This window comes from Paraburkholderia rhynchosiae (assembly GCF_002879865.1).
In the GTDB taxonomy this organism is placed as follows: domain Bacteria; phylum Pseudomonadota; class Gammaproteobacteria; order Burkholderiales; family Burkholderiaceae; genus Paraburkholderia; species Paraburkholderia rhynchosiae.
Window position 1 is genome coordinate 56,601 of record NZ_PNXY01000021.1, and the last position, 83,813, is coordinate 140,413.

Below are 83,813 nucleotides of genomic sequence, written 5' to 3' on the forward strand. Positions count from 1 at the left end.
TCTCGCGAATGCGCCTGACGGTGCATTGGATGCGACGCAGGCGGCAAGCGCCTCGCCTCAAGACGCGATGAAGCCATCGGCTAGCAGCGGGACGGTCGGGTCAGAAGCCGGGCGTGGGCGTGACGGAAACACTTGATTTGCGCGCGCGTTGCGATAGACGACGCGCAAGTTGCATCTGTTTTTGTGTCTGTTTTTGTGTCTGTCTGCCAGCGAGTTATCTGACTGCGATTTAACAACGACTGACCGCGCTGCTGACCCAACGCGCGGCGAGCCTGAGCGCCCGCGCGATTTCTCAGTGCCTCTTTGACTCGCGGTTCATTCGCGTCTCATACATCACGCGCGGCCATCGTTTCAATGACCTTGTCGAGCGCTTCGCCGAGGGCGAGCTTTTCTTTCTCGTCGAGACAGTTGAACAGATCGCCGTTCCATTTGCGCGCAATCGGCATCACTTTGCGATACAGCGCGCGCCCTTCGGGTGTGAGCGAGACGAGTACCACGCGGCCGTCTTCGACACTAGGCTCGCGCTTGACGAGCCCCTGTTTGATCAACGCCTCGGCGGCGCGGCTCGCCTGGCTCTTGTCGAGATTGGCATGCCTCGCGAGTTCCATGATCGAGAACGGTCCGAACGATCCCACTGACGCGATGACGCGGGCTTCCGGCAAGGTCACGCCGAGCTTGTCCTGGTAGCGCACGCTGATACCCCGCTCGGCGAGCTTGTTGAGCACATGCAGCCGATACGTGAGGAGCTGTTCCAGGCCGGCTTTGGCGGAGTCCTTCATGGTCTTCCCGAGATGAGTGACGCGGTTGTGGCGCTGTGATTGTTGCCGCAACCGTGCCGCCGGGTCAACGCGCGCCGTACTTCAAACGCGTCAGTTGTTCGGCCTCATCCGCCAGGAGACGCGCGGCGTCGCGGATCGCCAATTCAAGCGTGATCGGTCCAGGAGCCGGCGAGAAGCAACCGCAGAAATATTCGGCGAGACGCGGCAACGCGGCGGAGTCCACCGCGCCCGAAAGCAGCGTGGCCGGCACGCCGATCGCCTGCGCATGACGGCAGGCAATGAAAGGCGCCTTGCCGTGCAGTGTTTGCACGTCCGAGCGTCCTTCGCCGGTGATCAGCCAGTTCGCGCCCTCGAGTGCCGCGTCGAGGCCGATCTCGCGTGCGACCGTTTCCGCGCCCGGCTCGAATTGCGCGCCGAGCATGTGTAATGCGAAGCCGAGGCCGCCAGCTGCGCCCGCGCCGGGCAGGTCGCGGGCCGTGCGCCCGAGCGCCGCTTCCAGCAGATCGGCGAAGCCGGCGAGGGCGGCGTCGATAGGGGCGACCTGTTCCGGCTTGACGCCTTTTTGTGGACCGAAAACCGCAGTCGCACCATGCTCGCCGGTCAACGGATTGTCCACATCCGACATGCCGATGAATTGTGTGTTCGGGAGCCGGGCGTCGAGTCGGGAAACGTCGACGCGTGCGACGCGAGCGAGTTGTTCCGGCGAGGGATCGAGCTCCCTGTCTTGCGCGTCGAAAAGTTTGAGGCCGAGACCGACGAGCAGGCCCGCACCGCCGTCATTCGTGCTGCTGCCGCCGAGCGCCACGAAAAACCGCCGCACGCCCGCGTCGAGCAACGCACTGATCGCTTCGCCCATGCCGCGCGTGCTGCGCGCTTCAACAGGCACACTCATTCCAATGGGGTCGGTGATGCCGACGATTTCCGCGGTTTCCACGATCGCGCTGCCGTCTGCGAGCACGCCCGTGAACGCTTCGCGCACGGGGCCGGCCGCGCCGCGCACGGTCAGCTTGCGGCGCTCGCCGCCGCTCGTGAGCATGGCGTCGAGCGTGCCCTCGCCGCCGTCCGCCATCGGGCAGATACGGACGTCGGCGTCCGGACGGGCGCGCCGCACGCCGGACGCGATCGCCTGTGCGACCTGTTCGGCGCTGAGCGAGCCTTTGAAGGAATCGGGGGCGATGACGACGACAGGCGAATTCGGCATGATGTCTCTGAATGATTGGAATCGTTGCGGGCGGGCCTGGCAGTGCGGGCCTGGCAGTGCATTAAACACCGGCAAGCAGCGGAAGAAGGACAGCCCCGAGCGCGTTCGCTAGCTTATCAGCATGGGCGCGCCGACTGAATATGTCGAAAGGCATAGACGGAATCTCCGTGCATTGCGACGGGTAGCGCGACGCCGGGCCGGTCCTCGCGCTGCGGCATCGTCGGCGAAGCGCGAAATCACCTCAAAAAGAGACAGGAAAGGGCTGCGAATGCCGGGAAAAATGCGCGCAACTATCGAATCCCGGTTAGGCGCGCAAATAGTTTGCTAAAATATTCGGCTCTTTGGACCCAACCGTGCTGCCGGCGGCCTGCAAGCCCGCGGCGCAGGCGCGCAAGCGCGGCACGAGAAGATAACTGAATTCGCTCGAATAATTTTAGGACGATTGAAGCCATGGCTAACGTTGTTGAAAACCTCGGCAAGCTCGAACGCCGCGTAACGATTTCCCTGCCGAAAGACACCGTGCAGAAGGAAGTGGATTCGCGTATCCGCCAACTCGCGAAGAACGTGCGCATGCCGGGTTTCCGCCCGGGCAAGGTGCCGCTCAAGATGGTGACGCAACAGTATTCGGGCCAGGTGGAAGCTGAAGTGCTGAGCGACAAGGTCGGCAAGGAATTCTTCGACATCAGCCGCGCTGAAAATCTGCGCGTAGCCGGCCAGCCGAGCTTTGCGCCGAAGACCGACGCCGTTGAAGGCGATTACGCGTTCGACGCGACCTTCGAGGTCTACCCGGAAGTGAAGCTGGGCGACGTCGCCACGGCTGAAATCGAACGCACCACGACCACCATCAGCGAGGCGGAAATCGACCGCACGCTGGAGATTCTGCGCAAGCAGCGTGTGCATTTCCACGCTCGCGGCGAAGCGGGCGAGCACGGCGACGGCGGCGGTGACACGGCGGCGAAGGAAGGCGATCGCGTGACGGTCGACTTCGTCGGCAAGATCGACGGTGAAGTGTTCGAGGGCGGCAGCGCCGAAGACTTCGCGTTCGTGCTGGGCGAAGGCCGCATGCTGCCGGAATTCGAAAAAGCAGCCTCGGGGCTGAAGGTTGGCGAATCGAAGGAATTCGATCTGGCATTCCCGGCCGACTACCACGGCAAGGACGTGGCAGGCAAGACGGCGCAATTCACGATCACCATGAAGAAGATCGAGTGGCCGCATCTGCCGGAAATCGACGCGGAATTCGCAAAGTCGCTGGGCATTGAAGACGGCGATCTGACCAAAATGCGCGCCGAGATCAAAGACAATCTGGAGCGCGAAGCCAAGCGCCGCACGCAAGCCATCGTCAAGAATCAGGTGATGGACGCGCTGCTGAAGATTTCGGAACTCGACGTGCCGAACGCGCTGATCGAACAGGACCAGGAGCGCCTCGTCGCAATGGCTCGCCAGGATCTGGAACAGCGTGGCGTGCCGAACGCGAAGGACGCGCCGATCCCGGCCGCCATGTTCAAGGAACAGGCCGAGCGCCGCGTCAAGCTGGGCCTCGTGCTGGCCGAGCTGGTGAAGGCGAACGACCTGCAGGCCAAGCCGGAGCAGATCCGCGCCGAGGTCGACGAGTTCGCGAAAAGCTATGAAGACCCGAAGGAAGTCGTCCGCTGGTATTATTCGAACCAGCAACGCCTTGCTGAAATGGAAGCATACGTCGTTGAAGCCAACGTCGTCGAATTCGTGCTGAGCAAGGCCAAGGTGACGGACAAGGAAGTGAGCTTCGAAGAACTGGCAAGCGCAACAGCGCAAGCGTAAGCGTCGCTGCAACGGCGTGCCGGCTGTCGGAGCGACGGCCCGCACGCCGTTTTTTTGTGCCGCTTTTTGCTGTCAATGCGCGTGCGTTTTGCATCATCTGGCGCGCGCCTTCGCACCAATCGCGCACTTGAATACGGGTTGGTCGACCACACCTGTCTAGCATCTGATATTTAGAATATTTCCAGACAAGGATCCATTGCATGACCTTTCGCGCCCAAATGCTGGACACGTTGACCTCCCAGTCGTCCCGGGATCTCGAAGCGCAGGCGCTCGGACTGGTGCCGATCGTCGTGGAAACGAGCGGCCGGGGCGAGCGCTCGTATGACATCTACTCGCGTCTGCTGAAGGAACGCATTGTGTTCCTGGTCGGCGAGGTGAACGATCAGACGGCCAATCTCGTGGTCGCGCAAATGCTGTTTCTCGAAAGCGAGAACCCGGACAAAGATATCTATTTCTACATCAACAGCCCGGGCGGCTCGGTGTCGGCCGGCATGGCGATCTACGATACGATGCAGTTCATCAAGCCGGACGTCTCAACGCTGTGCATGGGGCTGGCGGCGAGCATGGGCGCGTTCCTGCTGGCAGCGGGCGCCAAGGGCAAGCGCTTCGCGCTGCCGAACTCGCGTGTGATGATCCACCAGCCGTTGGGCGGCGCGCGCGGTCAGGCGTCGGACATCGAAATCCAGGCGCGCGAAATCCTGTATTTGAAGGAGCGGCTGAATCATCTGCTCGCGCACCACACCGGCCAACCCGTCGAGCGCATTGCCCGCGACACCGACCGTGACAATTTCATGTCCGGCGACGACGCGCAAGCCTACGGTCTGGTCGATCAGGTAGCCCACAAACGTCCGTGAGCGGGTACGGGTTTGCGCTAAATCGGGGCAAATCCGGCATCTGATCGCTTGTGAAATAATCAAGACTCGTCCGAGCGCCTGCGGCAAACGCCGTCACCTTGCTCAGCCCAGCCGCGCCCAACTGCGAGGCTATGGCAAACGGCGTATCATGTAATCGAGTGTCCGGAGGCTCACACATCTATGGCGGACAAGAAAGGTTCTAACAGCGAAAAGCTGTTGTATTGCTCGTTTTGCGGCAAGAGCCAGCATGAAGTCAAAAAACTGATTGCCGGCCCGTCGGTGTTCATCTGTGATGAATGTATCGACCTGTGCAACGAAATCATTCGCGACGAAGCAGCAGGCGCGGGTATCGAGGCGGGCTTGTCCAAGTCCGACCTGCCGAGTCCGCAGGAAATCCGTGAAATCCTGGATCAGTATGTGATCGGTCAGGAACGCGCGAAGAAAATTCTCGCGGTCGCGGTTTACAACCACTACAAGCGCCTGAAGCATCTCGACAAGAAGGATGAGATCGAGCTGTCCAAGAGCAACATCCTGCTGATCGGCCCGACCGGTTCGGGCAAGACCTTGCTTGCGCAAACGCTCGCGCGTCTTCTGAACGTCCCCTTCGTCATTGCCGATGCAACCACGCTCACTGAGGCGGGTTACGTGGGTGAAGACGTCGAGAACATCATCCAGAAGCTGCTGCAAAACTGCAATTACGAAGTGGACAAGGCCCAACGGGGCATTGTCTATATCGACGAAATCGACAAGATCAGCCGCAAGTCCGATAACCCGTCCATTACCCGCGACGTGTCGGGCGAGGGCGTGCAGCAGGCCTTGCTCAAGCTGGTTGAAGGCACGATGGCGTCGGTGCCGCCGCAGGGCGGCCGCAAGCATCCGAATCAGGACTTCATCCAGGTCGACACCACCAACATTCTGTTCATTTGCGGTGGCGCGTTCGACGGCCTCGAAAAAGTCATCGTCGATCGTACTGAAAAGACCGGCATCGGCTTTGGCGCCAGCGTGAAGAGCAAGCAGGACCGCGACGCCGGCGAAGTGCTGCGTGAGGTGGAGCCGGAAGATCTGATCAAGTTCGGCCTGATTCCGGAACTGATCGGCCGTCTCCCGGTGGTTGCCACGCTCGGCAAGCTCGACGAAACGGCGCTGATGAAAATCCTCGTCGAACCGAAGAATGCGCTGGTGAAGCAGTACCACAAGCTGTTCAACATGGAACGCGTCGAGCTCGAAATTCGCCCGGCTGCGTTGCAGGCCGTGGCGCGGAAGGCGATCCGTCGCAAGACGGGCGCGCGCGGGCTGCGCTCCATTCTGGAACAGGCGTTGCTGGACGTCATGTACGATCTGCCGCAAATGAAAGGTGTCAGCAAGGTCATCATTGACGACAACGTTATCGACGGCGACGGCAAGCCCTTACTGATCTACGAAGACGCGCCCAAAGTCGCGGGTTCGAACTGATCGGCTTTCGGGTACCGCAAAAGGCCGTTCATGGCGACGTGAACGGCTTTTTCGTTTATCGTGTGGTCAGAATGTTTGTTTTCACTATGGAGTCACTGAACCTTCGGAGTCACTGAACTTTTCCCACACGCGGAGGCTTGCAATATTTTCTGCCGGCCTCACCTATCGAACGAACTGATTCCACTCATGGGGAAATGAAATGTCAGGAACCCAACTCCTCCCGCCGGAACGCATTACGCTCCCGCTGCTCCCGCTGCGTGACGTAGTCGTTTTCCCGCACATGGTGATTCCGCTCTTCGTAGGCCGCCCGAAGTCGATCAAGGCTCTCGAAGCAGCGATGGAAGGCGGCAAGCACATCATGCTCGTCGCCCAGAAAACGGCTGCGAAAGATGAGCCGACCGAAAAGGACATGTACGAAGTAGGGTGTGTTGCCAACATCCTGCAAATGCTGAAGTTGCCCGATGGCACCGTGAAGGTGCTCGTCGAGGGTTTGCAGCGCGCGAAAACGCTTTCCATCGAAGAACAGGAAACGCAGTTCTCGTGCGAAGTCATGCCGCTCGAACCCGACCACGCCGACAGCGCTGAAACCGAAGCGCTGCGCCGCGCGATCGTGTCGCAGTTCGACCAGTATGTGAAGCTGAACAAGAAGATTCCGCCGGAGATCCTGACGTCGCTGTCGGGTATCGACGAAGCCGGGCGTCTGGCCGATACGATCGCGGCACATCTGCCGCTCAAGCTCGACCAGAAGCAGCACATTCTGGAAATGTTCCCGGTCATCGAGCGACTCGAGCATCTGCTCGCGCAACTCGAAGCCGAGATCGACATCCTGCAGGTTGAAAAGCGCATCCGTGGACGTGTGAAGCGCCAGATGGAGAAGAGCCAGCGCGAGTACTACCTGAACGAACAGGTCAAGGCGATCCAGAAGGAACTCGGCGAAGGGGAAGAAGGTGCGGACCTCGAAGAACTCGAGAAGCGCATCACCGCTGCGCGCATGCCGAAGGAAGCTAAGAAGAAGGCCGACGCCGAGCTGAAGAAGCTCAAGCTGATGTCGCCGATGTCGGCGGAAGCGACGGTCGTGCGCAACTATATCGACACGCTGATCGGCTTGCCGTGGCGCAAGAAGAGCAAGGTCAACAACGACCTCTCGAATGCGGAACGCGTGCTCGACGAAGACCACTTCGGTCTCGAGAAGGTGAAGGAACGCATTCTCGAGTATCTCGCGGTCCAGCAACGTGTCGACAAGGTGAAAGCGCCGATCCTGTGCCTCGTTGGGCCTCCGGGTGTCGGTAAGACGTCGCTTGGTCAGTCGATCGCTCGCGCGACGAACCGCAAGTTCGTGCGTATGGCGCTCGGTGGCGTGCGCGACGAAGCCGAGATTCGCGGTCACCGTCGTACATATATTGGTTCGATGCCCGGCAAGATTCTGCAAAGCCTGACCAAGGTCGGCGTGCGCAATCCGCTCTTCCTGCTCGACGAAGTCGACAAGATGGGCCAGGATTTCCGCGGCGATCCGTCGTCGGCATTGCTGGAAGTGCTCGACCCGGAACAGAACCATACGTTCGCCGATCACTACGTCGAAGTAGACTTCGATCTGTCGGACGTGATGTTCGTGGCGACGTCGAACTCGCTGAACATTCCGCCGCCGTTGCTCGACCGGATGGAAGTAATTCGTCTGTCGGGTTACACGGAAGACGAGAAGGTCAGCATCGCGCAACGTTATCTTTTGCCCAAGCAGAAGAAGAACAACGGCCTCAAGGATGGCGAGGTCGATGTGACGGAAACTGCGATCCGCGACATCATTCGTTACTACACGCGTGAAGCGGGCGTGCGTTCGCTCGAGCGTGAAATCTCGAAAATCTGCCGCAAGGTCGTGAAGATGCTTCTGCTGAAGAAGGCCGAAGGCGCGGTGAAGGTCGACGGCAGCAATCTCGACACGTTCCTCGGCGTGCGCAAGTACGACTTCGGTCTGGCCGCGAAGGAGAATCAGGTTGGCCAGGTCACGGGTCTCGCGTGGACGGAAGTGGGCGGCGATCTGCTGACCATCGAAGCCGCCGTGATGCCGGGCAAGGGCAATGTGATCCGCACAGGTTCGCTCGGCGACGTCATGAAGGAATCCGTCGAAGCAGCGCGCTCGGTGGTCCGCTCGCGTTCACGTCGTCTGGGTGTCAAGGACGAAGCGTTCGAGAAGCAGGACATTCACATCCACGTACCGGAAGGCGCTACGCCGAAAGATGGTCCTTCGGCCGGTATCGCGATGACGACCGCGCTCGTATCGGTGCTGACCGGTATTCCCGTGCGGGCCAATGTTGCGATGACGGGCGAAATCACGCTGCGTGGCGAAGTGCTGCCGATCGGCGGCTTGAAGGAAAAGCTGCTGGCGGCGCACCGCGGCGGCATCAAGCTGGTGCTGATCCCGGAAGAAAACGTCAAGGACTTGACGGAAATTCCGGACAACGTGAAGAACGCGATCGAAATCGTGCCGGTCCGCTGGATCGACAAGGTGCTCGAATTGGCGCTCGAACGTGTGCCGTCGCCGTTGCCGGAAGAAGAGGCAAAGCCTGCCGCGCCAGTAGCGGCTGAGCCGGGCAAGGACTCGGCTGCGACGGAAGTCGTAAAGCACTAAGCCCTTTAGCGAAACCTTTCGCTGCACGAGAACCCGCGGTCTCAACGGCCGCGGGTTTTTTATTGCCGTGCGAATAAGAACGACGCTTCCAGCGAAGCACATTCCCGTCATTTGAGCAGAGAACTGACGCGGCAGATAACTGGTTGTGCCCGCATCGAACGGCGCAACATTCGCCAAATAAATCCCCCCGGTCAGAATCCGCCAAAATCAGGCTCAATCCCGGTTGACACGGGGGTTTCGGCCAATTCTAATGACTCGGCTCGGCGTTGCCGCCGGCTAGACGATGTCAGGCGCTGCAGAGCGCCGTGTCTGTTGCTAAAACATTCTCGGGGGTAGGGATGAACAAGACGGAATTGATTGACCACATTGCGCAGCAAGCGGACATTTCAAAGGCAGCGGCCGGCCGCGCGCTCGACGCAGTGATCGGCGGTGTAAAAGGCACGTTGAAGAAGGGCGGCTCCGTGACGTTGGTCGGTTTTGGCACGTTTGTCGTCGGCAAGCGCACGGCTCGCACCGGACGCAATCCGCGCACCGGCGACGCGATCAAAATCAAGGCGGCCACGGTGCCTAAATTTAGGCCTGGCAAAGCGTTAAAGGATGCGCTAAACTAATTGGCTTGTTGCTTGAGAGGTGCCGCTTAGTTCGGTCCTGCAGGCAGCAAAGCAGAAGCATGAAGAGTCTGCGAAACGGGTGCTTAGCTCAGTTGGTAGAGCGGCGCCCTTACAAGGCGTAGGTCGGGAGTTCGAGCCTCTCAGCACCCACCAGTTTCGTGATTCACAGTTGTCCAGCACAGTCTGAAAAAGTAGGTTGCAGTCCATGAAACCCGCACAGCTATTGGCTTTGCGGGTTTTTTGTTGGCGGCGGGCGGTCCAGAAACATCCGCGGTCGGCTGTTAGAACCCCCTCTTTTATCGTTGTATTTTCCAGGCTAGGAACGCACTAGGCACGAAGGCCACCTTCGCCTATTCGCGCGATGCGCAATTTGCAGGCCATTACGCCATGTGTTTGTGGTCCTCAAAAAGCCGTTTGAGCTTTTCGTGCATTCCTTTGGCCGAAGCCGCCTTGGTCGCGAATGGCACACTCACCCTGCGCACTTTGAACAGGCGATGCATATCGCACTATTGGACATGCCCCTAGGCCCGAACCTTATGCGAGCGCACGCTCGTTGAAGCGCCACTGAAAAAAGTGAACCGCTTCGGCCAACGCAGCGTCATGGTTCGCCAGCATCGCGTGCCAGGCACCAGGATAGCGGACGACCTGCGTCTGCGCTCCGGCATCGATTAGATCGCCTGCGACGCCGCTATGTCGTGGCCGTATCAATCAAGTCCCGCATCTTTCGGTTCGTTATGCTGATTAAGATTTCGAATCGCAATAAAAAGCTCACGCATTGAATCGAGATCTATCTGGCTTACGAATGCAGACATGTCCCCGTACGCCTGGGACCAAGGGACGATCGAGGAAGCGAGAACTTTGCATCCTTCTGCCGTTACGACAAGTTGGCGCTTCCGTCTATCTGCATCGTGAGCGATTATCGACACCAGTCTGCGGCGCAACAATGGCGCCAGATTGGACGAGAGATTCGAGCGGTCCATTGCGAGTTCGGCTGCCATCTCGCCGAAGACCAGCGGTTGCCGTTGATGCAGCAACGCGAGCATACAGAACTGCGACGCGGTAACGTCGGTATGTCGCAGTGCTTCGTTGAAATGAGCCGCGAAAGCGCGCATCGCCCGCTGGGCGAAAAAATGGTTCAGCGTTAGCGCGGAGATTTCTCCAATGGCTGTGATCGGCGGCTCAGCGTCATTGCTTTCCATGTCGGTGTTTTCTGTGCTTATTGGCTCACTTTGGCAGACCTGGCAACCGCGTCGGTGATTGGCAGGCGTCCCGGCAAGACTTTCACGTAAGTCCAAGCGTTTTCCTCAGGCTTGTATCCACGGGACGAGCGGGCATGAAGCGGCGCAACTTGCTCAATAGCGATGCCTGTCCTGCCGGAGTGCGACGCATGCGCCAGGCGCCAAGCGCGGCTTCCACGATCGTGTTCGCCACGCCATCGGGCTCAGGAGCGCCGTTGATATTGTCGGACACGGCGCGCGATACGACGTCGCGTTCGCGGTCATAGTCTCTGATCGTTGAGCTTGCCAGAGGCGAATTGGCTTCCAGATTGGTCCTGGTGTAAGCGGGTTCAACCAGCGTCACGCGGATGCCGAACTGGCGCACCTCGTGGTCCAGAGTCTCGGACAGTCCCTCCACCGCATGCTTGGACGCCGAATAGAGCCCCATGTACGGCGCAGGCAGAAAGCCGAGCACGGAACTGACATTGACGATTCTCCCGAGACGTTGCGCTCGCATGTGTGGCAGTACTACCTGTATCAGGCGCAGTGTGCCGAATACGTTTGTTTCGAACAGGGACGCGGCTTCACTGATCGCTGTTTCCTCGATCGCGCCGATCATGTTCGTTCCCGCGTTGTTGACGAGTACGTCGATGCGCCCGCTGTGGGCGATGATGGACTGGATTCCAAGTCGCACGGAAGCGTCGTCGCGAATATCCATCTCTACCAGATCGACACCGGATAACGGAGCCGTATTGGCGATACTGCGCACCGTGCCGAATACCGTACACCCGCGCCGCGCAAACTTCTCCGCGGCGGCGCGTCCGATGCCCGATGACACGCCGGTAATAACCACAACGGTCGAATTAGTCATAGCAGTTCATTTAGTAGTGTTGGATAGAGATAGCGAGCGGATCAACGGCCCGATTGGTTGTGCAAGGACGCTTGAACCGTCCACGTGCGAGAAGGGCGCGGCGCAACGCGCCGCCCGACCTGCTACTGGTCGCGCAGACTGAGATCGACCTGCCTCGATGATTCATGTTCATCCCGGTTTTCCGCCGCGAATCGGCTGCCGCTGTCGGGCCTGATCTTGAACCAGATGCAATACATGGCCGGCAGGAACACCAGGGTCAAAACCGTTCCGGCGAAGGTGCCGCCAATCAGTGTGTAAGCAAGCGTTCCCCAGAACACTGAATGCGTCAGCGGAATAAAGGCCAGGATCGCGGCCAACGCAGTCAGGATCACGGGCCGTGCACGCTGCACGGTTGCCTCGACGACTGCATGGAACGGATGCAAGCCCGCCTGTTCGTTGTGGTGAATCTGCCCGATCAATATCAGCGTGTTGCGCATCAGGATTCCGGACAGCGCAATCAGACCCACCAGCGCATTGATGCCGAACGGCTGCCGGAACAGAAGCAGGGTTGGCACGACGCCGATCAGCCCCAGCGGACTGGTCAGGAAGACCATCACCATCGCCGAGATAGAGCGCACTTGCAGGATGATGATGAGCAGGGTGATTGCCAGCATGATCGGGAATAGCGGCAACATCGCCTTCGTCGCCTTGCCGGATTCCTCGATGGAGCCTGCCTGCTCGATGCGGTAGCCGCCCGGCAGCTTGTCGATGATCGGCTGAAGCTGCTTGCTGATCGCCGTCGATACATCTGGCGGCTGCAAGCCATCGGCGATGTCGCCCCGCACTGTGACCGTCGGCGTCCGGTCGCGCCGACGCATGATCGGTTCCTCCATGCGTACCTCGACCTTGCCGACCTGTGACAGCGGGATGCGTTGCCCGTTGGCGCCAGCCAGCGTGAAGTCGCCGATCCTGGCCGTGTTGAGCCGGATGTCGCCGGCCGAACGCGCGACGACCTGCACACTGCGAATGTCTTCGCGCACGGCGGTGACAGGCACGCCGCTCAGCAGGAATTGCAGTTGCTGCGCCACGGCGCTGGAGCTCAGTCCCAGTGCCTGCAATCGGTCCTGCTGCAACGTGAAGTGCAGCGTAGGTGTGCGCGTGCCCCAGTCGGTGTTGACCGTGCGCATCATCGGACTCACATCCATGACTTGCTGCACGTCAGCGGCGATCTTGCGCAGTTTGTCGGGGTCGGGGCCAGTGACCCGGTAGGCAACCGGGAACGGCGAGTACGGGCCGAATACGAGCTGGGTGACGCGCACGCGCGCCTCAGGGGCGAGGCCGCCGGCGATCGCCTGACGCAGCCGCTGTTCCAGTGCATCGCGCTGATCCTGGCTGTCCGTGCGAACCACGATCTTGGCAAACGACGGATCGGGCAGTTCGGGTCCCATCGCCAGGTAGAAGCGCGGCGCGCCCTGGCCGACGTAAGCTGTAACGATCCTGGCTTCCTGTTGTTTGGCAAGCCATGCTTCCACCTTGGCCGTGGCGGCACTGGTTTCATTGATTGACGTGCCATAGGGCATCTGCACTTCAACCAGCACTTCGGGGCGGTCGGAGATCGGGAAGAACTGTTTCTTGACCACGCCCATGCCGAGCACAGCGATCACGAAGAGACCGACCACCGAACCGGCGACCAGCCATTTGCGCGTGATGACTCGCTCCAGCACCTGACGGAAGCGGTTGTAGCGCGGCGTGTCGTAGAGCGCGTCATGACCGCCATCAACCTTCTTGAGCGCGGGCAGCAGCTTGACGCCCAGATAGGGCGTAAAAACCACGGCGACCACCCAGGATGCAATGAGTGCGATGCCGACGATCCAGAACATGTTGCTCGTGTATTCGCCCGCGGTGGATCGGGCGAAGCCATTCGGCATGAAGCCGACGGCCGTGACAAGCGTGCCGGCGAGCATCGGCGCTGCCGTATGGCTCCAGGCATAGGCGGAGGCAGCGATACGGCTGTAGCCTTCTTCCATCTTAACGACCATCATTTCGATCGCAATGATGGCGTCGTCGACCAGAAGGCCCAGCGCCAGGATCAGGGAACCCAGTGTGATACGGTCGAAGTTCTTCCCGGTCGCGGCCATCACAATGAACACTGCCGCGAGTGTCAGCGGCACAGCCGCAGCGACCACGACGCCCACGCGCCAGCCCATGCTCACGAAGCACACGAGCATGACCACGAGAAGAGCGGCGAAGAACTTGACCATGAACTCATCGACGGCGGAGTGGATGTTGACGGCCTGGTCCGTGACCTTGGTCAGGCCCATGCCCAACGGCAATCCGGCGTTGATTGCGCCGACCTCGCTGTCCAGTGCTTTGCCCAGGTCGAGCCCGTTCCAGCCGTCACGCATGACGATGCCGAGCAGCAGCGCAGGTTCGCCGCCGTTACGGACCATGAAGGTAGCCGGATCTTCATAGCCCCGTGTCACGGTGGCGATGTCCGACAGCTTCAACGTACGGCCCTGCGTCACGACTGGCGTGTCGCGGATTTTCTGAATTTCGTCGAAAGCGCCGTCGAGGCGAATGAACACCTCTGGTCCCTTCGTTTCTATGGAACCCGCGGGCGTCAGCGCATTCTGACCATTGAGCGCGCTGAATATGTCTTGCGGGCTGACGCCCAGTGTTGCCAGGCGATCATGGGAGAACTCAACGTAGATCCGTTCGGACTGCTCGCCAATGATATTGACCTTCTTCACGCCCGGCACTTGCAGCAGCCGCTGGCGTAGCGTCTCCGCGTCGCGCACCAGCAAGCGCTGTGGTTCGCCCTTGGCCTTGAGTGCAAACAAAGCGAACGTGACGTCCGCGTATTCGTCGTTGACCATCGGCCCGATCACACCGGATGGAAGATTGCCTGCCTCATCACCGACTTTCTTGCGGGCCTGGTAGAACTGCTCCTGCACTTCGGACGGTGGCGTGCTGTCGAGCAAGGTCAAAGTCGTGAAGGCGAGGCCAGGTCGTGTGTAGGTCTCAGTACGGTCGTACCAGCGCAATTCCTGCATGCGCTTCTCGAGCTTGTCGGCGACCTGGTCCTGCATTTCCTGGGCGGTGGCGCCGGGCCACGCGGTGATGATGGTCATCACCTTGACCGTGAAAGCTGGATCTTCCGCCCGGCCTAACTTGAAGAACGAAATGAGCCCGGCGAGAGAGATCAGGCAGATCAGGAACAGGGTGACCGAGCCCTCGCGTACGGCGAGCGCTGAGAGATTGAAACGGCGGCTTTCGCTCACGGATGGACTCCCGCAGTTGCAACAGTCGCAACAGTTGCGGCACTTGCGGCACTTGCGGCACTTGCGGCACTTGCGGCCGCCTGGCCCGCTATCCGGACCGGCTCGCCGTCGTGCAGCAGGTGTGCGCCGAGCGCGACGATCCGGTCGCCCCGTTCGAGCTGACCGGTGATCAGAGCGGCATCGTCATCCAGATGCTGAACTGCAACGCGCCGCCACGAAACCTTCGCTGGCTCCCCACTGATAACCCATACCCCTGGCCCCTTGCCGGCATCGAAGAGGGAGCCGATCGGCACCTGCAAGCCGCCTTGCGTCGATGCTGGTCCGGTCTGGATCTGGATCGTAACCGTGGTGCCCAACGGTGCGTTGGCCAGCTCCCCCTCTAACACATACCGCGCCTCGAACGTACGGGTCAGTCGATCCGCAGCATTCGAGAGTTGTCGGAGTTTGGCCGGAAGGCTAACGCCCTGTTTGCCGAAGAGCGTGGCTTGCCCAACCGAACCGACGGCAGGGCGTATCGTTTCCGGCAGTTCGATAACGGCCTCGCGACTTCCGGCGTGGGCGAGGCGCACCACGGTTTGTCCAGCGTTGACGACCTGGCCGGGTTCGGCCAGCGTTTCCACGACGACGCCGTCGCCATCGGCCACCAGCTCTGCGTAGCCGCTCGCATTGCGGGCAACGTCGGCCTGGGCTTCCGCCGCATTGAGCTGGGCTTTGGCTGCATCCGCTGCAGCCTTGATCTGGTCGTAGGCCGAGGCCGATATTGCACCGGTTCCGCGCAGATCGCGGTAACGGAGTTCGTCTTCCGCCGTCTGCTGGGCCCGCGCTCGCGCGGCGGCGACCGCCTCCTGTTGTGCATGTGCCGCGAGCTTCAGATCGACGGGATCGATCCGCATGAGCGGCTGCCCGCGTCTGACGGTTTGCCCGGTGTCCACGAGCCGCTCCAGCACCTTGCCGGCGACGCGAAACCCCAGGTCGCTCTGCACCCGGGCGGCTACGGTTCCCGTGAAGGTGCGTGAGGCAGGGATTGCTCCCTGAACGATGGCAGCGCGCACCAGCGGAGCCTCGGTGCGCGGATCGGAATGTGCTTTTTCGCCGCAAGCGACTAACGCAAACGGCAATGCACAGACGACTGTAGATGTAACGAGGCGACGCCGGAGCATGGAAGTCCCATTGACGAGGTAATCGGGACCCCCATTCTGGTACTTGTGACCAAATTAGTCAACAGTCACAATCGCCCGGAGCCATGCATTACGGGGACAAACTGCGGAGCACCAGCCCGGACAGCTTCGCCGGCGCCTCTTCGGTGTAATCGAAACTATGTTGCAGCAGCAGCGGGTGGAGGTAAGGGCGCATTACCAGGTAGATCGCCATCGCGGTTTCATCGAGGGGCGTTTTGCGCTCGAAGTCTCCGTTCTGCCGGCCCTCCTGCAAGATGTCATGAAGCAGCTTCTGGATGCGTTCCTCATAGGCGTGGGCCGCCTGCCAGTGCCCGATTGCGGCCGCGGCGGCGATTTCATGCAGCTTGCGTTCACTGAAGAACAGGCGAAGGCCTGCGTCGACGAGGGTTTTGAACATCCGCCGCAGCTTCTCAGGCGGCCGGTCGGCCGCGACCACGGCCGCTTTAACCTCGGCTTCGATCTCGCGCAGGCAGTTCGCGCAGATCATCTCGCCAATGGCTTGCTTGGACTCGAAGAACTTGTAGATGTAGGCCTTGGAAAAGCCGATAGCCTTGGCGAGGTCAGAGACGGTCGTCTTCTCGTAACCATAGCGGCTGAAGTGCTCGGTGGCAGCGGCAACGATCTGATCTCGCACCTCATGGTCGGCCGGGCCACGGGCCGAAACGGGATAGGTGATGACATTTTTCATGGGGTCCAGCTTACCGCCAGTCGGAAAATTGAACAACAAGTGACTAAACTATATTATAGTCACACCGACTTACTTCTCCCACGCTGGAACGCCATGCTGCCAAAACGCACCCTTGCCACGTTCATTGTTGCCGGCTTTTTAGCGGGCTGCGCTGTCGGGCCTGACTATGCCCGGCCGGACACGCCCATGCCGGACCGGTTTCTTGGCCAGGCGGCGGTAGATCAACGGCATGCCGCCTCCAGCGCAGATCTGCTTGCATGGTGGACGGGTTTCGGCGATCCGCAACTCACGCGGTTCGTCACGCTAGCCCTGCAGCAGAATCTGGATCTCGCGCAGGCGTCCGCTCGCGTCGTTCAGGCGCGAGCGGGACTTGGCGCGGCAAATGCCGCGTTGGCGCCGTCGGGCAGCGTCAGCGGCGAGGCGGCAAGAGCTTACCAATCCGTAGAAACGCCCTTGGGGCAAGTCTTGAATTCGAGGCCCGGTTTCGATCGCTATGGCAATGCTTATGAAGTGAATCTCGGCGCGAGCTGGGAAGTGGACGTATTCGGAAGTCTGCGCCGCGGACGAGAAGCGGCACTTGCCGAATATCAGGCCACAGAAGCAGGTGCGGTGGCGACGCGGTTGGCTGTGGCCGCTCAAACCGCCGACATCTATATCAGCATCCGTGGATTGCAGACTCGTCTCGACGTTGCCCGACGGCAGGTGCGCACGCAACAGGAACTGCTTTCAACCATCAACCTTCTGTATGGCAAAGGTTTGGCCGCCGAACTTCAGGTGAGACAGGCCGAAGGTGCGCTCGCCCAGGTTCGCGCGTCTGTTCCGGTCCTCGAGGCCGGTCTGGACGCGGCCATGAACGCGCTCGATGTGATGCTCGGCTCGACGCCGGGCACGCATCGGGACGAGCTAGCCGACGTGGGTGTGATTCCCGCCGCTCCGCAGATTGGAGCTACCGGGTCGCCGGGTGAACTACTTAGACGGCGGCCGGATCTGATTGCCGCCGAGCGCCGCCTTGCGGCATCGAATGCACGGATCGGCGTTGCCATCGCCGAGTATTACCCGAAGCTCTCTCTGAGTGGACTGATTGGCAGCGCGACGTCATTGTCTGGTGCCAATCTGTTCACCGGCGGTGCGAGTCAGGCTGCCGGCGTACTCGGTCTGCGCTGGCGTCTGTTCGATTTCGGCCGCATCAATGCGCAGATCGATGAGGCCAAGGGCCAGCGGGCAGAGATGCTGGCCGCCTACCGCCTGGCCGTGCTGCGGGCAACCGAGGACGTCGAGAACGCTTTTTCCGCCCTCATCAAGCGGGAGGAACAGGCGGCGGTGCTCGGCGGAGGAGTGGACTCGCTCAGCCGCGCACGAGGCGCTTCGTTTGCGGCCTATCAAAAAGGTGTCGTCAGTCTGATCGAAGTTCTGCAAGCTGACGAAAACCTCTTGCGTGCCTCCGATTCGCGAGCACAGGCTCAAACGGAATCAGCGCGCGCAGCGGTCGCTGCGTTTAAGGCACTCGGTGGTGGTTGGCAACCCGGTCAGTCCGATGCGGTTGCAACCAGGTAACGACAGTGCGGGCCAACGTCTTCGAAAGCGACTTGTGCGGCAAGTTGGTCCCTTGATCAAGTTCGACTAGTTGATCGTGATCGTAGATCTCGACGCCATCCTGCCTCGTGAAAAAAGGGCAGCCACTCTTTGATTGAACGGCGGGCGCCGCCGGCGGTCGAGGTCTGCTTCCAAAGTACAGCGGCTATTCAGTCCCGTTAGTCGCTCGGCGTGTCATCGGCCGAGCAGACGACGTTCACCGGCCACAAGATGTCAGTCCGGTTCTTCGTCATCCTTTGCCGAGTGGCGGCCGACCGGGGAATCCCGCCATATTGCTCAACTGGGCAAGTTCATTCGCCGCCGCGCGCAGCGGTACCGAGTACTCGTGAATCTTCTCAGCGGTCAGCCGCACCCGCGGACCGGCCAAACTGATAACGCCGACGCAGCGCGAGCCACTTACCACGGGCGCCGCCACTGCGGACATGCGCGGAGCGAATACCTCGTCGATCATCGCGTAACCACGCACGCGTGCAGCGTGCAGGAAACCCAGCAGCGCTTTGATTGTCGTCGGCGCGTTGGGTCCGAACTCATTCGGCTGTCCGAAGCCTTGCTTCAAAACTAGTGCGATCGCCTGTTCGTCGGTCATCGTCATGAGCCACGCGTGTCCGGTCGACGTGCATGAAAGTCGTGCTGCCTGGCCCATATCGGGATCGTAGCGAAAGCCGATGCGCTGTCCATCCGCCTTACCCACCCAGATAATTGCCTCGCCGTCCACCAGCGACAGTCGCGCCAGTTCACCGGTCTGAGCGGCGACGCGTTCGATGATGGGCTGGGCGATGTCTGCGATGCCGGTAAGGCTCAGGAATTCGAGCCCGTTCGACGTCATGCGCATCGTCAGAATATAGCGGCTGTGATCGACCAGTTGCCTGACATACCCGCCGTCGACGAGTTCGGTGAGCACGCGGTGGCACGTGCTGCGCGGCAGGGACAAGGCGTCGGCAATGGCCACAAGGCCTGCGCCTTCGCCTTGCGACGCCAGCAGATCGAGAATTCTCAGGCCGTTTTTGAGGGACATTTCTCGCGGACTTTTACGATGTGAAATGCAGTTCCGGTGCGGAACGCGCCGCCGGTGCAGCGCAAACAATAGCATCTGTTCGTCGCCAGAACGAACGTTTCAACATCGAGAATTCAGGAGACAACATGTCATTTTTTGCTGATTCAGACCTCGCCGCGCAAGAGCAGTCCGCGCAGGCGCAGCTGATGGCGCGTCGGGCGGTGGCCGGCGCAACCGTCGGTACAGCGCTCGAGTGGTTCGACTTCGCGCTGTATGGCGTGGTCGCCGCCACGATCTTTCCGAAACTGTTTTTCCCGTCGCTCGACCCAACCGCCTCGCTGCTCGCGTCGCTGGCGAGCTTCTGGGCCGGGCTCGCCGCACGGCCGCTGGGCGCGGTGATCTGCGGGATGCTCGGCGACCGTTGGGGACGCCGCAAACTGATGCTGGTCACCGTGTCGGTGATGGGCGTGTCGTCGTTCCTGATGGGGCTGCTGCCCACCTATCACCAGGTGGGCATCCTGGCACCGACGTTGCTGGTGTCGCTGCGCATCATTCAGGGTTTTGCGCTTGGCGGCGAATCGACCGGCGCGCAACTGATGGCGGTGGAGCATGCGTCTGCTAACCGACGTGGTTGGTATTCGGGCCTGCTTGGCATTTGCTCCCCACTCAGCCAGATTCTCGCCAATTTCTCGCTCTTTACGCTGGCTGCCCTGCTTTCGTCGAATGACTTTGATTCCTGGGGATGGCGGGTTCCGTTCCTCGCAAGCTTTGTCCTTGTGCTGCTGGGCATCTACATCCGCAGAAAGGTTAGCGAGACACCGGCCTTCGAGGCACTCAGGAAGAGTGGCTCGCCCACACGCGCCGCCAATCCGCTGGGCACCGTCTTCAAATATCACTGGCGCACCGCGCTTCGCCTGACGCTGTTCTTCTGCGGCCCGGCCGCGCTGTTTTATCTGATCGTGGTTTTCTCGCTCAGCTACCTGACGAAACACCTCGGCGTACCCAAGCAGACCGGTTTCATGCTGTTGATGGTTGCGAATGTCTGCGCCATCGGCGGCGCGCTGGCGGGCGGCTATCTGAGCGATCGGATCGGACGCAAACGTGCGCTGATGATCGGCTCGTTCTGCACGCTAATCTGCTGCCTGATCTACTTTCCGATTCTCAACCAGAACTCGATCGCCATGACGATGGGCGTGATGGGCGCGTTCCTCGGCTTCACACAGTTCCAGAGTGGCATCCAGCCAGTCTGGTTCGCCGAGTCCTTTCCGACCGAGGCGCGCTACACGGGGTCCGCACTGTCGTACTCTGGAGCCAACCTGCTCACTGGCGGGCCGATGCCGATTGTCGCTGTGGCGCTGCTTAATGTTTTTCACGGTTCCCCTTGGGCCATCGTAGCTGTTTGCGGCTCGCTGAATCTGCTCTCCTTCCTCATGATCGCGATATCCCGGGAAACCAGAGGCGTCGCCCTGGAACGCTCCTCTACACATTGAAACCATGACTCGCAAACTCTACATCCTCAATGGCTCCAACCTGAACATGCTGGGCGCAAGGGAGCCTCACATTTACGGCAGCACCACGCTGAAGGACATCGAACAGAACTGCCTGGCACTCGCAGAGGCGCTCAAGTTCGACTGCGTATTCCGTCAGACCAACAGCGAAAGCGAACTGATCGACTGGATCCAGGAAGCGTTCGTGCAGGACGCCGCGCTGATCATCAATCCGGCCGGCTTTTCGTTCGGTCGGATTTCGGTGCTCGACGCAGTGAAGCTCCTCCGCCGGCCGGTAGTGGAATTGCACATCACCAACATTCACAAGCGTTCGGAAGAATATCGTCACTCGACGATCTCGGTCGCGGCCACCGCAGTGATCTGTGGGGCGGGGGCGAACGGATATTTGCTTGCGATCCGCGCGATTGAAGATCTGTGGGGCAACCAGACTTGAGCCGGTCCCTCAATTTACGAAACGCGCGGGCTCCCTGAGGGAGTCCGCTTCAGCCGACTTGCGCGTATCAAGCATCGGCTGAATCCGAAAAGCAGACCGGTCGTTCGAGTGACCGTTGCATGGTTCTGGCGAGTGCCAGAAACTGGTGGATATCCTGCATTGGAGCGCGCTTGTCCGAACGCATGCTGAAGACGTTGGCGAACGTCCGCGCTTCGCCTGCCATGCAACGCGCGCCGCCCGCCTTGAGGTAACTCAGGCGATGACCTTCTGCCCGGCGGCAGCCTGCTCGCGCATGCGACGGGCTTCGTCGCGCAGGAACTGCTGGTAATCGTCCAGATCGCCCTCGAAGGGCTCGACGCCGCCCCCGGTGACCAGCCAGAACTCATCACATACCGCACGCAGCAGGGCCCGGTCGTGACTGACCAGCATCACGGTGCCGTCGAATTCGTTGAGCGCCATGGCTAGCGCTTCGCGTGTGGCCAGGTCGAGGTGGTTGGTTGGCTCGTCGAGCAGCAGCAGGTTGGGTCGCTGCCACACGATCATGCACAACACGAGCCGCGCCTTTTCGCCGCCGCTCATCGTGCTAACGTCCTGATGGACCATGTCGCCGCTGAAGTTGAAGGTGCCGAGGAAGGTGCGAAGCGATTGTTCGGTGCCACTCTGGCCGGGGGCGCGCATATGAGCCGGCGTGTCCCTGGCAAGTCGGATCATGTGTTCCATCGGCGTGTCGAGAGGGCGCAGGACGTCGAGCTCCTGCTGCGCGAAGTAGCCGATGTTCAGGCCTTTGCCTTCGCTGATTTCGCCGGCAATCGGCGCCAGCGCGTGCGCCACCGTCTTCACCAGCGTGGACTTGCCCCGGCCGTTGGCGCCGAGAATGCCGATGCGCTGCCCGGCCAGCACGGACCGGCTGATGCCCCGCACGATGACCGTGGGCGGCGTGCCCGGCAGGGCGCCGGTCGGCGCGGGGTAGCCGAAGCTCGTGTCCAGCATCGACAACAGCGGATTCGGGACGTTGAGGGGCTCCTTGAACTCGAAATTGAACTCCGCATCGGCAAGCACCGGTGCGATCTTTTCCATGCGTTCGAGCGCCTTAACCCGGCTCTGCGCCTGTTTAGCCTTCGAGGCCTTGGCCTTGAATCGGTCGATGAATTTCTGCAGGTGGGCGATCTTGTCCGCCTGCCTGGCCACCGCGGCCTGCTGCAATACGAGCTGCTCGGCGCGCATGTCTTCGAACTTGCTGTAGTTGCCGCCATAACGCACGAGCTTGGCGTTGTCGACGTGCACCGTCACCTGCGTCACCGCGTCGAGGAATTCGCGATCGTGGCTGATCACTACCAGGGTTCCTTGATAGCGTTTGAGCCACGTTTCCAGCCAGACCAGCGCGTCGAGGTCGAGGTGGTTGGTCGGCTCGTCGAGCAGCAGCAGGTCGGACGGGCACATGAGCGCGCGCGCCAGTTGCAGTCGCATGCGCCAGCCGCCGGAGAAGCTGTTGACCGGCTGGTCAAGCTGTGCAGCACTGAACCCAAGGCCCAGGATCAGCGCCTGAGCACGTGCGGGGGCATCATGTGCACCGGCATCGTGCAGGGCCATATAGGCGTGGGCCATGCGCATGCCGTCGTCGCTGGCTTCGGCGACGGCCACCTCGGCCTGCGCGGCCAACAGCACGGTGTCACCCTCGATTACGAAGTCCGTCGCGCTCTGCCCGGTCTCCGGCATCTCCTGCGCGACCTGGCCCATCTTCCATGCAGCCGGAATCGAGAACTCGCCGCTGTCTTCGTGCAGCGTGCCGTTGAGAAGGCAAAAGAAGGACGATTTACCGGCGCCATTGCGGCCGACAAGACCAATCTTTTCGCCGGGGGCGAATGTAACGGACGCGCGGTCGAGCACGACATTAACGCCGCGGCGCAGCGTGAGATTACGGACGGAAATCATAGGGGGCTACTTCGGGGAGGATTGGCATGATAGCCGACCGGACGTGCAGGGCTGTTTCTTTTCTGATCCGCTTGCGCTTTGCGGCACCCATCTCGGCGCGGCCTGCGCGCGGACAGCGGCCAGGATACGATTTGTCCACGTAACGTGGACGGGTGCGAAATTCTGGACGCCCGACTTTTTCTACTGGATCGAATTGATGAGACGCCTTGTTCCACAAGGCTGACAGAGGCGTCTTGGAACCCCCGGCACCCACCATTCGTTTCGCGATCACGGTTTCAGCAAGATTGAGAAGTATCTGAAAACCCGCACGGCTATTTGCTCTGCGGGTTTTTTATTGCGGCTTTAAACGACCTGAAGTGCAACGCGGTGAGTGGCGGCCGGTAGCGGATCCCGCGCGAAAGAGCGCAACGGATTTGAATCGGCTCACAGCAGCGGAGCGCATGTTGTCAAATCTGATGGCGCGCAGCAATAGCGACGCATCGGCAAGGCGACGTACCTCCGTCGCGATTGTTCGCATTACCAGCAAGGAAAGGCAAAGGGCAAAAGTTGCAGACGCGCGGCCCTTTCAGCTACAATCCTGTTTCGCCGTGTTTTGCGTAGCAATCACGGTGTGTAGTACAAGGAGTGGTAGTTCAGTCGGTTAGAATACCGGCCTGTCACGCCGGGGGTCGCGGGTTCGAGTCCCGTCCACTCCGCCAGTATCCTCGAAAGGCGAACTCCGGTTCGCCTTTTTTATTGCCCGCTGTTGTAACATCGGGCGTTCTGTTTTTGGCACTCACGCATGCTCGATTTTTTCCGTAATCACAAACGCCTGATGATGTTCATGCTCATCCTCGTCATTGTGCCGGGGCTGGGCTTCGTGGGTATTCAGGGCTTTCGCGGCTTCTTTGACGAAAGCGCAAACGTCGCAAGCGTCAACGGTCATAAGATCACGCGGGCAGAGTACGACAACGCGATGCGTCAGCAACTCGACCGCGCTCGTCAGATGCTCGGCGCCCAATTCGACATCAAGGCGTTCGACACACCTCAGCGCCGCAGCGAAATGCTGGACGGCCTGATTGAACAGCGTGTGCTGGCCGATGAAACGCAACGTCTGCACTTGACCGCATCGGACGACGCCGTGCGCCGTACGCTGCTCAACGACCCGGTGATCTCGTCGCTGAAGAATCCCGACGGCTCGATCGATGTCGACCGCTACAAACAACTGCTCGCCATGCAGGGCATGACGCCCGACCAATACGACGAGCGTGTGCGCTACAGCATCGCCACGCAACAGTTGCCCGCCAGCATTCAAGGCAGCGCCTTCACGTCGAAGACGCTCGCGCAGCATCTTACTGAACTCGCCGAGCAACAGCGCGAGGTGCAGGGCGTCGCGTTCCATCCGCGCGACTACGCAGCGAAGGTGCAGCCCACCGACGCGCAATTGCAGGCGTATTACGACGCGCATCGTAACGACTTCGCCGCGCCGGCCACGGCCACGATTCAGTACCTGGTGATGTCGCCGGCCACGCTCGCCGCTTCCGTGCAGCCGAGCGACGCCGATCTGAAAAAATACTACGACGACAACATCGCGCATTACCGCACCGAGGGTCAGGTGCGCGCGAGCCACATTTTGATCGCCGCGCCGAAAGACGCGAGCGCGGCCGACAAGGCCAAGGCGAAGCAGAAGGCTGAAGAGTTGCTCGCACAGGTCAAGGCGCATCCTGATCAATTCGCTCAGATCGCGCAACAGAACTCGCAGGATCCTGGCTCGGCGGCGAAAGGCGGCGATCTCGGCTATTTCGGGCGCGGCATGATTGCAGGCGGCAAGGCGTTCGACGACGCCGTGTTCGCACTGAAGAAGGATGAAGTCAGCGGCATCGTGCAGACGGACTTCGGCTATCACATCGTCAAGGTGACCGACGTGAAGCCGGCGGTCACGAAGCCGTTCGACGAAGTGAAGGACCAGATCGCGAGAGACCTGAAGACCCAACTGGCAAGCAAGGCATTCACCGACGACTCGGAAGGTTTCACGTCTATCGTCTATGAGAAGGCGAAGAGTCTGCAGCCCGCAGCCGACAAGTACAAGTTGCAATTGCAGACGGCTACGGTCACTCCGCAGCCCGATCCGAAGCTGCCGCCCGACAGCCCGCTGAACAACGCCAAATTCCTCGCCGCAGTGTTCGCGAACGACGCGGCCACGGCGCGCAACAACACTCAGGCGATCGACGTCGGCGGCAACACGCTAATCGCTGCACGCGTCACCGACTATAAGGCGGCGGCCGTGCCGGCGCTCGACGCGATCAAGAACGTCGTGCGTCAGAAGGTGATTGCGGTTCAGTCGAATGAAGCCGCGCATAAGGACGGCGTCGCGACGCTCGCCGAGTTCGAGAAGTCGAAGGCCACCACGGGGTTCTCGTCGCCGCTGAAGGTCTCGCGCAACGACGCGCAGGGCGTGCCTCCCGCTGCATTGAGCGCAATCTACAAGGTGGATGCGCAAAAGCTGCCGGCATACGTGGGCGTGGATCTCGGTGACGATGGTTATGCGATCTATCGCGTGAACGCAGTCGTCGCACGCGGCCCGGTCGATCCGCAGCGCCTCGCCGCGGCGCAGCAGCAGATCGCCCAAGTAGAGTCGCAGTCCGAAGTAGAGGCCTATGTTCAAGCGCTGCGAGCGCGTTCGAAGGTGAAGCTCTATGGCTCGCTCGACAGCAGCAATGCGCCGGCAAGCGACGAGTAAGGTTGGCGTTCAACGCTAGACCAGCCGGCAAGGCGTCCGCAGGTCGCCTTGCCCGCAGTGAAGCGACATAAATTGCACAAAGCGCACAAAGCGCCCGACCACAAAAAAGCCCCGCAAATGCGGGGCTTTTTCATCTTGCGATCTCATGATTTGACGAGCTGATGCTCATCAAACGGTTTGCCTCGATCAGTGCCTTATGGTTAGAGGCACGAACTGATTGCGCTGGTGGCGTCGCTGCCTGCTGCGCCGCTCGCGCGGAAGCCGACCCATGAGCCCTTGCCAGTGTATGCCGGACGCACCACGGCGGCAGCGCCGTTAGGTGGTTGCTGGCCCGGAACGTACACGTCCACGGCCTGGTCGTTAGCCATGGTGTCTTGCGACACGACTTGCTGTTGCGAACTGTCCGCCCACTTTTGCGCGATGCAGGTGGCAACGGCTTTCGGCGGTTGCTGACTTCGGCCGACAGATTGGACCCCAGCAGGCGGTTGAGCGGCGCAGGCAGAAATTGCCATGGTCAAAGCGATTAACGGTAAGTATTTCACGTTATCTCCTCATAAGTCGCTCAAAATCGAGCCGGTTACGCGGAATTGCGAAAGCGTCAGATCGACCTTCCCGATCCGTGTTCCCGAAATTCCGGAAACAAGTTGTTAGCAGCTTTTCAGCGCGGCGAACTTGCGCGAAGGAGTGGCTTGACAGCGGGCCACACGTTGTTGAGTAGCACTGGCTGTGCCTGCTGCGTTGGATGGATCTGATCCGACTGGAACATGTCGGGCTTATCGGCGATGCCCGCGAGCAGAAATGGCACGAGCGGCACCCGCAGTTGCTTCGCGAGTTGGCCATACAGCCCATGGAACTTTTGGGTGTAGTCCGGGCCGTAGTTAGGCGGCACGTACATGCCGACGAGCACGACCTTCGCATGACCTTGCTGAGCCTCTTCGATGATCGTGCGCAAGTTGTCTTCAGTCGTTGAAAGCGGCACACCGCGGAGGGCATCGTTAGCACCCAGTTCGACGATCACAATGCTCGGCTTCAAACGTTGCATGAGCGCCGGCAAGCGCGCCCGTCCGCCGCTCGTCGTGTCGCCGCTGATGCTGGCATTGGCGACGCTATAATCGATTCGCTCGTCGGTGAGACGCCGGCGCATCAATGCAACCCAGCCAGTATCGCGGGGCAAACCGTATTCGGCGGAGATGCTGTCGCCGAGCACCACGATCACCGGTTTGGCCGGGTCCGGGGCGTTGGCGGCCCTCACTGCGAACGTCGCGGAAAAGACGGCTGTGGCCGCTATGACCGAGCCTATTGCGGCGGAGCTCTTTGCCGACATTAGCGCGTTGGCGCGAGGCTTCATGGCGCGCACTTTCAACCTACGCTTCACCATGCTAAACAAAACTGATCCAGTCATTGAAGTGCGGGGTTTGTGCAAGAAGGTTAAGGATGCAACGGGCGAACTGACCATTCTCGACAACATCGACCTGGCTATCGAAGCCGGCAGCAGTGTCGCCATAGTCGGCGCATCCGGGTCGGGCAAGTCTACGCTGCTTGGCCTGCTCGCAGGATTGGACAGCGCGAGCTCGGGCTCGGTTCGGCTGCTCGGCCGTGAACTCACCACGTTAAACGAAGATGAGCGCGCGGCATTGCGCAGCGGCTCCGTCGGCTTCGTGTTCCAGTCGTTCCAGTTGATGCCGCATTTGACGGCGCTCGAAAACGTCACCTTGCCGCTCGAACTGCAAGGCGGCATCGGCACACGCGAAGCTGCGCTGCGCGCGCGCAAGCTGCTCGAGCAGGTCGGCCTTGGACAGCGCACCAGCCATTATCCGAAGCTGCTGTCGGGCGGCGAACAGCAACGCGTCGCGCTGGCGCGCGCGTTTGTCACGCATCCGGCGATTCTCTTCGCCGATGAGCCCACGGGCAGTCTCGATGCCGCCACAGGGCATGCGGTGATCGACCTGATGTTCGAGATGAACCGCGCGAACGGCGCGACGCTTATTCTTGTCACGCACGACGTCGAATTGGCGCGCCGCTGCGATACCACGGTGACGATCGAGGCGGGGCGCCTCGCCTGAAGAACCTGAAGCACCGAGTCAACGAGCAGGACACATACATCCACGACAAAAGCAAAGCGGGCCACGAAGGGCCCGCTTTGCTCTACTTCACTTCCACGCCCCCGCGCGAAGCCATCACGCGAAGCATAAGCATGTCGAACACGCCGGCCACCAGCGACCGGCTCACGACCCTCAACGTTTCAAAGCCGCGCGTGCCCGCGCGATCAACGCCGATGTCGATGAATCGTGTTTCTTTTCGTCCACGCTTGCCGCCGTGAGATCGGCCTCGACAACCTTGCCGAGAATCTTGCCCAATTCGACGCCCCATTGATCGAACGGATTGATGTTCCACACCGACGCCTGCACCAGCACCTTGTGCTCGTACAACGCGATCAATGCGCCGAGCGAACGCGCGGTGAGTGCATCGACCAGCAGTGTGGTAGTCGGACGGTTGCCAGGAAACACCAGGTGTGGCGCGAGTTCCGGCTTGTCAGGACCGGCCACCTTTTTCGCTTCTTCGAGCGTGCGGCCGAGCATCAGCGCTTCGCTTTGCGCGAAGCAGTTGGCGAGCAGCTTCGGATGATGGCTGACCAGCGGATGCTCGGGCGTGAGGACCGCGACGAAGTCGATCGGCACGATGGTCGGGCCTTGATGCAGCATCTGGAAGAACGCATGCTGACCGTTCGTGCCCGGCTCGCCCCAGGTCACCGCGGAGGTCGGATAGTCAACCATTGCACCGTCCAGACGCGCGGACTTGCCGTTGCTCTCCATTTCCAGCTGTTGGAGATACGACGGGAGGAAATGCAGCGCTTCCGAATACGGCGCGACCAGGTAGCTTTGCGAGCCGAAGAAGTTGCGATACCAGATGCCGATCATGCCGAGCAGTACCGGCAGATTCTTTTCCAGCGGCGCGGTGCGGAAATGCTCGTCCATTTCGTTCGCGCCGGCGAGCAGTTCGCCGAACTGCTGCGGACCGACGGCGATCATGATCGACAGACCGACCGCGGACCACAGCGAATAGCGGCCGCCAACCCAGTCCCACATCTCGAACACGTTTTCTTTCGCGATGCCGAACTTGACCACTTCCGAAGGATTCGCCGACACGCCGACGAAGTGTTTCGCCAGCGCATTCTCCGGACAGCCTTTCTCGGTGAACCAGTCACGCAGCGAGCGCGCGTTGGTCATGGTTTCGAGCGTGGTGAACGTCTTTGAAACGATGATGGCGAGCGTCTCTTCCGGATCGATCTGCTGCATCACGTTGTAGAGATCGGCGCCGTCGACGTTCGACACGAAGTGCGTGGTGATTTCCGGCGTGGCCAGATGATGCAGTGCGTGCACGACCATCTTCGGTCCGAGGTCGGAACCGCCGATGCCGATGTTCACCACGTGACGAATGCGCTTGCCCGTGTAGCCGGTCCACGTGCCGCTGCGCACCTGCTCGGCGAACGCCGCCATCTTCGCGCGCTCGGCCTGCACCTGCGCATGAAACGGCGCGTTGGGGTTGCTGGCGCGCAGCGCGGTGTGCAGCGCCGCGCGGCCTTCCGTGGGATTGACGACGTCACCCGCGAACATCGCGTCGCGGCGCTTTTCGACGCCGGCTTCGCGCGCGAGTTGCACGAGCAGCTTCAGGGTTTCGTCGGTGATGCGGTTCTTCGAGAAGTCGGCCGCGAGACCGCCGCCCGCGAACGCAAAGCGCTCGGCACGGGTGGGGGCTGGATCGTTCTCGGGGGCGAACCAGTCGCGCAAATGTGCATCGCGAATCTGCTCGTAATGTGTTTGCAGCGAGGACCAGGAGGGGAGCGAGTTCTGGGTCATAGCGTCCGTCTAACCAAGGGCACGAAGAAAGGCGCGCGCGAAGCGCCGCCGAGGATGATGCAACGATGCTGTCAGAGCGAGGCCGCGCAGCCGCGTTCGCAGTCAAATTTCAGAAGCTGGCGCTGCCGTCAGCGCTCGTCAATTCCGCCGCAATCCGCGAGGGTCTCGATGCCACGCGCGGCGCAGTCATTCAGCGCGCAGCGACCCGGTCAATAACCGCGGCGAGTCAGCGGCGAGTCAGCGGCGAGTCAGCGGCGAGTCAGCGCAGTGTCATGCAGTTGATGAGTATAACGGCGTTGCGTGACGGGCGGCAGCGGTTTGGCGAGCCCGTGTGCAAAGCTCGCCCGGCCTGCCAGTAGCGCCTCATGCATTCTCGATGCCGTTCAATCCCTCCTCACGCTTCAGGCCTCACGCTTGCGCCGACGGATAGAACATGCGGTTCAACAAGCTCCGCACCATCGGCGCCAGTTCTCCCGCCGTCAGGCCAGCGGGGCCGTGGCCTTGTGCGCTCAGCGTGTCGGCGGCGAGTCCGTGCAGGTAGACCCCGGCCAACGCCGCTTCATAGCCGGGCAAGCGTTGCGCGAGCAAAGCGCCGATGATGCCGCCGAGCACGTCGCCGGTGCCGCCCGTCGCGAGCGCGGCATTGCCTGTCGGGTTAATCGTGAGACGGCCGTCCGGGGCCGCGATGATGGTGCCGGTGCCTTTCAGCACCACGACGCTCGCAAAGCGCGCGGCGAGCGCGCGTGCCGCACCCAGGCGGTCGCGCTGCACGCCGGCGGCGTCGGTGCCGAGCAGGCGCGCGGCTTCGAGCGGGTGAGGAGTCAGCAGACACGGATCCCCTTGCACGCCGCGAGCAGTGAGGTCCGCGGCCAGCGACGGGTCTTGCGCAATCAGATTGAGCGCGTCGGCGTCAAAGAGCTTCGGCATGTCGAGCCGGAGCACGTCGTGCATGACACGTGTCGCGCGTTCTCCGTGGCCCATCCCGCAGCCGACCGCGAGCGCATCCATCTTGTCGAGCGGCAAATCGTCGATGGCATGCAGCATCAGTTCGGGATGCGGTGGATCGTAGGGCGGCGCGCCCGCGCCCAGCAGCGCGACATGGACCTTGCCCGCGCCGGTGTAGAGCGCCGCGCGCGACGCCAGAATCGGCGCGCCGCACATGCCGGTGTCGCCTCCGACCACCGCGAGGCTGCCGAACGTGCCCTTGTTGGTCGCGAAATCGCGCGGCGGCAGGAACGTGGCGAAGAGTTCGGGCGCGTTCAGTTGCACGGCCGTGCGCGCATTACTCTCGACGCCGATCGGCGCGACCGTGACCGCGCCGGCGAGATCGCGGCCTTGCGCGGTGAAGAGGCCAGGCTTGGCGGCGATGAAAGTGACCGTGTGCGTGGCACGCACGGCGGCGTCGCCGTCGCCGACGATCGTGCCGGTGTCGCTATCGAGGCCGCTCGGGACGTCGAGCGCGAGCACGCCGCCTCTATGCGGGCGGGCTTTGGCCCGTTGCGAGAGCTGGCGGGCGGTGGCCGCGAACACGCCTTCAAGCGCACGCGCGAGGCCGATGCCGAACATGCCGTCGACGAGCCATGTGTATGCGTCGAGCGAAGCGGGCGGCGAAGCGGCGATCGCGACGCCGGCGGCGCGAGCCGTATCGAGCGCCCAGCGGGCGTCGTCCGGCTTCACTTCGACGGGCATGTAGAGTTCGACGGCGATGCCGGCCTTGTGCAGCTCCGTCGCGAGAATCAACGCGTCGCCGCCATTGTTGCCCGGACCGGCGATCAGCCAGACGCGCTGCTTCGATTTGTCAATCGAGGTGTCGCGCGTGATCTGTTCGAGCAGGAAGCTCGCGGCCGCCCTGCCGGCGCGGCCCATCAGCGTGTGCTCGGGCAAGGCCGCGGCGGCCTGCGATTCGGCGATCCGCAAGTCAGTCAGCGTCAGGAGCGGGAGCGCGCGGTTGTGAGGGCGGATCAGCGTCGGCGGCGTGAGGTCGGCTTCGGTCATGGCGAGACTGGGCGGTCACCTTGTGCAAGGTGCGAGAGCTTCTGGAATCGCTATGGTAGTGCCGATGGCCGCGCGATGCGTCGATTGGAGGCCGCGCCTCTTGCTAAAACCGCTCCGCCCGCAGCGCAGCAAGTGTGTCCTCGGGCAGCTCCGGCGTCTTGCCCGCGATCAGATCGGCAACCAGCTTGCCGGCTCCACAGGCGAGGCCCCAGCCCGCGGGCCCGTGGCCCACATTGACGAAAAGCCGCGGATGCAGCGCATTGCCGACCACCGGCAAGCCGTCGGGCGACAACAGCTTGATGCCTTCCCACGGCAACGCCGCCGAAATGCGCGCCGCGCCCGGAATCCAGTCGTGAGTCGCCTGGCCGAGAAGCGCCAGCGCTTCTTTGGTCAGCGCTTCGCCGAGCGGCTTATCGACCAGATTGGCACTCTGCAAGACCGCGCCGCCCGCTATGCGCAAGCGGTGATTCATCCGGCTGATCCCGATGCGCTTGACCGCGTCGACGATAGCGACATGCGGCGCGCATTCCTCATGCGCGATCGGCGCGACCAGCGTATGCAGGCGCAGCGGATGCAGCGGCAGGCGCAAGCCGAGGCGTTCGAGCAGCGCGAGGCTGCCGTGACCGGCGGCGACCACAATCGCGTCCGCGTGGATCACATCGACTTCGCGCGAACGGGAAGTCTCGCCCGGCCGAGGCGCGAGTTCCACCGCGGCGCGTTCGCCGTCGAGGCGAATCGACGAGACCTCGCAGCCGAGCATGAACTGCACGCCGCCCTGCGTATCGAGCGTCTGTTTGACCAGCTTTGCAAAGAGCGGGCAATTGGCCGTGCGCTCGTGATCGAACAGCACGCCGCCTGCGAATTCCGGGTCCGTGCGCACCGAATGCTCGTAGGCCGCGCATTCGGCGGGGCTCAGCACATGATGCGGCACGTCATAGAGCGCCAGCAGGCCGAGCGCGGGCTGCAACTGCTGCCACTCGTGCGCGGAACGGATCAGGTAGAGGAGGCCGCTCGCCTGCTCGAACTCGAAGCCGAAGCGCGCTTCCATGTCGGCCATCGCCTCACGCGACGATTCGATGAGCGGACGCAACAGCCCGTATTGGTGACCGAATCCGTTCGGCTCCTGCAAGGCCGCGAGCATTTTTACGAACTGGCGCGCCGGCCCGCTGAAGCCGGGCTTGCTGACCACGCCGTTTTTCGCGTTCTGGCGGCTCGCCATGAAGGTCGGGCCGAACCAGACATCGAGCGGCGTCGGCAGGACCGTGCCGCCATGTCCATAGGTCGCGCCTTGTGCGACGGTGGCGTGGCGCTCGACGACGCAGACCCGGTGGCCGGCCGCGCGTAGCTGATAAGCGGTGGCGACGCCCGCAATCCCGCCGCCAATGACGATGACATCCATTCTTCTGGTTCGATTTGCCGGGCGGGGGCCGTTGTGCGAGCCCCGTAAGGCGTGACATGCAGCGCGGCCGGGCATGGCGCGAAGACGTAACTCCCGGATCTGATCCGGGCTCGACTCGTGACATATTGCCGGCGGCAAGGCCAAGCCTTGCTCGCACCGATCTGATGAAAGGGCGAATGATAGCAGTCAACGCCCGCGCGCGGTCACGCGTGCAGCACGCCTGAGCGCAGTCCACGGCGCGCGCGAAGCGCACCGCGAGACCACGGCGGGGCCCGCTGGAAGCCCGCTCCCGGGGTATAATCCCGGACTTCCTTTCCGCCTCATGTCGCCAGCACGCGCGACTCTTCGGCATCATTGAGCGACGCAACGTCAAGTCCATGGCCCACTTCTCGTGTTTCCCCGGCGCTTCGGCCCTTTCCGATTTCCGTCAAACCCGCCTGCTCGAAACGCTTACGCGCATCGACCCGAACATCACGGGCGTGCGTGGGCAATATCTGCACTTCGTCAACGCGCAGGCCCCGCTTTCCGCTGAAGACAACGCGAAGATCGAGGCGCTGATGCACTACGGCCATCCGCTCGAAGAGACCAAAGAGCGCGGCGCGGCCGAGACGTTTCTGGTGGTGCCGCGCTTCGGCACGGTGTCGCCGTGGGCCAGCAAGGCAACGGATATCGCTCATTTGTGCGGGCTCACGCAGGTGCGCCGCATCGAGCGCGGCGTCGAGTACACGGTCACGCTGAAAAGCGGTTTGCTCGGCGGCAAGAAAGCGCTTTCCGACGAAGCGCGTGAAGCCGTGGCCGCCGCGTTGCACGACCGCATGACCGAAAGCGTCGCGCCGTCGCGCGATCATGCGCTGCATCTGTTCGACGAACTGCCGGCCAAGCCGCTGCAAACCGTCGACGTGCTGGGCGAGAGCCGGCGCGCGTTGGAAGCCGCGAACACCGAACTGGGCCTCGCGCTCGCCGATGACGAAATCGATTATCTCGTCGACGCGTTCACGAACCTCGGCCGCAACCCGACCGACGTCGAACTGATGATGTTCGCGCAGGCCAACAGCGAACACTGCCGTCACAAGATTTTCAACGCGGAATGGACGATCGACGGCGAGAAGCAAGACATCTCGCTCTTCAACATGATCCGCAATACGGAGAAGCTCAACCCGCAAGGTACGATCGTCGCGTATTCGGACAACTCGGCCATCATGGCTGGCGGCGTGGCGGAGCGCTGGTTCCCGCGCACACCCGAGCAGCTCGGCGAAAACGAACTGCCGGAGCACTATCGCCGCAGCGTCGAACTCACGCACACGTTGATGAAGGTGGAGACGCACAACCACCCGACCGCGATCTCGCCTTTCCCCGGCGCCGCGACTGGGGCGGGCGGCGAAATCCGCGACGAAGGCGCGACCGGCCGCGGCGCGCGTCCGAAGGCGGGCCTCGCGGGCTTCACGGTGTCGAATCTGGAATTGCCCGACGGCGTGGAAGCATGGGAAAACGCGCGCGACGTCGCCCAGCCGCTCGCGCACCGCAACCCGAACGACAAGCACGCAGCGTACGGCCGTCCCGACCGCATCGCTTCGCCGTTGCAAATCATGATCGACGGACCGCTGGGCGGCGCCGCGTTCAACAACGAATTCGGCCGGCCGAATCTGGGCGGCTATTTCCGCGCTTACGAGCAGAACGTGGCGGGCGTGGTGCGCGGCTATCACAAGCCGATCATGATTGCGGGCGGCATCGGCAATATCTCGGATCAGCACACGCACAAGCACGACCTGCCTGAAGGATCGCTGCTGATCCAGATCGGCGGGCCGGGCATGCGCATCGGCATGGGCGGCGGTGCGGCGAGCTCCATGGCGACGGGCACGAATACCGCCGAACTTGACTTCGACTCGGTTCAGCGCGGCAATCCGGAAATCGAGCGGCGCGCGCAGGAAGTCATCAATGCGTGCTGGCAGCTGGGCGACAAGAACCCGATCCTGAGCATTCACGACGTGGGTGCGGGCGGTTTGTCGAACGCATTCCCGGAAGTCGTCGACGGCGCGGGCAAGGGTGCGCTCTTCGATCTGCGCAAGATCCAGCTCGAAGAAAGCGGCCTGTCGCCGCGCGAAATCTGGTCGAACGAAGCGCAGGAGCGCTATGTGCTCGCCATTGCGCCGGCTGATTTGCCGGCCTTCCAAGCCATGTGCGAGCGCGAGCGCTGCCCGTTTGCAGTGATCGGAACCGCAACCGCCGAACGTCAACTGAAGCTGATCGACCCTGAACTGAAGGACGACAACGCGCATCAACCGGTGGACATGCCGATGGAAGTGCTGCTCGGCAAGGCGCCGCGCATGCATCGCGACGTCACGCGCGTCGAGCCGAAGGTCCAGCCGGTGGATGTAACTGGCATCGCACTGTCGGAAGTCGCGGTGAGCGTGCTGCGTCATCCAACGGTCGCGAGCAAGTCGTTCCTGATCACGATCGGCGACCGTTCGGTGGGCGGTACGACGGCGCGCGACCAGATGGTCGGCCCGTGGCAAGTGCCTGTCGCCGACGTCGCGATCACGACCATGGACTACGCCGGCTTCCGCGGCGAGGCGATGACGATGGCCGAGCGCACGCCGCTAGCCGTCATCAACGCGCCGGCGTCGGGACGCATGGCGGTCGGCGAGGCGGTCACGAACATCGCGGCGGCGCCGATTGCGTCGCTCGACAAGCTCAAGCTGTCGGCGAACTGGATGGCCGCGTGCGGCGCGCCGGGCGAAGACGCGGCGCTCTACGAGACGGTCAGGGCAATCGGCATGGAACTGTGCCCGGCGCTCGGCATCAGCATTCCAGTCGGCAAGGATTCGCTGTCCATGCGCACCAAGTGGGAAGAGCGCGGCGTCGCGAAGGAAGTCGTCGCGCCGGTCTCGCTCATCATCTCCGCGTTTGGGCCGGTCGAAGACGTGCGCCGTCATCTCACGCCGCAACTGCGCCGCGCGAGCGGAGCCGAGGGCGTGGGCGACTCGGTGCTGATCGCGATCGATCTGGGCCGTGGCAAGCATCGTCTGGGCGGCAGTATTCTCGCGCAAGTCACGCAGCAGATCGGCGATACAGTGCCTGACGTCGACGATCCGGAAGACCTGAAGCGTTTCTTCAACGTGATCCAGTCGCTGAACAACGACGGCAAGCTGCTCGCTTACCACGACCGCTCCGACGGAGGCCTGTGGGCGACCGTGTGTGAAATGGCGTTCGCGGGTCACGTCGGCGTGTCGCTGAATGTGGACATGCTCGTGCTCGATCCGCATCACGAGTCCGATTACGGCGACGCGAAAGACTGGGCCAAGCAGACGAGCGGCCGCCGCGAGGACCGCACGATCCGCGCGCTCTTTACCGAAGAACTCGGCGCCGTGGTTCAGGTGCGCGCGGCCGACCGCGACGCGGTGCTGGCCGCGTTGCGCGAACATGGCCTGTCCGCGTGCTCGCACGTGATCGGCAAGATCAACGATCGTGACACTATGGAAATTTATCGCGACGCGAAGAAGGTGTACGAAGCCCCGCGCGCCGAGCTGCATCGCACGTGGAGCGAAGTGAGCTGGCGCATTGCGCGTCTGCGCGATAATCCGGCGTGTGCCGACGCGGAATACGACGCGCTGCTTGACGCGGCCGACCCGGGCATCACGCCGGTGTTGACCTTCGATCCGGCAGAAGACGTCGCAGCGCCTTACGTCGGCAGGAGCGCGCGTCCGCGTGTAGCCGTCCTGCGCGAGCAGGGCGTGAATTCGCACCTGGAAACGGCGTATGCATTCGACCGCGCCGGCTTCGACGCGCACGACGTGCACATGAGCGACCTGCTGGCCGGCCGGGCCGACCTCAAGGACTTTGCGGGCGCGGTGGCCTGCGGCGGGTTTTCCTACGGCGATACCCTCGGCGCCGGCGAAGGCTGGGCGAAGGCGATCCGCTTCAACCCGCAACTGGCCGACATGTTCGCGGCGTTCTTCGGCCGCGAAGACACGTTCGCACTTGGCATCTGCAACGGCTGCCAGATGATGAGCAGCCTGGCGTCGATGATCCCTGGCGCCGAAGCGTGGCCGAAGTTCACGCGCAACAAGTCCGAAAAATTCGAAGCCCGCTTCTCGCTGGTGCAAGTGGAGGCGTCACCGTCGATTTTCTTCGCCGGTATGGAAGGCTCGCGCATTCCGGTCGCGGTCGCGCACGGCGAGGGTTATGCGGACTTCTCGCAACAAGGCGATGCGTCGAAGGTCGCGGTGGCGATGCGTTATGTCGATCACCGAGGACAAGCGACCGAGCAGTATCCGTTCAACCCGAATGGGTCGCCAGACGGCATCACGTCCGTGACCACGCGGGATGGCCGTTTCACTGTGGTGATGCCGCATACCGAGCGCGTGCATCGCGCGGTGCAAATGAGCTGGCATCCCGAAGGCTGGGGCGAGGGCGTCACGGACGCGAGCCCATGGATGCGCGTGTTCCAGAACGCGCGGCGTTGGTTGGGGTGATACGTGTGACGCGAGGCCGCTGCGTCATACGGCGGCCTTTGGGCACCGCCGGTCTCGCGCCTCGTGGTTCAGGAGTCATTCCGCAAGCGGCGTAAGCCACGCCCAGGAACAACAAAGCCGCCCTCGGGCGGCTTTGTCATTTGAAGCGGTAAACAGGAACGCTCACTGAATCTTCGCGTTCTTCCGCAAGCCTTCTTCAAACGCCTGCAGCTTTTCCTGCTGGATCTGCTGAGCGATCTGCGGGCGCACCTGTTCGAGCGGCGGCGGTGTGATGCTGCGCACGTCGTCGACACGAATGATGTGCCAGCCGAATTGCGTATGCACCGGCGTGTCCGACATCTGACCCTTCTGCAGATGCGTGGCCGCGTCCGCGAATTCAGGCACATAGGCCTTGGGATCCGACCAGTCCAGGTCGCCGCCGTTCTTGCCCGATCCGGGGTCCTTCGAGAATTGCTTGGCCAGATCTTCGAAGCTCGCGCCACCCTTGATCTTGGCGATCAGATCCTTTGCCTGCTGCTCGTTATCCACAAGGATGTGGTGCAAGTGATATTCCTTGCCACCCGCGTCCTTGACCAGCGCGTTGTAGCGAGCGGTGATTTCCGCGTCGGTCGGCGCGTTCTTCTTCACGAAGTCTTCAATCAGCGAACGGAGCACGACAGTCTGCTGCGCAACGGCGATTTGCGCCTTGATGTCCGGACGATTCGGCAGACCGCGGCGCAGCGCTTCCTGCATCAGGATTTCGCGGTTCACGAGCTCTTCGCGCACGGCCATTTGCAGTTGCGGCGTATTTTGCTGGCCTTGATGAACCAGTTGGTCGATCAGCGCGTCGGCGCGTGCTTTCGGAATCGGCGTGCCGTTCACCACGGCGATGTTCTGTGCAAATGCAGGTGCGGCCGCACATGCGGCCAGCAATACCCAAAGGCGGGTTTTCTTCAAGGTCATCGGAAGTTTTCCTAGCGGGGCAACAAAGCGAATTCTTCGGGCGTATACGCCGTGATTGCAAGGGCATGAATGCCGCGCTGCATGGCATCGGCCAGCGCATCATACACCATGCGATGCCGCGCCACGCGGGGCTTGCCGGCGAACGCGACCGCCACGATGGTGACACTGAAATGACCGCCGGCGGCAGCTCCGGCGTGGCCGGCGTGCTGCGCGCTGTCGTCGGTGATCTGGATCGACGCGATGGGCGCGAGCGCCGCGGTAAGACGCGCCTCGATCAGCGCGGCGCGCTCGGCGGTGGTCGCGTGCATGAACATATCGCTCGTCATGTCATTCCTCCTTCATGTACTTCGACAGCCACAAACTCTGTCCGACGATGAACACCACCAGACAACCAGTCGCGCCGAACAGCTTGAAATTGACCCACTGGTCAGTCGTGTAGTTGTACGCGACGAACAGATTGAGCAGCCCGAGCAACACGAAAAAAATCGCCCAGATGACGTTCAGCTTGCCCCAGATCGTGTGCGGCAAGGTGATCTGCTTGCCCATCATCGCTTCGATCAGGTTCTTGTTGAACGCGAGTTGAGAGACGATCAGCACGACGGAGAACGCCCAGTACAGCACGGTCGGCTTCCATTTGATGAAGGTGTCGTTGTGCAGCACGAGCGTCGCGCCGCCGAATACGGTGACGACGCCGAGACTCACCCACAGCATCGCGTCGACTTTGCGGTGGCGAAAGGCCACCCAGGCGATCTGCACCAGCGTGGCGACGATCGCCACTGCCGTCGCCGTGAAAATGCCCCAGACCTTGAAGGTGACGAAGAACAGGATGATCGGAAACAGATCGAACAGGAATTTCATTATCTGGACGGGAAGTCGGAGAGTGGGTTCGGAGGATCAATGGCGCGGCGTGAAGCCTGAAGCGAAGCCCCTGAAGCGCTCGGTGACATGCATGCCGGAACGCGCCGCAGTGTCCGGCGAGGCGACCCGCTTGCCGCGCCTCGCGCGAAGCAGGGACGCCGTGCGTGGCTGGATTGCCGCGCTGGGCCGGCCGGTTCGCCTGCCGATGCTGCGTGCGGGTTACTGCTAGCTGCTTGTGGCTGACTTCGGGCCTGACTTCGTGCCTCGGGCACGGCGGCCGGCCGGCGCGCGACTCTTCGCCGACGACACCATCCGGCCGCGCGCCAAACTCCGGCGCCGCGTTACTTGGGCTCGAATTGTAACGCAGCCGAATTGATGCAGTAGCGCAGACCGGTTGGCGCCGGTCCGTCTTCGAACACGTGGCCGAGATGCGCGCCGCAATTCTTGCATTGCACTTCGATGCGCAGCATGCCGTGCGAGCGGTCGGTTTTCTCGGCGATCACTTCGCCGTTGATCGGCTTGAAGTAGCTCGGCCAGCCGCAGCCGGCGTCGAACTTGGTGTCCGATTCGAACAGCGGCGTGCCGCAACAGACGCAGTCATAGATGCCGCGCTCCCAATGATCGTGATAGCGGCCCGTGAACGGGCGCTCGGTGGCGGCGTGGCGCGTCACCTGATACTCGACGTCGGAAAGCTGCTTGCGCCATTCGGCGTCGTCTTTCTGCACTGACGGGGCGTCGTGCTTGAGGTCGTCGGGATTGTTCATGGTCGGTTCCTGTCTCGGGCTTGTTGTGGGAGCGTAGTGGAAGCGGCTCGACGTTTGGGCGTCACGACGAGCAACTGACTTCCAGCGAACTCGCCCAGTCGGGCGGCAACCCGGCATACGCTTCGTGTTCGGGCTGTTCGTCGAACGGACGGCGCAGCACGACGGCCAGACGCTCCACTTCGGAAAAATCCATCTCTTTCGCGCGGCGGATCGCCGTTTCCGCCAGATGATTGCGAAGTATGAATTTGGGGTTCACTCGGTTCATTGCAATGGCGCGCGCCGCGTCGTCGCGTGTTTCATGGGACAGCCGCGCGCGATAGTCGTTCGCCCAGGCGTCAAAGGCGGCGCGGTCGAGGAACAGATCGCGCACCGGCGCATCGCCGCTCGCGTCGTGCTTCGACATGCGGGCGAGGTTGCGGAAAGTCAGCGTGAAATCTGCGCGATTCGCGTGCATCAGATCGAACAGGCGGTTGACCAACGGCGCGTCGCCTTCGCGCTCAATTTCCAGACCGAGCTTCGCCACCATGCGCCGCTCGAGCGCCGGCCCGAAGCGGTCCTTGAAGCCGCCGAGCACGCGCTGGGCGTCTTCGATAGCTTTGTCGCTGCGCGCGCTTTCCTCGTACCGTTCGCCGAGCAGCGGCAGCAGCCCTTGCGCGAGGCAAAAGAGATTCCAGTACGCGATCTGCGGCTGCATCCGGTAGGCATAGCGGCCTTGCGAATCGGAGTGATTGCAGATGTAGCCGGCGTCGAAGCCGTCCATGAAGCCGAATGGACCGTAGTCGATCGTAAGGCCGAGGATCGACATGTTATCGGTGTTCATCACGCCGTGACAGAAGCCGACCGCCTGCCATTCGACCATCAGATCCGCCGTGGATAACACCGCTTCGTTCAGCAACGCGAGATATGGATCGTCGGCTTCGCGGCAATGCGGATAAAAGCGCTCGATCACATGATCCGCGAGCGCGCGCAGCGCGTCGGTGCGATCGTTCGAGTAGAAATGTTCGAAGTGGCCAAAGCGCACGAAGCTCGGCGAAACGCGCGTGACCACGGCGGCGGTTTCGATTTCCTCACGCCGCACCGGCTGATCGGAGCCGATCACGCACAACGCGCGCGTGGTCGGAATGCCGAGGTGATGCATCGCCTCTGAACACAGAAACTCGCGAATCGACGAACGCAGCACCGCCCGACCATCGCCCATGCGCGAATACGGCGTGCGTCCTGCGCCTTTCAGTTGCAGCTCGAAACGCCGGCCGTTATGTTCGACGTCGCCGAGACCGAGCGCCCGGCCGTCGCCGAGCTGACCCGCCCACACGCCGAACTGATGCCCCGAATACACCGATGCATAGGGCAACGCCTGCGCTGGCCATTCGCGCGTGGCGTTGCCCGAAAACAGTTCGGCAAACGCGGGATCTTTTTCGAGCCCCGGCTCTAACCCGAGTAGCGCGGCCGTCTCGGCGGAGAAGCCGACGAGGTACGGCGCGCTCAGCGGCGCAGCCGGCAGACGCGTGAGAAACGTGCTGCCAAGCCGCGCGAACGCGTTTTCGGTGGTGGTGGTAAGAGCTTCGGAAAGTGCCGCCAAAGGCCCGGATGAGCCTGCAATGCTTGGGGAAAACGACATGTTGAGCGCCTCACTATTAACCGATATTGTAAGTCCGCACCCGCGGCGCTGCTGGCGGCCCGCCCGGTGGGCCATGCGTGGCGGAGATGTTGCCGATGCGGTGGTCGATTCAGTGGCCGATGCGTCGACTCGCTTGCCAACTGCATGAGCAATTTCGCTGCCGCGCCAGTAGGCCGCGTACGGCGCTCCCCGAGCTGTACTCTAAAAGCAAACAAGGCTGGCAACCTATCGCATGGGACGACTTTTATGACGACGCCGCTGCTTGGCCAGATGATGGATGTGCCGCTCACCGTGTCCTCGCTGCTCGCGCATGCCGCGCGGCATTTCGGCAGCACCGAGATCGTGTCGCGGCGCATCGAAGGCGACGTGCATCGCTACACCTATCGCGATTGCGAACGGCGCGCGAAGCAGCTCGCGCAGGCGCTCATCGCGCTCGGCGTCGAACCCGGCGAACGTGTCGCGACGCTTGCATGGAACGGCTACCGGCATCTCGAAGCGTATTACGGCACGACTGGCTTCGGCGCCGTGTGCCACACGATCAACCCGCGCCTCTTTCCCGACCAGATCGCATACATCGTCAACCATGCCGACGATGCTTACGTGCTCTTCGACACCACGTTCGCGCCGCTCGTCGACATCCTCGCACCGCAATGTCCGAAAGTACGCGGCTGGATCGCGCTCGCCGACGAAGCGCATTTGCCGGCCATGCAAACGCCCGTACTGAGCTACGAGACGCTGGTGAACGCGCAGGACGGTGACTTCGAATGGCCGCCCATCGACGAGCGTCAGGCGTCGTATCTTTGCTATACGTCGGGCACCACCGGCAATCCGAAAGGCGCGCTGTACTCGCATCGCTCGACCGTGCTGCACGCGTTCGGCGCGTCCTTGCCCGATGCCATGAGCCTGTCCGCGCGCGATTCGGTGCTGCCCGTCGTGCCCATGTTTCATGTGAACGCGTGGGGCATTCCGCACGCCGCGCCGCTCACGGGCGCAAAGCTCGTGTTCCCCGGCAAGGACCTCGACGGCAAGTCGTTGTTCGAACTGATGGAGCGCGAACGCGTCACCTATTCGGCGGGCGTGCCGACCGTCTGGCTCGGCCTCCTTAACTATCTGCGCGATGCCGGCGTGCGCTTTTCGTCGTTGGAGCGCACGGTGATCGGCGGCTCGGCTTGTCCGCCCGCGATGCTGCGCACGTTCGAGGACGATTACGGCGTGCAGGTGATTCACGCGTGGGGCATGACCGAAATGTCGCCGCTCGGGACGTTGTCGAAGCTGACCTGGGAGCAATCGCAGCGGCCCCTCGCCGAGCAGCGCAAATTGCTCGAAAAACAGGGACATGCGCTTTACGGCGTTGATATGAAGATCGTCGGCGACCAAGGGCAGGAGTTGCCGTGGGACGGCGTCGCCTTCGGCGATCTGTATGTGCGCGGACCGTGGGTCATAGACCGGTATTTCCGCATGGAAGATTCACCGCTCGTGGACGGCTGGTTTCCGACCGGCGATGTCGCGACCATCGACGGCGACGGCTTCTTGCAGATTACGGACCGCTCCAAGGACGTGATCAAGTCCGGCGGCGAATGGATCAGTTCGATCGACGTCGAGAACGTCGCGATTGCCCATCCGGCGGTGGCCGAAGCGGCGTGCATTGCGTGCGCGCATCCCAAGTGGACCGAGCGTCCGCTGCTGGTCGTGGTCAAGCGTCCTGGCTTCGACGTGACGCGCGAAGAACTGCTCGCGTTTTACAACGGCAAAGTTGCCAAATGGTGGATTCCGGACGACGTCGTGTTCGTCGACGAATTGCCGCATACGGCCACGGGCAAGCTGCAGAAACTGAAACTGCGCGAGATTCTCCGCGACCACGTCCTGCCGTCGGCGCTCGAAGACCGGATGCACGAAGGGGACTGTCCGCTCGTCAGGGGAAACCCCGCCTGACGATAAATTGAACGAGCGTGCTTTTTTGTGTATTCTGCCTGCTGACACCGGAACGGCCGACCTGAAGTTGCAGACGAAGGTTGGAGCACCCGAGCTGGACGATATGTCGGCTCGATGAACCGGACAGGCGGCGCGCGCTGCGCCGCCTCATCTCATAGATGCGATGGATCGCATGGAGGCAGGCAGATGGCAGTGGACTACACAACTCATGACGGCGTGGCCGTCATCACGCTGAACAATCCTCCCGTGAACGGCCTCGGCCTGTCGACGCGGGCGGGGATCGTCGAAGGCATCGAGCGCGCGCAGGACGATCCGGCCATCAAGGCCATCGTGCTGACGGGCGCAGGCAATGCCTTCTCGGGCGGCGCCGACATCACCGAATTCAATACGCCGAAAGCCACCCAGGAGCCGACGCTCGCCACCGTCATCAAGACCGTGGAAAGCAGCGCGAAGCCGGTAGTCGCGGCGATTCACAGCGTCGCGATGGGCGGCGGCCTGGAACTCGCGCTCGGCGCGCATTACCGCATTGCTGCGCCCGGCGCGCAGATCGCGTTGCCCGAAGTGAAGCTCGGCATTCTGCCGGGCGCGGGCGGCACACAGCGTCTGCCGCGTGCAATCGGCCTCGAAGCCGCGCTTAACATGATCGTCTCCGGCGCGCCTGTTATGTCGCAAGTGCTGGCTCATTCTGGTCTCTTCGACGAACTCGAAGGCGAACTCGCCGAAGCGGCGCTCGCGTTTGCCCGCAAGGCCGGCGCGAAAGAAGGCCCGCATCCGAAGGTGCGCGAGCGCAAGATCGAGCATCCGAACGCAGAGGGTTTCATTCAGTTCGCGCGCAATAGCGTCGCGGTGCTCGCGAAGAATTTCCCCGCGCCGCTCAAATGTATCGATGCGGTGGAAGCAGGCGTGAAGATCGGCTTCGACAAGGGCCTCGCGTTCGAACGCGAATGCTTTGTCGCACTCGTGCAAACGCCCGAGAGTCGCGCGCTGCGTCATGCGTTCTTCGGGGAACGCGCGGCGAGCAAGATCCCTGACGTGCCTGCCGATACGCCGGTGCGCGAAATCAGACAGGTCGCGGTGATTGGCGCAGGCACGATGGGCGGCGGCATTGCGATGAACTTCATCAACGTGGGCATTCCGGTCACGCTGCTCGAAACGAAACAGGAAGCGCTCGACCGCGGTCTCGCCACGATTCGCAAGAACTACGAAGCCAGCGTGAAGAAGGGCAAGCTCAAGCCCGAAGCGCTCGAAGAGCGCATGGCCCTGGTTACGCCCACGCTTTCCTACGACGACCTGAAAAACGCCGACCTGATTGTCGAAGCGGTGTTCGAGGAACTGGGTGTGAAAGAACAGGTATTCAAGCGTCTCGACGAAGTCGCGAAATCCGGTGCAATCCTCGCTTCGAACACATCGACGCTCGATGTGGACAAGATCGCCGCCTTTACGAAGCGCCCGCAAGACGTGGTCGGCATGCACTTCTTCAGCCCGGCCAACGTGATGAAGCTGCTTGAAGTGGTGCGCGGCAAGCAGACCGCGAAAGACGTGCTCGCCACCGTCATGAAGCTCGCGAAGAAGATCAGAAAGACCGCGGTGGTGTCGGGCGTATGCGACGGTTTTATCGGCAACCGGATGATCGAGCAGTACATTCGCCAGGCGCTCTTCATGCTCGAAGAGGGCGCGCTGCCCGCGCAAGTCGATCGCGCAATCGAAAAATTCGGCTTCGCGATGGGCCCGTTCCGCATGAGCGATCTGGCCGGCAACGACATCGGCTGGGCGATCCGCAAGCGCCGCTATCACGAATATCCGGAGATGCACTACTCGAAGATCGCCGACCGCCTGTGCGAGACGGGGCGCTTCGGCCAGAAAACCGGCGGCGGCTGGTACGACTACAAGGCGGGCGACCGCACCGCTCATCCGTCGAAAGTGGTCGACGACATGATCGTCGCCTACTCGAAGGAAACGAACACGGAGCGCCGCAAGATCAGCGACGAGGAAATCGTCGAACGCCTCGTGTTCGCGCTCGTGAATGAAGGCGCGAAGATTCTCGAAGAAGGCATTGCGTCGAAAGCGTCGGACATCGACATGGTCTATCTGACCGGCTACGGCTTTCCGCTCTATCGCGGCGGCCCGATGCTGTACGCGGATACGGTCGGCCTCTACAACGTCGAGCGCGCGATTCGCCGCTACGCATCGCGGCCGAACGGCGACGCATGGCAACTCGCACCGCGCATCGCCGAACTCGCGGCGCAGGGTCGGGGCTTTAACGGCTGACGCGGCACACACGCCGCTCGCATCACATGACTGAGGTGGCGCCGCTGATTGCCGCGCGGCGACGAGATCGCCCGCACCGACGCATGCGCCACCATCGACATCTACAGGCAGGAGACTTGCATGACTGATGCTGTAATCGTATCGACCGCCCGGACGGGGCTCGCCAAATCATGGCGCGGCGGTTTCAACATGACGCACGGCGCGACGCTCGGCGGCCATGTGACGCAGGCCGCCGTCGAACGCGCGAAGCTCGACCCGGCGCGCGTCGAGGACGTGATCATGGGCTGCGCCAATCCTGAAGGCGCGACTGGCATGAACATCGCGCGGCAAATCGCGTTGCGCGCTGGCTTGCCGGTCAGCGTGCCGGGCATGACCGTCAACCGTTTCTGTTCTTCGGGATTGCAAACCATCGCGCTGGCCGCGCAACGCGTGATCGCCGGGGAAGGCGACGTGTTTGTGGCGGGCGGCGTGGAATCCATCTCGTGCGTGCAGAACGAGATGAACCAGCACATGATGGCCGACGGCTGGCTCAGCAAAAACAAGCCGGAAATTTACTGGTCGATGCTGCAGACCGCCGAGAACGTCGCGAAACGTTATTCGATTTCGAAAGAGCGTCAGGATGAATACGGCGTGCGTTCGCAGCAGCGCGCCGCGGCCGCGCTCGAAGCCGGCAAGTTCAACGACGAGATCGTGCCGTTGACGGTGCTCGCGGGCGTCGCCGATAAAGCGACCGGGCGTCTGTACACTAAGGAGGTGACCGTCAGCGGCGACGAGGGTATTCGCGCGGACACGACGCTCGAGGGCGTGTCGAAAATCCGCACCGCGCTGCCGGGCGGCGTCATCACCGCAGGCAACGCGAGCCAGTTCTCGGACGGCGCATCGGCTTGCGTGGTGATGAACGCGACGGTCGCGGAGCGTGAAGGGCTTCAGCCGCTGGGTGTTTTCCGGGGCTTCGCGGTGGCCGGTTGTGAACCGGACGAGATGGGCATTGGCCCGGTGTTCGCGGTGCCGAAGTTGCTCAAGCAGGCGGGGCTGAAAGTCGAGGACATCGACCTGTGGGAGTTGAACGAAGCGTTCGCGGTTCAGGTGCTGTATTGCGCCGACAAGCTCGGCATTCCGCATGACCGTCTGAACGTGAACGGTGGCGCGATCGCCGTCGGTCATCCGTATGGCGTGTCGGGCGCGCGCCTCACCGGGCATGCGCTGATCGAAGGCAAACGGCGCGGCGCGAAGCTGGTTGTGGTGACGATGTGTATCGGTGGCGGGCAGGGCGCGGCGGGCCTGTTCGAAGTCGCGTAATCACGTAGATCACGGCATGGCCGTGCCGAGCGCGGGCAGGCTCAGCGTGCCTTGATCGACGAAACGCGTCGTGCCGGTCAGGCCGCGCGCGAGCTTGCCGCGCAGAATGTATGGAATCTGCCCCGACTGCGGGGAGTCTCCCTGCATGGCGCCAGCGAATGCGAATGCTTGGCGTACCGCGGCGAAAGCGGGCACCGTCAACGGCACATTGAGCACGGTTTCGCCGAAGCGCGGCACCGTGCCGATCTGATCGCTGACGCCGCTGGCAAACGGCTTGCCGTTCAATTCGAGATCGAGCGACACGCCGTTGAAACTGACCGCCGATTCGTTCGGATTCTGCACGCGCAGTTTCACGTTGAAGCGCATCTCCAGGCCTTGGCTTTCGATCGGTTCAATGCCGGCCACGCTCACGCGCATTGGGTCGCCGCCGAACAGCCCGGCGCATCCATTCAGCGTCAGCGCAAAGACCGCGAAAAGCGCGGCCGCGCGGCAAAGGCGCGTGCTGAACAGCATGCGGATAAAGGACATGACCGGCACCTCGAAGAGCGGATTGGTCATGCATTGTAGCTGCCGATGCATGCCGCGCGGGCATGTCAGGCGGCGCGTCCCAGCGTCATTTTGACGAGCGCGGCAAGGTGACGCGCGGCGCTGCCAACCACGTTGTTGCCTTGTGCTTGCGCACGTGAGGGTTGCAGCACGAACGCCGCAACCGGCCCATGCGCCGCGCTGATCGACACAGTGCCCCGTTGTGGCGTCACGAAGCACTGGCCTTCGCGCAGCGTGATCGACGTCGAGGGAACGGCGTCGCCGAGCCACGCGAGCGAATGATCGCGGAACTCCAGTTGCAGATCGCCTTGAACCGCGACGATGGAGCTTCGTGCGCGCAGGTCGTGCATGGCGACCTGACCGGCGGCGAGGCGGGACGGAGTGGTGTTGGCACGAGCTGACATGACCGATTCCCTTAGACCGTTTGCATGCCACCCAGCATAGTGAGCCGGTCCACGTGAAAACAGCCTCAGGCATCGACAATCTGAACCGGTACAACGTACTCATTGCGCGCGCTGTATCGGTTGGAATCACGGCGATGTGTATCTGTCGCGGTGCAGCGACTGTGCGCACCATCGGCTTATGAACCAGCTCTCTCGTACTGAACCGCTCACGCAAACGCTCGCGCACACGCCCACGCACATCACGCCTGCGGATGAATCGCCGGTGAGCCAGGCTCTTTACCGGCAACTGGCCGAACAGTACCGCCGCGCGATCTGCAACGGCGTGCTGCGTCCGGGCGAGCGCATGCCGTCGATCCGCGCGTTCATGCAGCGTCACGGCGTGAGTCTCGCGACCGCGACGGAGAGCTACCGCGTACTCGAACGTGAAGCGCTGATCGAGGCACGGCCGCGCGCCGGCTATTTCGTGCGCGCTTCGCAAACTGCTGCGTTGCCCGCCGCGTCGGAACCCGACATCGCAACGATGCCGCGCGCCGCGCAGTTCGTCGGCATTCACTCGGCGATATCGGCCATCGTCTCGCAATACCAGCGCTATCCGGACGCGTTCAATCTCGGCGGCGCAACGGCTTCTCCGGATCTCTATCCAACCGACGCGTTGCAGAAAGCCGCGCTGCGCGCGTTGCGCCGGCGGCCCACGTTGCTGACCGCGGCCGGACCGGATCAGGGCGATCCGGCGTTGCGCGCGATCGTCGCGCGTCGCGCGTTCGACGCCGGCATCCAGATCGGCGCGGACGACGTCATCATGACGCACGGCGGGATCGAGGCGGTCAATCTCGCGTTGCGCGCGGTGACGCAGCCGGGAGATACTGTCGCCGTCGAATCGCCGTGTTTTTTCGGTCTCTTGCAGGCGCTGGAAAGTCTCGGACTGCGCGCGCTCGAAATTCCGGCGAGCCCGACTACCGGGCTCGCCATCGAAGCGCTCGATTTCGCATTGCAAACACAGCCCGACATCAAGGCCGTGGTGGTCGTGCCGAATCTGCAGAATCCGCTTGGCAGCGTGATGCCCGACGCGCACAAGGCGAGGCTGGTCGAACTATGCGCGCGGGCCGGCATTGCGCTGATCGAGGACGATCCGTATCGTGAGCTCGTCGATATCGCACAGCCGCTCCGCTCGCTGAAGGCCTGGGATATGGACGGCACCGTGATCCATTGCACGTCGTTCAACAAAACCCTCGCGCCCGGCATGCGGATCGGCTGGATCAACGGCGGCCGATGGCATCCGCGTATCGGCATGTTGAAGTTTGCGCAGTCGCGTCACAACGAGCAGTTGTCGCAAGTCGTGCTCGCGGAGTTTCTGCAGACGAACGCGTATGAGCGCCATTTGCGCCGCTTGCGCGACCGGCTGCGGGTTCAGCGTGAGCGGATGTCGGCGGCGATCGGCGCGTCTTTTCCCGAAGGCACGCGTTTTACACCGCCCGCCGGCGGCATCTTCTTCTGGATCGAGTTGCCGCGCGAGGTCTCGTCGGCCGCTTTCTTCGATGCCGCTTTGAAAGAGGGCATTCGCGTGATGCCGGGCACGGTGTTTTCAAACTCGGGGCGCTTCGATCGGTTCATTCGCCTCAGTTGTCCGAGCACGGATCTCGATCTCGCGGACGAAGCCGTGCGCCGCTTGGGGCGGCTCGCAACAGGCATGGCGGCACGCATGGCCACCCAGGCTGCGTGAATGGATCGCGGCGTCCTTAACGATGCCGGCCCATCACCGCGAGATGCCATAGCGGGTATCATTTCCTCTCTTCTGGCGCGATGCGTCCACGCGCATCAATTGCGCGCCGCGCCAATGTCAACACAGGAAATATGAAAGCAGCAATGACCGATTCTTCTTCATCCACCGCGGGCAGCGCGTCGTTGCCTGAAAGTCCGTTCGTCGACCGGCTTGGCGCGCAACTGGTGTCGGCGGCGGACGGCGTCAGCGAACTCGTGCTGCCCTTGCTCCCTGAGCATATGAATACGTGGGACGTCGCGCACGGCGGCGTGACCATGACGCTTGCCGACCTCGCGCTCGCGATGGCCGCGCGCAGTCTCGCGGGCGACGGCGTCGGCGTGGTCACCATCGAAATGAAGGTCAACTTCATGCAGCCTGGCCGCGGCGAATTGCGCGCGAACGGCCGCGTGCTGCACCGCTCGACCACGATGGCCTATTGCGAAGGCGAGATTCGCGACAGCGAAGGTCACTTCGTCGCCAAGGCGCTCGGCACGTTCAAATACATGCGCCGTCTCGCCGTGGGCCGCGATGTGACGCGTCAGCGTTTGCGCAGCGACCCTTCGGCGAAACCCGGTCCTAGCGACGGTTGAACATGCGCGCACGCTTGCAGCCTTTGAGCATGCATTCGCACAGTAGACGCCGGTTAGATCCGTAACTGCTTCGGTAACGAAATCCATAAGGCAATCCGCCACTCAAGGAGACGATCCTCATGCCCCAGATCAACCGCCAGTTCGTGCTGGCTTCGCGTCCGCAAGGCGCCGTCACGCCAGATAACTTCCGCCTCGTTGAGACGCCGCTCGCGCCGCTTGCGGATGGCGAAGTGCGCGTGCGTAATCACTATCTGTCGCTCGATCCGTACATGCGCGGCCGCATGAACGACAGCAAGTCCTATGCGGCGCCGCAGCCTCTCGACGAAGTGATGATCGGCGGCACGGTGGGCGAAGTGGTGGAATCGAAGAATCCGAAATTCGCAGTGGGCGACAAGGTGGTGGCGATGTTCGGCTGGCAGGAATACGGCACGTCGAATGGCGCGGGCGTGCAGAAAGTCGACGACACGCATGTGCCGCTGTCGGCCTATCTCGGTCCGGTCGGCATGCCCGGCGTCACCGCGTGGTATGGGCTGAACCGGATCATCGCGCCGAAAGCCGGCGAGACGGTCGTGGTCAGCGCGGCGAGCGGTGCGGTGGGCAGCGTGGTCGGTCAACTGGCGAAGCAGGCCGGGGCGCGCGCGGTGGGCATCGCGGGCGGCGCGGAAAAGTGCCGCTATGTCGTGGAGACGCTCGGCTTCGACGCCTGCATCGACTACAAGGCCGGCAATCTGTATCAGGATCTGAAGGCCGCGACGCCGGATGGCGTCGACGGTTGCTTCGAGAACGTCGGCGGGGACGTGCTCGACGCGACGCTCGCGCGCATGAACGCGGCCGGCCGCATCGCGGTATGCGGATTCATTGCGGGCTACGACGGACAGCCGGTGCCGCTCAAGCATCCGTCGCTGATACTGACGCAGCGCCTGCTCGTGCAGGGCTTTATCGTCACCGAGCATATGGATGTCTGGCCCGAAGCGCTCAAGCAACTCGGCACGCTCGTCGCGCAGAAGAAACTGCAATATCGCGAAAGCATCGCGCAAGGGCTCGATGCGGCGCCCGAGGCTTTCATCGGCTTGCTCAAGGGCCGGAACTTCGGCAAGCAGCTTGTGAAGCTGATCTGATCGCGGCGGCTGGCGGCTGGCGGCGAGCGGCGGGTGCGACTTGACCCGTGGATCGAGCCGCCGGAAAAAATAACAACCATCTTGCATGGGAGAGGAGTCAAGGATGTTCGAATTCGCAGGCAAGGTCGCGGTTATCACCGGCGCGGCAAGCGGCTTCGGCCTTGCGTTCGCGCAGAAGGGCGCGTCGCTCGGCATGAAGCTCGTGCTCGCCGACGTGAACGCCGACGCGCTCGCGCACACGGTCGATGCATTGCGCGCGGCAGGCGCAGAAGCGATCGGCGTGCCCACCGATGTCTCGAGCGGCGCCCAGGTCGAAGCGCTCGCGCAAGCGGCGCTCGGTGCATTCGGCAAGGTCCACCTGCTGTTCAACAACGCGGGTGTGGGCTCGGGCGGCTTCCTGTGGGAAAGCTCGGCGAACGACTGGTCATGGGTATTCGGCGTCAACGTGATGGGCGTCGCGCATGGCGTGCGTGTGTTCACGCCGATCATGCTTAAGCAGAACGAGCCGGCGCATATCGTCAACACCGCATCCGTCGCGGGGCTACTCTCGCCGCCCGCGATGGGCGTCTACAACGCATCGAAACACGCGGTGGTGTCGCTCACCGAGACGCTGTATCACGACTTGCAACTCGCGCAGGCCGCGCGGGAGGAGAGCGGCCGGGTCGGCTGCTCTTTGCTGTGCCCGGCCTTCGTGCCGACTGGTATTGCCGATGCCGAGCGCGCGCGGCCCGCTGAATTGCGCAACGACAGCGGTCCGACGCGCTCGCAGATCGCCGCGGGCAAGCAACTGCTGCGCGCGGTGCAATCTGGCAAGCTCAGCGCGGCCGATGTCGCCGACATCACGTTCGAAGCCATCGCCGCGCGGCGCTTCTATATCGTCACGCACCCGGGCATCATGGCGACGGTGAAACTGCGTCACGAGGACATCGAACAATTGCGCGATCCGACCGATCCGATGTCGCTGAAGCCGGAAGTCAAGCACGCGGATCCGGACTAAAGCCGCTTGCTGGGCACCGTGCCGCGAACCTGTTTTCAACCTTCGGCGCGTACGCGCCATCCGACGTCCCATGCCGCTGAATCCGAAGATCGAGCAGGTGCTCGACATGATCGCGCTCGCAAAGCGCCCGAAGCTTCATGAAATGACCGCGCAAGCGGCGCGCGCGTCTTATGAAAAGAGTGCGCCGATTCTCGAGATCCCGAGTGCGCCGATGTTCGCCGTCGAAGACTTGCGCATACAGACACGCGACGGCGCGACGATTCGGGCGCGCCTTTATCAGGCTGCCGAGCCGAGCTGGGCCGAGCCGGCTCCAGCGTTGGTCTACTATCACGGCGGCGGCTTCACGGTCGGCAGCGTCGATACGCACGATGCGCTGTGCCGCATGTTCGCGCGCGATGGAAGATGCGCGGTGCTGTCGGTCGATTACCGGCTAGCGCCGGAGTACAGGTTCCCGACGGCCGTCGACGACGCTTTCGACGCGCTGACCTGGCTGCATGCGCACGCCGCGGAATTCGGTATCGACGCGAAGCGGCTCGCGGTAGGCGGCGACAGTGCGGGCGGCACGTTGGCGACGGTCTGCGCGGTGCTCGCCCGCGACGCGGGGATCGGACTAGCGCTGCAATTGCTGATCTATCCGGGCACGACCGGCTATCAGCAAACTGCTTCGCACTCGCGCCTCGCCGACGGCTTTCTGCTTTCGGGCGATACCATTCAATGGTTCTTTGAACAATACGTGCGTGACGCGAGCGACCGCGACGACTGGCGTTTCGCACCGCTCGACGGCAAGCGCGGCGCGCCCGACTTCAGCGGTGTGGCGCCGGCCTGGATCGCGACCGCCGAATACGATCCGCTGAGCGATGAAGGCGACGCCTATGCGCAGAAACTGCGCGGCTGCGGCAACGAAGTCACGCTCAAGCGCTATCCGGGCATGATCCACGAGTTCTTCAAGATGGGTGGCTTCGTGCCTGACGTCGCGCAGGCACATGCGGATGCCGCGGCCGCATTGCGCGCGGCATTCCGCTTGGACTAGTTACGCAATCTCCCGCTCGACATTGAACGCAAAGCTGCGTTCGAAATCGCCGGGCCGCACGATGCGGTGGGAGCCGTTGTCGTCGCTACGCTCGGCTACGGCCACGCTGACGATCTCGCCGTGCGCGACCACCCGCAACGCCGTGGTGCCGCGCGTGCCGTACTCGGGCGTTTCGATAAATGCCGCCGACAACGCCCGCTCACGCTCGAGCGGAATACCGGTGGACGGCAGCTGGTCGTCAGCAGCGACGCGGGGATCGCGCATCAGGTCGATCAGACGCTCGAGCGGCGGCATCGCGTTGCGTGTGAGCAGCGTGCCGAGTTCGGCGCGCTTGTTGACGAGCTTCGGCCATTCGGTATCGAGTATCGCGTTCGAAATGCCGTGCGTGCCCGGCGCGAGCAGCGCGGGCGCGAGACTGGAGCGGTTGCAGTACCAGGCGAGTTCGCGGCGCGTCCAGTCGCCTACCAGCAGATTGAAGCCGTTGTAGATGTCCCCGGTTTGCGCCACGTGATGCAGATACGCGAGCGGCGTCTCATGCGCGTTGCCGTTCGTCAAGCCGAGGCTCGCCGAAGTCAGCCAGTCGCTGACGAGTGTGCCGCGAGTAGGCGCATCGGCACGCATGTCGTTCGGCGCCCGGTAATTGGTCAGCGCCGCGAACCGGCCGTCGCGCGACATGCCCAGCCATGTACCGCCGCCCAGCAGATCGCGGCCCGCCAGCACGCCGGGCACGTCATCCCACCAACCGATCGGCTCGGCCGTGCGCCGGAAGAACTCATCGCGATTCGCAGCGAGCGTGAAGAGCGGGCCGTCGACCGCGTCGGGTCGCCAGTCGAACACGATCAGGCACATCGGGGACGTCTCCCGGTTAGGGCTTGAAAAACGAAATCGCGGACAAGGGTTCAGGCGAGGGCGCCGGCAGCAAGCGGCGCCTTTTCATCAAACTGCGCCACGCCACATCTTCGAGACGTTCAAACTTCGGTGGGCAGTCCGTAGGGCAGCGGCAGGAATTGCAGTGCCGGACCATCCGCTGCGCCCAGATGCACAGAGCCGCCTTCGAGCGCTGCGAGCTTGGTCTCAACCAGCAGATCCACGCCGCCGTCCCGCGCCGATGCTGCGTTGACCACCATGCCGCACGGCTGGCCCGGGTCGTCCGAATGGAAAAGTTCGGCGCCGGCCTTCACCGTGTCCAATTCACCCGCGACGTTCGCAAGCGACGTGCGCCGCTTGATCGTGCCGCGATACTGGCTGCGCGCCACCACTTCCTGGCCGGGATAGCAGCCCTTGCGGAAATTGACTGCGCCCAGCACATCGAAATTGACCATTTGCGGCACGAACTGCTCGACCACCGGCTGCGTGATGCGCGGCTCGCCTGCACGAATGTCGAGCCAGTCCCACACCGCCGGCGAGACCTGCTTGAGTTTTTCGTCGAGCAAGGGCAGCTGCGCTTCGATCTGCGCCTTCGGCCCGATCCACAGAAAACGCAGGCGCTCGAATGCGTCCGGCACGCGAATCAGCGAACCCGCCGAGCCGTCCACCTTGACGTGGACGCCGTCGGGCAGCGCATCGAACACACCCGATAGCGCCTTGCGCACGTCGCCCGCGAGGCCCACTACAGCCAGCTCGCCGCTTGCATCCACGAGCTTTGCCTTGGCGCGCAGGATGAACATCGACAGGCGCTTTTGCGCCGCCGCCTGCACGTCTTTCGATACCAGCAGGCGGATCGCGTCGCCGCTGCGCCACGTCAGGAACGACGCGAGCAGCCGGCCCTTGGCCGAGCAGTAGCCCGCAAGGCGCGCGTTGGCCGCATCGAGATGCTGGGTGTCGTTGGTCAACTGCCCGTGCAGGAAGCTCGCGGCGTCGTCGCCGGTGGCGTCGATTACGCCGAACTGCGTGAGCGGCATATAGGCGCCGTGCTGGAGGACGGCGTCGAATTCATCGGCGCACGGGCGCCGCAACACCGGCAATGCCGTGACCGCGTGAGTCGACGGATTGCCGGAAGGTGTACCTGAAGCGTTAGCGAGCGGTGTGTTCATGGATTCCCGGAACAGTCAATTCTGACTTTAGCTAAGGCAAACAAGTATTATATGCAGTCCAACCCAGCCACGTTTCGCATGTCCCTCCTGAAGAAATGTTTCATCGCCGGCTCGATTGTCGTCGTGCTGGCCGCAGCCGCGATTGCTGGCGGATACCACTGGGCCCACAGCCCGCTCGAGCTGAACCCCGCGCAACTCGACGTCACTGTCAAACCGCACAGCAGCCTGCGCAGCGTCACGTTGCAGTTGAACCGCGGCGGCGTGCCAGTCGAGCCCGAACTGTTCGTCATCATGACGCGGCTGCTCGGGCTTCAGAGCGAGCTGAAGTCGGGCAATTACGAGTTCAAGACCGGCGTGACGCCGTACGACGTGCTGCAGAAAATCGCTCGGGGCGACGTCAACGAATACGTTGCGACCATCATCGAAGGGTGGACGTTCAAGCGCATGCGCGCCGAGCTGGACGCCAATCCGGCGCTCAAGCACGACAGCGTGGCAATGAACGACGCGCAACTGATGAGCGCGATCGGTGCGCCGGAAGCCTCGATCGGCAACGGTGAAGGGCTGTTTTTCCCGGATACGTATCTGTTCGACAAGAACACCAGCGATCTCGACGTGTACCGACGCGCGTATCGCCTGATGCGCGTGCGTCTGGACGAAGCGTGGCTCGCGCGCGCGCCGAACCTGCCGTATAAGACGCCGTATGATGCGCTGATCATGGCGTCGATCGTCGAAAAAGAAACCGGCAGGAAGGCCGACCGGGCGATGGTCGCGGCCGTTTTCGCGAACCGTCTGCGCGTGGGCATGCCGCTGCAAACCGACCCCACTGTGATCTACGGCATGGGCGAGAGCTATGCCGGCCACATCCGCAAGAAAGACCTGCAGACGGACACTCCCTACAATACCTACACCCGGATGGGACTGCCGCCGACGCCCATCGCGCTGCCGGGCGTCGCCTCGCTGCAAGCGGCGATGAACCCGGCGCAGACGAGCGCGTTGTATTTCGTCTCGCGTGGCGACGGCAGCAGTATTTTTTCCGACACCCTCGGCGATCACAACAAAGCCGTGGACAAATACATTCGAGGGCAATAATGGCGCGCGGCAAATTCATTACGTTTGAAGGCATCGACGGCGCCGGCAAAACGACTCATCTGGCCTGGTTTCGCGAGCGGCTCGAGCGGAAGGTGGCCGCCACTGGCCGCTCTGTGGTCATGACACGGGAACCCGGCGGCACGCCACTCGGCGAGCAGATCCGCGAAATCGTGCTGCATCAGAAAATGGATCTCGAAACCGAGGCGCTGCTGATGTTTGCACTGCGCCGTCAGCATCTGGCGCAAGTGATCGAGCCGGCGCTCGCCCGCGGCGACTGGGTGCTGTCCGACCGTTTTACCGACGCGACGTTTGCCTATCAGGGCGGCGGCCGCGGACTGCCGCGCGACAAGCTCGAAACGCTGGAGCGCTGGGTGCAGGGTGGGTTTCAGCCGGACGTGACAGTGCTGTTCGACCTCGCGCCCGAACTTGCCAATGAACGGCGGAGCGCGGCGCGCGACCCAGATCGTTTCGAGAGCGAATCCGCCGCGTTTTTCGACCGCACGCGGGCCGAATATCTGCGCCGCGCGGAAGAAGCGCCTTATCGTTTCGCTATCATTGACTCTTCGCAGAGCATTGTGCGCATCCAGAAGCAGCTTGAAGAGTTGATCACAACTCTTTGACTTTAAAGCGATATAAGCGAACGTTATTCAGACGCTCGAAATTAATGCAGTGTCTCACCCAGTACTATCAACTGTCTGATCTAAAAGAGAAACGATGATCTATCCGTGGCAAGCCGATGACTGGAACCGCCTTCAGCAGTTGCGCGGCCACTGGCCGCATGCGCTGCTGCTGCACGGACAGGCTGGCATCGGCAAACTGCGCTTCGCGCAGCACCTGGCGCAAGGGCTGTTATGCGAGGACCAGCGCGGGAACGGCGAGCCGTGCGGCGCGTGCGTCGCGTGTAACTGGTTTGTGCAAGGCAACCATCCCGATTACCGGATCGTCGTGCCGGAAGCGCTGGCCGCCGAAGCAGGCATAGGCAGCGCCGCGGACGACAAGGCGGAAAAAGCGGAGAAGGCCGACGCCGACGAGGGCAAGAAGACGCGCGCGCCCAGCAAGGAAATCAAGATCGAGCAGATTCGCGGCTTGCTCGACTTCGTGGGCGTAGGTTCGCACCGCGGCGGCGCACGCGTGGTCGTGCTGGCTCCGGCGGAAGCGCTGAATATCGCCGCAGCCAACGCGCTGCTGAAGACGCTCGAAGAACCGCCGGCGGGCGTCGTGTTCCTGATGGTGTCGGCGCGCATCGACCGGCTGTTGCCCACCATCATCAGCCGTTGCCGCCAATGGCCGATGAGCCTGCCGGCGCCCGAGGCGGCGACGCAGTGGCTCGCCGCGCAAGGCGTGGCCGAAGCGCAGGCGCTGCTCGCCGAAGCCGGCGGCGCGCCGCTGACCGCACTGGCGCTCGCCAGCGACGAAAACCGCACGCTGCGCGACTGGACGCTCAAGCAACTGGCCGCCGGCCCCGACTGCGATGCCTTTGCGTGCGGCGAGGCGTTGCAGAAGCTGCCGGTGCCGCTCGTTCTGGGCTGGCTGCAACGCTGGATGTACGATCTGCTCGCACAGCGCACCGCCGGTGCGCCGCGCTATTTTCCGCAGGCGTCGGCGGCGCTGATGCGCTGTGCGTCGCAAGCCGACGCCAGCGCGTTCGCGCGCTTCATGCGCAGCGTGACGCGCCAGCGCGCCGTCGAGAATCATCCGCTGAACGCGCGGCTCGTGTTCGAGGAGCTCTTTATCGGCTACCGCGATCTGTTTGCATAAGCTGTTTGCATGATGCTGGCCGCGTTAAGCCGCACACCCCCTCCGTCTCATTTCAAAACCAAAGCACCATGAGCCTGTCCTACCGCGATGCCACGCTCGACGATCTGCCCGCTATCGTCGCTATTTATAACTCGACGGTGGCCTCGCGCCAGGTGACCGCAGATCTCGAACCCGTCAGCGTCGAAAGCCGTGTCGCATGGTTTCACGCGCATGGGCCGCAGAAACGTCCGCTGTGGGTGCTGGAAGACGCCGAACAGCCGGGCCGCGTGATCGCGTGGCTCAGCTTTTCGGACTTCTACGGCCGTCCGGCCTATCAGCGCACCGCCGAAGTGAGCATCTATCTCGATGAAAGCGCGCGCGGCAAGGGTCTCGGCAAGCGGTTGCTGGCGGCCGCGCTCGCGGCGGCGCCAGCGCTCGGCGTCGACACGGTGCTGGGTTTTATCTTCGGCCACAATGAGGCGAGCCTCCGCTTGTTCCGCAGTTTCGGCTTCGACACGTGGGGCTCGCTGCCGCGCGTGGCCGTGCTGGACGGCGTGGAGCGCGATCTGGTGATCCTCGGCAAGCGCCTCGACGCGCACGGCGCCGCAACCTGATCCGCCTCAAGCCATTCATTTGCAGGACATCATCATGTTTGTCGATTCGCACTGTCACATTAATTTCGAAGGACTCGCCGACCGCCTGCCGCAGGTGCTCGAAAATATGCGCAGCCACTCGGTCACGCATGCGCTGTGCGTGTCGGTCGACTTCGAAACGCTGCCGTCCGTGCTGGAAATCGCCAGCCGGCACGAGAACGTTTATGCGTCGGTGGGCGTCCATCCGGACCACGAGGACATGCGCGAGCCGAGCGTCGCGGAACTGGTCGAGCTGGCCGAACATCCGAAAGTGGTCGCGATCGGCGAGACGGGCCTCGACTATTACCGTCTTGAAGGCCGCTCGATCGCCGACATGGAATGGCAGCGCGAGCGCTTTCGCACGCATATCCGCGCCGCGCACGCGACGGGCAAGCCTCTCATCATCCACACGCGGTCGTCGTCGGAGGACACGCTGCGCATCATGACCGAGGAGCGCGCGAGCGAGCCGGGCGGCGTCATGCATTGCTTCACCGAGCCTTGGGCCGTGGCCGAGCAGGCGCTGGCGCAGAATTTTTACATTTCGCTGTCCGGCATCGTCACGTTCAAGAGTGCGACGGACGTGCAGGATGTCGCGCGCCGTGTGCCACTCGAGCGCCTCCTGATCGAAACCGATTCGCCGTACCTCGCGCCGGTGCCGTATCGTGGCAAGCCCAATGAACCTGCGTACGTGAGTTATGTCGGACGTTTCATCGCGCAACAGCGCGAGATGGCGGACGAGGCGCTGGCCGCCGCGACGACGCAGAACTTCTTCCGCCTCTTCAAGATTCCGGCGCCGCTTGGCGCGCAGTGAAAGCAGATCAATATCAATAGGATAGGGGCGTTCCCTAAAGTAAAACATGACGAATACTTCGATGCTGACCCAGGCGCGGCGAGCGAGTGCAACAGCCCAAACCGCAGGCGTTTTGGCACGCCGGGGCGCCTCGCGCGTCGCTTTCGCAGTGGCGCTCGCGTGCGCCGCGCTGACTTCGCTGGTCGCTGTGCCGGCACAGGCCGCGCCAATCGACTCGTTGATCAAGTCGGTGAAATTCGACGACGTCGACGGCGTCAAGAAGTTGCTCGCGAAGGGCATGGACCCCAATAGCGTCGATAACCAGGGCATGCCGCTCCTCGTGCTAGCCGCGCGCGAGAAGTCGGACAAGGTCGGCGCCGCGCTGCTCGCCAATCCGAAGACCGACGTTGAGATCGAGGACAAGGCCGGCGAAAACGCGATGATGATGGCCGCGCTGAACGGCGACCTCGACTTCGTCAAGCAGTTGATCGCCAAAGACGCCGAGGTGAACAAGAAGGGCTGGGCGCCGCTCCACTACGCCGCTGCCAACGGCCACGACGACATCGTGAAGCTGCTGCTCGACCATTCCGCTTACGTCGACGCTGGCTCGCCGAACGGCACCACGCCGCTGATGATGGCCGCGCGCGGCGGCCATGTGTCGACGGTGAAGCTGCTGTTGGACAACGGCGCGGACCTGACCGTCAAGAACCAGATCGGCCTCACGGCGCTCGACTTCGCGAAGACCTACAAGGAACCGGACGTGGTCGAAGGTCTGACCGCGCGTCTGCAGCAGATGCAGCAAAAGTAAGCGTGGTAGGGAGCCTGGTAGTGAAGCGCGGCCGGTCCGACTGCTCGGCGAGCCCTGCCGTACATATGCCTGAGGATAGCGGCTGCCGGCTCGCTACCGCATCGCAAAACAGTGCAGAATGACGACTTTGGCGCGCGGCACGCGCGCGCTGTCCGGATGCGGCAACAGACCGCCTGATAAACGACCCTGGAAAGGAACACCATGCTACGGGCTTTGATTTTCGCCAGCGCGTTTGCCGTACCATTATCGGCCGCCGCGTTTACGGGAGGCGACCTCAACAAGCTGTGCACGAAGACGGATATGGCGTCGCGCAGTGCGTGCGCCGCCTATATCGAAGGCGCCGCCGACGGCATCTTCAACACCATCGACGCGATCGGCGGCACCACCGGCCCGCGCGTCGGCCAGTACTTCTGCCTGCCGCAAGACGCGCGCTCGGCCCAGCTCACCGATGCAGTACGCAAGTACATCGCGGAAAATCCGATCGTCGGGGGCTACAACGCCAGCACGGCGATTTCATTGGGACTCGGCAAGGCGTTTCCTTGCAAGAGCGGAACTTGACATTTGATTGCGCCTCAGGCGTGGCGCGCCTTGTTTCCGGCGCGTCCAGTTTTCTGGCGTACCAAGCCGCCGGTGTTTGTTTCACGATGTTTGCTTTAAAGCGTTTTTCATAGCATCTGCGTGTGCCGCATGCCGCGGACACGTTCCACTATGAGCCGCGTGCCGCCGTTCGCGGGCATGGCCGGCTCGAAAAGCGGGACGCATCGTTTGATGCGCGTGCTCGCGTCGAAAGTGCTTCACGGCGGTTTTTCACCGCGCTTTTCACTGGCGTCCGGCAGGTTCATCCCGCGGCGCGCATCACGCTGTGCCGTCGCCGCGCTTCATGCCCGCCGGCCTGTCCCCACTCAACCGAAAAGGAGATTGTCCTTCATGCCTTTTCTCGATGAACTCGATCATCTCGACCGCATCGCCGAAGCGCCGCTGCATACGTGGCCCGGCGCGTTGATGGTCTCGGTCATCGCTGTGCTGATCGGCATCGGCGTGCACCGGATCGGCGCACGTATCGTGACGCGGATCGCGCGGCCTTATCCGCTCACCAGCGTCGTGCTGCGCTATATCGACAAGCCGTCGCTGTTCGTGCTGGTCATCCTCGCACTGGAAGCCGTCTGGTGGGAGGCGCCCGACGTGCTCACCTTCATCGGGCCATTGCGCGACGCCGCGGCGATTGCGCTGATCGGTGCGTTGACGTGGCTGTCGGTGCGCTCGGCGGCGGCTATCGGCGAGGCGATCATTCAGGCCCATCCGCTCGACACCGCCGACAATCTCCACGCGCGCCGCATTCATACGCAGGCCAGAGTGCTCGCGCGCTCGGTGATGCTGGTGATCGTGATTGTCGGCGTCGGCGGCGCATTGATGACGTTTCCGAACGTCAGGCAGATCGGCGCGAGCTTGCTGGCGTCGGCCGGTGTGGCCGGTCTGGTCGCCGGTATTGCCGCGCGGCCGGTGCTCGGCAATCTGATTGCCGGCTTGCAGATTGCGCTCTCGCAGCCGATCCGGCTCGACGACGTCGTCGTGATCGAGAGCGAATGGGGGCGTATCGAGGAGATCACCGGGACGTATGTGTCGGTGCGCCTGTGGGACCAGCGGCGGCTGATCGTGCCGCTGCAATGGTTTATCGAAAACCCGTTTTCGAACTGGACGCGCAGCAGTTCGCAGATCATCGGCACGGTGTTTCTGTACGTCGATTACCGGATGCCGCTCGCGCCGTTGCGCGAGGAACTCGCACGCATCGTGGAAGCCGCTCCCGAGTGGGATCGACGCGTGCAGGTGCTGCAAGTCACCGAGGGCACCGAGCGCTCGATGCAATTGCGTGCGCTCGTCAGTTCGCTCGATTCGGGTTTGAACTGGGATTTGCGCTGCCGCGTGCGCGAGGGGCTGCTCGACTTCATCCAGAAGCACTATCCGCAGTATCTGCCGCGAGCGCGCGCCGAAGTGTCGGCGGAACTCGAAAACGGCAAGGGCGAGCCGCTCGACTGGGTGCCGCGCGGCACGCGCACGCCTGCAGGCAGCACGGCGGCGCATACTGAGGCCGATCCGGTGGCGAGCCGCCCTGGCCAGGCTGCGGTGCCTACGCCCGGGACGCATTCGCGTAAGGTGAAGGAAACGGCCTAGCGCGCAGCAGAGGCTGGCAGGATAGCGTGCGGAAAGCGCTGAGCGGTGCCTGGAGCGGCTGAACAATAGCGGCGGAAACGGCTGAAGACCGCACGAGAAGTGCGTAAAAACGCGTCCGAAAAACTCGTGGACCACGCCTGCATCGCGCTTTTCAGCGCAAATGGGCCCGCCGGCCGATGCAACCGATCGGCCGTCAAGGGGTCGAACCGTCCACTTACTCATCAACCTGACGCGGCAGGGCGTGCTCCAGGTGAAAAGTGCCGAGGCGCTCCATGCGTGACGAGCGCCAGCTGCACTCTTGCCGATGCCGCGCGAAACAAGGAGGACTTGCAACATGGGCCGACTGATCGTCGTGTCGAATCGCGTCGCGACGCCGACGGAAACCAAAGGATCGGCGGGCGGCCTCGCTGTCGGCGTATTCGGTGCGCTCAAGGATGCCGGGGGCGTATGGTTCGGCTGGAGCGGCGACGTGGTGAGCGAGACGGTCGCCAACGCCGGGCCGACGCTTGAACAGGACGGCGCCGTGACGTTCGCCACCGTGGGTCTCACGCGCAAGGATTACGACCAGTACTACCGCGGCTTTTCGAACGCGACGCTGTGGCCGGTGTTCCACTATCGCAACGACCTCGCGCGCTACGAGCGCGAGGAATACGCGGGCTACCGGCGCGTCAACGCGTGGCTCGCGCACAAGCTGATCAAGCTCCTGGAACCCGACGACGTTATCTGGATTCACGACTACCACCTGATTCCATTCGCCGAAGCGCTGCGCAGCGAAGGCATCACGAACCGGATAGGCTTCTTCCTGCACATTCCGTTTCCGTCGCCGCAAATCCTGCTCAACATCCCGCCGCACGAAGAACTGGTGAAGTCGCTGTCGTGCTACGACCTGTTGGGCTTCCAGACCGCGACCGATCAGGAGGCGTTCCACGATTATGTGACGCGTCACGCGCGCGGCACGGTGTCGTCGGAAGGTTATGTGGAGGCGTTCGGGCGCAAGCTGCGCACGGGCGTCTATCGCATCGGCGTGTTTCCTGACGAGATCGCGGAACAGGCGAAGCGCTACGAGAGCCGTCAGCATGTGCTCGATCTGAAGCAGAGCCTGGAAGGCCGCAAACTGATCATGAGCGTGGACCGGCTCGATTATTCGAAGGGACTGGTCGAGCGTTTTCGCGCGTTCGAACATCTGCTGGAACGCTCGCCCGAATGGCGCGGCAACGTCACACTCGTGCAGATCGCGCCGCCGACCCGTTCGGACGTCGTGACCTATCAGAAAATCCGTCAGGATCTGGAGTACGAAGCAGGGCGCATCAACGGGCGCTATTCGGGCCTCGACTACACGCCAATCCGCTATCTGAACCAGCAATATGACCGGTGGAAACTGATGTCGCTGTTCCGCGAATCGCAGATCGGCTTCGTCACGCCCTTGCACGACGGCATGAATCTCGTCGCGAAGGAATATGTCGCCGCACAGAATCCCGATGACCCGGGCGTGCTCGTGCTGTCGATCTTCGCGGGCGCGGCGGCGGAGCTCTCGGGCGCGCTGCTCGTGAATCCGCACGATGCGATCGGCATGTGCGAGGCCTTGCAGCGCGCGCTGCAAATGCCGCTCGACGCGCGTCAACGGCGTCACGAGATCAACATGGCGGCGCTGCGCAAGAACGATCTCGGCGTGTGGCGCGACAGCTTCCTGCGCGACCTGCGCAGCATGCCGATGCAGAAACCGGGCAAGGGCGGCGGGCACAGGTGATGGAGTGGGCGAAGGGATGGACGACGGGTTGGACGGCGATACAAGCCGCATGCGTGCGCAGGCGCACTGAGCGGGCCACAGGCGGCGCTATAGCCGGAGCACGCGCGCCACGACACAACATCGATCCGCGGATGGCCGCATGCTGACCGCGCTCGCCATTGCGGGTTACCGGTCGTTGCGCGAATTGATCGTGCCGCTCGGCCGGCTGAACGTCATCACCGGGGCGAACGGCAGCGGGAAATCGAGCGTCTATCGTTCGCTGCGTCTGCTCGCGGAAACGGCGCGTGGCGGGGTGATCACGTCGCTTGCGCGCGAAGGCGGTTTGCCGTCGACCTTATGGGCGGGTCCCGAACGCTTTTCGCGGGGCATGCTGGCCGGCGAGTTGGCGGTTCAAGGCACGGCCCGCAAACAACCGGTGAGCCTGCGGCTTGGGTTCGCGGGCGAACAGTTCAGCTATGCGATCGATCTTGGGCTGCCGCAGCCGACAACAAGCAGGTTCGTGCTCGATCCGGTCATCAAACGCGAGTGCATCTGGAGCGGACCGGTGTTGCGACCGTCGGCGTTGCTGGTGGACCGGCACGGCGCGGCGCTGCGCACGCGTGATGAGCATGGCGACTGGCAAACCGTACCGCAGCCCGTCGCGAGCTTCGACAGCATGATGACGGAGTTCGCCGACCCGCGCTCCGCGCCGGAGATGATCACGGTGCGCGAGCAAATCCGCTCCTGGCGCTTCTACGATCATTTCCGCACCGACGCCGACGCGCCCGCGCGCATGCCGCAAATCGGCACGCATACGCCGGTGCTGTCCGACGACGGCGCGGACCTGGCCGCGGCTTTGCAGACCATCCGCGAGATCGGCGATCCGTCAGCGATCGATGCCGCGATCGACGATGCGTTTCCCGGCTCGCGTCTGGACATCGCGACGCAAGACGGCCGCTTCGAAGTGCAGATGCAGCAGCATGGCCTCCTGCGGCCGCTGAAGGGTGCGGAATTATCCGACGGCACATTGCGCTATCTGTTGCTGGTGGCAGCGCTGTTGACACCGCGTCCGCCCGCGCTCCTGGTGCTGAACGAACCGGAAACGAGCTTGCATCCGGACCTGTTGCCGGCGCTCGCGCGGCTGATCATTCAGGCCGCCGTGCATTCGCAGGTGCTGGTCGTGTCGCACGCGGCGCGCTTGATCGCGGCGCTCGAACGCGAGGAGGCGAGCGAATCCATCGTGCTGGAGAAACACTTCGGCGCAACGCGCATCGCCGACGCGGATGAGCGCGATATACCGGCGTGGAAATGGCCGTCGCGCTGAACGGGTCCGCGCAATGCGTACTGAATTGCGGTGCGCCGCGCCATGTAAGCTGAATGTAACAGCGCGGAACAAATGCAAGACGGGGCGCTTTTTGTCCCCCGGTAGGGAATAATGCTTCGATGCCTGTGGTGCGCGCGCGTGCGGCGCCAATAGCGCATTGATCGGAAGACCGGCGCTGGTCCGTTCAGCGCCACTGACGGTGCGTCCGAAGGCGCAAGCCGTCAGTTCACGGAGACAACTATGAAGATTGCGCAGATCGCCCCCTTGACCGAATCGGTGCCGCCGAAGCTGTATGGCGGCACGGAGCGCGTCGTGTCGTACATCACCGAGGCGCTCGTCGAACTCGGCCATGACGTGACGCTGTTCGCGAGCGGCGACTCCATCACGAGCGCGAAGCTCGAGGCCGTCTGGCCGCGCGCGCTGCGCCTCGACCCGGGCATTCGCGATCGTGTCGCGCCCCATATGCTGCTGATGGAACTGGTGCGCCGCCAGGCCGAGAATTTCGATGTCCTGCATTTTCACCTCGACTATTACTCGTTCTCGGTCTTCAAGCGCCAGGAGACGCCGTTCGTCACGACCATGCACGGCCGTCTCGATCTGCCCGAACAACAGCCGGTGTTCGACACGTTCAATACCGCGCCGGTGATTTCGATTTCCAATGCACAGCGTCATCCGCTGCCGCAAGCGCGCTGGTTGACCACGGTCTATCACGGGCTACCCGAGCAGCTCTATACGCCGCAGCCGGTCGAGCAGAAGTACCTCGCGTTTCTCGGGCGCATTTCGCCGGAAAAACGCGTCGATACCGCGATCCGCATTGCCGGGCGCTGCGGCATGCCGATTCGCATCGCCGCCAAGGTGGACGCTGCGGATCGCGAGTATTTCGAACGCGATATTCGCCCGCTGCTGGACTTGCCGCACGTCGAGTTCATCGGCGAGATCGCGGACCATCAGAAGGCCGAGTTCCTCTCGGGCGCGCATGCGCTGCTGTTTCCGATCGACTGGCCGGAGCCGTTCGGCCTCGTCATGATCGAAGCAATGGCGTGCGGCACGCCGGTCGTCGCGTTCAACCGCGGCTCGGTGCCTGAGGTGCTGGAAGATGGCCTGACGGGCTTTATCGTCGAAGATGAGATCGGCGCCGTGGCAGCGGTCAACCGCCTGCATAAGATGCCGCGTGCGGGCGTGCGCCAGCGCTTCGAGGAGCGCTTCACGTCGCACCGCATGGCGCAGCAGTATGTTGACGCGTATCAGTCCGTGATCCGCGCGCAAAAGCGTTCGCGCTTCAAGGTGGTGGACAGCTCGGGCCGTTGATCGCCGCGAGCGGGGCGCGGCCGCTTGACCACGGCCGGCTCGGCAAGGCCCGCGCCCTTGGCGCCCGCCTTGCCGCATGCGTTTTGCAGCGTGAATTTCCGCGGCCGTGGGCTCGCGTATCGAGGACCGGCACTGGCCTCGCGGGACACCATGACCCGGCATCCAGCACTCAGCACCCGGCATGCGGCGAATCAGATGACGCAGGCGCGGTAAGCGGCCAAACCGTCAGGCGCGGCCGCTAGCCATCTCGCCGAAGCAACCTCTCAAGCTTAAATCTTCAGGCGCGAAACCTTGGTGCCCTGGAGCGACAAGTCGCCCATCAGACCGGCATTGGTCAGCACGAACACCTCGACGGGCGCCGTGGCCGTGTTGCTGTCGATCGCGCCGTTCGCACCCATCTTTACCAGCGCGACGGAAGCGTCGCCGCCCACCGACCAGCCATCGGCATTGCGGAATTTGTCGAGCGCGTCCTGCGTCATGAACAGGAAGATGATCGCCTTCGACTGCGCGCCGGCCTGCAAACCGAACGAGCCGGAAATCGTGCTGTAGTAGCCGACCGTGCTGCCGCCCACGCGCAGCGAGCCTTCGCCGTACTGACCGCCGACAATGAAGCCCGCTTGCAGCACCGACGGGAACACCAGCACGCCGCGCGCCTTGGAGACCAGTTCGCGCGAGCCCTTCACGGTCGTGTACAGCCGGGACATGGTGCCGTCGACGCTAGCGTCGATCGACTGGCGTTTGGACGCATCGGTGGCGGCGTTGTCGCGGCCACCGGTGCTGGTCGTACAACCGGCGAGTGCAAGGCCTCCGAAAGCGAGCGCAGCGGTAGTCTTCAACATGAAGTGTCGTCTTTGCATCGTTTTTCTCCGTATGGTTCCGGGGCGCAACCGCGGGAAATCGCGCGCTTGCCTTTGAAGTTATATCACACGGAAAAGCAAAAGGCGCCCTCGGACGTCACGCGAAAAGCCTTACGTGACGGGGCTTTGCGGCAGATCGAAAAGAGTGACGTGGTAAATTTGACCGCTGTGGAAGTCCGGCTCGCAGACCGCACCGGAGCGCGTTCGAGCGGCCTCGCGGCGAACCGGATCCCGCTCGCATTCGCGAGCGAACACGCGAATCGCGACACGTGTCGGCGCCTATTTTTACCGATTCTCGCGCCCGCTGATTCGGGTTGCAGTCCGATTGAAACTGTTGCCTCGGCGCCGCAGATCCACGGCGCCCTGCGCCATCTCACCCGTGGTTTGCCGGGCTCTTGATCGTAGGCGGGCGCCTGAGCGCGCGGCGCACCGCGCCGATCAGCACGCCGATGAAAAGCAGTGTGAGCGCCGGCACGATCCAGTAGCCGACGAACGCATGCCAGAGATAAGCCATCAGGGTAGAGCGGCGCACGCTGTACTCGTTGCGGGCGTCCTGCTGACGTGGCGCGTTGGCCGCGAGGACGTCGGCGGGGCAGCCGGCCGCTTGCGCTTCCTCTGGCTTGCCATGGCAGCGGGCGGGGGCGCCGGCGGCGCGCTGCGCGTCGGTGAAATTCCAGGTAGTCAGCGCACGGTCGAGGTCGACGGCGTTGTAGGCCATCTCCTCGCGAATCTCGCTGACAGCAACGATCGCTACGGGCACGGCCCAGAATACGATGACGACCAGCCACCGCCTCAACCAGCGGTTTTTATGCTTCGATACCATCCTTGCCTCCGATCGATGCTTTGCGGCATCAACGACAAGATGGCGGCCCGTATGAATGTTGTGTGAGGTGGGCCGTCTCCGCAGCCATCATAGAAGAAAAACGGCGCGTTCGGGCGGCAGGACTGCGAGGGGAAGGCGAAGCGTGGAAATGGAAAACGCAGACACAGTGTCGCGCGAAAGAGCGCCGCGCGACAGACGCCGCGCTCTTTCGCGATGCCGAACGCCTAGTTGGCCGGCGCCGATGACAGACAGCTCTTCATGAACGTCTTGCGCTCGTCGCCTTTCTTGCCGGTGGCTTGCACGTTGCATGCCTTCATCTTGTCCTGCTGGCTCATCGGCGCGGCGGCCGGCTTCGCGGACAGGCAGGTTTTCATGAATGCCTTGCGCTCGTCGCCCTTCTTGTCGGCGGCCTGCTTGTTACAGTCGGCCATCTTGGTTTGCTGGGTGTTCTGCGCGAACGCGGGCGAAACGAGCACGGCGCCGAGTACCAGTGTAGCGATTGCGGATTGGATTTTCATGTGACACTCCATCGGTGTGGAAACGTTTTTGGTCGTCATGCACGCGGGCGTCGACGGCATCCGGCCCTCGGCAAGTCCATTATGGCAAATGCTGTCTGCATCAACGGTCAAAACCGCGTTTGCGTTGACAACGGCGTGCGCTCGTTTTCCCGGATACAGCCGCGTTCACCGCATCCGGGAATTGAAAATGGCGTAATCGCGACTGGGGAATTATGTTATGCATTCCGGATTAGTTGACGATGCGATTTGACTGCAATTAGCTAATTCTCATCGGCAAAAAGGGGGCGTTTCATGATGCATTGCTATTTGCTGCGACAGCACATGAATGGTAATTCGCAAGGAAATTCTGTAAGGAATTGCCTGGGCCAAATGCAGCCGGAGCGAGGTCCATTTGTCGCCCTGCTGCCTATCACGCAAACCTGACGAGCTTGCCATGCACTATCTGTTGATCTATGACCTCGTGCCTGATTATCTCGAGCGGCGCGGCGCGCTTCGCGAGCCGCATCTGAAACTCGCGTGGGCCGCGGCCGAGCGGGGCGAACTGATGCTCGCCGGCGCATTGACCGAACCGGTCGACACGGCCGTGCTGCTTTTCAGCGGCGACTCACCCGCAGCCGCGAAAGCCTTTGCCGAAGCCGATCCGTACGTGCAAGCCGGCCTCGTCGCACGTTGGCGCGTGCGCGAATGGACAACCGTGGTGGGTGAGGGCGCAAGCAATCCGATCCGCTAAAGACCACAACAACGGCTTCGAAGCCGTTATCGGAGGATGGATTCGCCCGCCGCGCGAGAACGCAGCGGGCGCCTTCGTTGCCACATCGATGTCATCAAGCCTGGGCACGTTGACTCGATGCGTCAACCACCAGGCGACGCGCGCAGACCAGAAAAAATTCTGTGGAATTACTGCGCCGTGATGCTGTCGAATTCGTGCCGCCTATTCACCGCTTTTGCCAATTTATTTGCTCGCAATAGCGGGTCGGCCGCTATAGCAGGAAGCATCTCCGTTACGGCAATACCTGAAGCGATCGAGCGAAAGCGATAAGTTTGTTTCTATCCGTAACACTTGTCTCAACGATATTCACGCAAACCCTGGTGATGGTATGCTTCGTGCACAATTCTCCCATGCACGAGTGAGACCACGTTTTGTGCTTCGCAATAGGGATAAACCGCACTAACACAGGGCGGTATTGGACCAGCCGACAGAACGTACAAGACATATTTGTGCAACCGAGGGCTACACACGGATCGTGAAGGTTGAATTCGTGGTCAGCCCAAAGCCGCAGCCCGGCCAGGCTGCGTGGAGAAAATCCCATGTTTTTCGATGAGCTAAGCAATGACGAATGGGCGCTGCTAGCAGCGCTTGTCTCCGATGAGCCGGCCGTCCGTCTGAACCGACGCGGGCGGCCTCGCGCCGACCCACGTGTTGTAGCCAATGCCGTGTTGTGGATTCTGACTACCGGAGAGCCCTGGTCGAAGCTGCCAGGCCGTTATCCGTCGGGTCCCACTTGCCGGCGCCGTTTCGAAGAATGGCAATTGAACGGCACGCTGCTCGAGATGGTTCGGCTTCTGTCCAGAACCGGACGTACCTTCGCGTACGTCCCCCAACCTGCGCCGCTGGTTGCGGCCAAATCCGCGGCCAAACCCGCGGCACCGGTAACCGAATCATCCAGCATGCGTGACGAGAGTCTGCGTGGCGTGTCATGGAAGAGCCCAGAGTCGTGGCAGGCGCCCGGCACCTCCGGCAATTGCTCCGACGCGTCCCACGCGCGCAACTGGCGCTCGGCCGATCCGATCGCGGATATGACGCGTCAGTTGTCCGGTATCGACAATCAGATGCCATCTGCGCCGCCACCCGCAGCACAACCCGTGTCGCGCGCGCCGGCGTTGCCAACGCCATCTGTCACATACGCACCGCGTCCCGCGCTGCGTGCCGACTTGCGCGCAATGGCTGAGGCGGGCGCGGTCGGCGCCGCCATGCAGGGTTTGAATTCGGCAATTGCCGCGGCGCGTCAGATTCCCGCACCCGACGAGCAGCACAGCCCGCTATCCACGAGCCTCGCACCACGCGGCCGGCAGATTGCCGACCGGCACGGCTATGTAATCTATGCCGCCGCCGAGCGCGTGCCTAACGCGATGTATCGCGCATGGGCGGAGATCATGAAGGACGGCAAGCGCGTCGAGCGTTCAGGTCTCGTCGGCCCGCGCTTTGCGGACGCGAATGCAGCCGAGCAATACGCGTTCGAATGGGCGATGCAGTGGATCGATCGCGAATGCGTGACGCTCGCGGCAGTCGCAGCAGCACCGCAAGCCCGTGCACCGCAACCGCATGGAACGCAGATGCCGATGCAGATGCCAACGCATGCGCTGCAAGCACCAGTGGCTCACGCGCCGTACTCGGGATCGTCGGCTCGTCCGTTGCCCGGCACCCGTCACTTGCCGGAGCCGGTCGCCGCTCATCACGGTGCGCCGTTGCATGGTCCTTTGAATGCGTTTCGTGGACCGCTGCGGCGTTATCCAGGCGAACCCGCCGCCAACAATGCCGTGAACGCGGCAAGCGCGACGAATGTGGTCACCGAGCGCGATGCAGCAGAACGTTATCCGTCGTACACAGAACTCATCTCCCACGCGGGGTGAGCGCGCAGTACCCCGCGGCTGTGGGAGCAACCGCCGCAGGTTCCCGCTTCATTCGCTGTCACCCTTGGCTGTGATTCAACGTTGTGATGCAACGTTGTGATTCAACGTTGTGATTCAACGCGGTTCCTGCAAGTGACCTCGCGCGCCTGACCCAGTGTCTTACTGGCGTCCGTAAGTGTCGTCGAAGCGCACGATATCGTCTTCGCCCAGATACGAACCGGACTGCACCTCGATCATTTCGAGCGGCATCTTGCCGGGGTTCTCGAGACGGTGCGTGACGCCGAGCGGAATATAAGCCGACTCGTTTTCGGAGACGATAAAGCGCTCTTCACCTCGCGTGACGAGTGCGGTGCCGCGCACGACAATCCAATGTTCGGCGCGGTGATGATGCATTTGCAGCGAGAGCCGCGCGCCCGGCTTCACGACAATGCGCTTGACCTGAAAGCGCTCGCCGGTGTCGACGGAATCGTAATTGCCCCACGGGCGATGCACCTTGCGATGGTTGGCCGCTTCGAGGCCGCCGTCGCTGCGAATGCGGCCCACGATCTTTTTCACGTCCTGCACCCGCGATTTGTCCGCAACAAGAATCGCGTCGGCCGTTTCCACGACGACGAGATCCTGCGTGCCCACGCAGGCAATCAGGCGTCCTTCGGAATGGGCGAAGGTGGAGGAGGCGCCTTCGAACATCACGCGGCCGCGGGCCACGTTGTGGTCGGCGTCTTTCTCGGAGATATCCCAGATCGCGTCCCACGAGCCCACGTCTGACCAGCCCGCCTGCAACGGCACGACCACGCCCGATGCGGCGCTTTGGTCGTTGCCGAGTTGTTCCATCACAGCGTAGTCGATCGAATTCGACGGCGACGCGCTGAACGCATCGCGCTGCAAGCGGAAAAAGTCGCCGTCCGATTTGCCGCCCGCATACGCCGCTTCGCACGCTTCGAAAATTGCAGGCTGAAAATAGCGGATCGCCTTCAACCACGTCGACGCGCGCATGATGAAAATGCCGCTATTCCACCAGTATTCGCGCGACTCGATATAGCGCTGCGCCAGTTCGAGATGCGGCTTTTCGACGAAGCGATCCAGCTTGTGTGCGGCGAAGGCCGTGTTTGCGTCCACGGCATCGGCGGCACTTGCGGCACCCAACGTCTGCATTTCATCAGGATTGCCAGGCGTACCGATTTCCTCGCCGATGCGAATATAGCCATAGCCCGTTTCCGCGCGAGTCGGCACGATGCCCATCGTAACGATATGACCCGCCGCCGCATGGTGAACGCCCGCGCTGACCGCTGCATGAAATCCGTCGATGTCGGTCACCGCGTGATCCGCGGGCATTACGACCATGATGCCGTCCTCGTCCTGCGCGGCAATTGAAAGCGCGGCGACGGTCAGCGCCGGCGCCGTGTCGCGGCCCACCGGTTCGAGAATCAGACGAGTGGGTTTGCCGCTCGTGCGCAATTGTTCCGCGGTCGTGAAGCGCTGTTCTTCGTTGGCCACCACGACGAGTTGCCCGGTCAGCGGATAGCCGGTCTCGAGTCCGTCGAGACGGCGCGTGGTGGATTGCAGCAGCGAATCGTCGCCGAGCAGGCCGATGAGCTGCTTCGGGTGCTGCTCGCGCGACATCGGCCATAACCTCGTGCCGGAGCCGCCCGCCAGAATCACGGGATGAACCTTGAGCTTGACGTGAGCGGATGTGTGGGCGGATGTCATTTGCGTGGACCGGGTGTCGGCGGACGTGGCCGTAACCGGAGCTGTCATGATGGACTCCTCGGGGGCTGGGTGAATGCGTCGAGTTTTATCATGAACCGTGAAATCAATAAAAGCGCGTTAAATGAAAACTATATAAAGCGCGCAATAAGATCGCCGTTTTCATGAACAAAAAATGTCCGGCTAATTTTCTAAAAAGAAAAATTACGCGAAAAAAATCGAATGACAATTTTTTTACGCCGATCATGCACCAGAATGACAGCCGAACCGGCCCGTCAAGCATTGCATGAATGAGGCAACAAGGTGCCCACTAAAGGCCAGAAAGCCGCGAAAAGCATCAAGTTGACGTGCGAAACGGTAAAAAATGCCGAACAAAATCACGAAATAATCCTGAATATGTGACCGATACATTTTGAGATTTTTGCGGCCTTGCGGCGCGAATTTTAATATCGCTTTATCTATACCTGTAGAAGGACATTCACTCATTCCGAGACACGTTTTCCATTGCGACCGATTCACCGGTTTAGCGAAGCGGGAAACGGAATTGCAATTAGCAGGTTTCAATCGGTTTCGCGTCGGGCAATTATTTGCCGACGCGAATACCGGCGTTGCGCGTGCTGCCGCCGGATCGATGTGAGCCGGGAATTTCAACCCACCAGCCGACTAACCAACGGGATGGCACTTGACTGACGAACTGAGGGGCAGCGCATGCTGAGCGTTCTATCGAGAATCATCGACATCGCGATGGTCGCGTTCGGCGCCGCGATTGCGGCGGCCGTGCACAGCGGAAAAGTGGTGTGGCTGGACGATATGCAAAGCGTGTCGCTGGCCTTCGACGTCCTGCTCGTGGTGGTGTTTTTCCCGGCGCTCGGCATCTATCAGTCATGGCGCGGCAAGCCGCTCTACGATCTGCTGTGCCGCGTCGCGGGCGGCTGGGCGATGGTGGAGGTCACCGGCGTGCTGATCAGCTTCAGCCTGCACCGCGCGGACAGTCTGTCGCGGCTGTGGCTCGTCTACTGGGCGGTTGCCACCATCGTGCTGCTGATCGTCACGAAGGTGATCGTCTATTCGATTCTGCGCGGGCTGCGCCGCGAAGGCTTCAATCAGCGCGCGGTGGCGATCGTCGGCGGGGCGCCGTATGGGCGCTTTCTGATCCAGCAGATGCGCAGCCGTCCGGACGCGGGCTTTAGCCCGGTCGTGGTGTTCGACGAGGACGCCACCCTCAACCATTACGAAGACCCTGACGCGTCCGACGCGATCGAAGGCGTGCCTGTGGAGCGCGACTATCATCGCATGATCGAGCTCGTGCGTCAGCGCGCGATTCGCGAGCTGTGGCTCGCGCTGCCCATCTCGAAGGAGAAGGCGATTCATCGCTTCGTGATGGACCTGCGCAACGACTTCGTGAACATCCGCTTCATTCCGGACGTGCGCAGCCTGACGCTCTTCAATCAGCCCATGGTCGAACTGCTCGGCGTGCCCGCAATCAACCTGGCGGCGTCGCCGATCACCGACTTGCGCGTGCTGCCCAAGCGCATCTTCGACCGGCTGTTCGCGCTCGCCGCATTGACCGCGCTCGCGCCGCTGATGCTCGTAATCGCGGCGATGGTCAAGCTCAGTTCGCCGGGCCCGGTGTTCTTCCGCCAGAAGCGCAAGGGCATCGACGGAAACGAGTTCGAGATCTACAAATTCCGCTCGATGAAGATACACAAGGAAGCGGCCGGCAGGATCACCCAGGCCACGCGGCGCGATCCGCGCATCACCGCGGTGGGCGCGTTCCTGCGTCGCACGAGCCTGGATGAGTTGCCGCAATTCATCAACGTGCTGCGCGGCGAGATGTCGGTGGTCGGCCCGCGTCCGCATGCGCTCGAACACGACGACATCTACAAGGATCTGGTGAAGGGCTACATGCACCGCTACCGGATCAAGCCGGGCATTACCGGATGGGCGCAGATCAACGGCTATCGCGGCGAAACCGACCGCATCGAAAAGATGATGGGGCGCGTGAAGCTCGATCTGTACTACATGCAGCACTGGACCTTCTGGCTCGACATCAAGATCGTCGTGCTGACGTTGTGGAAGGGCTTTGTCGGCAGCAACGCATATTGAACGAACTCAAATTTCCTGCGAGGTAATACATGAACCTGACGATCATCGGTAGCGGCTACGTAGGCCTCGTGACGGGCGCATGTCTGGCCGACATCGGCCACGACGTCTTCTGTCTCGACGTCGATCAGCGCAAGATCGACGTGCTCAACAACGGCGGCGTGCCGATCCATGAACCGGGTCTGCAGGAGATCATCGCGCGCAATCGCAAGGCCGGGCGCCTGACGTTTTCGACCGATGTCGAAGCCGCGGTCGCGCACGGCGACATTCAGTTCATCGCGGTCGGCACGCCATCGGACGAAGACGGCTCCGCGGATCTGCAATACGTGCTCGCGGCCGCGCGCAACATCGGCCGCCATATGACGGGCTTCAAGGTGATCGTCGACAAGTCGACGGTGCCGGTCGGCACGGCCTCGCGCGTGAGCGACGTGATCGCGGAAGAACTCGCCGCGCGCAACCTGAATCACATGTTCTCGGTCGTGTCGAACCCCGAGTTCCTGAAGGAAGGCGCGGCGGTCGAGGACTTCACGCGGCCCGATCGCATCGTGTTGGGTTGCGACGAAGACGTGCCCGGCGAAAAAGCGCGCGAGCTGATGAAGCGCCTTTACGCGCCGTTCAATCGTAATCGCGAACGCACGCTTTATATGGACGTGCGCTCGGCAGAATTCACGAAGTACGCGGCCAATGCAATGCTCGCCACGCGCATCTCGTACATGAACGAGCTCGCGAATCTGGCCGATCGCGTAGGCGCGGATATCGAGGCCGTGCGCCGCGGCATCGGCTCCGATCCGCGCATCGGCTATGACTTCCTGTACGCGGGTTGCGGCTACGGCGGTTCGTGCTTCCCGAAAGACGTCCAGGCGCTGATCCGCACAGCCGCCGATCACAACGCGAACCTGCGCATTCTCGAAGCGGTGGAAGCCGTCAACGACACGCAGAAGAAAGTGCTCGCGCACAAGATCGTCGCGCGCCTCGGCGAAGATCTGTCGGATCGCACGTTCGCCGTGTGGGGCCTCGCGTTCAAGCCGAATACCGACGACATGCGCGAAGCGCCGAGCCGGCCGCTGATCGCCGAACTGCTGCGCCGCGGCGCCCGCGTGAAGGCGTATGACCCGGTCGCGATCGACGAATCCAGGCGCGTTTTCGCGCTCGATCTGAAGGACGTGCCGCAGCAGCATGCGCGCCTCGAGTTCGTGAAGGAAGAGATGGATGCCGCGGAAGGCGCCGACGCACTGGTGATCCTCACCGAGTGGAAGGTCTTCAAGAGCCCCGACTTCGGTTCGCTGAAAACGATTCTGAAGACGCCGCTGGTTTTCGACGGCCGCAATCTGTATGAGCCGGACGCGCTGCTCGAACTCGGCATCGAGTATCACGCGATCGGCCGTCAGCATGCGCTGCGCGATGGTCCCGCCAGGGTCGGCGCGAACGGTCTGCTGCTCATGCGAACCGATGCGCAAACCAATGCACTCGCCGCGGCAGAGGCCGGCCAGTAGGCCGGCTTGCAGGTTCGCTCGTACGTATTAGCCGCGCCTCATCACCGGAGCCCGCCATGTTCGCCAATGTTCTGATCGTCTGCCACGCCAACGTGTGCCGTTCGCCTGCCGCCGAAATGCTGTTCAAGGCGCGCCAGGCCGCGCGCTCGCATGCGTCGGCGGCGTCCATCGCGTTTCATTCGGCGGGCATCCGCGCGATGAACGGGCATGGCATGGATCCGGTGATGCGGCGCCTGCTCGCCGAGCGCGGCGTCGAGTCCGGCACTCACCACTCGCGGCGTCTTGACCGCCAGCTCGTACGATCCGCCGATCTGGTGCTGGTCAGCGAGCGCGCGCAGGTGAGCGAAGTCGAAGCGCTCGATCCGGCTTCGCGCGGCAAGGTCTTTCCGCTCGGCAAGTGGGAGGACGTATCCGACGTAGCCGACCCGCACGGCGGCGCCGAAGCCGGTTATAGGGAGAGTCTCGTGCTCATCGAACATCTGGTCATGGGATGGCTGAAAAAAATATGCTGATGAAAACACTCGCTGCACACTCGTTCGCGAACCCCAAAGCGAACTTCCGGGCAAACTTCAAAGCGAAGTTCGCCGCCACGCTTTTGCTGACGTCCTTTCTGTCAGCGTGCGCCACCGCACCGGGCAATTATCTCGACACGTCGCGTCTGAAAGACGACGGCCAGCACCAGAGCCAGCCCGCCGAAACCTATCCGGTCCATCTGATTGACGCGAGCGTTGTCGCCGCGCAGGCACAGGCCGAAGCGAGCGCTCCACCGCGCCCGCTGCCCACCTCGCACTTCGCCGATCCGTCGCAATACGTTTACCGGCTCTCGCCGCAGGACATTCTCGGCATCACCGTGTGGGACCACCCCGAATTGACCACGCCGCAGGGCAGCACGCTGTCCTCGGGCGGCACCAGCACGCAGACCATCGCCGGCGCATTGCAGCAGCCGTACACGGCGGCGCTGCCGGGCCAGGCCGACCCATACGGCCAGACCGTCGCCGCCGACGGCACGATCTATTTCCCGTTCGTCGGCCGCATCAAGGCTGCGGGCAAGACCGTTGGCGAGCTGCGCGATCAGCTCGCGAGCGGCCTCGTGCGCTATATCCGTAATCCGCAAGTCGACGTGCGCGTGCTGTCATACCGCGGCCAGAAAGTGCAGGTCACCGGCGAAGTCAAGACGCCGGGCCCGCTCGCGGTGAGCGACGTGCCGCTCACCCTCGTCGACGCGCTTACGCGCTCGGGCGGCACGACCACCGACGCCGACATCCAGCGTGTACGCCTCACGCGCAACAACAAGCTGTACGTGCTCGACGCGAACCGCATGCTGGATGCCGGCGACACCACGCAGAACGTGATGCTGCAAAACGGCGACGTGATCAACGTGCCGGATCGCAGCAACAGCCGTGTCTTCGTGATGGGCGAGGTGAAGACGCCGATCCAGTTGCCGATGCTCAAGGGGCGTCTAACGATCGCCGACGCGCTCACGCAGGCCGGCGGCATTCTCGATACGGACGCCAATCCGCGCCAGATCTTCGTGATGCGCGGCATGCGCGAGCATCCGACGACGCCGGACGTGTACCGCCTCGACATGACGCAGCCCGACGCGATCATGCTGTCCGCGCAGTTCCAGTTGCAGCCGATGGATGTCGTGTATGTGGGCACCGCCGCGTCGACCACGTTCAACCGCGTGTTGCAGCAGGTGTTGCCGAGCGTGCAGACGCTGTTCTACCTGAAGCAGCTGACGCGCTGACCGCCTGAGCCGTCGACAGGCCCGCGCCGCGCCATCCTGGATGGAGGCGGCGCGGGACCAAAGCCAGCACAGAAGCAAACGAAGAAGCAGATGCAGAAGTGAATGCCGAAGCAACCGCTCAAGCAACCGCTGAAGCAACCGCTGAAGCAACCAATACGGGATCGAATTGTGAGCAATCAAATCTCTCCACACATGGCCGGTCCGGGCAGGACTGAAGAAGAGGACGTCGTCCTCGGGCAACTGGTGCAGGTGATCCTCGACGACATCTGGTGGCTGATCGCGATCGCCGCGGCGGTCGTCGCGATTGCCGGCGCCTACTGTGTGCTCGCCAAGCCGATCTATTCGGCGGATGCTCACGTGCGCGTCGAGCAATCCGACAACACATCGCAGGCGCTCACGCAGACGCAGACCGGCGCCGCGATCACGACCGGCTCGAACTCGCTGCCGACCGACGCCGAAATCGAAATCATCAAAAGCCGCGGCGTGGTCGGTCCCGTCGTCCAGCAGATGAAGCTGAACTTCAGCGTCACGCCGAAAACGTTGCCGCTACTCGGCAGCATCGCGGCGCGCCTGGCCACGCCGGGCGAGCCGTCGCGCGCGTGGCTCGGTTTGTCGTCGTATGCATGGGGCGGTGAAGTGGCTGAGATCGATTCGATCGAGGTGCTGCCGGCGCTGGAAGGCCAGAAGCTGACAATGAAAACGCTCGACGGCGGACGCTATGAACTGTATGCGGAAAACGGTGCGCTCCTGTTGCGCGGTGAAGTGGGCCGGCAGGCGCAGGGCGGCGGCGTGACGATGCTGGTCAACAAACTGGTGGCGCGTCCGGGCGAGGAATTCACCGTGATCCGCGCGAACGATCTCGACGCGATCAGCGCGTTCCAGTCGGCCATCAGCGTGCAGGAGCAGGGCAAGCAGACCGGCGTGATCCAGATTTCGCTCGAAGACAAGAACCCTGAGCATGCGGCGCTCGTCGCCAATGCGCTCGCGCAATCGTATGTGCGCCAGCACATTTCGAACAAGCAGGCCGACGCGAGCAAGATGCTCGACTTCCTGAAGAGCGAGGAGCCGCGCCTGAAGTCCGACCTCGAACGCGCCGAAGCCGCGCTGACCGCGTATCAGCGCCAGTCCGGCTCCATCAATGCGAGCGACGAGGCCAAGGTGTACCTCGAAGGCAGCGTGCAGTACGAGCAGCAGATCGCCGGCTTGCGCCTGCAAATGGCGCAGCTCACCGAGCGTTACGGCGACGATCATCCGATGCTCAAGGCCGCGCGCGAACAGATGGCTGAGTTGCAGGCGCAACGCACGAAATACGCGGACCGCTTCCGCGATCTGCCGGCCACCGAAGTCAAGGCAGTGCAGTTGCAGCGCGACGCGAAGGTGGCGGAAGACATCTACGTGCTGCTGCTCAATCGCGTGCAGGAACTGTCGGTGCAGAAGGCCGGCACCGGCGGCAATGTGCATATCGTCGACGCGGCGCTGCGCCCCGGCGCGCCGGTCAAGCCGAAGAAGGCGCTGATCCTGTCGGCGGCGACGATCCTCGGGCTGATCGCGGGCACGGGCTTCGTGTTCCTGCGCCGCAATATGTTCAAGGGCATCGACGACCCGGAGCACATCGAGCGCGCGTTCCATATGCCGGTGTTCGGGCTCGTGCCGTTGAGCGCCGAACAGGCGCTGCTCGAAAACGGTTTCCAGCGCGGCGGCGAACGCCTGCGCTCGGTGCTCGCGAACGCGCGGCCGAAGGACATCACGGTCGAGAGCTTGCGCAGCCTGCGCACGTCGATGCAGTTCACGATGCTGGATGCGAAGAACCGCATCGTCATGCTGACGGGGCCGATGGCGGGCGTCGGCAAGAGCTTCCTGACGGCGAACCTCGCGGTGCTGCTCGCGCATTCGGGCAAGCGCGTGCTGATGATCGACGGCGACATGCGCCGCGGCGTGCTCGAACGCTACATGGGCGGCGCGCAGGACAACGGCCTGTCGGAATTGCTGAGCGGTCAGATCTCGCTGGAAGAGGCGATTCGCGGTTCGGACACCGAAAACCTCAGCTTCATTTCGTGCGGTCACCGTCCGCCGAATCCGTCCGAGCTGCTGATGTCGCCGCGTCTGCCGCAGTACCTCGACGGTCTCGCGAAACGCTACGACGTGATCCTGATCGACACACCGCCGGTGCTCGCCGTGACCGATGCGTCGATCATCGGCGCGTATGCCGGCTCGACCTTCTTCGTGATGCGTTCGGGCATGCATAGCGAAGGCGAGATCATCGACGCGTTGAAGCGTCTGCGCGCGGCTGGTGTGCACGTGCAGGGCGGCATCTTCAACGGCATGCCGGCGCGGGCGCGCGGCGGCTATGACCGCAGCTACGCGGCGGTTCAGGAATATCTGAGCACCTGAGCGGGCGCGGGCGCAACACGCGTTCCGCTCCGGCGCAATGACGATAACAACGGACATCGCAATAAGGACATCGCAATGAAAGTGACGGTACTGGTTCCGACTTACCGCCGCCCGGCCGATCTCGCGCGCTGCCTCGCGGCGCTGCAACGGCAGTCGCGCGCGCCCGACGAAGTCGTGGTCGTGGCGCGCGCCGACGACGAGGCGACCCATACGTGTCTGCGCGATCCGGCGGTGCCGGGCAAGCTGCCGCTGTCGGTGGCACTGGTTGACGTGCCGGGCCAGGTCGCGGCGCTCAACCGTGGACTCGATGCCGCCAACGGCGACGTAATCGCCATCACCGACGACGACGCCGCGCCGCATCCCGACTGGGTGCAACGCATCGCGGCCGCGTTCGAAAGCGATGCGCGTCTCGGCGCGCTCGGCGGGCGGGACTGGGTGCACGAAAAAGGCCGCGTGCTCGACGGCGAGCGGCCGCTGGTGGGCAAGGTCACGGCGCACGGCAAGATCATCGGCAACCATCATCTCGGCGTGGGCGGTGCGCGGGAGGTCGACATCCTGAAGGGCGCCAATATGAGCTACCGGCGCGACGCGGTGCGCAAGATCCGTTTCGACGCGCGGCTGCGCGGCGCGGGCGCCCAGGTTCATAACGACATGGCGTTCAGCCTCGCCGTAAAAAACGCCGGCTGGAAGCTGATGTACGACCCGCGCGTCGCCGTCGACCATTTCCCCGCCGAACGTTTCGACGACGACCGCCGCGACGCGCAAACCATGGCTGCATTGCGCAACGCCGCGTTCAACTTCCATCTGATTCTGCGCGACCAGTTGCCGCCGTTGCGGCGCGAAACCGCGTGGTGGTGGTGGACGCTCGTCGGCACGCGCGTCTATCCGGGACTCACGCATGCGGCGCTTGGGCTTGTGTCGAAGCAGGCGCGCCTGAGGCTGTCGCGCTGGCGCGCGGTGCGCACCGGCGCGCATGAAGCGCGGCGCGCGCTGTCGCGTACCGCCTGAGCAGGCGCGCAATGCAGGAAGCGTCACGAGCACGCGGCGCCTCACACGCTACGGCATCGGCAGGGCCCGTTTTGATGGCCGCCGGTGCCCCTTTCAACCGGCAGAGCGGAGTGTCTGCATGAGTACGAAAGTTCACGTTCATCTGTTTTACGGCGCCGATCCGCATTTCTATCGACAGGGCGACGACATCGGTTGCCTGTACGGCTACCACCACGCGGAATCCGACGCGTTCGCGCTCACCTATTCGAAGGACGCGCGCGAAGGCAAACCGATGCGGCTCGTGCGCCGCGCGCTGAAAGCGGCGCTCGGTTTCGACTTCATCCACACGTGGCGCAATCGCGACGAAATGCTGCGCTCGGACGTGATCTGGACGCACACCGAACAGGAATGGCTGTCCGCCGCGTTGATGCTGCTGATGAGCGGCCGCAAGGCGGGCGCCGACTCGTCGCCCTTGCTGCTCGCGCAAAGCGTGTGGCTGCTCGACAAGTGGCCTTCATACGGGATTCTGCGCAAATGGCTGTATCGCAAGCTGATGACTCGCGCCGATCAGCTGACCACGCTCGCGAGCGAAAACGCCGCCTTGTGCAAGCGCTATTTCGATCGCGACGCCAAGCCGCTGCTGTACGGTCTGAACACGCGCGACTTTCCGGTCAAGCTGCCGGCCGAATGGACGCCGCATACGCCAATCCGGATCGCCGCGATCGGCAATGATCGCGACCGCGACTGGGAGACGCTCACCAAGGCGTTCCGCAACGATGAGCGCTATACGGTGAAGCTTGCGACACGCCGCCGGATTCCCGCGTCGCTGCGCGCGCCGAACGTCGAGATCGCGCTGTTCTCGGGCATCAGAAAGCAGCACGAACTGTACGACTGGGCCGATGTGATCGTCGTGCCGTTGCGGCCGAACACGCACGCGTCGGGCATTACCGTGATGCTGGAAGCGGCGGCGGTGGGCAAGCCGATGGTCGTCACCGACGTCGGCGCATTGCAGGATTATTTTCCGGCAGGCGAGGCGTCCTACATTCCGCCGTTCAATCCGCAGGCGTTGCGCGATGCGGTCGACCGGCTCGCCGCCGCGCCGGTGGATGCGTTGCGCCAGGCGCAGGCGGCTGCTGCCGGCTTGCTGTCGCGCGATCTGACCACGCAACACTACGCGATGCAGCATGTGCGGATCACGCAAGACATGCTGCGTGCTCGCGCCGCCGCACGTGGCCGCGCGGCGCCTTCTGCCGACGCGGACAAGGCGGCGCGCACACAGGGTCAACGCAGCGCCGCGCACGAATCACGCGGGGGCCTTTAAGCGATGTCGACGATTCCGCGAGCCGACCTTCCGCCGACGCCCGGCATGCCGGGTGGGCCGGGCG

68 protein-coding genes, 2 tRNA genes and 1 pseudogene (1 of these 71 only partly in view) are annotated in these 83,813 nt (G+C 62.9%); 43 read left to right on the forward strand and 28 right to left on the reverse strand.

The window, feature by feature from the left end; genetic code table 11:
- Positions 1-136, forward strand: the 3' portion of a protein-coding gene (locus tag C0Z16_RS25355; protein WP_102634815.1) for a DUF3999 domain-containing protein. Its footprint begins 1,397 nt before the window's first position; the window shows 136 of its 1,533 coding nt (coding positions 1,398-1,533); its start codon lies beyond the left edge, outside the window; its stop codon occupies positions 134-136.
- A gap of 190 nt (positions 137-326) precedes the next feature.
- Here C0Z16_RS25355 and C0Z16_RS25360 read toward each other — a convergent pair whose 3' ends face one another.
- A complete protein-coding gene (locus C0Z16_RS25360; RefSeq protein ID WP_102634816.1) occupies positions 327-779 on the reverse strand; it encodes a MarR family winged helix-turn-helix transcriptional regulator in 453 nt (150 codons plus the stop codon).
- Between the two features lie 64 nt (positions 780-843).
- Positions 844-1,980, reverse strand: a complete 1,137-nt coding sequence (locus tag C0Z16_RS25365) for a glycerate kinase (protein ID WP_102634817.1) — start codon at positions 1,978-1,980, stop codon at positions 844-846.
- 450 nt (positions 1,981-2,430) lie between these two features.
- On the opposite strand from C0Z16_RS25365, the gene tig reads away from it, so the two are divergent.
- The 6 genes from tig (at position 2,431) to C0Z16_RS25395 (ending at position 9,470) form a co-directional block, all read left to right on the forward strand.
- Complete coding sequence (gene tig, locus C0Z16_RS25370) at positions 2,431-3,777, forward strand: trigger factor (RefSeq protein ID WP_102634818.1); 1,347 nt, start codon at positions 2,431-2,433, stop codon at positions 3,775-3,777.
- A 200-nt stretch (positions 3,778-3,977) separates the two neighbouring features.
- Positions 3,978-4,631: an ATP-dependent Clp endopeptidase proteolytic subunit ClpP gene (gene clpP, locus C0Z16_RS25375; RefSeq protein ID WP_006048927.1), complete on the forward strand. Its 654-nt coding sequence runs from the start codon at positions 3,978-3,980 to the stop codon at positions 4,629-4,631.
- A 180-nt stretch (positions 4,632-4,811) separates the two neighbouring features.
- Positions 4,812-6,083: an ATP-dependent Clp protease ATP-binding subunit ClpX gene (gene clpX / locus C0Z16_RS25380; protein ID WP_020065906.1), complete on the forward strand. Its 1,272-nt coding sequence runs from the start codon at positions 4,812-4,814 to the stop codon at positions 6,081-6,083.
- 199 nt (positions 6,084-6,282) lie between these two features.
- On the forward strand, positions 6,283-8,706 hold the full coding sequence (gene lon, locus C0Z16_RS25385; protein ID WP_102634819.1) for an endopeptidase La: 2,424 nt from the start codon (positions 6,283-6,285) through the stop codon (positions 8,704-8,706).
- Between the two features lie 305 nt (positions 8,707-9,011).
- Complete coding sequence (locus C0Z16_RS25390) at positions 9,012-9,317, forward strand: HU family DNA-binding protein (protein WP_279635076.1); 306 nt, start codon at positions 9,012-9,014, stop codon at positions 9,315-9,317.
- A 77-nt stretch (positions 9,318-9,394) separates the two neighbouring features.
- A tRNA-Val gene (locus tag C0Z16_RS25395) sits at positions 9,395-9,470 on the forward strand.
- Between the two features lie 381 nt (positions 9,471-9,851).
- On the opposite strand, the pseudogene C0Z16_RS38975 reads toward C0Z16_RS25395, so the two are convergent.
- The 6 genes and pseudogenes from C0Z16_RS38975 to C0Z16_RS25425 all read right to left on the reverse strand — a co-directional run.
- Positions 9,852-9,998: pseudogene (locus C0Z16_RS38975) on the reverse strand (alpha/beta hydrolase); the annotation flags it as partial.
- Positions 9,999-10,021: 23 nt separating this feature from the next.
- On the reverse strand, positions 10,022-10,516 hold the full coding sequence (locus C0Z16_RS25405) for a MarR family winged helix-turn-helix transcriptional regulator (protein WP_102634821.1): 495 nt from the start codon (positions 10,514-10,516) through the stop codon (positions 10,022-10,024).
- Between the two features lie 82 nt (positions 10,517-10,598).
- Positions 10,599-11,405, reverse strand: coding sequence for an oxidoreductase (locus C0Z16_RS25410; protein ID WP_102634822.1), 807 nt, complete (start codon positions 11,403-11,405; stop codon positions 10,599-10,601).
- A gap of 122 nt (positions 11,406-11,527) precedes the next feature.
- Positions 11,528-14,665, reverse strand: coding sequence for an efflux RND transporter permease subunit (locus tag C0Z16_RS25415; protein ID WP_102634823.1), 3,138 nt, complete (start codon positions 14,663-14,665; stop codon positions 11,528-11,530).
- Complete coding sequence (locus C0Z16_RS25420; protein WP_102634824.1) at positions 14,662-15,825, reverse strand: efflux RND transporter periplasmic adaptor subunit; 1,164 nt, start codon at positions 15,823-15,825, stop codon at positions 14,662-14,664. The genes C0Z16_RS25415 and C0Z16_RS25420 overlap by 4 nt, the downstream gene beginning before the upstream one ends.
- Positions 15,826-15,913: 88 nt before the next feature.
- Positions 15,914-16,531 (reverse strand): TetR/AcrR family transcriptional regulator, encoded by a 618-nt coding sequence (locus tag C0Z16_RS25425; protein ID WP_102634825.1) that lies wholly within the window; start codon positions 16,529-16,531, stop codon positions 15,914-15,916.
- Between the two features lie 93 nt (positions 16,532-16,624).
- On the opposite strand from C0Z16_RS25425, the gene C0Z16_RS25430 reads away from it, so the two are divergent.
- Positions 16,625-18,085, forward strand: coding sequence for an efflux transporter outer membrane subunit (locus C0Z16_RS25430; protein WP_102634826.1), 1,461 nt, complete (start codon positions 16,625-16,627; stop codon positions 18,083-18,085).
- A 268-nt stretch (positions 18,086-18,353) separates the two neighbouring features.
- Here C0Z16_RS25430 and C0Z16_RS25435 read toward each other — a convergent pair whose 3' ends face one another.
- A complete protein-coding gene (locus C0Z16_RS25435; protein WP_102634827.1) occupies positions 18,354-19,139 on the reverse strand; it encodes an IclR family transcriptional regulator in 786 nt (261 codons plus the stop codon).
- Between the two features lie 125 nt (positions 19,140-19,264).
- On the opposite strand from C0Z16_RS25435, the gene C0Z16_RS25440 reads away from it, so the two are divergent.
- Complete coding sequence (locus C0Z16_RS25440; RefSeq protein ID WP_407070700.1) at positions 19,265-20,608, forward strand: MFS transporter; 1,344 nt, start codon at positions 19,265-19,267, stop codon at positions 20,606-20,608.
- A 4-nt stretch (positions 20,609-20,612) separates the two neighbouring features.
- Positions 20,613-21,059, forward strand: a complete 447-nt coding sequence (locus C0Z16_RS25445) for a type II 3-dehydroquinate dehydratase (RefSeq protein WP_102634828.1) — start codon at positions 20,613-20,615, stop codon at positions 21,057-21,059.
- Between the two features lie 252 nt (positions 21,060-21,311).
- Here C0Z16_RS25445 and C0Z16_RS25450 read toward each other — a convergent pair whose 3' ends face one another.
- Positions 21,312-22,991 (reverse strand): ABC-F family ATP-binding cassette domain-containing protein, encoded by a 1,680-nt coding sequence (locus tag C0Z16_RS25450; RefSeq protein WP_102634829.1) that lies wholly within the window; start codon positions 22,989-22,991, stop codon positions 21,312-21,314.
- A gap of 621 nt (positions 22,992-23,612) precedes the next feature.
- Between C0Z16_RS25450 and C0Z16_RS25455 the strand changes: the two genes are divergently transcribed.
- Both C0Z16_RS25455 and C0Z16_RS25460 read left to right on the forward strand, forming a co-directional pair.
- Positions 23,613-23,689, forward strand: a tRNA-Asp gene (locus C0Z16_RS25455).
- Between the two features lie 83 nt (positions 23,690-23,772).
- Positions 23,773-25,710 (forward strand): SurA N-terminal domain-containing protein, encoded by a 1,938-nt coding sequence (locus C0Z16_RS25460; protein ID WP_102634830.1) that lies wholly within the window; start codon positions 23,773-23,775, stop codon positions 25,708-25,710.
- A 200-nt stretch (positions 25,711-25,910) separates the two neighbouring features.
- On the opposite strand, the gene C0Z16_RS25465 is transcribed toward C0Z16_RS25460, so the two are convergent.
- The gene (locus tag C0Z16_RS25465) at positions 25,911-26,252 is read right to left on the reverse strand and encodes a hypothetical protein (protein ID WP_102634831.1); all 342 of its coding nucleotides are present in this window, start codon (positions 26,250-26,252) and stop codon (positions 25,911-25,913) included.
- A 116-nt stretch (positions 26,253-26,368) separates the two neighbouring features.
- The gene (locus C0Z16_RS25470; protein WP_244201361.1) at positions 26,369-27,058 is read right to left on the reverse strand and encodes an arylesterase; all 690 of its coding nucleotides are present in this window, start codon (positions 27,056-27,058) and stop codon (positions 26,369-26,371) included.
- A 28-nt stretch (positions 27,059-27,086) separates the two neighbouring features.
- Here C0Z16_RS25470 and C0Z16_RS25475 point away from each other — a divergent pair, with 28 nt between their 5' ends.
- A complete protein-coding gene (locus tag C0Z16_RS25475; RefSeq protein WP_102634833.1) occupies positions 27,087-27,773 on the forward strand; it encodes an ABC transporter ATP-binding protein in 687 nt (228 codons plus the stop codon).
- 171 nt (positions 27,774-27,944) lie between these two features.
- Here the strand turns inward: C0Z16_RS25475 and pgi are convergent, their stop codons facing one another.
- The 3 genes from pgi to C0Z16_RS25495 form a co-directional block, all read right to left on the reverse strand.
- Positions 27,945-29,567 (reverse strand): glucose-6-phosphate isomerase, encoded by a 1,623-nt coding sequence (gene pgi, locus C0Z16_RS25480; RefSeq protein ID WP_102634834.1) that lies wholly within the window; start codon positions 29,565-29,567, stop codon positions 27,945-27,947.
- A 408-nt stretch (positions 29,568-29,975) separates the two neighbouring features.
- The gene (locus C0Z16_RS25490) at positions 29,976-31,562 is read right to left on the reverse strand and encodes an NAD(P)H-hydrate dehydratase (protein ID WP_102634836.1); all 1,587 of its coding nucleotides are present in this window, start codon (positions 31,560-31,562) and stop codon (positions 29,976-29,978) included.
- A 103-nt stretch (positions 31,563-31,665) separates the two neighbouring features.
- The gene (locus tag C0Z16_RS25495) at positions 31,666-32,961 is read right to left on the reverse strand and encodes an FAD-dependent oxidoreductase (RefSeq protein ID WP_102634837.1); all 1,296 of its coding nucleotides are present in this window, start codon (positions 32,959-32,961) and stop codon (positions 31,666-31,668) included.
- A gap of 377 nt (positions 32,962-33,338) precedes the next feature.
- On the opposite strand from C0Z16_RS25495, the gene purL reads away from it, so the two are divergent.
- A complete protein-coding gene (gene purL / locus C0Z16_RS25500) occupies positions 33,339-37,433 on the forward strand; it encodes a phosphoribosylformylglycinamidine synthase (RefSeq protein WP_102634838.1) in 4,095 nt (1,364 codons plus the stop codon).
- Positions 37,434-37,595: 162 nt separating this feature from the next.
- On the opposite strand, the gene C0Z16_RS25505 is transcribed toward purL, so the two are convergent.
- Genes C0Z16_RS25505 through C0Z16_RS25515 form a run of 3 tightly spaced genes read right to left on the reverse strand, consistent with a single transcriptional unit; the run spans position 37,596 to position 39,233 of the window.
- Positions 37,596-38,375, reverse strand: coding sequence for a peptidylprolyl isomerase (locus tag C0Z16_RS25505; RefSeq protein WP_102634839.1), 780 nt, complete (start codon positions 38,373-38,375; stop codon positions 37,596-37,598).
- Positions 38,376-38,386: 11 nt separating this feature from the next.
- Entirely contained in the window at positions 38,387-38,701 is a 315-nt protein-coding gene (locus tag C0Z16_RS25510; RefSeq protein ID WP_102634840.1) for a BolA family protein, read from the reverse strand.
- Between the two features lies 1 nt (position 38,702).
- Positions 38,703-39,233: a septation protein A gene (locus tag C0Z16_RS25515; RefSeq protein ID WP_102634841.1), complete on the reverse strand. Its 531-nt coding sequence runs from the start codon at positions 39,231-39,233 to the stop codon at positions 38,703-38,705.
- 22 nt (positions 39,234-39,255) lie between these two features.
- Between C0Z16_RS25515 and C0Z16_RS25520 the strand changes: the two genes are divergently transcribed.
- A complete protein-coding gene (locus C0Z16_RS25520; RefSeq protein WP_102634842.1) occupies positions 39,256-39,462 on the forward strand; it encodes a hypothetical protein in 207 nt (68 codons plus the stop codon).
- 112 nt (positions 39,463-39,574) lie between these two features.
- On the opposite strand, the gene msrB is transcribed toward C0Z16_RS25520, so the two are convergent.
- Positions 39,575-39,997, reverse strand: a complete 423-nt coding sequence (msrB, locus tag C0Z16_RS25525; protein ID WP_102634843.1) for a peptide-methionine (R)-S-oxide reductase MsrB — start codon at positions 39,995-39,997, stop codon at positions 39,575-39,577.
- Between the two features lie 61 nt (positions 39,998-40,058).
- Positions 40,059-41,615, reverse strand: a complete 1,557-nt coding sequence (locus C0Z16_RS25530; protein WP_102634844.1) for a protein adenylyltransferase SelO — start codon at positions 41,613-41,615, stop codon at positions 40,059-40,061.
- 246 nt (positions 41,616-41,861) lie between these two features.
- Here C0Z16_RS25530 and C0Z16_RS25535 point away from each other — a divergent pair, with 246 nt between their 5' ends.
- From C0Z16_RS25535 to C0Z16_RS25545, 3 genes are all read left to right on the forward strand, one after another.
- Positions 41,862-43,547 carry a 3-(methylthio)propionyl-CoA ligase gene (locus C0Z16_RS25535; RefSeq protein ID WP_102634845.1) on the forward strand — a complete coding sequence of 562 codons (1,686 nt, stop codon included), beginning with the start codon at positions 41,862-41,864 and terminating at the stop codon, positions 43,545-43,547.
- Positions 43,548-43,733: 186 nt separating this feature from the next.
- On the forward strand, positions 43,734-45,815 hold the full coding sequence (locus C0Z16_RS25540; protein WP_102634846.1) for a 3-hydroxyacyl-CoA dehydrogenase NAD-binding domain-containing protein: 2,082 nt from the start codon (positions 43,734-43,736) through the stop codon (positions 45,813-45,815).
- A 120-nt stretch (positions 45,816-45,935) separates the two neighbouring features.
- Positions 45,936-47,114 carry an acetyl-CoA C-acyltransferase gene (locus C0Z16_RS25545; RefSeq protein WP_102634878.1) on the forward strand — a complete coding sequence of 393 codons (1,179 nt, stop codon included), beginning with the start codon at positions 45,936-45,938 and terminating at the stop codon, positions 47,112-47,114.
- Positions 47,115-47,123: 9 nt separating this feature from the next.
- Here the strand turns inward: C0Z16_RS25545 and C0Z16_RS25550 are convergent, their stop codons facing one another.
- Both C0Z16_RS25550 and C0Z16_RS25555 read right to left on the reverse strand, forming a co-directional pair.
- Positions 47,124-47,642 (reverse strand): LEA type 2 family protein, encoded by a 519-nt coding sequence (locus C0Z16_RS25550; RefSeq protein ID WP_102634879.1) that lies wholly within the window; start codon positions 47,640-47,642, stop codon positions 47,124-47,126.
- A 65-nt stretch (positions 47,643-47,707) separates the two neighbouring features.
- On the reverse strand, positions 47,708-48,064 hold the full coding sequence (locus C0Z16_RS25555) for a hypothetical protein (RefSeq protein WP_102634847.1): 357 nt from the start codon (positions 48,062-48,064) through the stop codon (positions 47,708-47,710).
- A 178-nt stretch (positions 48,065-48,242) separates the two neighbouring features.
- On the opposite strand from C0Z16_RS25555, the gene C0Z16_RS25560 reads away from it, so the two are divergent.
- The 5 genes from C0Z16_RS25560 to C0Z16_RS25580 all read left to right on the forward strand — a co-directional run bounded on the left by C0Z16_RS25560 (position 48,243) and on the right by C0Z16_RS25580 (position 53,558).
- A complete protein-coding gene (locus C0Z16_RS25560) occupies positions 48,243-49,784 on the forward strand; it encodes an aminotransferase-like domain-containing protein (protein ID WP_244201362.1) in 1,542 nt (513 codons plus the stop codon).
- Between the two features lie 143 nt (positions 49,785-49,927).
- Positions 49,928-50,413, forward strand: coding sequence for a PaaI family thioesterase (locus tag C0Z16_RS25565; protein ID WP_102634848.1), 486 nt, complete (start codon positions 49,928-49,930; stop codon positions 50,411-50,413).
- Positions 50,414-50,532: 119 nt separating this feature from the next.
- On the forward strand, positions 50,533-51,531 hold the full coding sequence (locus C0Z16_RS25570; RefSeq protein ID WP_102634849.1) for an NADP-dependent oxidoreductase: 999 nt from the start codon (positions 50,533-50,535) through the stop codon (positions 51,529-51,531).
- Between the two features lie 103 nt (positions 51,532-51,634).
- Positions 51,635-52,528, forward strand: coding sequence for an SDR family oxidoreductase (locus C0Z16_RS25575; RefSeq protein WP_102634850.1), 894 nt, complete (start codon positions 51,635-51,637; stop codon positions 52,526-52,528).
- Between the two features lie 70 nt (positions 52,529-52,598).
- Positions 52,599-53,558, forward strand: coding sequence for an alpha/beta hydrolase (locus C0Z16_RS25580; RefSeq protein ID WP_102634851.1), 960 nt, complete (start codon positions 52,599-52,601; stop codon positions 53,556-53,558).
- Here the strand turns inward: C0Z16_RS25580 and C0Z16_RS25585 are convergent, their stop codons facing one another.
- Together C0Z16_RS25585 and ygfZ are read right to left on the reverse strand one after the other, a co-directional pair.
- Entirely contained in the window at positions 53,559-54,407 is an 849-nt protein-coding gene (locus C0Z16_RS25585) for an NRDE family protein (protein ID WP_102634852.1), read from the reverse strand.
- Between the two features lie 119 nt (positions 54,408-54,526).
- Entirely contained in the window at positions 54,527-55,591 is a 1,065-nt protein-coding gene (gene ygfZ, locus C0Z16_RS25590) for a CAF17-like 4Fe-4S cluster assembly/insertion protein YgfZ (protein WP_102634853.1), read from the reverse strand.
- A gap of 78 nt (positions 55,592-55,669) precedes the next feature.
- On the opposite strand from ygfZ, the gene mltG reads away from it, so the two are divergent.
- The 11 genes from mltG (at position 55,670) to C0Z16_RS25645 (ending at position 67,174) form a co-directional block, all read left to right on the forward strand.
- Positions 55,670-56,680 carry an endolytic transglycosylase MltG gene (gene mltG, locus C0Z16_RS25595; protein ID WP_102634881.1) on the forward strand — a complete coding sequence of 337 codons (1,011 nt, stop codon included), beginning with the start codon at positions 55,670-55,672 and terminating at the stop codon, positions 56,678-56,680.
- Positions 56,680-57,300: a dTMP kinase gene (tmk, locus tag C0Z16_RS25600; protein ID WP_102634854.1), complete on the forward strand. Its 621-nt coding sequence runs from the start codon at positions 56,680-56,682 to the stop codon at positions 57,298-57,300. The genes mltG and tmk overlap by 1 nt, the downstream gene beginning before the upstream one ends.
- Positions 57,301-57,394: 94 nt before the next feature.
- On the forward strand, positions 57,395-58,438 hold the full coding sequence (locus C0Z16_RS25605) for a DNA polymerase III subunit delta' (RefSeq protein ID WP_102634855.1): 1,044 nt from the start codon (positions 57,395-57,397) through the stop codon (positions 58,436-58,438).
- A 68-nt stretch (positions 58,439-58,506) separates the two neighbouring features.
- A complete protein-coding gene (locus C0Z16_RS25610; RefSeq protein ID WP_102634856.1) occupies positions 58,507-59,031 on the forward strand; it encodes a GNAT family N-acetyltransferase in 525 nt (174 codons plus the stop codon).
- Between the two features lie 34 nt (positions 59,032-59,065).
- Positions 59,066-59,860: a TatD family hydrolase gene (locus C0Z16_RS25615; RefSeq protein ID WP_102634857.1), complete on the forward strand. Its 795-nt coding sequence runs from the start codon at positions 59,066-59,068 to the stop codon at positions 59,858-59,860.
- Between the two features lie 46 nt (positions 59,861-59,906).
- Positions 59,907-60,647: an ankyrin repeat domain-containing protein gene (locus tag C0Z16_RS25620; RefSeq protein ID WP_102634858.1), complete on the forward strand. Its 741-nt coding sequence runs from the start codon at positions 59,907-59,909 to the stop codon at positions 60,645-60,647.
- A 201-nt stretch (positions 60,648-60,848) separates the two neighbouring features.
- A complete protein-coding gene (locus C0Z16_RS25625) occupies positions 60,849-61,205 on the forward strand; it encodes a Rap1a/Tai family immunity protein (RefSeq protein WP_102634859.1) in 357 nt (118 codons plus the stop codon).
- Positions 61,206-61,574: 369 nt separating this feature from the next.
- On the forward strand, positions 61,575-62,816 hold the full coding sequence (locus C0Z16_RS25630) for a mechanosensitive ion channel family protein (protein WP_102634882.1): 1,242 nt from the start codon (positions 61,575-61,577) through the stop codon (positions 62,814-62,816).
- A 334-nt stretch (positions 62,817-63,150) separates the two neighbouring features.
- Complete coding sequence (gene otsA, locus C0Z16_RS25635; RefSeq protein ID WP_102634860.1) at positions 63,151-64,563, forward strand: alpha,alpha-trehalose-phosphate synthase (UDP-forming); 1,413 nt, start codon at positions 63,151-63,153, stop codon at positions 64,561-64,563.
- Between the two features lie 139 nt (positions 64,564-64,702).
- On the forward strand, positions 64,703-65,866 hold the full coding sequence (locus C0Z16_RS25640; protein WP_102634861.1) for an AAA family ATPase: 1,164 nt from the start codon (positions 64,703-64,705) through the stop codon (positions 65,864-65,866).
- Positions 65,867-66,106: 240 nt separating this feature from the next.
- Positions 66,107-67,174 carry a glycosyltransferase family 4 protein gene (locus C0Z16_RS25645; RefSeq protein WP_102634862.1) on the forward strand — a complete coding sequence of 356 codons (1,068 nt, stop codon included), beginning with the start codon at positions 66,107-66,109 and terminating at the stop codon, positions 67,172-67,174.
- A 269-nt stretch (positions 67,175-67,443) separates the two neighbouring features.
- Here the strand turns inward: C0Z16_RS25645 and C0Z16_RS25650 are convergent, their stop codons facing one another.
- The 3 genes from C0Z16_RS25650 to C0Z16_RS25665 all read right to left on the reverse strand — a co-directional run bounded on the left by C0Z16_RS25650 (position 67,444) and on the right by C0Z16_RS25665 (position 69,372).
- On the reverse strand, positions 67,444-68,031 hold the full coding sequence (locus C0Z16_RS25650) for a BPSL1445 family SYLF domain-containing lipoprotein (RefSeq protein ID WP_102634863.1): 588 nt from the start codon (positions 68,029-68,031) through the stop codon (positions 67,444-67,446).
- A 373-nt stretch (positions 68,032-68,404) separates the two neighbouring features.
- The gene (locus tag C0Z16_RS25660; protein WP_102634865.1) at positions 68,405-68,854 is read right to left on the reverse strand and encodes a hypothetical protein; all 450 of its coding nucleotides are present in this window, start codon (positions 68,852-68,854) and stop codon (positions 68,405-68,407) included.
- Between the two features lie 224 nt (positions 68,855-69,078).
- On the reverse strand, positions 69,079-69,372 hold the full coding sequence (locus tag C0Z16_RS25665) for a PsiF family protein (RefSeq protein ID WP_102634866.1): 294 nt from the start codon (positions 69,370-69,372) through the stop codon (positions 69,079-69,081).
- Between the two features lie 433 nt (positions 69,373-69,805).
- Between C0Z16_RS25665 and C0Z16_RS25670 the strand changes: the two genes are divergently transcribed.
- Together C0Z16_RS25670 and C0Z16_RS25675 are read left to right on the forward strand one after the other, a co-directional pair.
- Entirely contained in the window at positions 69,806-70,102 is a 297-nt protein-coding gene (locus C0Z16_RS25670) for a YciI-like protein (RefSeq protein ID WP_102634867.1), read from the forward strand.
- 578 nt (positions 70,103-70,680) lie between these two features.
- Positions 70,681-72,003, forward strand: coding sequence for a transposase (locus tag C0Z16_RS25675; protein ID WP_102634868.1), 1,323 nt, complete (start codon positions 70,681-70,683; stop codon positions 72,001-72,003).
- Positions 72,004-72,162: 159 nt separating this feature from the next.
- On the opposite strand, the gene C0Z16_RS25680 is transcribed toward C0Z16_RS25675, so the two are convergent.
- Positions 72,163-73,758 (reverse strand): mannose-1-phosphate guanylyltransferase/mannose-6-phosphate isomerase, encoded by a 1,596-nt coding sequence (locus C0Z16_RS25680; RefSeq protein ID WP_102634869.1) that lies wholly within the window; start codon positions 73,756-73,758, stop codon positions 72,163-72,165.
- Between the two features lie 657 nt (positions 73,759-74,415).
- On the opposite strand from C0Z16_RS25680, the gene C0Z16_RS25685 reads away from it, so the two are divergent.
- The 7 genes from C0Z16_RS25685 to C0Z16_RS25715 all read left to right on the forward strand — a co-directional run bounded on the left by C0Z16_RS25685 (position 74,416) and on the right by C0Z16_RS25715 (position 83,749).
- Entirely contained in the window at positions 74,416-75,813 is a 1,398-nt protein-coding gene (locus C0Z16_RS25685) for an undecaprenyl-phosphate glucose phosphotransferase (protein ID WP_102634870.1), read from the forward strand.
- 29 nt (positions 75,814-75,842) lie between these two features.
- On the forward strand, positions 75,843-77,303 hold the full coding sequence (locus C0Z16_RS25690; protein ID WP_102634871.1) for a UDP-glucose dehydrogenase family protein: 1,461 nt from the start codon (positions 75,843-75,845) through the stop codon (positions 77,301-77,303).
- A 56-nt stretch (positions 77,304-77,359) separates the two neighbouring features.
- Positions 77,360-77,815, forward strand: a complete 456-nt coding sequence (locus C0Z16_RS25695; protein ID WP_102634872.1) for an arsenate reductase/protein-tyrosine-phosphatase family protein — start codon at positions 77,360-77,362, stop codon at positions 77,813-77,815.
- Positions 77,809-79,050: a polysaccharide biosynthesis/export family protein gene (locus C0Z16_RS25700; protein ID WP_102634873.1), complete on the forward strand. Its 1,242-nt coding sequence runs from the start codon at positions 77,809-77,811 to the stop codon at positions 79,048-79,050. Before C0Z16_RS25695 ends, C0Z16_RS25700 begins: the two co-directional genes overlap by 7 nt.
- Positions 79,051-79,242: 192 nt before the next feature.
- On the forward strand, positions 79,243-81,441 hold the full coding sequence (locus C0Z16_RS25705) for a polysaccharide biosynthesis tyrosine autokinase (protein WP_102634883.1): 2,199 nt from the start codon (positions 79,243-79,245) through the stop codon (positions 81,439-81,441).
- A 75-nt stretch (positions 81,442-81,516) separates the two neighbouring features.
- Positions 81,517-82,449 (forward strand): glycosyltransferase family 2 protein, encoded by a 933-nt coding sequence (locus C0Z16_RS25710; RefSeq protein WP_102634874.1) that lies wholly within the window; start codon positions 81,517-81,519, stop codon positions 82,447-82,449.
- Between the two features lie 118 nt (positions 82,450-82,567).
- On the forward strand, positions 82,568-83,749 hold the full coding sequence (locus C0Z16_RS25715; RefSeq protein ID WP_102634875.1) for a glycosyltransferase: 1,182 nt from the start codon (positions 82,568-82,570) through the stop codon (positions 83,747-83,749).
- The last annotated feature ends 64 nt before the right edge of the window (positions 83,750-83,813 follow it).

Excerpts from the sequence above, each read along its gene's own strand:
- C0Z16_RS25715 (WP_102634875.1), top strand. The coding sequence starts at position 82,568 with ATGAGTACGAAAGTTCACGTTCATCTGTTTTACGGCGCCGATCCGCAT.
- C0Z16_RS25645 (WP_102634862.1), top strand. The coding sequence starts at position 66,107 with ATGAAGATTGCGCAGATCGCCCCCTTGACCGAATCGGTGCCGCCGAAG.
- C0Z16_RS25695 (WP_102634872.1), top strand. The coding sequence starts at position 77,360 with ATGTTCGCCAATGTTCTGATCGTCTGCCACGCCAACGTGTGCCGTTCG.
- msrB (WP_102634843.1), bottom strand. The coding sequence starts at position 39,997 with ATGAACAATCCCGACGACCTCAAGCACGACGCCCCGTCAGTGCAGAAA.
- C0Z16_RS25490 (WP_102634836.1), bottom strand. The coding sequence starts at position 31,562 with ATGACCGAAGCCGACCTCACGCCGCCGACGCTGATCCGCCCTCACAAC.
- C0Z16_RS25620 (WP_102634858.1), top strand. The coding sequence starts at position 59,907 with ATGACGAATACTTCGATGCTGACCCAGGCGCGGCGAGCGAGTGCAACA.
- C0Z16_RS25460 (WP_102634830.1), top strand. The coding sequence starts at position 23,773 with ATGCTCGATTTTTTCCGTAATCACAAACGCCTGATGATGTTCATGCTC.
- C0Z16_RS25550 (WP_102634879.1), bottom strand. The coding sequence starts at position 47,642 with ATGTCCTTTATCCGCATGCTGTTCAGCACGCGCCTTTGCCGCGCGGCC.
- C0Z16_RS25535 (WP_102634845.1), top strand. The coding sequence starts at position 41,862 with ATGACGACGCCGCTGCTTGGCCAGATGATGGATGTGCCGCTCACCGTG.
- purL (WP_102634838.1), top strand. The coding sequence starts at position 33,339 with ATGGCCCACTTCTCGTGTTTCCCCGGCGCTTCGGCCCTTTCCGATTTC.
- C0Z16_RS25435 (WP_102634827.1), bottom strand. The coding sequence starts at position 19,139 with ATGTCCCTCAAAAACGGCCTGAGAATTCTCGATCTGCTGGCGTCGCAA.
- C0Z16_RS25700 (WP_102634873.1), top strand. The coding sequence starts at position 77,809 with ATGCTGATGAAAACACTCGCTGCACACTCGTTCGCGAACCCCAAAGCG.
- C0Z16_RS25445 (WP_102634828.1), top strand. The coding sequence starts at position 20,613 with ATGACTCGCAAACTCTACATCCTCAATGGCTCCAACCTGAACATGCTG.
- C0Z16_RS25580 (WP_102634851.1), top strand. The coding sequence starts at position 52,599 with ATGCCGCTGAATCCGAAGATCGAGCAGGTGCTCGACATGATCGCGCTC.
- C0Z16_RS25560 (WP_244201362.1), top strand. The coding sequence starts at position 48,243 with ATGAACCAGCTCTCTCGTACTGAACCGCTCACGCAAACGCTCGCGCAC.
- otsA (WP_102634860.1), top strand. The coding sequence starts at position 63,151 with ATGGGCCGACTGATCGTCGTGTCGAATCGCGTCGCGACGCCGACGGAA.
- C0Z16_RS25450 (WP_102634829.1), bottom strand. The coding sequence starts at position 22,991 with ATGATTTCCGTCCGTAATCTCACGCTGCGCCGCGGCGTTAATGTCGTG.
- C0Z16_RS25670 (WP_102634867.1), top strand. The coding sequence starts at position 69,806 with ATGCACTATCTGTTGATCTATGACCTCGTGCCTGATTATCTCGAGCGG.
- C0Z16_RS25510 (WP_102634840.1), bottom strand. The coding sequence starts at position 38,701 with ATGACGAGCGATATGTTCATGCACGCGACCACCGCCGAGCGCGCCGCG.
- C0Z16_RS25440 (WP_407070700.1), top strand. The coding sequence starts at position 19,265 with ATGTCATTTTTTGCTGATTCAGACCTCGCCGCGCAAGAGCAGTCCGCG.
- C0Z16_RS25420 (WP_102634824.1), bottom strand. The coding sequence starts at position 15,825 with ATGCTCCGGCGTCGCCTCGTTACATCTACAGTCGTCTGTGCATTGCCG.
- C0Z16_RS25495 (WP_102634837.1), bottom strand. The coding sequence starts at position 32,961 with ATGGATGTCATCGTCATTGGCGGCGGGATTGCGGGCGTCGCCACCGCT.
- lon (WP_102634819.1), top strand. The coding sequence starts at position 6,283 with ATGTCAGGAACCCAACTCCTCCCGCCGGAACGCATTACGCTCCCGCTG.
- C0Z16_RS25470 (WP_244201361.1), bottom strand. The coding sequence starts at position 27,058 with ATGAAGCCTCGCGCCAACGCGCTAATGTCGGCAAAGAGCTCCGCCGCA.
- pgi (WP_102634834.1), bottom strand. The coding sequence starts at position 29,567 with ATGACCCAGAACTCGCTCCCCTCCTGGTCCTCGCTGCAAACACATTAC.
- clpP (WP_006048927.1), top strand. The coding sequence starts at position 3,978 with ATGACCTTTCGCGCCCAAATGCTGGACACGTTGACCTCCCAGTCGTCC.
- C0Z16_RS25660 (WP_102634865.1), bottom strand. The coding sequence starts at position 68,854 with ATGGTATCGAAGCATAAAAACCGCTGGTTGAGGCGGTGGCTGGTCGTC.
- C0Z16_RS25505 (WP_102634839.1), bottom strand. The coding sequence starts at position 38,375 with ATGACCTTGAAGAAAACCCGCCTTTGGGTATTGCTGGCCGCATGTGCG.
- mltG (WP_102634881.1), top strand. The coding sequence starts at position 55,670 with ATGTCCCTCCTGAAGAAATGTTTCATCGCCGGCTCGATTGTCGTCGTG.
- C0Z16_RS25640 (WP_102634861.1), top strand. The coding sequence starts at position 64,703 with ATGCTGACCGCGCTCGCCATTGCGGGTTACCGGTCGTTGCGCGAATTG.
- C0Z16_RS25360 (WP_102634816.1), bottom strand. The coding sequence starts at position 779 with ATGAAGGACTCCGCCAAAGCCGGCCTGGAACAGCTCCTCACGTATCGG.
- C0Z16_RS25630 (WP_102634882.1), top strand. The coding sequence starts at position 61,575 with ATGCCTTTTCTCGATGAACTCGATCATCTCGACCGCATCGCCGAAGCG.
- C0Z16_RS25540 (WP_102634846.1), top strand. The coding sequence starts at position 43,734 with ATGGCAGTGGACTACACAACTCATGACGGCGTGGCCGTCATCACGCTG.
- C0Z16_RS25605 (WP_102634855.1), top strand. The coding sequence starts at position 57,395 with ATGATCTATCCGTGGCAAGCCGATGACTGGAACCGCCTTCAGCAGTTG.
- C0Z16_RS25530 (WP_102634844.1), bottom strand. The coding sequence starts at position 41,615 with ATGTCGTTTTCCCCAAGCATTGCAGGCTCATCCGGGCCTTTGGCGGCA.
- C0Z16_RS25615 (WP_102634857.1), top strand. The coding sequence starts at position 59,066 with ATGTTTGTCGATTCGCACTGTCACATTAATTTCGAAGGACTCGCCGAC.
- C0Z16_RS25665 (WP_102634866.1), bottom strand. The coding sequence starts at position 69,372 with ATGAAAATCCAATCCGCAATCGCTACACTGGTACTCGGCGCCGTGCTC.
- tig (WP_102634818.1), top strand. The coding sequence starts at position 2,431 with ATGGCTAACGTTGTTGAAAACCTCGGCAAGCTCGAACGCCGCGTAACG.
- C0Z16_RS25555 (WP_102634847.1), bottom strand. The coding sequence starts at position 48,064 with ATGTCAGCTCGTGCCAACACCACTCCGTCCCGCCTCGCCGCCGGTCAG.
- C0Z16_RS25365 (WP_102634817.1), bottom strand. The coding sequence starts at position 1,980 with ATGCCGAATTCGCCTGTCGTCGTCATCGCCCCCGATTCCTTCAAAGGC.
- ygfZ (WP_102634853.1), bottom strand. The coding sequence starts at position 55,591 with ATGAACACACCGCTCGCTAACGCTTCAGGTACACCTTCCGGCAATCCG.
- C0Z16_RS25685 (WP_102634870.1), top strand. The coding sequence starts at position 74,416 with ATGCTGAGCGTTCTATCGAGAATCATCGACATCGCGATGGTCGCGTTC.
- C0Z16_RS25545 (WP_102634878.1), top strand. The coding sequence starts at position 45,936 with ATGACTGATGCTGTAATCGTATCGACCGCCCGGACGGGGCTCGCCAAA.
- C0Z16_RS25425 (WP_102634825.1), bottom strand. The coding sequence starts at position 16,531 with ATGAAAAATGTCATCACCTATCCCGTTTCGGCCCGTGGCCCGGCCGAC.
- C0Z16_RS25625 (WP_102634859.1), top strand. The coding sequence starts at position 60,849 with ATGCTACGGGCTTTGATTTTCGCCAGCGCGTTTGCCGTACCATTATCG.
- tmk (WP_102634854.1), top strand. The coding sequence starts at position 56,680 with ATGGCGCGCGGCAAATTCATTACGTTTGAAGGCATCGACGGCGCCGGC.
- clpX (WP_020065906.1), top strand. The coding sequence starts at position 4,812 with ATGGCGGACAAGAAAGGTTCTAACAGCGAAAAGCTGTTGTATTGCTCG.
- C0Z16_RS25690 (WP_102634871.1), top strand. The coding sequence starts at position 75,843 with ATGAACCTGACGATCATCGGTAGCGGCTACGTAGGCCTCGTGACGGGC.
- C0Z16_RS25610 (WP_102634856.1), top strand. The coding sequence starts at position 58,507 with ATGAGCCTGTCCTACCGCGATGCCACGCTCGACGATCTGCCCGCTATC.
- C0Z16_RS25585 (WP_102634852.1), bottom strand. The coding sequence starts at position 54,407 with ATGTGCCTGATCGTGTTCGACTGGCGACCCGACGCGGTCGACGGCCCG.
- C0Z16_RS25410 (WP_102634822.1), bottom strand. The coding sequence starts at position 11,405 with ATGACTAATTCGACCGTTGTGGTTATTACCGGCGTGTCATCGGGCATC.
- C0Z16_RS25405 (WP_102634821.1), bottom strand. The coding sequence starts at position 10,516 with ATGGAAAGCAATGACGCTGAGCCGCCGATCACAGCCATTGGAGAAATC.
- C0Z16_RS25680 (WP_102634869.1), bottom strand. The coding sequence starts at position 73,758 with ATGACAGCTCCGGTTACGGCCACGTCCGCCGACACCCGGTCCACGCAA.
- C0Z16_RS25705 (WP_102634883.1), top strand. The coding sequence starts at position 79,243 with ATGGCCGGTCCGGGCAGGACTGAAGAAGAGGACGTCGTCCTCGGGCAA.
- C0Z16_RS25710 (WP_102634874.1), top strand. The coding sequence starts at position 81,517 with ATGAAAGTGACGGTACTGGTTCCGACTTACCGCCGCCCGGCCGATCTC.
- C0Z16_RS25675 (WP_102634868.1), top strand. The coding sequence starts at position 70,681 with ATGTTTTTCGATGAGCTAAGCAATGACGAATGGGCGCTGCTAGCAGCG.
- C0Z16_RS25650 (WP_102634863.1), bottom strand. The coding sequence starts at position 68,031 with ATGCAAAGACGACACTTCATGTTGAAGACTACCGCTGCGCTCGCTTTC.
- C0Z16_RS25565 (WP_102634848.1), top strand. The coding sequence starts at position 49,928 with ATGACCGATTCTTCTTCATCCACCGCGGGCAGCGCGTCGTTGCCTGAA.
- C0Z16_RS25570 (WP_102634849.1), top strand. The coding sequence starts at position 50,533 with ATGCCCCAGATCAACCGCCAGTTCGTGCTGGCTTCGCGTCCGCAAGGC.
- C0Z16_RS25575 (WP_102634850.1), top strand. The coding sequence starts at position 51,635 with ATGTTCGAATTCGCAGGCAAGGTCGCGGTTATCACCGGCGCGGCAAGC.
- C0Z16_RS25515 (WP_102634841.1), bottom strand. The coding sequence starts at position 39,233 with ATGAAATTCCTGTTCGATCTGTTTCCGATCATCCTGTTCTTCGTCACC.
- C0Z16_RS25430 (WP_102634826.1), top strand. The coding sequence starts at position 16,625 with ATGCTGCCAAAACGCACCCTTGCCACGTTCATTGTTGCCGGCTTTTTA.
- C0Z16_RS25475 (WP_102634833.1), top strand. The coding sequence starts at position 27,087 with ATGCTAAACAAAACTGATCCAGTCATTGAAGTGCGGGGTTTGTGCAAG.